Raw genomic sequence first — 111094 nt, forward strand, 5'->3', positions numbered from 1 at the left:
GGCGGCGAGCCAGCCCGCCGCGAGCCGGCCGGCTCAAGGGCAGAGCGGGCAGCAGCCGGCCACGGCCAGGGTGGGCGGCACGCTGACCGTCCAGGGCATGGACCCCGGCCTCAAGGTCAGCGTGACCGTGAACCGGGTCGTGAACCCGGCCACCCCCGCCTCCGACTTCCTGAAGCCGAAGACGGGCAACAAGCTCGTCGCCGTCGAGGTGACCCTCGCCAACGCGGGTCAGGCCGTCTACAGCGACGCCCCGACGAACGGCGCCTGGCTCATCGACGGCCAGGGGCAGCAGTACCGCTCCTCCTTCTCCAACGTCACCGAGGGGCAGGGCTTCGGCGGCACCGTGACGGTCAACGCGGGGGACTCGCGCAAGGGTGTGATCGTGTTCGAGGTGCCGGAGCCGGCGACGCTCGCCAAGTTCCAGTTCGGGCTGAACAGCGGGATGGCCGGCCAGAAGGGTGAATGGGCGCTGTCCTGACGCTCACCGTCCGCGCAGGATGAGCCGGGCCAGCCGCCTCGGCCGCTTGCGCCGGAACGCGGCCCGCTCGTTCACCTGCGGATACGGCACGTCAGGCACGGGCACCCCGAGGAAGGCGCACAGCGGCTCCCACCCGTCGCCCGGCTCGAACACCAGCAGCCGCCCGGCCGGGATCGCCGCCTTGACCTCGGCGACGTGCCGCTCGAAGACGTCGAGGACGTGGTCGCGGTCGTCGACGCGCCCGCCGAAGACCGGGTCGATGAAGGTCGCCCTGGCCATCCGCGGGTACAGCGCGAAGTCCGGCGCCCGCCGCGCCACCAGCCACCGGATCATTCGCCGCCGTAGCGTCAGCCGCGCCCGCTGCTCCAGCGCGCTGCGGAAGATGGTCGCGCTGACGCTGTCGTACCAGGGCCCGGGGTCGCGGACGGTCAGGACGACCTTGGCGCCGGGGTAGTGCGCGGCCAGCTCCCGCCAGTACGCGGAGGCGGGCCAGTCGAGCGCCGACCGGAACCCGGCGAACAGCGTGTCCCAGTCCCGCGAGCGCCCCTCGCCGACGTCGAGCCACTGCCGCACCCGGTACGGCTCCGCGATGACGGTGGACATGTGGTAGCAGGGCCCGAAGCCGAGCAGTTCGAGTGCCGCTTTCAAGGACCGCGTCCCGGTACGGCCGAAGCCCGCGCCGATCACCTTCACCCGCGCACCTCTGATCCTTCTCTGATGTGCGCCGCCTAATGTCGCGACAAATCCCGTTATATGACGGCATCAGGCACTCCGGGAACGCCCATCGACGCACAGAGGAGCCCACCATGCTCTTCCCGCACCCCCTGATCGAGGCGCTGCGCCAGGCCCCCGACACCCCGGCCTTCGAGCACGGCGGCAGGACCGTCACCCGCGCCGAGCTGCTGGAGCTGATCCGGCGGCTGGCGGGCGCGCTGCGCGAGGCCGGCCTGGGCCCCGGCCGGGCGATCGCCGTCCGCACGGAGGTGACGCCGGAGGCGTTCGCCGCACACATGGCCGCGCACGCGCTGGGCTGCCGCGTCGTCGGCATCCGCCCCGGCTACCCGCCCGGCCAGCTCGCCCACGTCCTCGCCATGGACGTCGACGCCGTCCTCGTGGACCCGGCCACGGCCACGCCGCAGCTCATGACCGGGCAGGCGCTCTCGCTGGGCCCCGTGCCCGGCGCGGCCGACCTGCTGGCCCGTCCGGACGACGGCGGGCCGCTGGAGCTGACCGCCCGGCCGGACGACGTGGCCGCCCTGACCTTCACCAGCGGCAGCACCGGCCGTCCCAAGGGGTGCGCGATCACCTATCGGGCGCTCAGCGAGCACTGGGCGTGGCAGCCGCGCGTGTGGTCGCCCGTGGCGGCGGCCTTCGCGCGCGGGTTCGAGCGGTACCTGCTGTTCGGCACGCTGGCGAGCATGGTGGTCATGGAGTTCCTGGCGCCGTGCCTGCTCGGCGGGGGCACGGCGGTGATCCTGGACGACGACGGGCGGCCGATGTTCCCGTACGCGATCGAGCGGTACCGCATCACCGGCTCGATCATCACCGTGCCGAGGCTGTTCCGGATGATGGAGCTGCTGGACACGGCGGACGTGTCGAGCCTGCGGGCGCTGATGGTGTCGGGCTCGCCGATCGGCCCGCGCAGGCTGAGGGCGGCCGCCGCGCGGCTCGGCCCGGTCGTCTACCAGGGGTACGGGCAGACGGAGGCGGGCAACGTGGCCATGCTCACCCCCGAGCACATCGCCGCCGGCATCGTGGCCCCGGTAGGCCTGCCGCATCCGGGGGTGGAGCTGAGCGTGCGTGACGAGGCCGGCGCCGTCCTGCCGCCTGGCCGGACGGGCGAGATCCACGTCCGCAGCCCGTACGTCATGGCCGGCTACTGGGGCGAGGAGGCGGAGACCCGCGACACGCTCAGGGATGGCTGGCTGCGCACCCGCGACCTCGGCCACGTGGACGCCGGCGGCTTCCTGCACCTGGAGGGCCGCTCCCGCGACGTGGTCATGGTCAACGCGATGGTGGTGTACGCGGGCCCGGTCGAGCGGGTGCTGACCGGCCATCCGGACGTGGACGAGGCGTACGTGGTGGGCGCGCCGGACGAGGGCACCGGCGAGGCGGTGCACGCGTTCGTCGTGCCCGCGCCCGGCCGGGTGCCCGACCAGGCGGCGCTGGCCGCGCGCGTACAGGCGGAGCTGGGCGAGGACAGCGTGCCCAAGACGATCACGGTGGTGCCCGGCGTCCCGGTCGCGACCAGCGGCAAGCCGGACAAGCGTGCGCTCCTGGCCCGGCACGGAGCAGGCCTGTTCTAAGCAGACTCTGAGAATTACCCGCCAACACTGATATTTGCCCCTTCAACCACTTTGCAGTGACGGAGGCGTCAGTGGCGGACAACACCCTCGACTACCTGGTGATCGGCGCCGGACCCGCGGGACTCCAGCTCGGTCACTTCCTGCACCGGGCAGGCCGCACGTACCTGATCCTCGAGGCCGGGTCAGAGCCGGGCCAGTTCTTCCGCACCTTCCCGCGCCATCGCACGCTCATCTCGATCAACAAGAAGCACACCGGCTGGGACGACCCGGAGCTCAACCTCCGGATGGACTGGAACTCACTGCTCTCGGACGACCCCGGCCTGCTGTTCACCCGCTACAGCGACCGCTACTTCCCGCACGCCGACGACCTGGTCCGCTACCTGCGCGACTTCGCCGAGGCGTGCGGGCTGCGGATCGCCTACGACTCCCGCGTGACCCGGGTGGACCGGCCGGGCGACTTCCACGTGACCGTGGCGGACGGCCGCACGTACCGGGCGCGGCGGCTGGTCGTGGCGGCCGGCGTCACCCGGCCCAACATCCCGCCCATCCCGGGCGTCGAGACGGCCGACCTGTACGGCACCGCCTCCACCGACCCGGCCGACTACCTCGGCCGGAGGGTGCTCGTCATCGGCAAGGGCAACTCGGCCTTCGAGACGGCCGACAACCTGATCGAGACGGCGGCGGTCATCCACGTGGCGGGCCCGCACTCCGTACGCATGGCCTGGCGCACCCACTACGTGGGCCACCTGCGCGCGGTCAACAACGGCCTGCTCGACACCTACCAGCTCAAGTCGCAGAACGCGCTGCTCGACGGCGACATCCGGCGCATCGAGCGGCAGCCGGACGGCACGTACCTGGTCACGGTGGCCTTCGCCCGGGTCAACGAGGTCACCAAGGACATCCCGTACGACCGGGTGATCCTCTGCACCGGCTTCCGCTTCGACTCCTCGATCTTCGCCGGCGGCTGCCGCCCTGACCTGGTGATCGACGGCAGGTTCCCGGCGCTCACGCCCGCGTACGAGTCGGTCAACGTCCCCGGCCTGTACTTCGCCGGCACCATCACCCAGTCGCGCGACTTCAAGCGCGGCACCAGCGGCTTCATCCACGGCTTCAGGTACGGCGTGCGCGCCCTGCACCGGATCATGGAGTCCCGCCACCACGGCGTGCCCTGGCCGGCCAGGCAGCTGCCCGCCGCCCCGGCGGCGCTCGCGGCGGCCGTCATCGAGCGGGTCAACCGCACCTCGGCGCTGTGGCAGCAGTTCGGCCTGCTGGCCGACGTGATCGTCCTGGACGGCGACGGCACCGCCCGCTACCTGGAGGAGCTGCCGCACGACCTGCAGGGCCCGCCGATCGGCGACCGTGGCCACTTCGCGATCACCCTGGAGTACGGCCCGGGCCACGACCAGGTCGACCCCTTCGACATCGAGGTGGGTCGCATCAGCCAGAGCGACTCGGCCCGCGCCCACGAGGGCCACTACCTGCACCCCGTCGTGCGGCACCACCTGCCGGGCCGGCCCGTCGCCGCCCACCACCTCACGGAGAACCTGGAGAACGAGTGGGACTCCCCCGAGGTCCACGTCGAGCCGCTGCGGGCCTTCTTCGCCGAGCGGACGGCCTCCGTGCCCGCGTAAGGGGGAGACGGCCATGCTGAGCATCACCCTCGCCGCGGCGGCCGTGCTGGCCGTGCTGGCGAGCCTGCCGTGGTGGCTGCCGGCCCGGGTCGTGGCGCTGCGGGTGCGCGTGTTCGAGCGGATCAACGGGGCCGAGGGCATCCCGGTGCCCGGCGACCTCGTCGGCGTCGAGCACTTCGCCGCGGTGTACGCGCACCCGGCCGCCGCCGGGCGCAGCAGGGGCGCGGCGCTGTCGGACCTGTTCTGGTACTGGCTCTCGCCCGGCCCCGAGATGCACCAGGAGCACCTGGAGGCGGGCGACACCTACGACGCCGTGGCCCGGGTCACGCGCCGCCTGCTCGCCGTGCGCCGCGCGGAGGCCGAGGAGCTCGCCCGCCGCTGCGCGGGCCGCGCGCTGCGGGACGCGCGCGGCCTGGTGCGGCTGCGGGACCTCATGATGCCGCTGTGGGCGGAGTTCGCCTACGAGCTGGTCTTCGCCGAGCCCTGCCCGCGCGAGGCCCGCGACCTCATCGCCACCAACGCCGGCGACGTCTCCTCCGCGCTGAAGTGCACGAGCCTGCGGCACCTGCGCCGCCGCGACCGCCTGACCGCCTACCTGCTGCGCAACCTGCACCGGGTGCGCGTGCCGCTCCCCGAGGGCCTGACGGCGCGGGAGCAGGCTTACTACCTGCACGGCGCCTTCTTCACCACCGCCGTCGTGCAGCTGTCGGAGGCCATGGCCCACCTGCTGCTCGTCCTGGCCCGGCACCCCGGCGTGCAGGAGCGGGCGCGCACGGGCGACGACCGCTACCTCGACCAGGTGATCGCCGAGACGATGCGGCTCTACCCGCTGTTCGGCATCGCCCACCGCATCACCACCGGCGACCTCGCGCTCGACGAGCACACCACGATCCCCGCCGGCTCGGTGCTCTGCTTCAACTACCCCGCCTTCCACCGCGCCGGTCTCGCCGACCCTGACCGCTTCGACCCGGACCGGTTCGCGGGGCCGGGCGCGAAGGACCTCAACCACATCCCGTTCGGCGTCGCGGCCAACCGGCCGTGCCCCGCCTGGCGGCTGGCGCCGATCGCGATGCGCGCGGTGGCGCGCGAGGTCCTGGACCGGTACGTCCTCGACTCCTCCGTCTCCCACACCAGGTCCCTGCCCCATCGCGGGCCCTGCCTGCTCACCCCTCGCGACGCGCCTCACCGGCCCGGCCCCGCCCTGGCGTACCTGCGGGTGCGCGACCGCTGGGAGGGCGTCCGGCTCAGCCTCGTGCAGCTCGTCCTCGGCACGTACATGGTCTGGGACGCGCGCAGGCTGCGGCTGTGCGAGCGCCATTTCGAAGGCTCTGAAGCGGAGAAACCGTATGCGCATCCTGGCTCCCGTCGCAGCCCACGTCACGGCTCCTGACGCCAACCTCGCCCTGGTGCTGAAGGTCCTGCCCGCCCTCGTCGTGCTCCTCGTCGCCGCGGCGATCTGCGGGCGGCTGGCCCAGCTCGTGATGCAGCCCCGCGTGCTCGGCGAGATGGTCGCCGGCGTGCTGCTCGGGCCGACGCTGTTCGGCTGGCTGTTCCCCGAGGCGCAGGCGGCGCTGTTCCCGCCCGAGGTGCGGCCCGTTCTCTACGTGCTGAGCACCATCGGCCTGACGCTCTACATGTTCCTCGTCGGGGCCGGCATCGACCACGGCGCGCGGACGCCCGGCGAGCTCCGCAACGCGGGCGTGCTGGCCGCCTCGGGGATCGTCCCGTCGCTGCTGCTCGGCGCCGGCGCCGGGCTCCTGCTCCACGACCTGCTCTCCCGGCCCGACGTGCCGCCGTTCCAGTTCGCCCTGTTCGTCGGGGGCGCGCTGTCGCTGACCGCCTTCCCCATGCTGGCCAGGATCCTGTACGAGCGGGGCCTGCAGAACACGCCCATCGGCCGGCTCACCCTGCTGGCCGCCTCCATCGACGACGCGCTGGCCTGGTGCGTCCTGGCCCTCCTGTCGGCCATGCACCTCGGCGACGGCCCCGGCGGCGCGCTGCCCACGATCGCGCTGACCGCGGTGTTCGCCGTGGTCATGCTGAAGGTCGTGGCCCCGCTGCTGCGCCCGCTCGGCAGGACCGTCGCGCGCACCGGCCGGTTCGGCCCCACCGCCATGTACGTCGTCATCCTCGTCCCGCTCGCCGCCGGCTGGGTGACGGACTGGATCGGTGTGTACTCCGTCTTCGGCGGCTTCTTCGCCGGCCTGGCCATGCCCCGCGACCCGGCGTTCCGCGAGGCGTTGCACGGCCGCATGATGGAGATCGTCTCGACCCTGCTGCTGCCCACGTTCTTCACCTTCTCCGGGCTGAACACCCAGCTCGGCGGCATCACGGGCGGGGCCATGCTGGCGGCGTTCGCGCTGATCCTGCTGGCCGGGTTCGCCGGGAAGTACTTCGGGTGCTCGCTGGCGATGCGGGGCATCGGGTTCGGCGCGCGGGAGTCGTACGCGGTGGGCGCGCTCATGAACGCCCGCGGCCTGATGATCCTCATCTTCATCAACATCGGGCTGGCCCAGGGCATGATCACGCAGGAGCTGTTCGCCATGCTGGTGCTCGTGGCCGTGCTCACCACCGCAGGCGCCCTGCCCCTGTACAAGCTGGCCCTGCCCGACCGGCTGGAGCCCGGCGCCGGGCCCGACGGGCCGATCGGGCGAGCGCCGGTCGACGTGCGGTCCGATTCCGCGTAGCCGAGTGGGCCAATGGCCGAGTGGACCTGGTAAATCCACGGCAGTGGTGCAACCGTGGTCTGGTGGCTGGGACATCAGGCACGGCCGGTCCTGTCTCGCGCCGGCTGCTGCTCGTCGAGGACGACCGCGAACTGGGAGACATGCTGGTCGGCCTGTTCGCCGAACAGGGCTACACCGTCGATCTCGCCCTCGAAGGGCAGCGCGGGCTGCACCTGGGGCTGTCCCGCGCCTACGACGTGCTCATCGTCGACCGCGGCCTGCCCGCCCTCGACGGGATCGACCTGGTGCGGCGGCTGCGCCGGCAGGCGGTCACCGCGCCGGTGCTGGTGCTCACCGCGTTCGGCTCGGTCGCCGACCGGGTGACCGGGCTGGACGCGGGCGCCGAGGACTACCTGGTCAAGCCGTTCGAGATCGACGAGCTGCTGGCCAGGGTGCGCGCGCTGCACCGCCGCAACCTCGACCTGGCCGGCCTGCTGCCGCTGGGCGCGGGGTGGCTGGACACCAAGGGCCACCTGGTCCGCCTGCCGACCGGGGAGCAGGTGACGCTGTCGGGCCAGGAGTGCCGGCTGCTCAGCGAGCTGGCCGCCCGCCCCCGGCAGGTGCACACCCGCAGGTCGCTGCGCCAGCGGGTCTTCGACGGGGCCAGCAAGGAGTCGATCGTGGACACGTACGTGTACTACCTGCGCAACAAGCTCGGGTCCGGCGTCGTGTGCACCGTGCGAGGCGTGGGCTACCGCCTGGGTGAGCTGTGAGCATCGCCTCGCCCGGCCGGCGGCCCACCGGCGATACCCGGCTGCGCGGCCCGCACCGGCGGCTGCCCGATCCGGACCGGCGGCTGCTCGACCCGGACCGGCGGCTGCTGGTCCGCGCCCGGCGGCGCATCACCGTGCAGGTGGCGGGCGCGATCTCCGTGGTGCTCGCGCTCGTCGGCGTGCTGGTGTGGTGCGCCATGGGCCACGGCCAGGGTACGGCGGCCGAGCGCGACCTGGCCGCCGCCGCGCAGCGCTCGCCCATCGCCCACCCGCCGCCCTGCGTGTGGCTGTACGAGCTGCGCGCCGACGGCACCGTGCGCCCCTCCCCCGGCGCGCCGGCGACGCTGCCCGTACGCCGGGCGCTCGCGCGCGTGGCCGCCGGAGCGGAGCCGGAGACGGCGCACGTCACCGTTGCCGGGCGGGACTACCTGATCCACACGCGCGAGCGCGGCGGCACGATCGTGCAGGCCGCGATGGACCTGCGGTACCAGGCCGCCGAGCAGCAGCGGCTGCTGCGCACGCTCATCGGGGCGGAGATCGCCGGGCTGCTGGCCGCGCTGCTGGTCGGCCAGGTCGTCTCCCGCCGCGCGATCGCGCCGCTGGGCGAGGCGCTGGCCCGGCAGCGCCGCTTCGCCGCCGACGTCAGCCACGAGCTGCGCACCCCGCTGACCCGCCTGCACACCCGCGCCCAGCTCCTGTCGCGGCGGCTGCGCGGCGGCACCGACCCGATCCTGCTCCTCGACGAGGTGGACCAGCTCGCGACCGGCACCGGGCAGCTCGGCGAGGTGGTCGAGGACCTGCTCAGATCCGCCCAGTTCAAGCAGCTCCGCATGCCCTTCGGCCCGGTGGACCTGGCCGTCCTGGCCGCCGAGCTGGCCGTGGCCGAGGACGCCAGGGCCGCGGCGCAGGGGGTGAGCATCGAGGTGCGCTGTGACGGGCCGGGCGAGCCCGTCGTGCGCGGGGTGGAGTCCGCCCTGCGGCGGGTGATCTCGGCCCTGCTGGACAACGCGCTCGGCCACACCGGCCCCGGCGGGCACATCCGGGTGACGCTGGCCGGCGAGCCCGGCACGGTGTCCCTCACTGTCAGGGACGACGGCGCCGGGCTGGATCCCGAGCACGCCGAGCGGCTGTTCACCCGGTTCGAGGGGACGGGGTACGGGCTGGGGCTGGCGCTGGTGCGGGAGGTGGTGGACGGCCACCACGGCACGATCACCGCCGACGGCCGCCCGGGCGGCGGCGCCGTGTTCACCGTACGGCTGCCCGCCCACCCGGCCGAGCCGATCGCCGAGCCGGCGCGCCGGCCGCCCCGGCAGAGGTATCAGCCGCCGCTCCCGGGGTAGCCAGGATCGAATGCGAATCGAGGACTGGTTCCTCACCGACGAGGAGCGCGGCAACCCGGCGACCAAGCTGAGCGCGTGGTCGTACGGGAACGAGGTGCGGCCGCTCGTCCACGGCGCCGCCTACTTCGCCGAGTTGAGGGCCTGCCTGGAGCAGCTGGACAAGGACGACCTGCTGCTGTTCGCCGACTGGCGGGGCGACCCCGACGAGCGGCTTACCCCTGACGGGCCCAGCGTGGGCGCGGCGATGGCGGCCGCCGCCGAACGCGGCGCGCTCGTCCGCGGCCTCATCTGGCGCTCCCACCTCGACCTGCTGCGTTTCAGCTCGGCCGAGAACCGTCACCTGGGCCAGGAGATCGAGGACACCGGCGGCCAGGCGCTGCTCGACACGCGTACCGCGGTGGGCGGCTCGCACCACCAGAAGTTCGTCATCCTGCGCCACGACCGCGCCCCGGAGCGGGACGTGGCCTTCGTCGGCGGCATCGACCTGTGCCACAGCCGCCGCGACGACGCCTCCCACGAGGGCGACCCGCAGCGCGCCCCGATGCCCGACGTCTACGGGCCGCGCCCGCCCTGGCACGACGTGCAGGCCGCCATCCGCGGGCCTGCCGTTGCGGAGGTGGAGCAGGTGTTCTGCGAACGCTGGGAGGACCCGGCGCCGGAGACCCGCGACCCGCTGCGCCGCCTGCGCGACCACCTGGGCCGCCTCGACGACGCCCCGCCCCTGCCCCGCCCGGGGCCGCCCCCGCCGCCCGCGGGGCACCACTGCGTGCAACTGCTGCGCACGTACCCGGCCCGCCGCCGCGGCTACCCGTTCGCGCCCGGCGGCGAGCGCAGCATCGCCCACGCCTACCACAAGGTGCTCGCCCGGGCGCGGTCGCTGATCTACCTGGAGGACCAGTACCTGTGGTCCACCGACGTGATCGAGCCGTTCGCCCGCGCCCTGGAGCGGGAGCCGGGCCTGCGCATGATCGTCATCGTGCCGCGCCACCCCGACCAGGACGGCTGGCTGGCCGGCCCCGCCAGCCTCATCGGCCGCGCCGACGCCCTGCGCCGCCTGCGCCGCGCGGGCGGCGACCGGGTGGCCATCTACGACGTGGAGAACCACCACGGGACACCGGTGTACGTGCACGCCAAGGTCTGCGTGGTGGACGACGTGTGGGCCGCGATCGGCTCGGACAACGTCAACCTGCGGTCGTGGACGTACGACTCGGAGCTGAGCTGCGCGGTGCTCGACGAGCAGGAGGACCCGCGCCCACCGGCCGGCGCCCTGCGCTTCGCCAGGGACCTGCGCCTGACCCTGATGACCGAGCACCTGGACCTGCCGGCGGAGCGGACCGACGAGCTGTGCGACCCGGTGACCGCCTTCGACGCGTTCGCCCGCTCGGCGGCGGCCCTGGAAACCTGGCACGAGTCCGGGCGAACGGGGCCCCGCCCGCCCGGCCGGCTGCGCGCCCATCCCGAGCCGCACCTGTCACGCGCGCAGAAGGTCATGGCGCTGCCGCTGTACCGGTGGGCGGTGGACCCGGACGGCCGCCCACCGGCCCTGCGCCGCTCGCGCGACTTCTAGTCCGCTCTGCTACACGAGGCGACCGCTCCAGGACGCCGCAGCCGCCTTGAAGATCGTGGCCGCCTCGGAGTCGAAGTACGGCGAGACGCCGGTGTCGTAGCGGTTGTCGGCGTCGGTGTCGGAAACGCTCATCGTGACGCCGTTGAGGTAGCCGAGCTTCGAGTCGGCGTCGTAGCGCAGCAGCCACGCGGAGCCGAGCGAGCCCTCACCGGTGAACGGGGACTCGACGCCGACGAGGTACTCGGTGGACAGCTCAGGAGCCGCCACCCAGGACGCCGCCCCGATGGACTGATGGAGGTGCTCCCCCGTGTAGGGCAGCGTCCCGTCGGGGTGCGGGCCCGCCGGGTAGCCGAAGACCCTGATCGAGGAGTCTGTCGGCTGGTTCCAGGCGAACCCCTGCCCGCCGGCGTTGTCGCCCAGCCGCCCGGTGTCACTCAGCACGCCGGCGGAGTCGGCGACGACGCCGTTGTAGACGGTCATGAAGGCGTAGTCGCGCTCCAGGTCGTCGTAGAGGGAGAACTCATGGTGGACGAAGGCCTGCTTGGCGACGTACAGGCCCTTGGGCGCCGTGCCGTCGGCGTAACCGGGCACGAACACCACCCGGCTCTGCGTGGGGGCGGCGTCCTCGATGTCGAGCACGCAGTGCCCGGCCGTGGCGACGAGGTTGCGGTACTGGCTCTGCAGGGCGGTGCCCGTGCACCAGTGCGGCTGCCCGTCACCGCCGACGAAGAACACCTTGCCCGAGGTCGTGGGGTCCTCCCCGTCGGGCGGGATCAGCGGCGCGGTGTTGCCGGGCTTGCCGTCCGGGACGGGCGTGGTGGCCGGGGCGGTCACGGATACCGAGGTCTGCACGGAGTACGGTGTGGCGTTCCTGAGGTTGGCGCCCCCGTCGGCGAGCCAGAACGTGGCGGTCTGCTGTGCGGCGGACCCGGTGCCGTGCAGCGGGACCGAGGCTATGACGTCGGCCTGGGCCGGCGTGGCGATGGCGGTGGCGCCCACCAGCCCCCAGCCGATGCCTAACGCGATCAGTTTGCGTCTCATGGCCGGATCTCCCGTTCTCTCGGTGGACGAACGATCAAGATCATATGCAGGGGTGGCCACAAAGGGCCACCCCTTATCGCTCACAAGTTCGAATCAAGGCGTGGAGACATGCTCGTAGGCGCCGGCCTCGATGCCGCCGTCCGCGCCGATCGCGACGCCGTTCAGATCGACCTGGCCGTACTTCACCTTGCCCAGGCCGATCGCCTTGCTGCCGGCGAGGAGCCGCAGCGGGCCGGCCGGGTCGAAGCGCGGATCCTCGAAGACGTTGCCGGTGCCGTCGTCGCCCGCCTGGTACTGGTCGCCGTCCAGCACGTTGTAGGAGTTGGCGGCCGCGGTCACGCCGGGGGCGTAGACGCTCTTCTTCTTGGCGTAGATGGCGTTCTGCGTCATCGTCAGGTGCTCGTTCGTGCAACTGGCGTCGCAGACCACGCCCTCGGCGTCCTCGTTCGGCAGGTAGATCGAGTTGTTGCGGAAGACCGTGCGCAGCACGGGGCCGTTCGGCTCGACCGGCGAGCCCGCCTCCTCCTTGTAGGGGCCGCGGGTGACCATCCCGCCCCTGGTCCGCTCGCCGTAGACGGCGTTGTACTCGAACACGTTGTCCGCGGTGCCGTCCGGGTCCTGCGACTCGCCGTTCGCCGAGGTCAGCGTGCCGAGCTCGGTGAAGGTGTCGTTGTCCACCGAGATGTTGTGGTGCACCCAGTTGCGCGAGCCCTTGAAGATCTCGACGGCCGCGCCGTCGAAGACGTAGTCGAAGCTGGGGGCGATCGAGCCTCTGATGTCGTTCCAGGAGATCTCGGAGTCGTCGCCGTGGACCAGCATGGCGAAGGCGCCGGAGTCGTCGTTGGCGTACTCCTCGCCCATCTCCGAGGCGTCCGTGTTCACGCTCATGACGTTGTTGTTGACGAACTCGTTGTTGTTGATCGAGGTGTAGTCGGCCTCCTCGTCGATGAAGACGCCCGCCGACGCGCCGGTGATGTAGTTCTGGTTGAGGAAGTTGTGGTCGCCCTCGATCGAGAACCCGGACCACTCGCACCGGCCCGCGCCCTCCACGCCGACCTGCAGGTTGTAGACCTCGATGTGGTCGCCGGAGAGCAGCACGCAGGACACCGCGTCGGTCCCCTTGATCACGGGCCTGGCGCCGGTGCCGTAGGCGTCGACGACGATCGGGCTGTCCTGCTCGCCGGATTCGGCGATCACCAGCTGCTCCGCCCACGTGCCGCCCCTGCGCAGCAGCAGCCTGGAACCGGGGGCCAGGGTCGCCGCGCCGGCCTTGGCCAGCGTCCGCCACGCGGTCGCCGCCGACTTGCCCTCGTTCGCATCGTTGCCGCCGATGTCGTCGACGTAGTAGGTGGCGGGGTCATCGGGCGCGGCCGCGGCCGCCGGGGCGGTGATCAGGCTCGCGGCCATGAGCGCGAGGGCGGACAGGCCCGCCGCGCATAACTTCAGATTCCGGCTCGACACTGGGACTTCAGCCTCCTGTTGCGAGATCGACACGGATAGACCTGCGGAAATGCGCGTCAGGTCACGAGCCGCCGTTGATGAGCGCCATGGCCAGCTCGGGGCTGAACGAGCCCGCCGGCACGTCCGAGCCGATCCCGCACGGCCCGTCGGAGTCACCCGGCACCTTCACCCAGAACAGGTACTCGGCCCCGGACGTCTGGCGGACCGGCGAGGCGCCGAGCTTGCGCCCCGGAGGGTTGCACCAGTTGTCGTCCGGCGTGTCGTCCACGTGAGGGCCGTTGCCGTTCCGGCTGGTGTCGATCACGTACGTCTTCGCGCCCACCGTCGTGCGCAGGAGGTCGTTGACCGCGACCGCGTACGCCTGGCTGTCCGCGGTGGTGATGTAGTTGGAGACGTTCACCGAGAAGCCGCGCGTGTTGGCGATGCCCGACTTCACCAGCAACGGCGCCATCTGCGCGGCCGGGATCCAGGTGGCGTTGCCCGCGTCGAGGTACACCCACGCGTTCGGCGCCTCGGCCCGCAGCACCTGCGTGGCGTCCAGCAGCATCCGGTACTGGTCCTCGGGGTCCTTGCCGATCCTCGTCACGCACCCGGCGGCGGCGACCCCGTCCGGCTCCAGCACGACGACGGCGTGGCGGCTGCCGATCGCCTTGGCGAACTCGGTGATCCAGGCGTGGTACCCGGCGGCGTCGCCCGCGCCACCGCCCGAGTGCCCCGCGCACGCGTCGCGGTTGGGGATGTTGTACGCCACCAGCATCGGCAGCCGGTCCTGGGCTTGCGCGGAGCCGACGTAGGTGTCCACGGCCTTGGTCAGGTCGGTGAACCAGCCGCCGAACCACTCGAAGATCGGCTTGTTGCCGATGTTGTCCCTGATGGGCGTGGCGGCGGGGTTGTTCACGTTCTCGGCGGCCCACCGGGCGGGGTTCGACTGCGGGTTCACGTACAGGCCGGTAGGCCGGGTCGTCTGCGTCTCCAGCAGCGAGACGTTGTCGAAGCGGACGACCGGCTTCGCCCCCGACCCGCCGAGCTGGAACGTCACCTCGGCGGCCGTGGCGGACGCCTGCGCGGCCGTGAACGGGATGCTGTAACGCTTGCTCGACGAGGTCAGCCGCACGTCGGTGGCCAGCGACTGGTTGCTGCTCGGGGTGGCGGTGTACTGCACCGTGGCCTTGGCGGTGAAGGCGACGGTGGAGTAGGCGTCGAAGGAGAGAGTGTAACTCTTGCCCGGGTTCAGGGCGGCGGTGGTGGGCGCGGCGACCATCGCGTCCCAAGGGTTGGCCACGACGTTCTTGACCTCGACCCGCATGCGGCCGTCCTCGGCCGCGATCGCGGTCTGCCCGAGGGCGGCCCATGGGGTGGTCGAACCGGTGAAGGTGCCGTTCGCGATGAGCTGCGCGGCGGCGGAGGCGGGATGGGGCACCGCGAGGGTGGCGGTGGCGGTGGTCAGGACGGCGGCTAAGGCCGCGGCTCTCGATGCGAGGAATCGCACGTGATCGCCTTTCGGTGGGCTACGGCGGAGATCATTACTGACTCACTCTGACAAGGTCAAGAAACGCCGTGCGACCAGCGGCGGACGCTCCGGCGACGCCGCGGGCCGCCGTCGCGAACCGTGATCGCCCGGCGGCGGGGCGAAGTTGATCTGGCCAGGCGTGCCCGGCATGCCGCAGACTGGCAGGACGTTGGATCTTGGCCGCCGGTCGATCGGGGTGAGACGCGATGTCGGAGCAGGAGACGAACGAGCGGGACCACGTACGACAGCGCACGAACGAGCGGGACGGCGAGCAGCCGCAGACGCGCGAGCGGGACGACGAACAGCAGCGGACGCGCGAGCGAGGCGACGAACAGCAGCGGACGTGGGCGACCGGCGACTACAGGTCCATCGGCGCCCGGTTCCTGCTGGCCGCCGAGCTGCTGTGCGAGGCCGCCCGGCTGCGGGCCGGGGAGGAGCACCTGGACGTCGCCACCGGCACCGGCAACACGGCCCTGGCCGCCGCCCGCCGCTCCGCCCGCGTCACCGCCATCGACCTCGTGCCCGGCCTGCTGGCCCACGCCACGCGCCGCGCCGAGGCGGAGGGCCTGGCGATCGACTTCCGCCAGGGCGACGCGGAGGCCCTCCCGGTGCCGGACGCCTCCTACGACCTGGTCACCTCGACGTTCGGGGTGATGTTCGCCCGCGACCAGGCGCAGGCGGCGGCCGAGCTGCTGCGCGTGACCAGGCCGGGCGGCCGGATCGCGCTGGCCTGCTGGACACCGTCCGGCTACATGGGCCGCATGCTCGCCCTCAACACCAAGTACGTCTCCCCCGCTCCCGGCACCCGCCCGGAGAGCCGCTGGGGCACGGCGGACGGCCTGCGCGAGCTGTTCGGCCCCGGCGCGGCCATCGAGGCGGAGACACGGGAGCTGTGGTGGCGCTTCTCCAGCCCCGAGGAGCACGTCCGCGCCTGGTGCGCGGCGTACGGCCCCACGGTGATGACCCTCGCGTCCCTGGACACGTCCGGCCGCGAATCCCTCGTCGCCGACCTGACCGAGCTCGTCCACGAGCTGAACACCGGCGGCGAGACGTTGCTCATGCCGCTGGAGTACCTCGAGATCGTCATCCGGCCCTAGCCCAGGCGACCCTCACTCACGTCAGCGCACGAACCCGTTGACCACGAGCGGCAGCGACGCGTCCAACCCGGCCACGTTGAGAACACCGTCGTCCTTCGGGTCACCGATCGAGTGCCCGGCGGCCGTCATCGCGGCGACGACCACCCGAGCGTCCGGGTTGACGGTGCGCCGGTAGGCGTTCAGCGCCTGGGTCGGGTGGGACCTGCCCGCCCAGGTCTCGTTGTCGGTGAAGACGACGATGCCGTCCACCTCCATCCGCTGCTCACGCGCCCACGTGAACGGCAGCGACAGGTCGGTGCCGCCGCCGGACGGCTTCCACGACGCGATCTCGCGCAGGTTGGTGCGCGGCGTCACCTTCGACGCGTGCACCCGCGTGTCGACCTCGATGACGTGCGCGTTGCCGCGTTCGATGCGGGCCAGCATGACCGCCATGGCGTTGCCGACCTCGTACGGCGACCCGATCGGCGAACCGCCCACCCGGACACCGCCGCCCCAGCTCATCGACCCGGACGAGTCCACCGCGACCAGCAGCCTCCTGCCGGACGGCTCGACGGTGCCGAAGGCGAGCTCGTACGTCTCCTCCAGCGCGTCCAGCACGGCCGGGACCGGATGCCACGTCTGCCGGTCGGCGCGCGGGTTCGGCTGCGCCACGCCCGACCTGTAGACGCGCAGGGCGAGCCAGGCGTCCATCGGGTGGATCCGGGCGCGCAGGATCGCCTCCCGGTCCGTCAGCCGCCGTACCGCCCGCGACGTCGCCTCCGCCCTCGGCTTGAGCGTGCCCAGCCGGGTCATGCGGGCCAGGTTCCGGATCAGCGCCGTCATGCCGACCGTCTCGATCAGCGCCTCCCACACGCCGGGGTCGCGCAGCACCGCATCAGGCAGGAACTCCCACGGCACCTTCGCCGTGGTCACCACCTCGACGGCCTGCGCCGGGCCGGTCACGGCCTTCGCGGTGAGGAACCGGTCCACGGCGGGCAGGACCTCGCGGGCCTGCTCGTCGGTGACGTTCCCGGCGATCCACCCGAACAGCGTCCTCCGCTGCTCGTCATCGGCGACCGGGTGGGCGATGCGCAGCGCGTCGCGCAGGTCGAACGCCTCGCCCTGGGGTGTCTTGCGCTGGCGCGCCTTGCACGCCTTGAACGCCACGTCGTCCGGGCTGCCGGTCAGGAACCAGGAGCCGAGCGCGGTCCGCAGCGAACGGCCCGCCGTGGGCGCGATGCCCCGAGCGGTCGGCTTGCCGCCCAGGTTCTTGTAGTAGCCGAAGAACTGGGCCAGGTGGTCGGTCGTGCGCGCCACCTTGGCGAGCGCCGCCTTCGCGGCCTGGCGGGTGTCGGCGTCGCCTTCCGCGTAGCAGGCGGCGAGCGCGAACAGGGCCGGGCGCTGCTTCGGCGCACGGGGCGGGCGAGCCGTCGAGATGTCCGTCAGCAGGCGCACCACGCGCGGCCCGTCCTCGGCGATCGCCTGGAACAGCACGCGGGCGTTCCCGGCGGTCAGCTTGTCCTCGCTGACGTAGTAGGTGCCGCCCGTGGTGCCGAGAACGAGGAAGTCCTCCACCTTGGCCCACAGGTCCTTGTCGAACACGTAGCCGCCGGCGGCGTTCTTCACCTGGTCGCTCCGGCCGGGCATCGGCCGGGTCTGCGGGGTGGTGATGGTCGAGATCGCGGCGAGGGGGTCACGTGCCATGGTGGCTCCTTACGTTCGACCCGCCCGGAGGCGGATGTGTGCAGGGGGAGCGGATGTGGTGATGTCCACCGGCGTTTTAGACAGACGCTCTACCCAGCTGAGCTACCACCCGGAAATGTTGTCCGGGCGGGCAGGACTCGAACCTGCGACAATCTGTTCCCGATAACCGATACGACTTCGACCCGCTCCCCCGCCTGACACTCGGCAGCCTTGCCAGCAGCACGGATATGGGATTTCCGACCGGCCTGCAGCGTGCTGCCGATTTACACCACAGGCGCGCACACGCCTGCCGGGACTCGAACCCGGACTACTCGAACCACAATCGAGATAACCGATCGGATTCGACCCGTACCGCTGGCAGGACTGCCGAACGATCAGGCCTGGAACTGGCGCGGATAGGGGAGACCCGCCGGCCGTTCAGGCGCTCTGGGCCACTGAGCCACACGAACCCGGAGTCCGTGACGGGATTCGAACCCGCGTCTCCCGCTTGAGAAGCGATGACCGACGAGATTCGACCCGTGCCAGCACCAGACCTGACCAGCCCACTCGTCCCGGAGAAGGCGCGGATATGTTTGTCGGGCGCCGGGCGTGATCTTTGTTGCAGAAAGATAACCGACGCTCCTTCGACCCGCGCTTTTTCCGGGGCTTCGTGAAGCTTTCTCCCACGTTAGCGAGAGGCGCGCCGAAGCACACCCGAATATCCGGCGGGCCGGAAATGTCAGCACACCGCCGCGCCGCACCTGCCTGGCTCTGATCACTGGCGCAGGAACGCGGTGACCATCGGCAGCACCAGGTCGGGCCGGATGACCTGCAAATGCTTCGTATCCGGCAGGATCGCCAGTTGCGCGTTCGGCAGCAGCTGCTTCATCTCGACGGCGTGCTCGAGCCGGACGAAGTCGGTGTCGCCGATGATGATCAAGACCGGCATCGTCAGCCGGGCCAGCTGTTCGTCGGTCCACCCCTCGAAATCGTGCACGGCCGGCTGGATCTTCACCACGAACGGGAAGAAGTTCTCGGGATTCGGCGCCACCTCGTCGTAGGCGCGTTTCATCGCCGTGGACTCCTCCTCGGTCGGCATCCGAGGCGAATGCAGCTCCAACGCCGTGATCTCGGGGTAATACGCCTCGAGTCGGGTCGACCCGAAATGCGAGGCCGCCAGCACGACCCGGCCGACCCGGTCCGGGGCCGAGACGGCGACCTCAGTGGAGACCAGCCCGCCCAGGCTGTAGCCGAACAAGTCGGCCCGCTCGACGCCGAGATGATCGAGCAGCGCGATCACGTCCTCGGCGCACTGCCGGATGGAGAACGGCCGGTCGCTGTCGGCGGTGTGCCCGTGCCCCTGCAACTCGACACCGATCACCTTCCGCTCAGCGGTCAACGCCGGCAGCAGCGAGTCGAAGCTCAGATGGAACGTGTACGCGCCGCCGTGCAGCATGACGAGCGGCGGACCGGGATGATCGGCACCCAGAACCTCGTAGTAGAGGTCGATGCCGTTCACTGAGGCGTACGCACCTTGAGTCATGTCGATTCCCCTCGTCGCCGTCTACCGACTCGGCACATAGGTCAGCACCACTGCGCCGTTGCCGAGCTCGGTTACTTTCGTCAGGTCCATGGCGGTAGTACGGATGCCGGACAGCAGCGACTCACCGGATCCAGCCACGAATGGGGAGATGCTCAGATGCAGCTCGTCGAGCAGACCCGCCTCGACCAGCGCCCGGCTGAACGGGCCGTTGCCGTACTTCACCAAGGTGCCGTCGCCGGCCTCCTTGAGCCGGGCGACCGCCTCGACCGCGTCGCCGGCCAGCACCTCCGCGTTCCACGTGGTCCCGGTCAGCGTGGTCCCGGTCAGCGTGGTGGAGGCGACGTACTTGGGCAAGGAGTTGATCTTGTCTGCGACCTCGCCGGTCATGGTCGGCCAGGTCCGGGCGAAACTCTCATAGGTCACCCGGCCGAGCACGAGACCGACCGCCGAGGACAGCAGCCGGAGCTGATAGGCGAAGTGGTTGTCGTTGGGGACGACCTTCACCTGCCCGGCCCACCAGGCATCGCCGGACATTCGCCCATCTATCGAGAGATGGTCGTATTCGATCAGTTTTCGCACGCCGGGAGTCAACCATCCGGCTGATCGGCCCGTCTTGTATCGAACCGAACCCGCATCACAACGCCAGAAACGGGATGCCGGTCCTCAACTCACCGGGGGTGTGACCAGTCGCCCACCGCATCGCCCGCGCGAGCTGTGGCTGATCGTAATAGCCGCAGGCGGTGACCACGTCGGCGATCGATCTCCCCGCCGCGAGGAGTTGCGCGGCGTGCCGTGCCTGCTCGATGCTGGCGAGCTTGCGGTGCGAGATCCCGACGGCCCGGCGGAACCGGATCTGCGCGATCCGTTCCGACATGCCGCGTGGCCGTTCGCCGTGCCGGATCTCGTCGACGAGAGGGTCGAAGAACAACAGACCTGCGCGCACCAACCGGCCGACGAAGACGTCGACGTTCTGCTCGGTCGGCATCTCCCAGTCCTGGTTGTCCAACAAGATCCGGCCGCCCGGCAGGGTCGGCAACAACGCATCCCTGAGATCGGTCAGACCGGAGGGCGGGTACAGCGGCAGATAGGCACCGAGCTGCAGATCCACCCCGAAGAACTCCCAGCCTTCCAGGCAAGTCAGCGATGTGCCCCGCGTCTCCGGCCCGCGCACGTGCACCGTCAATCCGTCATCGCCCCGCGCGAACGCGATCATGGATGAGGACTTGGCCGCCGAGCTGAAACTGGTCGTGGCATCACAGCTCGCCGACCACACCCGTTGCACCAGCGGGAGTTCGCCGGCCAGAGCGTTGAAGATTAGCCCCACGCGGCGTGACTATAGACCACCCCTCGCACGTGGTCGCGTACGACAAGGCCCGCCAGGAGTGGTGGCCATCGACGCCGGTGGGCAGCATGATCGGGCATGCCGGCGGATCAGCGGTCACCGAAATGGGCTATCTCACCAGATCAAGCCTGTTACCCGGGACGGTGCGATTGTCATGGATCGGATCTTCTCCGGTGATGACGCTGGAGCAGGATAGTCACTCGGATAGTCATCCAGAAGATCAGAAGGGCCACTCCCATGTATGGGAAGTGGCCCTTGACCTTGGTGGGCGATACTGGGATCGAACCAGTGACCTCTTCGGTGTGAACGAAGCGCTCTCCCGCTGAGCTAATCGCCCGCCCTTGCCGGCTCCCTTGCGGTGCCGACGTGGAAAACCATACCGCACTCCGGCACCTACGGCGAACCGATCGGTCTCCGCGACGATCTTGGGAGGCCCGGGGGCCGGCGGGGTGGCGCGTCAGAGGGATTCGGGTGAAACGCGGCGGTTGCCCATCGGCACGGCGGGCGGGTGGCATACCATCGTCGTGTCCCGGAAGGCATCGGCCATGATCTTTCGGCGAGAAACGTTCATGGACGGGGCGTCCGGGGCAGGCTCCACAGCACGCAAAACCCTTGTAAATACGACCCGATTGATGCCGTTTAGCCTGGTAGATGCCTAAATGTCCAGCTGTGATGTGCGTTACAGAAGGCCCTGGGGGCGGAATCTTTCCTACAGGTTTCTTCGTTCCGCGTCATAGCTCAGGACGAAGTCCGTCAGAGCAGTGAAAGCCCCGAAGAGGGGACCTACGACGAAAAGGTTTGGCTGACGATGAACAGCACCACCGTCTCCGCCGAGCTTGGCCTTCGGCTTGTGGTCCCCGACCGTACTACCGTCCCCCTGCTCGCCGGACTGAGTTACACAGCCGACGATCCGTACGCCATCCGCATGGCCTTCCACGTAGGGAACGACGAGCCGGTCGAGTGGATCTTTGCCCGCGAGTTGCTCACCGTGGGCATCGTGAGGCGTGTCGGCGACGGCGACGTGCAGGTGTGGCCCGCGCGCGCCGACGGCGAACGCACCCTGCACATCAGCCTCACATCGCCGTTCGGGCAGGCGCTCTTCGAAGTGCCGCTGGCCCCGCTGACCGAGTTCCTCCACCGGACCTACGAGAAGGTGCCCGCCGGGCGGGAGACCGACTTCATGGATCTGGACGCCGAGCTGACCAACATGCTCTGGCCGTCCTAGCCGAAGCAGGCGCGCGCAGGGTAGTCGTCCGGCGATCCTCAGGGGGCCGGACACATCTATGCGAAGGGGAGGTTCCGCCAGCGGCGGAGCCTCCCCGTTGTCATCGCCACGGCCGCGAGACAGGGACCGCTAGGCCGGGAGCGACTCCAGGACCTGGCGCATCCGGGCGATCTCGATGCTCTGCCCCGAGTACACGTCCTTGGCCATCATCCGCATGCGCTGGTCCCGCCCGTCGGCCAGCTGCTCCCCCGCCATCTTCACCGCCCCCTCGTGATGCCTGGTCATGAGCTGCAGGAACATGCGGTCGAAGGCCGTGCCCCTGGCCGCGCGCAGCGCGTTCAGCTCCTCCTGCGTCGCCATCCCGTAGCTCGCCCCCTGCTCGTGCTGGTGCCCGTCCGGCACCGAGCGGTCCAGCTCCGCCAGCCACGCCGTCATGGCCTTGATCTCCGGCGTCTGGGCCGCCGCGATCTGGCGGGCGAACGCGCGGATCGACGCCGTGGTCGTGCGCGCCTCCACCATGGAGGTCATCTCCAGCGCCTGCCGGTGGTGCGGGATCATGCCCTCCGCGAACCGCACGTCAGCCGCCACCGTGGGTGAAGGCGTCGGACCGACCCGCTCCCCCGGTGTCGCCGTGCGGGCCGGCACGCCTGGGCTGCCCGGCACGATGACCGGCGCCCCCGTGCCCACGGGCGACGAGCCCGCCGGCTCGGCGGGCGGCTGAGAGCAGGCGGTAAGGGCAAATGTCGTCATAACTGTGATGAAGACCGTACGCGGCCCATAACCTGCTGACATAGCTTCCATAGTGAGCTACTAGACAAGGGGGATGCGCGTTGATCTCTGCCAAGTTGCGCGGAGTGTTGCTGTGTACGGTGTTGTTCCTGGCCTCCGCGTGCGCCGCGGGGCCGGCCGCCACCGGAGAGCCGGCACCCGCGACCGCTCCGCAGGAGACCAGCGCCGCGGCCGGCACTCCCGCCACGTTGCCTCCCGGCGGCGTGATGATGAGCGACAACGTCAAGCACATCGCCAATATGCCACGAACGGCTCCGCTCGACGGCGAGGGCGATCTCGGTACTGATCTTGCGTTCCAGGGCGACTACGCCTACGTGGGGAACTTCGGTGGGTTCTCGATCTACGACATCGGCAACCCGACCAAGCCCCAGCTCGTCAGCCAGGTGTCCTGCCCGGCGCAACAGAATGACGTGACCGTTTACCAGGATCTGCTGATCCTGTCGATCGACGAACCGCGCGGCGGCCCGGAGTGCGACTCCGGCGACGAGGAGCGGAACTGGGAGGGCCTGCGGATCTTCAACATCAGCGACAAGAAGAGCCCGCAGTACGTGGGCGCGGTCCAGACCGACTGCGGCTCGCACACGCACACGATGGTGCCCGCCGGTGAGACGCTGTACGTGTACGTCTCCTCCCCCGGCCCCGAGCCGGACTCGCAGACCTGCCCGGCACCGCACGAGCTGATCTCGATCGTGGAGATCCCGACGAAGTCCCCGGCGTCCGCCAAGGTCGTGGCGAAGCCGGACATCTTCCCCGAGCGGCAGCACTCCGATCTCGCCTCCGGCTGCCACGACATCACCGCCTACCCGGAGAAGAAGCTGGCCGCGGCCGCCTGCTTCGGCGACGGCGTGCTGCTCGACATCTCCGACCCGGTGCGGCCGAAGGTCCTCCAGCAACTCACCGACCTGGAGAACTTCCAGATCTGGCACTCGGCGACGTTCAACAACGACGGCACGAAGGTCGTCTTCAGCGACGAGCTGGGCGGCGGCGGCCAGGCCACCTGCGACCGCAACACACCCCCCACCAAGGGCGCGAACGCCGTCTACGACGTGGTCGGCGACAAGCTGGAGCGGCGCGGCTACTTCAAGATCCCGCGCGAGCAGCAGCCGAACGAGAACTGCGTGGCCCACAACGGCTCCCTGATCCCGGTGGACGGCAAGGACATCATGGTGCAGTCGTGGTACCAGGGCGGCGTGTCGATCTGGGACTTCACCGACTCGGCGAACCCGAAGGAGATCGGCTACTTCGAGCGCGGGCCGCACGAGGGCGGCGGCGTCGTGGGCTCCTGGTCGGCCTACTACTACAACGGCTACATCTACTCCAGCGACATGACGGAGGGGCTGGACGTCCTCGAGATCACCGACCCGCTGACCGACCCGGCCAAGCAGGTCAAGATGGACGACTTCAACGTGCAAACCCAGAAGTCCTACTAGCCATCCGGCCGTGACCGCTCGCCGCTTTCCGCCCGCGTCCGGGTGGGTCCATCCCTTACGGCAAAGCCAGGTTGGCCCCACCCGCCGCCCCGCGCTGCGGACCTTCCAGGAAGACGCTCCTCCGCCTCACCGCCACCGCGCCGTAACGCGCGCAAGCTTGACCGTCCGCGTGGTCAACCGGGCACCCGCGGCGCGCCTGGGAACCGGGCGTCGCGGCGGTGGACGCCGTGGCGTGGGCGTCGCGGCGGCGGACGCCGTGGCGTGGGCGTCGCGGATCGGTCAGGCGGGCCGGAAGGGGGCCGAGCGCAGGGCGGCACTGGCGTTGCCGCCATCCTCACTCTTATCGAACTCACATCAGGTTCGGGCGATTCGGCGCGAGAAGCGTAAGGCCGCCTTCCGAAAGCCCGGAGCCGAACGCGGAGAATGGTGGGCGGCCCGCCGTCCCCCGGCCTCGCGGCCAGGGGAGGACTCGTGATCAGGAGGGCACGCTCACGGGTTCAGGTCGGTGGCGGAGCGTTCGGCGAACACGCGCATGACCTTGGTGGTGATCGGGCCGGGGGCGACCGGGAGCTCGGTGTCGTCGACCAGCTTGATCGGCTGCACGTCGCGCGTGGTGGAGGTGAGGAACGCCTCCTCGGCCTCGTACAGCGCCGACAGCGGCACGTCGGTCTCCTCGCCGCCGCACCATTCGAGCACCAGCGCCCTGGTCACCCCGGCCAGGCAGCCCGACTTGAGGGTGGGGGTGAGCAGGCGGCCGTCGCGGACGACGAAGATGTTGGAGCCGGTGCCCTCGCACAGGTTGCCGGCGAGGTTGCCGAAGATGGCCTCGCCGCCGCCGCGCTTCTTCGCGTACAGCAGGGCCTTGGCGTTGTCGCCGTAGGAGGTGCTCTTGACGCCCGACAGCGCGCCGCGCTCGTTGCGCGGCCACGGCACGACGGCGACGTTCGCGGTGGCGGGGAACGGCTTCTGCTCGTCCACGATGACGACGGAGGTGGTGCCCTGATCGCCGCGGTCGGACCCGAGGGGGCCGGGGCCGCTGGTGTAGGTGACGCGGATACGGCCGAGCGCCCAGGCGGGCGCGACCTCCAGGAGCTTGGCGATGCCGTCGGCGATGGCCTCGACGTCGGGTTCGGGCAGGTCCATGCGCTGGGCGGAGAGCGTGAGCCGGTCGAGGTGCCGGGTGAGCGCGAACGACTCGCCGTTCACGATCTTGATGGTCTCGAAGACGCCGTCGCCGACCATGAGCCCGTGGTCGAACACCGACACGGTGGCCTGAGCGGGGTCGATCAACTCCCCGTTGACCCAGACAGGGATGTTCATTCAGTTTCCTCCTGTGGATGCCAGTGAGATGAGCCTGGCTGCTTTGAGCTCGGTCTCGAGCCACTCGCGCCGGGGATCGCTACCCCAGGTGATGCCCGCTCCCGTGCCGAACCGGATCTCGCTGCCGGAGATCCAGAATGTTCTGATGCCTACGGCCAGCGCCGCCCTGCCTCGGTCGGCGTCGACCCAGCCCACCGCCCCACAGTACGGGCCGCGGGGTGCTGGTTCGAGCTCATTGATGATGCGCAGAGCCGACGATTTCGGAGCACCCGTGACAGATCCGGGCGGGAAAGTCGCCGCGAACAGCTCCGGCCAGCCCGCGCCGGGCGCGAGCCTGGCACGCACGGTGGAGACGAGGTGGACGAGCCCGGGGTGCTCCTCGACCGCGCACAACGACGGCACCTCGACCGATCCGACGGCCGCGATCCTGCCGAGGTCGTTCCGGACGAGGTCGACGATCATGACGTTCTCGGCGTAGTCCTTGTCGAGGAGGTCGCCCGCGGTCGCGCCGGTGCCCTTGATCGGCCTGGACTCGACGACGTCGCCGTCGCGCGACAGGTAGAGCTCGGGCGAGGCCGACACCACGCTCAGGCCGGGGACGTCGATGACGGCCGCGTACGGGGCGGGGTTGCCGGACGCCAGCCTGGCCGCCAGGGCGAGCGGGTCGGCGTCACGCGGCACGGGCGCGGTCAAGATACGGCAAAGGTTCGCCTGGTAGACCTCGCCCTGCTCGATGTAGTCGCGGATGGCCCGCACGCCGCGCTCGTACGCGGCCTGGTCGAGGGAGCTGACCCACTGGCCGGGGTGCGGCCCGCGCCAGGGGGCGGCGGGCGCGGGCAGGGGGGACCTGCGCACCCGGTCGAACCGGGCGCACGTCACCTTGCCCTCGTAGTCGACCACGACGGCCCACCAGCCCTCCCCGTCGAGCGCGGCGAGGTCTGAGGTCACATCGCGCAACCCGCTGGCGAGAAAGCCGCCTAAGTGGGCGAATCCGTCATACACACCTCCCATTCTCCCAGCATCTCGACCAGCTCCAGCGCGGCGGGCAGTGGCGACTCGGGGAGGGCCGCGTAGACCTTGCGTGCGGGTGTCGTACCTCTGAGGGGTTTGAGCACCAGATCCGCCGGTACGGCCCGCGCCGCCAGCTCCGGCACCAGCGTCACCCCGAGCCCGGCGGCGACGAATCCGAACTTGCCCGACCATTCCGCCACCCGCGGCCCGCCACGCGGCGTGAACCCGGCCGCCGCGCACGCCGCCACCAGCAGCGTCGGCTGGCCGCGCGGCGCGGCCTCGATCCAGGGCTCTCCCGCCAGGTCACGCAGGTCCACCTCGGCCTCGCCCGCCAGCCGGTGTCCGGCGGGCAGCGCCACCAGCAGCCGATCCTCCCCCAGCGGCACCGTGCGTGCCCCCTCGCCGGGCAGCCCTGCCGGGTAGTCGCTGATCACGGCCACGTCGAGCGCCCCGGCGTGCAGCAGGTCCATCAGCCGGGCGCTGAGCCCTTCGGTCAGCCGCAGCTCGACGCCGGTACGCCGCTCCAGGAAGCGCTTGAGCGTGCCCGGCAGCAGGTCGATGTTGGCCGTGGCGAACGAGCCCACCCGGAGGATGCCCCCGTGTCCCCCGTGGATGGCGGCCAGTTCCTCGCCCGCGCGTTCGAGCCGGTCGAGCACGGCGACGGCGTGCCGGTGCAGGGCCGCGCCCGCGGGTGTCAGGCGCACGCCGCGGGCCAGCCGTTCGAACAGCGGGCCGCCCGCGGCGCGTTCGAGCGCGGCGACGCGGCGGGAGACCGCCGACTGGGTGTATCCGAGCAGTTCGGCGGCGGCCGTGAACGAGCCGCTCCTGGCGACCTCGTCGAAGAGCCGCAGCGAGCCGGTGTCAAAGGCATTCGTGTCATACATGGCTGCCATGCAATCTAGTCGGTGGTGGAATACCTCGCACCGGTGTTCACTGACGCACGTGATTGCTTTTCTCGGACAGGGGCGCATGGGCGCCCCGATGGCCCGGCGGCTCGTGTCGGCCGGGCATAAGGTGACGACGTGGCGGCGCTCCGACGGGGTGCCCGTGGCCGCGGCGGTGGACGGCGCCGACCTGGTCATCACGATGCTGAGCGATCCGGCGGCGGTGCGCGAGGTGCTGACTGCGGCGCTGCCGGGGCTGCGGCCGGGGGCGACGGTGGTGGAGATGTCCACGATCGGCCTCGAGGCGGTGCGCGAGCTGCGCGCGCTGCTCCCACCCGAGGTGGAGCTGGTGGACGCGCCGGTGCTGGGCAGCGTGGGCCCCGCGGCCGAGGGCACGCTGACCGTGCTTGCCGGTGGCGACGTGCAGGGGTGCCGCGAGGTGTTGTCGGTGTTCGGGCCGGTGCGCGAGTGCGGGCCGCTGGGGTCCGGCGCGGCCATGAAGATCGCCGTGATGAGCGCGCTCGTGCCGGCCCAGGTGCTGCTCGCCGAGACGTTCGCGTACGGCGCCTCGCACGGCGTGGACCGCGGCGCGCTGATCGACGTGCTGTCGGGCACCCCGCTGGGCGTACTGGCCGAGCGGTTGCGCGTGCCGGCGGCGCAGACCCGCTACTCGCTGGCCCACGCCACGAAGGACCTGGAGCTGGGGGCGTGGGAGGGCGCGACGATGGCCACGGCCGCGCGGGCCAGGTTGCAGGAGGCTCGCGCGGCCGGGCTCGGCGAGCACGATCTGACCGCGATCGCCGAACACGTCGGCGGCGGCCCGGACAGCCTGACCGGCCCCACCGGCCCGATCGGCCCGGCCACCGCCGCCGGGCAACCCATGGGCGGCCCCGGGCACCGGGCCGTGTCGCTCAACCTCTCGACGATCCCCGCCACGAACGGCATGTACTCGCACGCCACGCGCGTGGGCGACATGCTCTACATCTCCGGGCAGGCCGCCTTCGACGAGCACGGGAACCTCGTCGGCGAGGGCTCCATGGAGGCCCAGGCCGAGCACGTCTTCCAGGTCATCTCGCGCATCCTCACCGATCAGGGCGCGAGTTTCGCCGACATCGCGTTCCTCAGGACGTACCTGACCGACATGGAGGACCGGGTCGCGTACGGGCGGGTGCGCAGGAAGTACATCACCGGCACGCCCCCGGCCAGCACGACGGTCGAGGTGTCGAAGCTGTTCATGCCGGGGCTGCTGCTGGAGGTGGACCTGATCGTGGCCCTGCCGCGTTAGCCGGCGTCAGTCCAGGGGGCCGGTGACCGACTCCGCCGCGGCGACCACGCCGCCCTCGGCCACCAGGCGCACGGCCGAGTCGATCTCCGGAGCCAGGAACCGGTCGGGCCCCGGCGCGGGCACGGTCTCGCGCAGCGCCTGGAGCACGGCCGCCGTCGCGGGCGCGGGCTCCAGCGGGGCGCGCAGGTCGAGCGCGCGGGCGGCGGTGAGCACCTCGATGGCCAGCACCCTGGTGAGCCCGTCCACGGACCTGCGCAGCTTGCGGGCCGCCGACCAGCCCATGGAGACGTGGTCCTCCTGCATGGCGGAGCTGGGGATGGAGTCCACGCTGGCGGGCACGGCCAGGCGCTTCAGCTCGGAGACCACGGCCGCCTGGGTGTACTGGGCGATCATGTGGCCGGAGTCCACGCCGGGGTCGTTCGCCAGGAACGCGGGCAGGCCGTGGTTGCGGGCCACGTCCAGGAAACGGTCGGTGCGGCGCTCCGACATCGAGGCCAGGTCGGCGGCCACGACGGCGAGGAAGTCCAGCACGTACGCCAGGGGCGCGCCGTGGAAGTTGCCGTTCGACTCGACGCGGCCGTCGGCCAGCACGGCCGGGTTGTCGATGGCGCTGGCCAGCTCCCGCCCGGCCACGGTGGCGGCGTGCGCGATCGTGTCGCGGGCCGCCCCGGCGACCTGGGGCGCGCAGCGCAGGGAGTAGGCGTCCTGAACGCGGGTGCAGGCCGCCGGGTCGCGGTGACTGGCCATGATGCCCGAGTCGCGCAGCACCTTCGTCATGTTGGCGGCGGACAGCGCCTGGCCGGGGTGCGGCCGCAGCGCCTGCAGCTCGGGGGCGAACACGCGGTCGGTGCCCAGCAGCGCCTCCACGCTCATGGCGGCGCTCACGTCGGCGGTCCTGACCAGCCTGGTGAGGTCGTCGATGGCCAGGATCAGCATGCCGAGCATGCCGTCCGTGCCGTTGATCAGCGCCAGGCCCTCCTTGGCGGCCAGCTCCACCGGGTCGATCTTCGCCTGCTTGAGCGCCTCGGCCGCCGGCAGCACGGTGCCCGAGGCGTCCCGTACGACGCCCTCGCCCATCAGCGTGAGCGCCACGTGCGCCAGCGGCGCCAGGTCGCCGGAGCAGCCGAGGCTGCCGTACTCGTGCACGATCGGGGTGATGCCCGCGCTGATCAGCGCGGCCAGGGTCTTGGCCGTGGTCGGCCTGATGCCGGTGTGGCCGGTGGCGAGCGTGCTCAGCCGCAGCAGCATGAGCGCGCGCACCACCTCGGTCTCCACCTCGGGCCCGCTGCCGGCCGCGTGCGAGCGCACCAGCGAGCGCTGGAGCTGGGCGCGCAGCGCCGGGTCGATGTGCCGCGTGGCCAGCGCGCCGAACCCGGTCGAGATGCCGTACGCGGGTACGGGACTCTCGGCCAGCTCGTTCACCCGCTGGCGGGCCGCCGCGATGGCGGCGATGGCATCGTCGGTGAGCTGTACGGGGGCTCCGTGGCGGGCCACCCTGATGACGTCGTCGAAGGCCAGCGGCTCCGGACCGACGTTCACGACTCCGTTGTCGCGCATGGTGCGTCTCTCTCATTCAGGTAACCGGCGTAACCGATGTTAGCCCCTTACCGGAGAACAGTTCCGCCAGCCCCTCCCTGCCCTCGTCTGTGAGGACCACCGCCCTGGGCACGCTGCCCCGCCGGTACCACCCGCGTTCGAACAGCACCTCCGTGATCGCCGCGCCGAGTGCCCCGCCGAGGTGCGCCCGGCGCTCGGTCCAGTCGAGGCACTCGGGCGCGAAGCGCCTCCTCGACCGGCGCGCTCCCGCCACGTCCACGCCCAGCCGCGACAGCAGCCGCTCCCCCGTCTCCGTCACGTCGTGGCCGTCGTAGCAGCCGCCCTCCTTGAGCCGGTCGAGCAGCCCCACCCCGGCCCGGCCCGCCAGGTGGTCGTAGCACGTACGGGCCTCCTCCAGCATCCTGGCCTGCCGCGACTGGCGCAGCGAGCGCACCGGCGGGCGGGCGCTGATCCGGGCCAGCACCTCCAGCACCTCGGCGATCTCATGCCCGGCCAGGCGGTAGTAGCGGTGGCGGCCCTGGCGCACGACGTCCACGAGCCGGCCGTCGAGCAGCTTGGCCAGGTGGGCGCTCGCGGTGGCCGCGCTCACCCCGGCCATCCTGGCCAGCTCCCCCGCGGCCAGCGCCCGGCCGCCGAGCAGCGCGGTCAGGATGGCGGCCCTGGTGGGGTCGGCGATCAGCGCGGCGACGGGGGCGATGTCGGCGTCCCTGGCGATGTGCTCCATGACTGCGACGCTAGTACGTGAACCCTTCGACGTGGACCGAAGGGTCAGCGCTTGCCCAGCGCCTTCCTGATCAGCTCGCGGGCCCGGTCCATGACCACGAGCGGCGGGCCCATGATCAGGTTCCTGGTCGCGGACTCCGTGCCGGGATGCGGGCGTGTCGGCGCGAGCGTCTCGGCCGCGCGCACCGCCGCCGCCATCGCCCGCCGCTCCACGGCGGAGGTGTTCGCGCGCAGCCTGGCGAACTCGTAGCGCTCCTCGCTGCGGGCATGCGCGAGCACGGCGGTACGCAGCGCGGCCAGGCCCTCCCAGAACTGCGGGTGGTCCACGCCGCTCCTGTGCAGGTCGAGCAGGAGGCGCTTGGCCCGGTTCTCCTCGGTCAGCCGGTCGGCGACCACGCCGTGGCCGTTGTCGAGCTTCCTGCGCGCGTACGGGTGGACGATCTCCTCCTCGGCCGTCTCGTGCACGGACAACATGCGCGTCAGCCGGTCGAAGGCGTCCCCCACCTTGTCCGGAGGCGCCTGCTCCACCTCGTCGAACAGATCCCTGATCTGGCCGTGCTGGGCCATCAGGAGCTCGATGACATCTTGTTCAGCCACGTCAGCGCCCGTACCCGGGCCCGCTCCCGGCACGCGCCGCCTTACCGAACACGGACGGAACGCGGAGGTTGTCGGGATGGGCCGCGGGTACGCGCAGCGACATGGCCTTCGACCCACTCCAGCAGCGGGGCATCCCGCTGGACGAGCAGCTGCGCGACTGGCGGGAGCTGAACGTCACGCCGATCGACCCGGACCACGCCGACCCGTACACGCGGTGCCGGATCATCACCATGAACGGGATCGAGGTGGAGGCCATCCTGTTCAGCCACCAGCTCGCCCGCCACTGCCCCGACCTGGAGATCAAGCAGCAGCTCGCCAGGGTGCGCTACATCGAGGCGCAGCAGCAGAAGACGGTCAACTGGCTGCTGCCCGGAGCGTCGTCGGTGCTGGAGACGACGATCGCCTACGAGCAGGTGGCGGTGGACCTGACCGCCTGGGTGGCGCGCATGGAGCCCGATCCGTACCTGCGGCAGGCCTACCAGTTCGGCGTGCTGGAGGACTTCGACCACCTCTACCGGTACGCCAACCTGTACGAGATGATCGAGCACCGCAAGGCCGAGAAGATCGTCGACAACCTGACCGAGGTCATGCCGGGCCGCCCCACGTACCTGCACCACCGCGACCCGTTCGACAACGTGCGCCGGCCCTACGTCCGCAGCGTCACCGAGCCGCTGTCCCGGCTGCACGCGCTGACGATCATGTCGGCCGAGCAGCAGACGATGAACTTCTACATGAACGTCGGGCCGATGTACATGGAGCCGATCGCCCGGCAGCTCTACCAGGAGATCGGGATGGTGGAGGAGGAGCACGTCACCCACTACGAGTCGCTCGTGGACCCCGGCGAGAGCTGGTGGGAGATGCTGCTCAACCACGAGTACAACGAGTGCTACCTCTACTACTCGTTCATGGAGACCGAGTCCGACCCGAAGGTGAAGAACATCTGGGAGCTGCACCTCAACATGGAGCTGGAGCACCTGCGGCTGGCCGCGGAGTTGTTCAAGCGGTTCGACGGGCGCGATCCCGACCAGGTGCTCGCTCCCGCGCTGCCGCCGCCGGTGACGTTCGAGCCGAACAAGGGGTACATCCGCGACCTGCTCGCCACCCAGATCGACTGCACCACGCTGGGCACCGGGTACGTGCGGGAGGCGCACGAGCGCTTCACCCGGATGCAGGAGGCCGTGATGGGCGGCGAGAAGCCGGCGTCGGAGCGCGTCATCGACGACAACCGGGCCATCTCCGGCCGCGAGTACCGCCTGGAGACGGAGGGGCCGCATCCGGCGGGCCTGCAGCTCAGCAGCTGACCGTCCCCGGCTAGAGTCTGGCCCCATGACAACTGTCGCGCTCGTCACCGGCGCCTCGCGTGGTCTCGGGGCCGCCATCGCCCGCAGGCTGGCCGCCGACGGCCTGGCCGTGGCCGTCAACTACCGCTCCGACCGGGCCGGCGCCGAGCAGGTGGCCGATTCCATCCGTACGGCGGGCGGCGTCGCCGAGGCGTTCGCCGCCGACATCACGGACGAGGCCGCCGTCGAGGGCCTGGTCGCCGCCGTCGCCGACCGGCTCGGCCCGGTGGGGGTGCTGGTGGCCAACGCGACAGGCCCGCAGCCGACCGCCGGTGTCGAGGACCTCACCTGGCAGGCGCACCTCGACCAGCTCACGTTCTTCGTCAAGAGCCCGACGCTGCTCGTCCAGGCGGTGCTGCCGGGCATGCGGGAACGGGGCGGCGGCCGCGTCATCCAGGTCGGCTCCGACATCGTGGACCGCAAGCTGCCCGCCACCTCCGCCTACACCGCCGCCAAGGCCGCCCAGCACGCCCTCACCGAGGTGTGGGCCAGGGAGCTGGGCCCGTACGGCATCACGGTGAACGTGGTCGCGCCCGGCTGGATCCCGGTGGAGCGGCACGAGGGGCTGGACGAGAGCGCGTACCGGGAGGAGGTGCCGCTGGGGCGGATGGGCATGCCGGAGGACGTGGCGGCGGCGGTGTCGTACCTCGCCTCGGAGGGCGGCGCGTTCGTCACCGGGCAGCGCGTCACCGTCAACGGCGGGCACACGTGACCTGGGCGGGCGTATTCCAGTTTGGGGACTGGGCCAGGATTCGCTAGAGTTCTCTCGTCGCCCCGGAGTGAAACTCACGGGGGTGGATGCGGAAGTGGCTCAGTGGTAGAGCATCACCTTGCCAAGGTGAGGGTCGCGGGTTCGAATCCCGTCTTCCGCTCGGAGCTTCCGGCTCGGTGGCGTGGCCGAGAGGCGAGGCAGCGGCCTGCAAAGCCGTCCACACGGGTTCAAATCCCGTCGCCACCTCGCGAGGACGATTAGCTCAGCGGGAGAGCGCTTCCCTGACACGGAAGAGGTCACTGGTTCAATCCCAGTATCGTCCACCACACTTCACGGCCCTGGCTGATCAGCCAGGGCCTTCGTGTTTCCACCCCGGGTGCTTGCCCCGGCGGCGGTACCCGTGGCCGTTCGGCGAGGTGCACCACCGTGCTGGGCCGGACGAGCGGCTGAGCGGCCTGGTCATCCGGCGTTCTGGGCGCGACGATCAGCGCATGGACACTCAGGAGATCGCCGACCGACTGGAGATCACCGGCCTGCTGGCGCGGTACACGTACGCCATCGACTCGGGGCAGTGGGACCTGCTCGACGAGGTGTTCTGCCAGGACGCGGTGATCGACTACAGCTCCTCCGGCGGCATCACGGGCACCCGGGACGAGGTCAAGGCGTGGCTGGCCGAGGTGCTGGTGCACTGGCCGGCCAGGTTGCACCTGATCGGCGCCGCCCGGATCGACTTCCACGACGGCGAGGCCCGCGTGAGCGCGCCCTTCACCGACACCCTGGCCCCGACACGGGAGATGGTGGCCGCCCGGACCGAGGGCTTCCTGCACGGCGGCGGCTACTACCATCACCGCATGCGCCGCACCCCCGACGGCTGGCGCAGCACCGAGCTGGTGGAGGAGCAGACCTGGCGCACTGTGTGCTGAAATACCGGACATCTCCCCCACTAATTCGGTTCCGAAGTTTCCGGTTTGAGGTGGAATTGAACCGGACGACGGTCGGGAGCCGTCTCCATGCTTGTTCACCCGAGAGTTCATCGGCCGGGGAAGCGGAGCGGTGGGAGGCCCGCCACCCATGGGTGCGCCAGGTATTCCGGCTTGCCACGGGGGTAAGGCCAGTGATCGAAACGCTGGAGTGGACTCTTCTCGACGGGGAGCACGCGCTGCTCGTCAAGGGGGACATGCGACGGGCACGCGAAAGGTTCGACAGCGCCTACGCGCAGGCGGCGCAGCGAGGCGAGGCGGACGCGCTCGCCAGGGCGGCGCTCGGCCTGGGCGGGATGTGGGTGCACGAGCACCGCACGGCCGCGGCGGCGGCGACGGTACGCGTGCGCCGGCGGGACGCGCTGTCGCAGCTCGACGCGGGCTCGCCGCTGGCCCTGCGGCTGCGGCTGCGGCTGCGGCTGCGGCTGCGGCTGCGGCTGCGGATCAGGCTGGCGGCCGAGGACGACCGCCGTTGCGGTCGGCGCTGGGCGGGCCGCCTCCGGGCTTCGAAGGCGCGCCGTGGTGGTCGGGGCGGCGCTGACGCTGGCGTGGACGGTGGCGCTCGGTGCCGCCGGCGGCATGCTCGCCCGGCGGCGCTCGGCGCGGAAGGGACCGTCCCAGACGGCGCCGTCCCAGGCGTACCTCTTCCGAGCGGTGGCCGTCGGGCTGTTACAGGCGGTTCACCGGAGCAAGCCCATGCAGGCGTAGCAGGTTCTCGCCCAGGATCTTGCGCTTGGCCTGGTCGGTGAGCTGCGGGTAGCCGTACCCGTCGCACAGGTCCTGCGGGATCGTGAAGTCCCTGAACGCCCTCAGCGCCCACTGCGGATGGAAGATCGGCGCCTCCGAACCGTAGATGATCTTGTCTTCGCCGCACCAGAAGAGCAGCTTGCCGATGATCTCGGCGAACATCCTGGGCGCCCTGACGATGAAGTTGATCGTCGCCGCCAGGTCGGCGTACAGGTTGGGGTAGCGGATCAGCTGCCAGCAGGTCTCGTCCAGGAACGGCAGGCCGACGTGGAAGATGACGAAGTTGACGTCGGGGAAGTTCGCGGCGGCGCCGTCCATGTCCCACGTCTGCGTGTGCTCGATCGGCTGCGGGCCCAGCGGGACGCCCTTGTGCACGCCGATCAGGTTGACGCCCAGCTCCTGCGCCTTCTCGAAGATCGGGAAGGCCACCCTGGGGTCGTCCATGCGCCACGGGTACGGCGAGCCGTAGTCGTAGCGCACGTTGTACAGCTTGAACGCCCGCGCGTTGTACTCCCCCACCTGCCGCTCCATCAGGTCGAGCGCCTTGCGGCCCTCCAGGGGGTTGACCGAGCCCCAGAAGACGGTCCGGTCCGGGTCGCGGGCGGCCAGCTCCGCGCACTCCTGCCACGGCGACAGGCCGTCGTGGTAGAGGTCGGTGAGCGGCAGCGGCATGGCCACCAGCATGTCGGTGTCCGACTCCTCGAACACCATGCGGCGGATGTCATCGATCGTCCACTGCCGCAGGAACTCCTCGGGCGGCAGCTTGGTCTCGCCCTCCGGGGTGAGCGTGGTGTGGAAGGCGTACAGGTGGTTGGAGAACATCTGGCCCGCGGGGCCGAACGCGTTCTTGGCCTCGAAGTTGAACACGTGGGCCACGCTGTCGAACACGAAGAAGTCGTCGATCACCGTAGTTCCCTCCCGATGTAGGCCGCCTTGTCGGGCACCTGCGCGGGCGCGGGCAGGAAGCGCAGCAGCCGGGCGGCCCGCGGGGAGAGCCGGTCCGTCGTCCACACCTCGTCCCACACCACCTCGACCTCCGCCTCGCTGATGCCGGGCTGCTCCTCGATGCGATCCCGGACCTCGGTCAGCACCCTGGCGGCGAACGGGCACCAGCCCGAGGTCAGCAGCAGCTCGACGCGGGCCCGGCCGCCGTCCACCTCGACCGATCTGACCAGGCCCATCTCCACGACGGAGATGCCCTTCTCCCTGCAGCACGGGTCGTAGACCCCGGACAGCGCCTCACTGGCCCACTGCGGTATCTCCGGCATGACCTCATCGTCGGACGGGTGTGCCCGTCGGGGTAGGCGTCCCGATTTCAGATAGCGCAGATGCTTGGTGGATGACCGGCGAACAACCCAGCGATCTGATCCGCAGCGTCTCCCGTGCGCTCCGCGTGCTGGAGGAGGTCTCGCGCGCCGACCGGCCGCTGTCGGTCAAGGTCATCGCCCGCCGCTGCGGCCTGAACCTGTCCACCTCCTACCACCTGGTCCGCACCCTGTGCTACGAGGGGTACCTGTACCGCCGGCCCGACGGCGACTACATGCTCGGCTCGCAGGTGGCCGAGCGGTTCCACGAGATGCTGGACGCGTTCGAGCGGCCGCCCCACGCCGCCGCCGTGCTGCGGCACCTGGCCGCCGTCACCGGGCACACCGCCTACCTGGCGCAGCTGTCCGAAGGGCGGCTGGTCGTGGTGGACGTGGCCGAGGGGCCGCACTCGCCGTACCTGGAGGATCTGCAGGCGGGGCTGGAGACGGCGCCGCACGCGACGGCGCTGGGCAAGGCGCTGCTGCTCTCGCTGCCGTCCCGCACCCGGCGCGGCGTCCTGACCGGGTACGGCCTGCGCCGCTTCACCTCCTCCACCCCGGTCAGCGTGGAGGACGTCGAGGAGGAGCTGTCGGCGTTACGGCCGGGGGAGGTGGTGGAGGAGCACGGGCAGTTCAGGGAGCAGGTGGCGTGCGCGGGGGCGGTGGTGCCGGGCACGGACTGGGCCATCGGCATCTCGGCCCGCGGGCTGTCCATCCCGCAGATCGCCCGCATCCGGCTGGCGCAGGCCGTACGGGACCTGGGTTGATGCGTTGCCTTCCGCCCTCCGTTCTGGCCAGGCTTGTGCGCCATAAACGTGCAAGCCGTCGTTGCTGTGGATGATGTACCGGACGACCGGCGGCCGGAGTGGGCGCGGCGGGTGCGCCGCAGCCCGGTGCGGATCCAGTGGGACCCCGAGCGCGGGTTGCGGCACGAGGCGCTGCCGTACCGGTCGATCCAGGTGGGGCTGGCCGGGGAGGCGGTGCGGCGCTACGTGGATGAGTGGACGCTGGGGATCAGGGACGTCACGGACGGGGTACGGGAGGTGCATGCGGCGGTACGCGGCGGGGCGGACGCCCGTGCGCTGCTGCCGGCCGAGCGGCCGTATCCGGTTCCTGACGAGCTGGCGGAGACGATGGGGGCGAGCGTGGAATGAGGGTGATCCTGTTCGGGGCGACCGGCATGATCGGGCGCGGGGTGCTCACGGAGTGCCTGCTCGACGACCGGGTCACGGCCGTGCTGGCGGTCGGGCGGGCCTCGACCGGGGTCACGCACGGGAAGCTGCGCGAGATCCTGCACGACGACCTGCTGGAGCTGGCGCCTGTCGAGGGGGAACTCGGCGGGTACGACGCGTGCTTCTTCTGCCTGGGCGTCTCGTCGGCCGGGATGCGCGAGCGGGACTACCGGCGGATCACCTACGACTTCACGCTGTCGGTGGGTGAGACGCTGGCGCGGCTCAGCCCCGGGTCGACGTTCGTGTACGTGTCCGGCGCCGGGGCCGACGCCCGGGGGCGGGCCATGTGGGCCAGGGTGAAGGGGGAGACCGAGAACGCGCTGCTCGCGCTGCCGCTGGAGGCGTACATGTTCCGGCCGGGGTATGTGCAGCCCGTGCACGGCGTCCGCTCCCGTACGCGGCTCTACCAGGCGGCGTACGTCATCACCCGGCCGCTCTTCCCCGTGTTGCGGCGGCTGGTCGGGGGCGCGGTGACCACGACCGAGCAGGTCGGGCGGGCGATGATCGCGGTGGCGGAGCGGGGCACGGCGAAGCGGATCCTCGGGCCCGCCGACATCAACGCGCTCTGACGTCGACGCCGCCCTCCCACGTGACCGCCGCGCTCCCACGTCAGCGAGCGCCACGCTCCCACATCATCGGCGCGCTTTCACGTCAGCGGCGCGGCATTGACCTTGGCGGCGTGGCTGTGATCTCGGCGGCGTGCTCTCGCCTCGCCCGGCACGAGCGGAACGGCGAGGAGCGAGGCCGCGGCGGCCAGGCCCCAGACCGCCGCCCAGGAGGTGTGGGCGATGGCCACGGGGATGAGCAGCGGGGTCAGGAAGCCCATCGCGAACAGGGTGGTGCCCAGGAGTCCCAGGGCGGTGCCGGCCCTGGACGCGCCCGCCATGGCGGCGATCTCGGTGTAGGCGACGCCGTGCCAGGAGTTGGCCAGGAGGCCGCCGAGGGCCAGGGCGGTGACGGTGAGCGGGGTGGGGGCGTCGGTGAGCACCGCGGCGCCTGCCATGGCGAGGCCGGCCAGGGCGCCGATGGCCCTGATGTGGGTGCGGCGGGTGCCCGTGCGGTCGGTGCGGCGGCCGGTCCAGATGCGGGCCGCGCCGCCGCCCAGCTGGGCGATGACGACCGTCAGGCCGGCCAGGGTGGCGCCCTCGCCCTTGACGTCGTGCAGGAAGATCGCGGTGAAGGAGAGCACGGCGAACTGGGGGACGGTGAGGAGGGCGCCGGCGAGGGCCAGGCGCCACACGTCCCAGCGCCTGAGTGGGGAGCGAGCCTTCAGGCCCGGGCACGGGTCCGCACCGGTGGCGGGCGTGGGGCCGGGGCCGGCGGGTGGGGGCGGTTCGTGGAGCCAGCGCCAGGTGGCCGCCGCCGCGGCGAGGCAGAAGGCGGCAGGAACGGCGTAGGCGGCGCGGAAGCCGTACGCGCTCGCGAGCCACGGCAGCAGCGCCACCCCGGCCGCTCCGCCGACCGGGATGGCCGTCTGGCGGATGCTCATCGCAAAGCCCCGCTCCCCCTCCCCGAACCACGTCATGACCGCCCGTCCCGAGGCCCCGTTGACGCTGCCGCCCAGCGCGCCGGCGACCGTCAGGCAGAGGGCCAGCAGCGCCACGCCCGCCCCGTCCGGCGGGGTCACGGCGGCGGCCATCACCACCAGCAGCGCGCCCGTCGCGGTCAGCCCCGTGAGCAGGACGCGCCGGTCCCCGAAGCGGTCGGTCAGCAGCCCCCACGCGATGTCGGAGGCCGCGACCCCGAGCCCCAGGCAGGCCAGCACCAGGCCGAGCGCCTCCGTGGACAGGTGGTAACCGGCCCGCATCGACACCCCGGTGAGGGGGATGCCGGAGAACATCGCCGCGAAGGCGGCCTGCGCCCCGACGCCCAAGGCCAGTACGACCCAGCGATGCCGCGGCCCGTACGCGCGCCGATCCCGCCGAACGCCCGCAGCCGTCATCGAATCCGCCTTTCATAAAATAACCGGATTTAGCGGTTACTCACCCTGGCAGCCCCGAAAGTAACTTGTCAACGCGGTTACTATCGAGGCCATGGACTTCACCTTCATCAGCGGGAACCTCGGGCTCGACCTGGCCGGCACCGTCGGGCAGCGGCGCGGCGAGCGCATCGACCTGCTGGCGGCACCCGGCGACCTGGCCCGCTGGACGGTGGCGGCCGGGCTGCTCGACGTCCACCCTTCGGTGAGCGACGGCGACCTGGCGGAGGCGAGGGCGTTGCGCGAGGCGATCTACCGGCTGGCGTCCGCGGCCCGTACCGGAAGTGCCCTGGATCCCGCCGACCGCGCCACGCTCAACGCCGCCGCCCGGCACGCGCCCGCGGGCGTGCTGCTCGGCGAGCGGGGCGTGGAACGCGGCGGCGATCTGCGCGCGGCGCTGTCCAGCACGGCGCGGGCGGCGGCCGAGCTGCTCGGCGGCCCGGAGGCCGGGCTGATCAGGGAGTGCGAGGCGGCCCCGTGCACGCGGCTCTACGTCGACGCCTCGCACCGGCGTACGCGCCGCTGGTGCGACATGCGCGGTTGCGGCAACCGGGCCAAGGCGGCGGCCTTCCGCGCCCGCCGGCACGGCTGAACGCATGGTGGAATATCTGAGGGGGTGCGGACGCTGCCGTATCCGTCAAAGATTCAACAGTCAGGGTTGGTGACTAAGGTGCAGTTCGGAATCTTCAGTGTGGGCGACGTCACCGCGGACCCCACCACCGGCAGGACCCCGACCGAGCACGAGCGGATCAAGGCGATGGTGGCGATCGCGCTCAAGGCGGAGGAGGTCGGGCTGGACGTCTTCGCGACCGGCGAGCACCACAACCCGCCGTTCGTGCCGTCCTCCCCCACCACGATGCTCGGCTACATCGCGGCCAGGACCGAGCGGCTGCAGTTGTCGACCGCCACGACGTTGATCACGACCAACGATCCGGTGAAGATCGCCGAGGACTTCGCCATGCTGCAGCACCTGGCCGACGGCCGGGTGGACCTCATGCTGGGCCGCGGCAACACCGGGCCGGTGTACCCGTGGTTCGGGCAGGACATCCGCCAGGGCATCCCGCTGGCCATCGAGAACTACGCGCTGCTGCACAGGCTGTGGCGCGAGGACGTCGTGGACTGGGAGGGCCGCTTCCGTACGCCGCTGCAGGGCTTCACCAGCACGCCGCGCCCGCTCGACGGGGTGCCGCCGTTCGTCTGGCACGGCTCGATCCGCAGCCCCGAGATCGCCGAGCAGGCCGCCTACTACGGCGACGGCTTCTTCGCCAACAACATCTTCTGGCCGAAGGAGCACTTCATGCGCCTGATCAACCTCTACCGCCAGCGGTACGCGCACTACGGCCACGGCACCCCCGAGCAGGCGGTGGTGGGCCTGGGCGGGCAGGTGTTCATGCGCAAGAACTCCCAGGACGCGGTACGCGAGTTCCGCCCGTACTTCGACGTCGCCCCCGTGTACGGCCACGGGCCGTCGCTGGAGGAGTTCATGGCCGAGACGCCGCTGACCGTGGGCAGCCCGCAGCAGGTCATCGACAGGACGCTGGAGTTCAGGGAGTTCTTCGGCGACTACCAGCGCCAGCTCTTCCTCATGGACCATGCGGGCCTGCCGCTGAAGACCGTGCTGGAGCAGCTCGACCTCCTCGGCGAGGAGGTGGTGCCGGTGCTGCGCAAGGAGTTCGCCAAGGACCGCCCGGCCGAGGTCCCCGGCGCGCCCACCCACGCCTCCCTGCTCGCCGCCAAGAACGCCAAGAACGCCGAGAACGCCCAGAACGCCCAGGGCGCCGGGAACGCCACGAACGCTGACGCGTCCCAGGCCCCGGTCGGCGCCTGAAGGCCGTACGTACCCCCGAAGGAGAACCATGAAGCTCGTCGTCGTCACGGCGGGGCTGACGCAGCCCTCCTCCACCCGCCTGCTGGCCGACCGCCTGACCGAGGCGGTGGCGCAGCGGGCGGAGGTGGAGGTCCGCGTGGTCGAGCTGCGCGACCTGGCCGTGGACATCGCGAACAACTTCGTCACCGGCTTCCCGAACACCCGCCTGCGCGAGGTGATCGAGGCCGTCACGCAGGCCGATGGGCTCGTCGTGGTCACGCCGATCTTCAGCGGCTCCTACAGCGGCCTGTTCAAGTCGTTCTTCGACGTGATCGACAACACCGCGCTGGCGGGCAAGCCCGTGCTGATCGCGGCCACCGGGGGCACCGCCCGGCACTCGCTGGCGCTGGAGCACGCGCTGCGGCCGCTGTTCGCGTACCTGCGTGCGGTGGTCGTCCCGACCGCCGTGTACGCGGCCGCGGAGGACTGGGGCGGCGGCCGGGACGCGTTCACCGACGGGCTCGGCGAGCGCATCGCCCGCGCCGCGCAGGAGCTGGCCGACCTGCTGCTGCACCGGGCTCCCCGGAGGCCTGAGCCGGCAGAGGAGGAGGTCGTGCCGTTCGAGCAGCAGCTCGCGGCGCTGCGTCCGGCGGAGTGAGGCCGGGCCGCCGGCGCAGGACGGGAGCGAGGTGACGTGCCCGAACGCGCTCCCCGACGCACGAGAGGCGGCGGTGCGGGCCGGGGAGACCAGCGAGCGCCCCGGGGAGCCCCGGGACGCTCCAGCGGGCGTCAGGGCTTGATGGCGACCACGTCGTAGGTGGTGTCGGGGGTCGGGGTGGTGGTGAAGCGGGCGTTGGGCAGGTAGAGGCGGCGGCCGTAGGCGGCGACGGTCGTGGGGACGTCGAACCTGTCGTCGGTCAGCCGCCTGATGAGCTTGCCGGACGCGCCGTCGCGGGCCAGGCCGATCGCGGCGAGGGTGTTCAGGCGGTTCTGGACGGCGTACAGGGTGCGGCCGGCCAGCAGCAGGCCGTCGCCGTTGACCAGCGTCTCGCCGCCCAGGTCCACCTCCGTGGTGACGCCGGACGACGGGTCCACCTCGAACAGCTTGCCGGTGTTGGACTGGACGATCAGCAGCGACCTGCCGTCGGGGCTGGGGGCGATCCCGTTGGCGTTGTTGCCGGTCGTGTACTGGATGGCGCCGCTGAGCGGGATCTTGACGGCCTCGCCGGGCAGCGCGCCGCCCCGGCCGAGCTCCAGCTTGTACAGCACGGGGTTGGCCGAGTCGGTGTAGTACGCGGCGCCGCGGAAGAGGATCACGTCGTTGACGAACGACGTGCCGGTGGCCAGCTGGTACGACTTGACGACCGCCCCGGTGCGCAGGTCGATCACCCGCGCGTTCCCGGCGTTGCCTCCCGCCACGAACAGCCGGCCGCGCCCGTCGGTCTTGAGCCCGAGCGACTGCGTGCCCGGCCCCTTGCTGATCACGCCTCCCTCCCCGGTACGCAGGTCGGCCCGGTAGATGTCACCGGTCGCGCGTGAGCCGAAGTAGGCGTAGTGGCCCCCGATCGCGATGCCCTCCGGCTGGAACCCGTTGGGCAGCGGGAACGTGTCGGGCTTCGTCGCCGCCTGGACCGGCACGCCGCCGAGCAGGACGACGATCAAGGCACTGCCGAGTGCGGTCTTCAGGATCGCGGATCTCATGCGGCCCACGATGCCCAAGTGACCGGCCGCGGCATAGCCCCATGGGCGGCTTCACAGGGACCTTTCAGCAACGGTCCGGACCAGGCGGGATCTTTCGGAAGCCGTGCGTTCCTGATCACGGAACGGGAAAACGCGTTGTTGGAGCGCTGCGGCCGTCACTAGCTTGACGCGAATGCGGAGGCCCCTTTATCCCTGTTGACCGCCTTGTCCCTGGTGACCGTCACGCCGGCCGCGTCGGCCTGCAGCGCTCCCCGGCCCGCGCCGCCCGCGGCCACGTCGACCGGTCCCGCCGCTCCCGGAAGCCCGGCCGCCGGTCCCGCGAGCCCCGCCGCCAGCCCAGCCGAGCGGCGGCCCGCCGTCGACCTGGGCGCGTACGAGCAGGGCCGGTCGCGGCCCGTCGCCGACCCCGTCTACCCGGCCTACGGCAACCCGTCGATCGACGTGCTCCACTACGACCTGGCGCTGGACTGGAAGCCCGGCGCCCGCACGCTGACCGGCACGGCGCGGCTCACGGTGCGCGCGGCCAGGCCCATCAGCCGGGTCAAGCTGGACTTCGGGCGCGCGCTCAAGGTGGACGAGGTCACGGTGGACGGCACGCGGGCCAGGGCGACCCGCAAGTACGACGACCTCACCATCCCGCTGGCCGAGCCGCTCGGGGCCGACGAGGGCACGGTCGTGACCGTGCGGTACCACGGCCGGCCCAAGCCCGTGGACTCCGAGCAGCGGCGCAAGGACATCTCCATGCTCGGCTTCCGGATCGGGAGCGGGGGCAGGGCGTGGGCGCTGCAGGAGCCGTTCGGGGCGTTCACCTGGTTCCCGGTCAACGACCATCCGTCGGACGAGGCGCTCTACGACGTGGCGATCACCGTGCCGAAGGGGTGGTCGGGGGTCGCGCACGGGACGTACCAAACGTCTACTACAGCCCCGCGATCATGCTGCACGAGATCAGGGAGCGGCTCGGCGACCGGAAGTTCTGGGCCATGACCAGGGCCTGGCCCCAGGAGCACCGCAACACCACCCAGGACAGGGCCGCCTTCGTGAAGTGGATCAACCAGCACACGGGCCGGAACTTCACGAAACTCATCAACACGTGGCTGGACTCGAAGACCACGCCGCGCTGACGAACCCCAGAGAGTAGGTTGGGGCAGAGCCGAACAAACGGGGTTAATCATGTCAAACGGTGCCCGTCACGCTCTGGGAGTGGTCGCGGGGCTGCTCCTCCCGCCCCTCGTCGCCGCCGGTCTGTGGTACGGCGTCGGCGACCTCACGCTGCAGGCGCAGCAGTCCTTCCGGATCTCCTGGGTCGCGGTCGGCGTGCTCGCCGCCACGGCGATCGTCCTGGCCTTCCTGGCCGGCTCCCGCCTGTCGCCCGTCGCCTCGCTGCTCGGCGGCCTGGCCTTCACCGCCCTCGGGGTCATGCCGTTCGTGGAGACGTTCACCGGGGCACGGCTGCTGCCCGTGGACCTGCTCCCGGGCGCGTTCAGGAACGGCTTCACCACCTCGGCCTACTCGGGGCTGCTGGTCGTGGTCGGCGTGACGCTGCTGGTGGCGTCGCTGTTCCCGTCGCGCTGGCGGGGCTCGGCGCGTGGCCTGGCCGAGCCCGGCGAGTACGAGTCGTCGTGGGGTTCGGCGTCGCCGCAGTCACCGTACCTGCCGCCGCACCACGGCCCCGAGGACTCCACCCGGCCGATGTACCGCGAATGAGCCGCGCATGGCCTGGCAGAATGCGGCCATGCGCGACTTGAAGATCGTCGACTTCCTCGACCAGCTCGCCGACCGGGTGCCCGCGCCCGGGGGCGGCGCCACGGCGGCCCTGCACGCGGCGCAGGCCGCCGCGCTGCTCGGCATGGTGGCCCGCTACACCACCGGCGAGAAGTACACCGGCCACGCCGAGACCGTCGTCGCCGTGATCGCCGAGACCGACACCTTGCGGGCGCGGTCGCTGCGGCTGGCCGAGGAGGACGCGGCGGCCTTCACCGTCGTCACCGACGCCTACCGGCTGCCCAAGGGCGAGGAACGCAGCGCCGCCATCGCCAGGGCGCTGAAGGGCGCGGCCGAACCGCCCGCCAGGGTGATCGAGACCGCCACGCGCCTGGTCGAGCTGTGCGAGCTGCTGCTGCCGATCGGCAACCGCAACGTCGTCACCGACGTGGCCGCCGCCGCCGAGGCCGCCCGCGCCGCCCTCACCACGGCCAGGGTGAACGTCGAGGTCAACCTGCGCGGCATCAAGGACGAGCGGGTACGCGAGGAGCTGAACATCCGCGTCTCCGGCGTGGAGGCGGCCGTCGCCAAGGCAGACTGGGTGACCGCCGAGGTACGCGAGGAGATCTCTTGAAGACGCTGACCGGCAAGGACCTGGCCGCCGCGATCAGGGCTCAGACGCAGGCCGAGGCCGCGGCGGGCGTGCAGCCGCGGCTGGCCGTGGTCGTGGCCACGGCCGACGAGGCGAGCCTGTGGTACGTCCGCTCGATCGCCAAGGCGGCGGCCGCGGCCGGCATCGCCTGCGACGTGGTGGACCTGGGCCCCGGGGCCGCCCCCGACCACATCGGCGAGACGCTGGCCAGGCTGTCGGCCGACCCTCAGGTCCACGGCCTCATGCTGCAGACCCCGCTGCCCCCCGGCGCCTCGGCGCAGGAGCTGGCCGCGGCCATCGACCCGCGCAAGGACGTCGACGGCGCCAACCCGCTCTCGCTCGGCCGACTGGCGGCGGGGCTGCCCGCGTTCCCGCCCGCCACGGCGGCGGCCGTGCTGGCGCTGCTCGACCACCACGAGGTGGAGCTGGCGGGGCGGCGGGCCGTGGTGGTCGGCCGCTCGACGGTGGTGGGCAAGCCGCTGGCGCACCTGCTGCTCGACCGGCACGCCACGGTCACCGTCTGCCACTCGCGCACCCGCGACCTGGCGGCCGTCACCTCGCAGGCCGAGGTGCTGGTCGCGGCGGCCGGGCGGGCCGGGCTGATCGGGGCCGCGCACGTGGCGGCGGGCGCGGTGGTGATCGACGTGGGCACCAACCCGACCGACGACGGCGGGCTGACCGGCGACGTCGACTTCGAGGCGGTCTCGGGGGTGGCGGGCGCGCTCACCCCGGTGCCGGGCGGCGTCGGCCCGGTCACCACCGCCCTGCTGCTCCGCCACACCGCCAGGGCGGCGAACCTGCCGTGACCCGCTGGGTCTGCCCCGGGTGCGACCGGGAGTTCGCCCGCACCCGGCAGTCGCACGTGTGCGTGCCGGGCTGCACGGTGGAGGAGACGTTCGCGCCGCACCCGCCGGTCTACCGGGAGATCTACGACCGGCTGGTCGGCGGGCTCGGCCCGGTCCACGAGGACGCGGTGCGGGTCGGGGTGTTCCTCAAGCGCGAGCGGAAGTTCGCCGAGATCCGCCCGAAGGCCCGGAGCCTGTCGCTGGCGCTGGTGCTCCCCCGGCGGGCCGAGCACGCGCTGGTCTCCAGGGCGCTGCCCATGCCCGACGGTCACGTCTGGCACTTCTTCAAGCTCACCCGCGTCGAGGACGTGGACGAACACCTGCTCGATCTCATGGAGGAGGCCTACGATGGCTGACGTCCTCGTCGTCCAGAACAGCACGAGCGGCGGCCTCGGCCGCATGGCCGGCTGGCTGGAGGAGGCAGGGCTGACGCTCGACGTCGTGCCCGCCCACGCGGGCGCGCCGCTGCCCGGCCGCCTCGGCCACGACGCCATGATCATGCTCGGCGGCGGTTACCTGCCCGGCGACGACGACCGGGCCCCGTGGCTGCGTGACGCGCGGCGGCTGATGGGGCAGGCGCTGGCCGAAGGGGTGCCGGTGTTCGGCATCTGCCTGGGCGGGCAGATGCTCGCGCAGGTGGCCGGCGGTGAGGTGCGCGGTGACGCGGGCGCGCCGGAGAACGGCAGCCTGCCGGTCACGATCAGGCCCGAGGCCGCCACCGACCCGCTCTTCCACGGCCTGCCGCCGGTGGTGCCCGCGATCGAGCACCACAAGGACGCCGTCACCCGCCTGCCCGGCGGGGCCGTGCACCTGGCCGAGACCGCGAGCTGCCCGTACCAGGCGTTCCGGGTGGGCGAGCGGGCGTGGGGCGTGCAGTTCCATCCGGAGGTGCTGCCCGCGCGCATCCGGGAGTGGCGGGTGGAGGGGTTCGACCCCGACGAGGTGTACGCGCGGGCGGTGGCGGACGAGCCGGTCTCCACGCCGGTCTGGCGCACGGTGACCGGCCGCTTCGCCGCTCTCGTCGCCGCCGTCGCCGCCGCGCGGGCGGCCGCCGGTGACGGCTCGCCCGCCGAGGCGAGCGGCGCCGCCTGAGCGATCAGGCGTTCCGTACGGCGGCCGCGTCCTGGAGTCCGAGCAGCTCGACCGACTGCTCCCGCATCTCCACCTTCCTGATCTTCCCGGTCACCGTGAGCGGGAAGTCCTCCACCACGCGCACGTACCGGGGGATCTTGAAGTGGGCCAGCCGCCCGGCGCAGTACTCCCTGACCCGCTCGGCCGTCAGCGGCTCCGCGCCCGGCCGCATGATCACCCAGGCCATGACCTCCTCGCCGTACCGCTCGTCGGGCACCCCGATGACCTGGACGTCGGCGATGTCGGGATGCCCGTACAGGAACTCCTCGATCTCGCGCGGATAGACGTTCTCACCGCCCCTGATGATCAGGTCCTTGATCCGGCCGACCACGTTCACGTAGCCGTCGTCGTCCATGGTCGCCAGGTCCCCGGTACGCATCCACCGGGCCGCGTCGACGGCCTCGGCCGTCTTCTCCGGCTCGTCCCAGTAGCCGAGCATGACCGAGTACCCCCGCGTGCACAGCTCGCCCGGCTCGCCCCTGGGCACGGTGAGCCGGGTCTCCGGGTGCACGATCTTCACCTCGACGTGCGGCATCACCCGGCCGACCGTCTCGGTCCTGCGGGCCAGGTCGTCGTCGGACCTGGTCATCGTGGACACCGGTGAGGTCTCGGTCATGCCGTAGCAGATGGCGACCTCGCGCATGTTCATCTCGCCGACGACCCGCTTCATCACCTCCACGGGGCAGGGCGAGCCGGCCATGATGCCCGTGCGCAGCGACGACAGGTCGAACTTGGCGGCCAGCGCCAGCTCGGCGATGAACATCGTCGGCACCCCGTACAGGGACGTGCACCGCTCCTCCTCCACCGCGCGCAGCGTGGCCTCGGGGTCGAAGCCCGGCGCCGGGATGACGATGCAGGAGCCGTGCGAGGTGGCGCCCAGGTTGCCCATGACCATGCCGAAGCAGTGGTAGAAGGGCACCGGCAGGCACACCCGGTCCTTCTCGGTGTAGTGGATCAGCTCGCCGACGAAGAAGCCGTTGTTGAGGATGTTGTGGTGCGACAGCGTCGCGCCCTTGGGGAAGCCGGTGGTGCCGGAGGTGTACTGGATGTTGATCGGGTCGTCGAAGGCCAGCTCCGCCCCGCGGGCCGTCAGCGCGGCCGGGTCCGCCTTGGCCGCGGTCAGGGCGTCCCAGCTCGGGTCGTCCAGGTAGACGGCGTCCGTGAAGCCGATCTCCTCGACCATGGCCCGGTAGTCGCTGCCCTTGTGCGACAGGGCGCTGATCAGCAGCCGCATGCCCGACTGCTCGACCACGTACCGCAGCTCGTGGGTGCGGTAGGCCGGGTTGACGTTGACCAGGATCGCGCCGATCTTGGCGGTGGCGTACTGGACGATCACCCACTCGGCCCTGTTGGGCGCCCAGATGCCCACCCTGTCGCCCTTCGCGACGCCCCTGGCCAGCAGGGCTCTGGCCAGGTCGTCGACGTCGGCGTTGAGCTGCGTGTAGGTCCACCTGCGACCCGCGGGAACGTCCACGAGGGCTTCCCGGTCGCCGAAGCGGGCCACGGTGCGTTCGAGGTTCTCGCCGATGGTCTCGCCGAGGAGCGGGGTATCGGCGGTGGCGCTGGAGTACGACAGCATGACCACAGTGTCAGTCGGCCTCCGGCTCGCGCACCAGACCCCGGCCGCGACGCGCCGCGAACGCGAGCGCCACGAGCGCCGCGCCCGCCGCCGCCACGATCCGCCGCTGCCGCGTCACGCGCCGCTCCACCCGGGAGTACGGGGTCGTCGAGAACGACACCAGCTCGTAGCGCGAGACGTAGCCGGGCAGCACCCGCTCCAGCGCGTGCTCCAGCCGCTTGCCCGCCAGGAACAGCCCGGAGCCGACCTTGTCGCGCATCTCCACGAAGTTGTCCAGCGCCAGCCTGGCGATCACGTCGGTGTCGGCCTTGCGCCGCTCGAACAGCTCCAGCGCCCTGGGGAAGTCGTCGCCCGCCTCGTCCAGGCAACGGTCCAGCTCGACGCAGTCCTCGAAGCCGCAGTTGGCACCCTGCCCGTAGAAGGGCACGATGGCGTGCGCGGCGTCGCCGACCAGCCCGACCACGGTGTCCCCGACGCTGACGTGCCACGGCGAGCAGCGCATCGTGACCAGGTGGCCGACCGGATTCGCGCGGTAGTCGGCGACCAGGTCGGGCATCAGCCCGAACGCGTCGGGATAGTGCGCGGCGAAGTACGCCCTGATCCGCTGCGGCGAGTCGAGGGCGGCGAGCGCGTGGTGCGGCCAGAACAGGGTGCAGGTGAACGAGCGGTCCGGGTTCGGCAGGGCGATCATCATGGAGCGGCCGCGCGGCCAGATGTGCAGCGCGCCGGGATCCATGACGAACTCGCCGTTCCTGGCCGGGATCGACAGCTCCTTGTAGCCGTAGTCCAGGTACTCCTGGCTGAAGCTCACGCCGGGGAGCTGCTGCAGCCTGGCCCGGACCGCGCTGTACGCCCCGTCCGCGCCGATCACCACCCTGGCCGCGGCCTGCTCGCCCGACTCGAAGCGCAGCCGCCCCGTACGCTCGTCCAGCCCGGTCAGCCGGCACCCGAACCGCACCTCCACGCCCGGCTGCGCGGTCGCCGCCTCCAGCAGCTCCCTGTTGAGGTCCGCGCGGCCGACGGAGTTGATCGCCTGCGACCGGTCGGCGCTGTACGGCTGGAAGGCGAGGGCGCCGTCGGGGGCGTGCATCATCCGGCCGGCCATGGGCAGCGCCGCGTGCAGGACCTTGCCGTCGAGGCCGAGGCGGCGCAGGGCGTCGATGCCGCGCTGCGAGATGGCCAGGTTGATCGACCTGCCGCGGTCGGGGCCGCGCTCGCGGGGGTCGGGGCGGCGTTCGTACAGGGTGACGTGGTGGCCGCGGCGGGCCAGGTAGCAGGCGAGCAGGCAGCCGACCAGCCCGGCGCCGACGATCGAGACCTCCATTCCTCCTTCGTACGGCGAGGGGCGGGGGTTGTCTAGGCGAGGGCCGCGGTGATGGCCCGTGCCGTGGCCTGCCAGATCGGGGTGCCGGGGGTGATGACGTCCTGGTGGTCGCCGGGCAGCTCCAGGTAGGTCACGTCGTCGCCCGCCTGCCGGGCGGCTGTGGTGTAGCGGCGGGCGAAGTCGACCAGGTTCACGTCGTCGCCCCTGCCCTGGACGACGACCTGGGGGACGCCCAGGGGGAGGCGGAGCAGGGGGGAGGAGGCGTGCAGCTCGCCGGCCGGCAGGGCGTCGCCGTCCCCGGGGGCGGGCACGGCCGGATCGCCGTCGCCGTCGCCGTCACCCGAGCCGTCGCCGTCACCCGAGCCGTCGCCGTCACCCGAGGCGTCGCCGTCACCCAGGGCGGCGGCGACCGCGCCGTGGCTGAGCCAGCGGCGGTCGGCCTCGACCAGGTCCAGGACGCCCGCCAGCGACACCGCCAGGGTGACGCGCGCCCCGTCGGCCACGGCGCGCAGGGCGAGCTGGGCGCCCGCCGAGTGCCCGGCCACGGCGACCCGGCCCAGGTCGAGCGCCGGCTGCCGCGGGGTGGCCTGACCGGCCGCGGCGGCCGGTCCCGGCGCCGGGTCGCTGCCGTGGCGGGCGGCCAGGCCGGACGTGACGGCCGGTCCCGGCGCCGGGGCGGGGTCGCTGCCGTGGCGGGCGGCCAGGCCGGACGCGATGACCGGTCCCGGCGCCGGGGCGGGGCCGATCCCTGCGAGGGCGGCCAGGCCGGCGGCGATGTCGTGCCTGGTCGCGGCCCAGCCGTGCCGGTCGGGGCGGCGGTACTCCAGGTTCCAGACCGCGAACCCGCGCCCGGCCAGGTCCGCGCAGAGCGCCTCCATGAGGTCGGCCGCCCAGATCGACCGCCAGTACCCGCCGTGGATCAGCGCCACGACCGGCACCGCCTCCGCCCCGCTCTCCGGAAGGTAGAGATCGCCCCACTGCTCCGGGGACGGCCCGTAGGCGATCCGCCGCACGCCCGGGTGGCGGGCCCGGTGCACGGCGTGCCGGATGCCCCAGGCGAGCCCGGCGATCCCGCGTCCGTTGATGTGCGGGGCGCCCGCGACCCGGTCGAGGTCGACCGGCACCACCACCCCGGTCCCGGGCGGCTGCCTGATCAGGGTCGATGCCTCCCGGGCCGGCGCGGGCACGACGACGACCACGGCCTCCTCGCGCACGAGGGACCTCAGGTGGGCGGCGTCCCGGGCGTGGACGAGCCTCCCCCGCACCCCCAGCGCGGCGAACTCGCGGCGGGCGATCTCGCCGAGCAGCCCGGCGTCCACCGCCACCCCAGGACCGACGATCACCAGGACATCGCACATGGGGATACCTTAGGCCGGGTGCATGTGAAGCAGCTTCACCCGTGGCCCTCCAGCGTCGCCGAGGCGGAGTCCATCCAGGACCGGCTCCGCGGGGAGGTCGAGCTGACAGGACCGGACACGTTCGCGCTGGTGGCCGGGCTGGATGTGCATTACCACGGCGACGACGAGCTGACGGCCGCGGTGGTCGTGCTCGACGCCGCCACGCTGGAGCCGGTGGAGGAGGTGGTGGCGCACGGGGAGGCGGCCTTCCCGTACGTGCCGGGCCTGTTCGCCTTCCGCGAGCTGCCCGCGCTGGTGGCGGCGCTCGAACGGCTCACGGTGACGCCCGACCTGCTGGTCTGCGACGGGTACGGGCTGGCGCACCCGCGCGGCTTCGGCCTGGCCTGCCACCTGGGCGTGCTGACGGGGCTGCCCGCGCTGGGGGTGGGCAAGACGCCGTTCGTCGGCACGCACGAGCCGCCCGGGCCCGAGCGGGGGGCCTGGACGCCGATCGTCCACGACGGCGGCACGGTCGGCCGCGCCCTGCGCACGCAGCGGGAGATCAAGCCCGTGTACGTCTCGCAAGGGCACCGCATCGCGCTGGACGTCGCCACGGACCAGGTCCTGCGCCTGACCCCGCGCTACCGCCTCCCCGAGCCCGTCCGCCGCGCCGACCACCTGGCCCGCCACCCGTCCTGACCATCCCCCTCCCGGTCAGGCGGGTTGGTGAGCGCCCGAGGAGGCCAGGGGCGGGAGGACGGCCTGGGCGTCGGCGCCGCCGAACCACAGCCCGATCATGAACGCCGCCGTCGCCTCCAGCAGCGCCGCCCGTTCCAGGCCGCCACCGTCCACGGGGGTGCAGCCCAGGCCGGCGACGAGCGTGCGGGCGGCCGCCAGCGCCCCGGGGTCGTCACCGCACAGCGGCACCGCCAGCGGCCGGCCGTCGAAGACCGGCGGCGTCATCCGCCACACGTCCACGTGGCACAGGTTGAACGCCTTCACCACGTGACCGCCGGTGACGTCGCCGATCAGCCGGGCGAGGGAGCGCGTGATGTCGTACTCCTTCGGGTTGGCGTTGGTCACGTCGACGAGCGCCTTCCCGCGCAGCGCCGCCCCGGCCGCCTGCAGCGTGTCGAGCAGCCCCGCCTCCCTGACCGCGACCACCACGACCTCCCCGAACCCGGCCGCCTCCGCGAAGCTCCCGGCCCGCACCTCCGCACCCGCCCGGGTGGTCATCCGGGCGGCCTGCGCCGCGCCGCGGCCCGGGTCCCGCCCGCTCACCATCACCTCGTGGCCGGCCCGCGCCCACTGCGTGCCCAGCGCGTCAGCCATGCCGCCCGCGCCCAGAATCCCGATCCTCATGTCCGTCCTCCATCGTGGAAGGGCTTTACTGGAACACGTGGACTCTAGAAGTCCCGACACACACCATCCGGTGCCTAACGGAGGGCTCCCGTTGTTCCTTGCCGACTGCCAGGCCAGACTCGCCTTCGACCTGATGGCCAACACCTGGAACGCGGTCGTCGTCTGGTCGCTGCGCCACGGCCCGCGCCGCCCCGGGCGGCTGCGCGAGGAGATCGGCGGCATCAGCACCAAGGTGCTGACCGAGACGCTGCGCCGCCTGGAGTTCAACGGCCTGGTCGCGCGCCGCGTCTACGCCGAGGCGCCGCCCAGGGTCGAGTACGAGCTGACCGACCTGGGCCGCTCGCTGCTGGGCCCGATCGAGGCGTTCGGCGAGTGGGCGTTCCACCACGCGGACGAGGTCATGGCCGCCCAGGACCGCCACGAGCCCGCGCCGTGACCGTCAAGCGCAGGCAACACTTTACTTAAACCGAGTGTTACCGAATCACTACCCTGGGTAGCTAGTCGAGGGTTGTTCATTACCGTCACCCAGGAGGTTCCATGCTCTTCACTCCCCGCAGGATCGCCGGCGCCGCCGTCATCGCGGGCGGCCTGGCCCTGCTCGCCGCGCCCGCCGCGCACGCCGTCGTCGATCCGATGATGATCACCGAGTGCCTCACCGGCTCCGTCGGCGAGGTGACCCATCTCGTGGATCCGTCCGCTCCCGGCGTGCCGGCCGAGGTTCCCGCGGTGAACTGCCTGGCTCCCTGACCGCCGGGGAGAGGCCACCGGCGTAGGACCACCCCTCGACGACCGGAACCACCGGTGCGGGCGGCGCGATCATCGCGCCGCCCCGTCCCAGCAACCGAAGAGCAGCAGCAAGGAGTTCCGTTGAAGGTCCGAGTCCTGACAGCCATCGCCGCCCTGGCGTTGGCCGGCGGCGCGCCACCACTCCATCTCGACAGTCTCGGCTCGGGCGGTCCGCCGCTCCTCAACGTCGAGACCATGGTCCAGCACGTGAACCTTCTGACGTCGTAGTGCGACTCGCGCAGCTGTCCGTGGCCGACTCGCCGGCCGGGCCACGGACGATGCTGGGGCGCGTCGGCTATGTCATGTTCCTCAGCCGCTGGATCCAGGTGCCGCTGTATCTGGGGCTGATCGTCGCTCAGGTCGTGTACGTGTGGCGGTTCCTGGCGGAGCTGCTGCACCTGGCACACCTGGGCTTCGGCGGGCACCCGCCGGAGACGACCGTCATGCTGATCGTCCTCGGGCTCGTCGACGTGGTGATGATCTCCAACCTGCTCATCATGGTCATCATCGGCGGCTACGAGACGTTCGTCTCGCGGCTGCGCATCGAGGGCCATCCCGACCAGCCGCAGTGGCTCTCCCACGTGAACGCGAACGTGCTGAAGGTCAAGCTGGCCATGGCGATCATCGGCATCTCCTCCATCCACCTGCTCCAGATCTTCATCAACGCGGCCAGGCCCACCATCACCGACAGAGAGCTGATATGGAAAACCCTGATCCACCTGACCTTCGTCGTCTCGGCGCTGGCGCTTGCCGCGATCGATCGCATCATGGAGGGTGGCCGCCCCCAGCACGGCACGGGCGGTGCGGAGCGGCCCGGGCAGCTGCAGCCGGAGCGGATGGCCGCCTAGGCGGGCGATCCGGGGGCGCGGGGCGGTGTCACGGGGGGAGGCCCGGATGGGGGTGAGGAGCGCCGCGGCCGCCGGGCTCGGGGCCGTCGCCCTGGCCCTGCTCTGCTGCACCGGCGCGTACGCCGAGGACGACGCCGGCGGCGGCGCGAAGTCGGGCCCGGCGCCGCTGATCGGCGATGTGATCATTTTCAATGACGAGATCGTCGAGCCCGTCTCGCTGCCGTTGAGCACCTGTGGCGGCGTGGTCCCGCTGCTCAGCAAGTCGCCCGCCACCTGCGAGGGCACCTCCCGCGTGTCGGACGACGACGCGTGAGCCCGTACGTGCCCGCCCGCGGGGGTGGGCGGGCACCCGGGCCGGCTCAGCCGCCGGCCAGGAGGTCCTCCAGCACCACGGCCACGCCGTCCTCGTCGTTGGACAGCGTCCGGTGCCCGGCCGCCGACAGCACCATCGGGTGGGCGTTGGCCATCGCGTACCCGGCTCCCGCGTAGAGCAGCACCGCCAGGTCGTTGGGCATGTCGCCGAACGCCACCACGTCCGCGGCCGCCAGGCCCCGCTCCGCGCAGAGCCGGTCCAGCGTGACGGCCTTGGTCACCCCGGCGGCACTGATCTCCAGGATCCCCTCCACCCCCGAGTACGTGACCTCGGCCAGGTCGCCGATCGCCCCCGCCACGGCCGCGTACATCTCGTCGGCCGTGTGCGCGGGCGACAGGGCCAGCAGCTTGACGATCGGCCGGCCCCCGTCGAAGACCGACTCCACCTCCAGGTAGGACGCCAGGTCGTGCTCGACCCGCCTGGTGTAGGCGGCCTCGGCCAGCACGTTCCTGCCGGTCTCGACGGCCAGGCCGACACCGGGCAGCGCCAGGGTCAGCGCCTCGATGACCTTGCGGGCCGTCCCGGGGGCGAGGGGGCTGCTGGCGGTGATCTCGTCGGTCGCGACGTCGTACACGATGGCGCCGTTGCTGCAGATGGCGGTGCCGGTCACGCCGGCCTGCCGGGCGATCTCGACGACGCCGCGCGGCGCCCTGGCGGTGACGAAGACGATCTCGGCGCCGGCCGCGCGGGCCGCCTGGAGTGCCTGCCTGGTACGTGCGGTGACGGTGCCCGCGGTGGTGAGGAGAGTGCCGTCGAGGTCGGTGGCCACGATCCGGGGGAAGGTTCCGATGCTCACGGCAGCGATTATTGCGACTTATCCGGATGAATCACCCGAGAGGTGGGCGGTAGGGTACGCGCGTGCTCTCCGCCCCTCGCCCGGACGACCGGGTCGCCTCCGCCTTCCGGTTCGCCACCGAGCTGGTCGCGTGGGTCGCGACGCCGTGGGCGCTGGCCTCGTACTCCGTGCCGCTGGCCGTGCTGTCGGTGATCGTGCTGATCGGGCTGCCCACGGTCTTCTCCACCCCCGGCGACAAGCGGAGCGTGATCGTCGCCGTGCCGGGTGTCGTGACGATCCTGCTGGTCGCCCTGCACGTGGTGGCCGCCGTGGCGGCGGCGTGGGTGGCCTGGCACGCGTTCGCCGCCGCGCTGGTCTCCGTGCTGGCCGTGGTGACGGTGGTGATGGAGCTGCCGCGCTGGCGGTGGCTGCTGTCGCGCTGAGCGCCCGTCAGAGCTGAGATCGACCAGAGCTGAGGGCCGGTCAGAACTGAGGACCGGTCAGAGCTGAAGGCCGGTCAGATGCGCAGCTCCGCGGGGAGCAGCGTGGCCGCGTCCGTGAGCTCCAGGCCCAGGAGCTGCCCGGCGTCGCCGTAGTCGAGGACGATGTCCTCCGCCACGACCTGGCGCCTCGCCTCGCCCGGCACGATCTCGTGCTTCATCGCGATGTAGGCCAGGTTCCGCGCGCTGTCCACGCTCACGTACACCGTCCGCGGCCGCTGCCCCGCCTGCTCCTCGTCCCAGGTCAGCAGGCCCTCCCTGGCCTCGTGCGAGCCGGTCACCGCCGCCCTGACCGTGATCATCGCCAGCTCGATCGCCTCCAGCGAGTCGAGCCCGGAGACCTTCCGCTCGTGCTCCCATCCGTCGAGCCCGTCGATCCGGTACGGGCACGACCACTCGCCCGTCGGTTCCTCGTAGGGCACGCCGACCGTGACCACGACGTCCCGTGGCGGATCGGTGCGCAGCTCCAGCACGCGGTGGGCGATCTCGTACATGTCTGCTCATCTACCCCCCGGGCCACTCGTGGAAGACTCGGCGAGGCACCAGTTAGGCATCGGCGGCCCGCGTACCATATCGTCGCCGGAGGACCATTCGCCCACGGGAGCGCTGAGATGAACGAGTCGTTCGGGAGCCGCCTGCGAGCCAGACTCGACGCGTGCGGGCCGCTCTGCGTGGGCATCGACCCGAGCCCCGCCCTGCTCCACACCTGGGGGCTCGACGACTCCCCCGCGGCGCTGGAGCGCTTCTGCCGCACGGTGGTCGAGGCGGTGGCCGACGTGGCCGCCGTGGTCAAACCGCAGTCGGCCTTCTTCGAGCGCTGGGGCAGCCGCGGCATCGCCGTCCTGGAGCGCACCATCGCCGACCTGCGCGAGGCGGGCACGCTGGTGCTGCTCGACGTCAAGCGGGGCGACATCGACAGCACGATGGCCGCCTACGCCGAGGCGTACCTCGACAAGGGCAGCCCGCTGGCCGCCGACGCCGTGACGCTCAGCCCCTACCTGGGGTTCGGGTCGCTGGAGGGCGCGATCACCTCGGCGATGGCCAACGACGCGGGCGTGTTCGTGCTGGCCCGCACGTCCAACCCGGAGGCGGCCGGGCTGCAGCGGCTCGTGGCCGGCCAGGTGCTGGCCGGGGCCGCCGCGGCGAACGCGGGGCACGCGCCCTTCGGGCCCGTCGGCGTCGTGATGGGCGCCACGCTGCCCGCGCTGGAGCACTCGCTGGACGACCTCAACGGGCCCGTCCTGGCGCCCGGGCTGGGCGCGCAGGGGGCCACCCCGGCCGACGTGGCGCGGCTGTTCGGGTCCGTACGCCACGCCGTCGTGCCGTCGGTGTCGCGGGCCGTACTGGCCGACCCGAAGCTGGTGCGCTCCCGTACGCTGCACTACCGCGACGAGTGCGCCGCCCACCTCGCGGCCGGCGCCCCCGCTCAGAAGTGAGTGGCGATCCCGTACGCCTCGCGCAGGCTCGCCATGTCCAGCAGGTCGCGCTCCCTGGGGGTGTACCCCTGGTGGAAGTGCACCTGCTGGGCCACTGACAGGCACGGCACGGCCACGCCTGCGATCTCGCCGGTGACGAGGACGCCGGCCGGGTAGGCGAGGGCGCCGCCCCCGTCGTCGAGCCGCTGGAGCGCCGAGCCGTCGGGCCGGAAGTGCAGCGGATGCAGGTCCACCTCGCGCCCGCCGGGGCCCGTCATGACGAAACGGGCGGGCCGTCCCGGCACGACGCCTTCCGTGCGCTCGGCGTACCCCAGGCTCTCCAGGGCGGCGATCACAGCCGGCTCCTGCTCCACGCGGTGCAGCAGGTCGAGGTCAGCGTGCTCCCTGGTGATCCGGCCGACGAGCGCGTCGATGCCCCAGCCGCCGGCCACCCAGACCTGGCAGCCCGCCTTCCTGAGCGTCTCCAGCACGTGCAGCACGGCGCTCGCTTCGAACATGACGACGATCCTAGGTCAGCCGGCCCGGTGGACGGCGGCCAGCACCGCGTGCACGGAGGCGGTCAGCACCGAGGTGTCCTGGGCCGCGCCCCAGCAGGTGGTGCCGTTCACCTTGGCCTCGACGTAGGCGATGGCCCGGCTGCCCCTGCCGGGGTCCAGGGCGTGCTCGGCGTAGTGCAGGATGTCCACGTCGATCCCGTCGCCGGCGAGCGCGGCGGTCAGCGCGGACAGCGGGCCGTTCCCGGTGCCGCTCAGCCGGCGGCCGTTGCGCAGCGTCCCGGTGAACTCGTGCGCGCCGGGCCCGGTCTCCACCGTGCTCCAGTCCGCCAGCGCGCCGATCTCCCCCGGCGCCAGGTAGGTGGCGTGGAAGAGCTCCCAGAGCTGCTCGGCGGTGATCTCCTCGCCGCTGCCGTCGGTGGCCTGCTGGACGACCGACGAGAAGTCGATCTGCAGCCGCCGGGGCAGCTCCAGGCCGTAGCGGGTGTGCAGCAGGTACGCGATGCCGCCCTTGCCCGACTGGCTGTTGACGCGGATGACCGCCTGGTAGCCGCGCCCCACGTCGGCCGGGTCGATCGGCAGGTACGGCACCTCCCACGGCGCCTGCTCCGGCGGCACGCCCAGGTCGGCGGCCCGCTTGGCGTGGTGGGCCATGCCCTTGTTGATGGCGTCCTGGTGGGTGCCGGAGAACGCGGTGTAGACCAGGTCACCCGCGTACGGGTGGCGCTCGGGCACCGGCAGGCGGTTGCAGTGCTCGACGACCCTGCGCACCTCGTCGATGTCGGACAGGTCGATCATCGGATCGACGCCCTGGGCGTGCAGGTTCAGCGCGAGCGTCACCAGGTCCACGTTGCCGGTGCGCTCGCCGTTGCCGAACAGGCAGCCCTCCACCCGCTGGGCCCCCGCCAGCACGGCCAGCTCGGCGCAGGCCACGCCGGTGCCGCGGTCGTTGTGCGGGTGCACGGACAGGATCACGGCGTCCCTGCGGTCGAGGTGGCGGTGCATGTACTCGATCTGGTCGGCGTACACGTTGGGCGTGGCCACCTCGACCGTCGCGGGCAGGTTGTGGGTCACGGGGCGGTCGGGCGAGGCGTCCCACAGGGCGGTCAGGTCGTTGCAGACCTCCAGCACGAAGTCCGGCTCGGTGAGGTTGAACACCTCGGGCGAGAACTGGAAGCGGATGTCGCGGTCGCCCGCGAGGCGGGCGATGTGCCCGGCGGCGTCCCTGATCAGCGCGCGCAGCGCGGGCCTGTCGTGGCCGAGCACCACGTCGCGCCAGGTGGGCGCGGTGGGCGTGTAGAGGTGCACGACCACGCGGGACATGCCTTCGATCGAGGCGAAGGTGCGCTCGATCAGGTCGTGCCTGGCGGGCGTGAACACCACCACGCTGACGTCCTCGGGCACGGCGCCCGGCGTGGCCAGGTGGCGGATGAAGTCGAAGTCGAGCCGGCTGGAGGAGGGGTAGCCGACCTCGATCTCCTTGAAGCCCATGCCGGTGAGCAGCTCGAACATGCGGCGCTTGCGCTCGGGGTCCATCGGCTCGGCCAGGGCCTGGTTGCCGTCGCGCAGGTCGACGGGCACCCACAGCGGGGCCTCGGTGATGCGCCGCGCCGGCCAGGCCCGGCCGGTCAGCGGCACCTCGACGCGCTCGTGGGCGGGCCGGTAGCGGTGGTACGGCATGCTGCTGGGGCGCTGCCGGTTCCAGTCGTACACGTGTTTCTTCCCTCTCGGTCGTGACGGAGAGACCGGCATGCACCCGAACCACCGCGGCGGGGTGCCGGTCCGGTCAGGCCCCGCCGCGGCGGCCAAGAAGGAGGCGACCGTACGACGTCATGAGGGGTAGACTAACCACAACACAGGTCCTCAGACAACCTGAGAGGTTCACCGCCATGCCGCTCGGCTCACTCCGCCCCAGCCCCCTCGTCGAGCAGGCCACCGAGCACCTGCGCGAGCAGATCACGCAGGGCGAGTGGCCGGTGGGCACCCGCCTGCCCGGGGAGAACACGCTGGCCAGGACGCTCGGGGTGGGCCGCTCGACGGTGCGGGAGGCACTGCGGGCGCTGGCCGGGGCGGGGCTGGTGCAGGCCCGGCAGGGGTCGGGGGTGTTCGTGATCGCGACGGAGCCGGCGGAGGACTGGCCGGCCCGGCTGCGGCGGGCCGCCATCACCGACGTGTACGAGGTCCGCATGATCGTCGAGACCCAGGCGGCACGGCTGGCGGCGGGGCGGCGTACCGACGAGGACGTGGCGGCACTGGAGTCGGCGCTGCAAGGGCGCGAGCGGGCGGCGGCCGGTGACGACGCGGCCTTCGTGGACGCCGACATCACGCTGCACGCGGCGGTCGTGGCGGCGGCGCGCAACCCGGTGCTGTCGGACCTGTTCGCCGAGTTCGCGCCCGCGCTGCGGGAACGGCTGATCGACCTGGTGGAGATGCTGGAGCTGCGCAAGCACGACCCCAACACCGGGCACGGCACGCACGCCGGGCTGGTGGCGGCCATCCGGCGGGGCGACGGTGACGCGGCCGAGGAGATCCTGCGGGCGGAGCTGGAGCAGACCCTGGCCCTGCTCCACCGCCGGAACCCCTGACCGCCCGGTTTCCGCCGCCTGCGAGCCCGGCCGCACCCGCCCCGGCCTCAGCCCGTGGGGCCCACGTCAGGGCGGATCTCGTCGTCCTCGTCGCCGGGCTCCTCCTCAGGCTCCGGCTCGTCCTGCTCGTCGGGCAGGTCGGCGGGCACCGGACGGCGCGACCTCGGCGTGTCGCAGCCCGAGCGCTCGGCGACCACGTCGCTCTCCCCGCTCACCCCGCCCACGGCTTCCGGCAGCTCATCGGATGTCTGGCTCATAGCCTCTCACCTGCCCTGACGGCACTGCCCGAACCAGCCTTGCCAGGGTCCCGAGGGTGATCTCCCGCACGCAGCGCCCGACCGCCCGCATCATCCTGGCCGACCCGGACGACCGGGTGCTGCTGTTCCGGTTCATCCCGCCTGACCCGTGGCCGAAGGAGCCCGCCTGGCACCTGCCCGGCGGCGGCATCGAGGCGGGCGAGACGCCCGCGCGGGCGGCGGCGCGCGAGGCGTACGAGGAGACCGGTCACGTGCTGGACCCCGCCGAGCTCGGTGATCCCGTGGCCACGAACGAGGGCGCGTGGTCCAACCAGCGCCGGTCAGCCGAGCGCGTCCTCGATCTCGCGGCGGGTCGGCATCGAGGTGCTGGCGCCCTCCCGCTGCACCGACAGCGCCGCCGCCGTGGCGGCGAAGCTCAGCGCGTCGGCCACGGGCATCCGCTCGGTGCGCGCCACCGCCAGCGCCCCCACGAACGTGTCACCGGCCGCCGTCGTGTCCACCGCGTCCACCTTCACGGCGGGCACCCGCAGCCGCTCCCCCGACCTGGACCCGTACAGCGCCCCGTCGGAGCCCAGCGTGATCACGGCCTCCTCCACCAGCTCCAGCAGCGCCTCCAGGGCGGCCTCCGCCCCCTGGACGCCGGTGATGGCCGCGGCCTCGTGCTCGTTCGGCACGATGGTCGTGACCGCCTCCAGCAGCTCGGCGGGCAGCGGCTGGGCCGGGGCGGGGGTGAGGAAGACCGGCACGCCGGCCACGTTGCCGGCCTGCGCCGCCGCCACGACCGCCGCCATGGGCAGCTCGAGCTGGAGCAGCAGCACGCTGGAGGAGGCGATCGCCGCCAGGTCCTCGCCGGAGGGGCCGGTGATGGTGCCGTTCGCGCCGGGGACGACGATGATCGAGTTCGCGCCGTCGTCGTCCACCATGATGTGGGCGATGCCGCTGGGGCCCGGCACCTGGCGCAGGCCGCGCACGTCGACCCCGGCCTCGGCCAGCGTGGAGCGCATCTCCGCCCCGAACCCGTCGTCGCCCACCGCCCCCAGGAACGCCACCTCGCCACCCGCCCGCGCGGCGGCGATCGCCTGGTTGGCGCCCTTCCCGCCCGGCACGGTACGGAACCGGTGACCGGTGACCGTCTCACCCAGCTTCGGGGCTTTCGAGACGTACGCGACGAGGTCCATGTTGGCGCTGCCGAAAACCGAGATCATGACGTCATCATCTCCTGAGTACGGGCGGCCAGCTCGGCAAGACCCACCCCGTCGAAGCCTGTCAGGCTGCTGGCCAGGCTGTCACGCATGCGCCACCGCTCCGGCACGCCGCCGTTCAGCGCGCCCGCGACGGCCCCGGCCGTCGCTCCGGCGGAGTCGGTGTCCCAGCCCCCGGCGACCGCTCCGGCGATCGTGGCGGTGAAGTCGCCCCTGCCGTGGATCAGCGTGGCCGCCACCAGGGCGGCGTTGTTGATCGTGTGCACCCAGTGCAGGGCGCCGTGGCGCTCGTGGAGCCGGTCGACGACCCGTTCGAAGTCGTCCTCGCCCGCGGCGTCCGCGACCGCCAGGCGGACTGCCTCGTGCAGCCGCGACCCCTCGGGCACCACCGACAGCCCCGCCCGCACGACCTCCTCCGCGGAGCCGGCCACCATCGAGGCGGCGCACATCGCGGCCGCGAACATCGCCCCGTAGATCCCGTTCGCGGTGTGCGTGAGCCGGGCGTCGCGCCAGGCGTGCTCGGCCGCCGCCGCCGGGTCGCCCGGGTTCACCCAGCCGTACACGTCCGCCCTGATCAGCGCGCCGATCCACTCCCTGAACGGGTTGCGGTAGGTGGCCGTGGCCGGGGGCTCGACGCCGTCCAGGAGGTTGCGGTACGCGACGCGCTCGGCGGTGAACGTCCGGCCCGCGGGCAGCTCGTCGAGCCACAGCCTGGCCACGTCCTCGGTGGTGAAGCCGCGGCCGTGGCGCTCCAGGAGGGACAGGGCGAGCAGCGGGTAGTTGAGGTCGTCGTCCTCGGGGATGCCGTCGATGTTCTCGGCGAGGGAGTTGACGGCGCTGCGGCGGTTCCACGGCCAGCGGCGGGCGACGTCGCCCGGCAGGCCCTCGGCGGTGAACCAGCCGCGGATCGGCCAGTTGCCGGTGGCCTCGGCGATCTCCCTGATGCCCTGCCTGGGGATCTTCTCCACGGGCTTGCCCAGCACGCACCCGGCCGCCCGCCCCAGCCACGCACCGAGGACCCGCGCAGGATCCACTGCCACGCCCGCCTGCCGTGGAGCGGGCCAGGCGGGGCAGGCGGCGATGATGCCCGGCAGGTCCGACGGCTCGGGCAGCGGTGACGGGATGGCTGCCAGCTCGTCCAGCAGCTCCTCCGCCAGCCCGCGCAGCCGCGCCGCGCCCGGTTCCGAGGCGCCCGCGCGCGGCGGCGCGTCGTGCCCGCCTGCCGCGTGCCAGCGGGCCGCGATCTTCCGGACGTCGCGGCCGTCCTCGGCTGCCTGGCGCAGCTCGTGCCCGACGAGGTCCTCCGGCTGGACCCAGGTGAGCCTGATCATGCGCGCTCGAGCTCGGCGAAGGCGGACTCGTGGGCGCGGCGCCGTGCCAGGTCGCCGGCGTGCACGCGGCGCGCCACCTCCGCGATGGCCAGCCCGGGAGCCACCAGGTCCGTACGGCTGGCCGCCCCCACCTGCGCCACCCACTCCTGCGGCACGCAGGACAGGCCGCCGAGCGCGCCCGCGATGGCCCCGCCCATGGAGGCGATCGAGTCGGCGTCGCGCCCGTAGTTCACCCCGCCCAGCACGGTGTCGCGGAAGTCGCCCTTGGCGATCAGCAGGAACCCGAGCGCCAGCGGCAGCTCCTCGATGCTGTGCACCCGGCTCGGCCTGCGCGCGCCCAGCCCCTGGTCGCGGTAGGTGTCGGCGACGGTGTCGTACGGCCGCACGGCGGCGCGCAGCGCCTCGAACGAGCCGTCCCAGTGCCCCAGCCCGGCGGCGGTCTCGCAGACGGCCTCGATGGCGGCCCTCGTACCGTCCTTGGCCAGGCGCAGGCAGGCGCCCACCACGGAGTCGGCGGTGGCGCCCGGCCGCATGGCCTCGGCCACGGCGGCGGCCATCACGCCGGCGGCCTCGCGGCCGTAGCTGGACTGGTGCGCCCCGGTCAGCTCGATGGCCTCGGCGTAGGCGGCGTCGGGGTCGGCGGCGTTCACGATGCCGACGGGGGCCACGTACATGGCGGCGCCGCAGTTCACGATGTTGCCGACGCCGGCCTCACGGGGGTCGGCGTGCCCGTAGTGCAGCCGGGCCACGATCCACTTCTCGGCCAGGAAGATGCGCTGCAGGGGCAGCGCCTCGGCCTCCAGCTCGGGGATCCAGCGCCGCTCGCCCATCAGCTCGGGCACCAGGTGCTCGGCCATCGCGTACGCGTCCAGGTGGCCGCCGGTCTTCTCGTACACGCGGATCAGGGCGTGCGTCATCAGCGTGTCGTCGGTGATGTGGCCGTCGCCCTTGTGGTACGGGGCGATGGGGCGGGCGTTGCGCCAGTCCTCGTTGAACGGCGGCACGATGCCCTCGACGCGGCCCCCGTACCGCTCCACGATCTGCTCGGGAGTCCAGCCCTCGGTGGCGCCGCCCAGCGCGTCACCGACCGCCGCCCCCGCCACGCAGCCAGTGGCTCTGTCCTCAAGCGGCGTCATGCGATTCCCTCCAGTAGTTCGATCAGATCACGGCCCGCCAGGTCAGGCAGGCAGCAGCCGGCCAGCGTGCGGGCCGAGGCGGTCCACCCCTCCGGGATCGCCTCGTACCCGCCGCACGCCCCGGCCAGCGCTCCAGTGAGCGCGGGAGCCGAGTCGGCCAGCGGGGCCAGGCAGGCCGCCGCCGGGACGGCCCTGGTGAGGTCGCCGGCGGCGGCCTCGGCCAGCGCGAGCGCCACCGGGACGGTCTGCGCGGCGCCCACGCCGTAGCTGTAGACGTGGTCGAGCAGCGCGGCGTCCAGCGCGGGGATCGCGCCGAACGGGTCGCCCGCCTTCCTGGCGACCTCCAGGGCCAGGCGGGCGTTGTGGCCGATGGCGGTGTCCTCCGGCAGGACGGCGAGCGCCGCCTCCACCGCCGCGCCCGGCCGGCCCGACGTCACGGCCTCCTCGATCGCGGCGGCCACGGCCCGGGCGGCCAGCACGCCGTCGCCGGCGTTCGTCACCTGGGCGTCCTGCGTCGGGTCCCTCCCCAGGACCCCGTACGCGACGGCCCGGATGGCGGCGGCGTCATCGAAGTGGTGCGGGTTGTCGTGGCCGGAGGCGGGCGGCTCGACGCCCTTGGCCAGGTTGTCGAGCGCGGTCGCCACGGAGATGCGGGCCCTGACGCGCGGGCCGCCGCCGGTCCGGCCGCCGCCTGCGCCGTTACCCGCAGCGGTGCCCGCCCCGCCGCCCGCGCCGGCGTCATCGCTCGCGGTGAGCTCCCTGAACGCCTCGGCGCGCGGGCGGTCGATCGTCAGCATCGTCCACGCCAGCCACTCGGCGTCGTCGGACGGGCCCACCCGGAGCGGCGCGATGGGCTGGTTCAGCGCGAACGGCACCGGGAGCGTGGTGACGTGGTGCTCCTCGGCGAACGCGTCCAGCTCGCGGTACAGGCGGCGGCTCCAGGGCGCGTGCAGGGCCGCGCGATGCCTGGCCGCCGGCCAGCCCACGGCGTCACCGATGGCGAGGCCGATGAAGGCCCCCCTGATTCTGTCCCCCGACATGGTGATCTACAGTCCTTCCGCCAGCTCGTCGGCGACGTCCAGCACGTGTCTTCCGGCCACGACGGGCAGGCACTTGCCCGTCACGGGGCCTATCCTGGCGGCCCATCGGGCCGGGACGCCCCGCTCGCCCCGGCTCGCCCCGGCGATGGCCCCGGCGATCGCGCCGATCGTGTCGGCGTCCCTGCCCAGGCTCACCCCGAACGTCACGGCCGCCTCGACGTCGCCGTCCCCGGCCAGGAACGCGGCCATGGCGAGGGCGACGGCCTCCGGGGCGACATCGGTCCAGGGGTAGTGCTGGACGACCACGGCCCGGTGCAGGGCTTCGACGACCTCCGCCGCCACGTCCACCGCACCGGCGCCGGAATGCGCCCCGCCGGGCGCGGCACCGGAATGCGCCCCACCGGACGCGGCACCGGAATGCGTCCCATCGGACGCGGCGGGGGACCACCCCAGCACCTCGCAGGCCCGCACCACGTTCCTGGCCGTCCACGAGTCGGCCGGGATGACCGACAGGGCGGCCAGCACCACCTCGCGGGGCGAGGCGCCGCCCATGGCGGCGGCCACCGCGCCGGCGACCGCGCGGCCGCCCAGGATTCCCTCGCCGGAGCCGCTGACCAGCCCGTCCTGCTCCACGAGCCGGGCCGCCTCCGCCGGGTCCCCCGGGCAGAAGACGCCGTAGGGGGCGGCGCGCATGGCCAGGCCGTCCGACCAGCCGTGCGAGTGGGCCAGCCCCGTCAGCGGGGGCTGGAGGCCGCGGCGGAGGGCCTCGATGGTGCCGAGCTCGGAGAAGCCGGCGCCGCGCATCGGGCCCGTCACGCGAGGAATGATCTGCGAGCGGTAGGCGGCGGCCACGTCCGCCGGGGTGAGCGTGTGGCCGTGGCGGACGAGCAGGGAGGCGGCGAAGATGGCGTACTCCGTGTCATCGGTCCCCCCGCCCTCGATCTCGGTGAGCCGCCCCCAGCGCCGCCGGATCTCCTGCGGCGTGAGGTTCTCGGCCGGGGCGCCGAGGGCGTCGCCGGCCGCCAGGCCGAGCAGGCACCCCCGGGCCCTCTCCCGCACGACAATCACCGCTGGTAACGCTCCAACACCTTGTTCCCGTCCTCGACCAGCTTCGCCGCCACCTGGTCGATGGTGATCTTATTGGCGAAGTACTCCTGCAGGGCGGGGGTCGCCACCTTGCTCTTCCACTCGTCGAACCCGTTCACCTTCAGGAACGGCGCCACCACCAGGTTCTTGGCGGAGGCCGTGGCCACGTCCCAGCCGTTCTCCTCGGTGGTCATCGCCGGGTCGGCGGCGGCCTTCTGGGAGGTGGGCAGGAGCCAGTCGCCCTTGGCGAGCTTGGCCTGGTTGGCGCCGTTCAGGAAGAACGAGATGAACTTCATGGCCTCGTCCGGGTGCTCGCTCTCCTGCGCGATCGACAGCGTCTGCGAGACGGCGCCCTGCTGGGCGCTGGTGCCCTTGGGCGCGGGCAGCGTGACCCACTCGAACCCGTCGGGAGCCTGCTCGACGACCTGCTGGCGCAGGTAGACGCCGGCGGGCAGCAGCGCGAACTTGCCCTTGTAGAAGGCGGGCAGCGGGTCGGCGGTGCCCTGGCCGAGCGCGTCGGGGTCGGCGGACTTGTCCTTGTAGAGCTGGTCGTGGATGCGCTGGAGCACCTCGCGCTCCTCCGGGCCGACCTTGACGGTGGTCTTGCCGTCGGCGCCGGTCTGGAAGAAGGTGCCGCCGAAGTTGAGCGCCAGGTTGAGGGTCTTGTTGACGGGCGACTTCATGGCCCAGGCCACGCCGTACGACTCGCCCTTGGTCATCTTCTTGGCGGCCTCGGAGAACTCGTCCCAGGTCCACGGGTTGTCCGCGGTGGGGATGCGCACCTTGGCCTCGTCCAGCAGCTTCTTGTTGGCGATGATGACCTGCGACTCCTGCAGGAACGGCACGCCGTACACGCCCTGGCCGCCCTTGCCGTCGCCGAAGGTGACGGTGTCCCAGGCGGTCTGCGGGATGTCGCTCTTGAGCTCGGCCGGCAGCTTGTCCTTCAGGTCCAGCAGGTAACCGTCGGAGGCGAAGCCGGACAGCGCGGGCGAGTCGTTGTGGATGACGTCGGGCGCGGTGCCGCCGGCGAACTGGGTGACGAGCTGGTCGTTGACGTTGTCCCAGCTCCCCTGGACGTAGGTGACCTGGATGTTGGGGTTGGCCTTGTTCCACTCGTCCACGAGCTGCTTGTTCGCGGCGACGGACTCCTTCTGCCACGCCAGGCTGAGGAAATCGATCTTCACCGGCTCGTTGGGGGACGACGACGACTCGCTGCCGCCACCTCCCCCGCCGCACGCGGCGGCGAGCGTGAGGACCGCCGCAGCCGCCAGAGCGGACGTGATTCGCATATGAGCCTCCTAGCCCTTGACGGCGCCGGCCATCAGGCCGGACTTCAGCCGCCGCTGAATGATTGCGAAGAAGATCAGGCTCGGGATCGTCGCCATGAGCGACGCCGCGGCCAGCGGGCCGAGCCTGGCCACCCCCTCGGGGCCGGTGAACCTCACCAGCGTGAGCGGGAGCGTCATGACGTCGGGGTTCTGCAGGATCACCAGCGCGAACATGAACTCGTTCCACGACGAGATGAAGGAGAACAGCAGCGTGGCCACCACGCCGGGCGCGAGCAGCGGGGCGACCACGCTCGCGATCGAGCGCAGCCGGCTCGCGCCGTCCACGGCCGCCGCCTCCTCCAGTTCGCGCGGCACCGCGCGCACGTACCCCTGCAACATCCACAGCGCGAACGGCAGCGTGAACGTCACGTGCACGACGACCAGCCCCGGCAGCGTGTTGATCAGGTCGAGGTCGCGCAGGATCATGAAGAGCGGGATGATGATCAGGATGAACGGGAACACCTGGCTGACCAGCACCCACCCGATCGCGATCTTGTTGATCAGGCCGCGGTAGCGCGCCATGGCGTAGGCGGCGGGCAGCGAGATCAGCACCGTGATCACGCTCGCGAACAGCGCCACGACCAGGCTGCGCAGCGACGCGCCGACCAGGTCCTGCTCGCCGAACGCGTCGCCGAAGTTGGCCAGCGTCGGCTCGCGCGGGATCCACGTCGGCTCGGTCAGCGCCATCTCCTGGGGCGTCTTCAGCGCCGTGGACAGCAGCCACACCAGCGGGAACGCCAGGAAGACGACGTACGCCACCAGCGCGACGTACTGCGATGCGCGTCTCACTTGGCCTCCCTCATCTGCCGCCACAGGTACAGCCCGAGCACCGCGAGCACGACGATCGCCATGGCGAGGCCGAGCATCGAGGCGTAACCGGCCATGCGGTACCTGAACGCCTCCTCGTAGGCGAACAGCATCGGCAGCCGCGTGCGGCCGCCGGGGCCGCCCTGGGTGAGCACGTACACCAGGCCGAACTGGTTGATGTTCCACACGAAGTCGAGCGAGGTGATCGCCACGATCACCGGCCTGAGCTGCGGCAGCGTGATGTTCCAGAAGCGCCGCCAGGTGCCCGCGCCGTCCATCTCGCCGGCCTCGTACAGCTCCTTGGGGATGTTCTGCAGGCCGGCCAGCAGCACGACCGTGGTCTGCGGCATGCCGGCCCAGATGCCGACCACGATGATCGCGGGCAGCGCGAGCGAGAAGTCGGCCAGCCAGTTGACGTCGGTGCCGAGCAGGTCGTTCAGCACGCCCGCGTCGGGGTGGTAGACGAGCTTCCACATCAGGCCGATGACCACCGGCGGCATCGCCCACGGGACCACCGACAGCACCCTGGCCAGGCCGCTGAAGCGCAGCTTCTCGTTCAGCAGCAGCGCCAGGCCGAGCGCGGCCAGGAACTGCAGCACGGTCACGGAGACGGCCCAGATGGCGCCGATCTGGAACGACGACCAGAACTCGTCGTCGGTCAGCAGGCGGGTGAAGTTCTCCAGGCCCACGAACTCGGTCTGGTGGACGCGGGTGTTGCGGGCGTCGGTGAACGCCAGGCCGATGCCGTACAGCAGCGGGCCCACGCTGAACAGCAGGACCGGCACCAGGGCCGGCAGCATCAGCACCCACATCTCCCGCGTCTGGCGGGAGATGCCGCGGCGCCTGGCCCGCGGTCCTCGCGGCGGTGCCGGTCGTGTCACGGTCGCCGTCACCGTCCGCCCTCCTCTCTCTCGTAGCCGGGGCCCGCGGTGGAGGCGCGCACGGCCAGGCGCGGGGGCACGGTGACCACCCTGGGCTCGCCTTCGACTCCCCGCAGCCGTTCCAGCAGCAGCTCGGCGGCGGCCTTGCCGCGCTCGGCCGAGCCGAGCGAGACGCTGGTCAGCGACGGCCACGAGGCCGCGGCCAGGTCGGTGTCGTCCATGCCGACCACCGCCACGTCCTCGGGCACCCGCTTGCCCGACGCGCGCAGCACGTCGAGGGCGCCGAGCGCGATCAGGTCGTTGGCGCACATCAGCGCGTCCACGCCGGGTTCCCGGTCGAGCAGCGCGGCCACGGCCTGCGCCCCTTCCGGGCGGTAGAAGTCGCCGATCTGCACGAGGTTCTCGTCGTACGGCAGGCCGAGGTCCTCCAGCGCCTCCCGGTACGCGGCCCCGCGGGCGGCGCCGGGGACGGTGTCGAGCGGGCCGTTGATCATCGCGATGCGGCGGCGGCCGAGCGCGTAGAGGTGGTCGACCGCCAGCCGCACGCCGGTGCGCGAGTCGGCGCGTACGTTGTCCACCCGCGTGCCCTCGGGCACCGAGCCGATGATCACGACGGGCGCCCTGGCCGTCGCCAGCATCTCCAGGTGGGCCTCGGTGACGCGCAGGGGGCTCATGATCAGCCCGTCCACGTACCGCTCGCCCAGGCTGTGCAGCACGTCGATCTCGTCCGCCACGACGGCGTCGGTCGAGTGCAGCACGAGCCGGTAGCCGGCGGCCTTCAGCACGGGCTGGATCTGGCGCAGCATGGCCAGGTAGGCGGGGTTGCCGACGTCCGCCATGGCGAAGGCGACCTGGTGGGTGCGGCGCGACTTGAGCGACCTGGCCACGGCGTTGCGCACGTAGCCGAGCTCGTCGGCGGCGGCCATCACCTTGCGCACGGTCTCCTGCCTGGTCGGCAGGCCGTTCAGCACCCGCGAGACGGAGGCAATCGAGACGCCCGCGCGCTCGGCGATCGTGTTGATCGTGGGTCCGTCGGCCAAGGCTGTCCTTCCAACTGGATGTAAACGTTTACGGGACGATGGCTGTAAACGTTTACGGATTGGGGACATGAAACATGGATGTAACTTGCGGGTCAAGTCACGATCGCATAACACCAGGTCAGAGGCTATGAACGCAAATTTCCGGCGCGCCTGGCCGCGAGGCACGGGCGCGCCGGGCCGCTCAGTCGCGTGCGGGCTGGGGCTCGCCGTCAGGGACGGGCTCGTCGCCGGAGCGGACCCCGGAGGGGACCACGGCCGGCGCCGGGGCGGTGGACAGCCGCAGCAGGGAGCGGATGGCGGGCGAGCCCGTGAGCGTGACCACGGCGGCCATCACCGCCGGGATGACGAGCGCGACCGGCAGCGACGCGTGCTCGGCCACGAACCCGAGCACCGCGGGCCCCAGCAGCAGCCCGCTGTACCCGAACGCCGTCACCATCGCCAGCGCCCGCCCGACCCGCCCACCGGCGGCCCCCACGGCGCTGAACAGCACCGGCACGACGGTCGCCAGCCCCACCCCGGCCAGCGCCCAGCCGGTCCACGCGCACACCACCCGCAGCGGCTCCCCCACGAACGGCGACGCCAGCACCAGGGCGTACCCGAGCGTGGCGAAGACGCCGGCGAGCTGGATCGTGCGCACGGAGCCGAGCCGTCCCCTGATCGGGTCCCCCAGGAGCCGGAAGGTCGTCATGGCCACGGAGAAGATCGTGTACGCCAGCGGCGCCATGGCCGGATCGGTCTCCAGCACCCAGCGCGCGTGCAGCGCGGCCCAGTCGATGGCCGCCCCCTCGCTCAGGTGCCCCGCGAACGCCGCCAGCCCCAGCAGCGCGATCAGCCCCCAGCGCAGCGAGGACCCGTCCGATGCGGACCCGCCGGACGGCGAGGCGGACTCGTGCGCGGGCGGTTCAGGCAGCAGCAGGTACGCCGCCGGCAGGTACAGGAACGGCACCACGACCGCCGCCGCGATCAGCAGCCACTGCGCGTCCACCCCGCCCTGCAGCGCCAGCGAGGTGAGCCCGCCGCCGGCGGCCCCGCCCAGGCTCCACACGCCGTGGAAGGCCGAGATGATCGGCCGCTTGTAGACCCGCTCGACCTCGACGGAGTGGGCGTTCATGGCGACCTCGGTCACCCCCAGCCCGATGCCGAACAGCACCGCCAGCGCCGCCAGCGACCAGTACGAGGGCGCCAGCGCGGGCCCGAGCAGCACCACACCGGAGAACGGCCCGGCGAACCAGCACACCCGCCGGCTGGACCACCGGTCCACCAGCGGCCCCGCCGCCAGCATGGACACCAGCGCCCCGCCCGAGATCAGCAGCAGGACACTGCCGAGCCTGGCGGGGCCGAGCTCGAGGCGGTCGTTCAGCGACGGCAGGCCCGCGGCCCACAGCCCCATGACGAAACCGGCCAGGAAGAAGAATCCGAAAACACCGACACGAGCGCGTTTTGCCTCAATGGGGGTTTTGTTCACGGCTAGAGCATAAACTGTGAAACGTGAATGGAGCCACAACCAGCGGGGAGCTTCGCGCGCACAACCGGGTCAGGCTGCTGCGCGCCGTACACGACTGCGGGGCCACCCGCACCAGGTCCCAGCTCACCCGGGAGCTCGGCCTGGCCAGGGGCACGGCCTCCGTGCTCGTCTCGGGGCTGGCCGAGGACGGGCTGCTGCACGAGGAGCCGGCCCCCGAGCACACGCGCGGCCGGCCGACGCAGGTGCCGGGCCCGCATCCGCACGGGCCCGTCGCGCTGGCCGTGGACGTGCGCGAGGACGCCTGGGAACTGGCGGCGTGCGAGCTGGGCGGGCGCGTCACGGTGCTGGCCGTACGGCCCCACGACGGCACGCCGGAGGGCACGCTGGGACCGCTGGGCGAGGCCATCGCCGAGCACGGCCGCCGGCTCGCCCGCCGCGTGGCCGGCGTCGGGGTGGCGCTCGCCGGGCCGATCCGCCACGGCGGCCTGGTGGACATCGCCCACCTCGGCTGGCGCTCGGTCGACGTCCCCGCCCTGCTCGGGAGCCTCGGGGCACCGCTCTTCGTCGGCAACGACACGGTCCTGGCCGCCCTGGCCGAGGCCCGCAGGGGCAAGCTGCGCGGCGTCCGGGTCGGCGTGCACCTGCACGTGGACTTCGACCTCGGCGGCGTGCTGGTCCTGGACGGCCACGCGGTCGCCGGGGCGAGCGGCGCCGGCGCCGAGTTCGGCCACATGCGCATCGGCGGCGGCGAGCGCCGCTGCCCGTGCGGCGCGATCGGCTGCTGGGGCATGGACGTCGGCGCGAACGCCCTGCTGCGCCACGTCGGCCTGGCCTACGGCGGCGGCAGGGGCAGGGAGCAGGCCGAGCGGGTGCTGGCCACGAGCGAGGAGGCGGTCACGGCGACCGCAAAGGCCCTGGGAAGCGGCATAGCGGCCCTCGTGAACGCCCACGACCCCGAGGTGGTGACCCTGTCCGGACACGGCGTGGAGCTGCGCGAGCGGGCCGGTGAGGCCCTTCTGGCGGCCTGCGAGCCCGGCCTGATGGCGATCCGCCGCGACCACCCGCCGCGGATCGAGGGCTCGGCGCTCGGCTGGCGGGGCTCGCTCCTGGGCGCCATGGAGTCGGTCTTCGACGCCTTCCTCACGACCGGAGGTCTTGAAGCCTGGCGCAAAAACCACCCTGACCAGGCTCGCGACACGCCCGACCGGCAAAGTGTGACGCATTCCACCCTGGACGGGGATAGCGCGCCATAACGCCTCCCTTCCGCGGTCACCTAGGTGATCTTGCAGGGGCCCGCCGGAGGACTGTACGGATGGAAGGGTCCAAGGCGCTGCACCATCATGATCCGAGGGAAGATCGCGTGAATCTCGAACTCGCGCTCCGCATGACGGAAGCGGCTCTGAAGCAGGCGTTCAGGGAGGGCGCGGCGGTCTCCGTCGCGGTCGTGGACGAGGGCGGGAATCTGGTGTCCTTCCAGCGTATGGAGGGTGCGGAGATCTCCGGGCCGGTCCTCGCGCAGGGCAAGGCGTACACCTCGGTCGCCCTGCGCAGGCCCACCTCCGAGCTGCCCGCGCTGACTGTTCCAGGAGGTGAGCTGGCGGGCCTGGCGGGGGCCGGTTTCGTGTGCGTCGGCGGTGGCGTTCCGCTGTGGTCCGGTTACGGTGAGGGAGAACGCGTGGTCGGCGGCGTAGGGGTCAGCGGAGGCACGATCACGCAGGACGTGGCGTGCGCGGAAGCGGCCGCATCGGTGTGGGGCGCACGCTGAGCGGGCGCTTTCCGCAACACGAACCGCTGGTATCCGCCATGATTAGCCACTGCACCACGGGTAACAGAACCCGAACGTTAACTCCCCGAGGAGAGAACAGAGATGGCACTTCCCACTCTCACCCCCGAGCAGCGTCAAGCCGCTCTGGCCAAGGCGGCCGAGGCCCGTGCCGCCCGCACGGCCCTGCTGGCCAAGGTCAAGGCGGGCGAGCTGACGTTCGCTCAGCTGCTGGAGCGCGATGACGACATCGCCAAGAAGATCAAGGTGTCCCAGGCGCTGCGCGCCGTCAAGGGCGTCGGGCCGGCCAAGGCCACCGCGCTGATGGAGGAGGCGGGCGTCGACGAGAAGCGCCGCCTCGGCGGCCTGGGCGCCCAGCAGCGCAAGAAGCTGGTCGACGCGCTCGGCTAAACCCCCGAGCGGCCAGGTCCGCGCGGAATGCCGCGCGGACCGGCCAGCGACCCCTCACTGGCCAGGAGGGACCGGCGAGCGGAGCCGCCCCGCTCGACGGCGGGCCAGCCCGAGGGGTCAGAACCCCCAGTACGAGGATCAGGAACGCAGGTAGGTCAGCACGGCAAGCACCCGGCGATGCTGGTCGCTGTCCTCCGCGTAGAGGCCGAGCTTGTTGAAGATGCTCCTGATGTGCTTCTCCACGGCTCCGTCACTGATCACGAGCTGCCGCCCGATGGCCGGATTGGACTTCCCTTCGGCCATCAGCCCCAGCACCTCGCGCTCGCGCGGCGTGAGCTGTGCGAGCGGGTCGTCCTTGCGCCTGCGCACCATCAACTGGGACACCACCTGGGGGTCGAACACGGTGCCGCCCGCGGCCACCCGCCGCAGGCCCTCGAGGAACTCGTCGACGTCGACGACCCGGTCCTTCAGCAGGTATCCCACCGCGCCCCTGGCGTCGGCGAGCAGGTCGTCGGCGTAGGAGACCTCGACGTACTGGGAGAGGATGAGCACGGGCGCCCCCGGCACCCTGCGCCGGGCCTCCACGGCCGCCCTGAGCCCCTCGTCGGTGAAGGACGGCGGCATGCGCACGTCCACCACCGACACGTCGGGCTTGTGCTCGGCGATCGCCTCCACGAGGGCGTCGCCGTCGCCGACGGTCGCCACCACCTCGCAGCCGAACTCCTCGAGCAACCTGACCAGGCCCTCCCTGATCAGAACCGCGTCATCGGCCACGACTACCCGCACGGCACCTCCGCCACGATCAATGTGGGCCCGCCGTCGGGCGACTGCACGGTCAGCTCCCCGTCGACTGCGCGGAGCCGGTCGGCCAGCCCGGCGAGCCCGTGTCCCTTGGCGACGTGCGCGCCGCCGACCCCATCATCCCCGATCGTGAGCATCAGGTAGTTACCGACCCGGGTGAGCTGGACGGTGCACACCGTGGCGCGGCTGTGTTTGGCCACGTTGGTGAGGGTCTCCGCGCAGACGAAGTAGATGGCGTTCTCGACGGCGGCCTGGAAGCGCTCGACGGTCTGCACGTCCAGATCGACGGGGACGGTGCAGCGGCCCGCCAGGGCGGCCAGGGCGGGCGCGAGGCCGCGGTCGGACAGGATGGGCGGGGCGATGCCGCGCGAGAGCGCACGCAGCTCGTCGAGCGTCTCGCGGGTGGCGGTGATCGCGGACTTGATCGTGGCCTGCGCCGCCTCCGGGTCCTTGGCCAGCTGCCGCTGCGCCCTGGACAGCTCCATGGCCAGCGAGACCAGCCGCTGCTGCGGCCCGTCGTGGATGTCGCGCTCCAGCTTGCGCAGCGCGTTGGCCTCGGCGGAGACGGCGGCGGCGCGGCCCTCGGCCAGGTCGTCGATGCGCTCCTGCAGCTCGGCCACGCCGGTCAGCAGGGCCCTGCCGAGCCCGGCCCGCACCAGCGCGGCGCCGCGGACGCCGAACGGCATGATCAGGGTGAAGACCAGGCCGAGCGAGACGTAGAAGACGGTGTTGACCAGGTAGCCGTCACCCAGGCCGAGCAGCTCGGGCAGCTCGACGTTGCCGGGGATGTTCGAGGTGATGATGCCGTACAGCGGGTAGGTCAGGCCGCCCAGCGGGATCGCCCAGAACACGACGGTGAGCACGAACCCGATGATCGCGAACGGCAGGTTGATGACGCCGTGCAGCAGGTCGAGCCAGGACTGGCCGCTCGTCAGCGGGTTGATCAGCCGGCGGAACCGGCCGGCGCCCTGCGGGACGGGCTTGTAGCGGGGCCGTACGGGCGGGCGCCGCAGCACGTCGGACAGCCAGCCGCGCTCCGCGTCGGCGAAACCCCGCGCGATCATGAGCGTGCCCGCCAGCAGCGGCACGCCGATCCACACCACCGCGGTGCCGAGCCCTGCGGCGAAGCCCGCGACCATGAGCACGAAGCCGATCAGCGTCGTGGGGAAGCCGACCAGCGTGTATCGGGAGTCAAGGAGGACCCGCCTCGTCAGGGAGCGCATGGCCCCAACGGTAGAGCGCCGCCGCGGCCGGTACGAGCCGGTGCACCGGTGTGCGGGGGTAGGGCCAGCCCTACCGTGGCCGGTCATGGGGCCGCGACCCCGGGACGGTGGCTCGCGGCAATGCGCGGCGGCGCCTGCGGCGAAAGCCTTGAGTGCGTCCGCTCCCCCCTGAATCGAGGCTCCCCATGACCGTCCTGCTGGACCGTCCCGCCGCCGCGCCGGCCCCCGCGCCGGCCGCCCGCGTGGCGGCCGGGCGCGATCCGTTCATCGACCTGCTGCGGGTGGTGGGCATGGTGCTCATCGTGTTCCAGCACTGGACGATCCCGGTGCTCGGCTACGACGGCGACCGGCTGACGACGGGCAACGCGCTGTCCACGCCGGGCGTGTGGGTGGTGACGTGGCTGAGCCAGGTGATGCCGCTGGTGTTCTTCGCGGGCGGCGCGGCCAACGCGATCAGCTTCCGCCGCTCGGCGGAGCCCGCGCCGTCGTGGCTGGCCGTGCGGCTGCGGCGGCTGGCCTGGCCGCTGCTGCCGCTGGCCGCGGTGTGGATCCCGCTGCCGCACATCCTGCTGTCCCTGGGCGTGCCGGCGCAGCCGCTGGAGGTGGGGGCGAAGCTGACGGGCCAGCTGTTGTGGTTCCTGGCCGTGTACCTGATCGCCGTCACGGCCACCCCGTACGCGCTGCGCCTGCACGAGCGGTACGGCTGGCGGGTCCCCGTGGCGCTGGCGGCCGGGGCGGTGCTGACGGACGTGGCCAGGTTCTCGACCGGCCTGGACGCCATGGGTTACCTGAACGTGGTGTTCGTCTGGATGGCCGTGCACCAGCTCGGCCTCTTCTACGCCGAGGGCAGGCTGCGGGCGGCCTGGGCGCTGGCGCTCGGCGGGTTCGGCGCGGCGGCGCTGCTGGTGGCGTACGGCCCCTACCCGGGCAGCATGATCGGCCTGCCGGGCGCGGAGATGTCCAACATGGCCCCGCCCACGCTGGCCATGCTCGCCGTCGGCCTGGGCCAGGTCGGCCTGGCCGTGGCGCTGCGCCCCGCACTGGTGCGGCTGCCCACGCGCCGCCTGCTGGCCTGGGCGGGGCCGCGGATCATGACCATGTACCTGTGGCACATGCCGGCCCTGTTCGCGGTGACCGGGGTGGTCGTGGTCCTGCTGGGTGTGGACACGCCGCGGCCCGGCAGCATCCTGTGGTTCGCCGGCTGGCCGGTCTGGTTCGGCCTGCTGTGCCTGGTCATGTGGCCGCTGCTGAAGGGGTTCGCCCGGTTCGAGACGCCGCCGTCGCTGCCGTACGGGACGGCGGGCTGGCGCGGCATGCTCGCGGCGGCCGGGCTGGTCGGCGGCGGCGTGCTGACGCTGACGGTCGGCGGGTTCGCGCCCGGGGGCGGGCCGTTCCTGGCGGTGCTCGCGCTGCTCGGCGGGCTGCTGCTGACGGCGCCCCGGGCCCGCGTGTAGCACGTGAGCACGGGCCCGCCCGTCGGGTGGCGTGAGGATCCGGAAACACCGCCGTCATCGGCCCGTGAGCAGAATGTGTTCATGACGAAGGTGCGTGCCCTGACCGAGACCGACCTGCCCGCCGTCGCCGGCATCTACGCCCACTACGTGACCACCACGGTGGCCACGTTCGACGAGACGCCGCTCACGGCGGACGACTGGCGCGCCAAGGCCGGCGGCATCACGGGGGCGGGGCTGCCGTTCCTGGTGGCGGAGGTGGACGGGGAGGTCGCGGGGTACGCCTACGTGGCCCAGTACCGCCCCAAGCCCGCCTACCGGCACACGCTGGAGGACACGATCTACCTGGCGCCGGGGCGTACGGGGCGCGGGCTCGGGCGGCTGCTGCTGGGCGAGCTGGTCGCGGCGGCCGGCCGGACCGAGGCGCGCCAGCTCGTCGCGGTGATCGCCGACTCGGGCGACCCGTCCTCGGCCCGGCTGCACGAGAAGTTCGGCTTCGAGACGGTGGGGCGGCTGAAGTCGGTCGGCTTCAAGCACGGCCGCTGGATCGACACGGTGCTGATGCAGCTCGACCTGCGCTGACCGGCCCCCGGGCGGCGCCCGGCACCCGCCGCGAGCCGATGCTCTTGACCGAGTTGGCCGCCCCCGGTTCGACCATCCGGCAAACTTCGGCAGGATAGGAGTGTGAGCCTACTCGTTGACCGCCTGCCCGAAGAGATCGACGCCGATCCCGACGCCATCTTCGACGCGTTCGTCGCCTGGAACGCCGAGCGGGGGCTCACCCTCTATCCCGCCCAGGAGGAGGCCCTCATCGAGGTGGTCTCCGGCAACAACCTGATCCTGGCCACCCCCACCGGCTCGGGCAAGTCGCTGGTGGCGGCGGGCGCCCACTTCGCGGCGCTGACCCGCGACGTGCGCACGTTCTACACCGCCCCGATCAAGGCGCTGGTGTCGGAGAAGTTCTTCGACCTGTGCGCCGTCTTCGGCACGGAGAACGTCGGCATGATGACGGGCGACGCCAGCGTCAACCCCGGCGCGCCGATCATCTGCTGCACGGCCGAGATCCTGGCCAACGTGGCGCTGCGCGACGGCGCGGCGGCCGACATCGGCCAGGTCGTCATGGACGAGTTCCACTTCTACGCCGAGCCCGACCGCGGCTGGGCGTGGCAGGTGCCGCTGCTGGAGCTGCCGAAGGTGCAGTTCATCCTGATGTCGGCGACGCTCGGCGACGTCACGATGTTCAAGGACGACCTGACCAGGCGCACCGGCCGGGAGACCGCGGTGGTCAAGCACGCCGAGCGGCCGGTGCCGCTGGTGTACTCCTACCGGATGACCCCGCTGCACGAGACGCTGGAGGAGATGCTCTCCACCGGCCAGGCGCCGGTCTACGTCGTGCACTTCACGCAGGCCGCGGCGATGGAGCGGGCGCAGGCGCTGATGTCGATCAACATGGCGACCAAGGCCGAGAAGGAGGCCATCGCCACCATGATCGGCGGGTTCCGGTTCACCACGCGGTTCGGGCGGGCGCTGTCGCGCCTGGTCCGCCACGGCATCGGCGTGCACCACGCGGGCATGCTGCCGAAGTACCGCCGCCTGGTGGAGCGGCTGGCCCAGGCCGGCCTGCTGAAGGTCATCTGCGGCACCGACACGCTGGGCGTCGGCGTCAACGTGCCGATCCGCACGGTGCTGTTCACGGCGCTGTCGAAGTACGACGGCAACAAGGTGCGGCGGCTGCGGGCCCGCGAGTTCCACCAGATCGCCGGCCGGGCGGGCCGCGCCGGCTTCGACACCATCGGCTACGTCGCCTGCCAGGCCCCCGAGCACGACATCGAGAACGCCAAGGCCCTGGCCAAGATCGGCGACGACCCCAAGCGGCGCCGCGGCTACGCCCGCAAGAAGCCGCCGGAGGGCTTCGTCGGCTGGAGCGAGGACACCTTCACCAAGCTCCAGGAGGCCGAGCCTGAGCCGCTGAACTCCCGCTTCAAGGTCAGCAACGCCATGCTGCTCGCGGTGATCAACCGTCCTGGCGACTGCTTCCAGGCGATGAAGCACCTGCTGACCGACAACCACGAGGACCGCAAGTGGCAGCGCCGGCACATCAGCCAGGCCATCGCCATCTACCGGTCGCTGCTGGCGGGCGGCATCGTCGAGCAGTTCCGCGAGCCCGACGAGCAGGGCCGCCGGGCCCGGCTGACGATCGAGCTGCAGGAGGACTTCGCGCTCAACCAGGCGCTGTCCACCTTCGCGCTGGCCGCCTTCGACCTGCTCGACCGCGAGTCGCCGGCCTACGCGCTCGACATGGTCTCGATCGTGGAGTCCATCCTCGACGACCCGCGCCAGATCCTGTCCGCCCAGCTCAAGAAGGCCAGGGGCGAGGCCGTCGCGCAGATGAAGGCCGACGGCGTCGAGTACGAGGAGCGCATGGAGCAGCTCGCCGAGGTCATGTACCCGATGCCGCTGGAGGACCTGCTGCTCGGGGCGTACGAGACCTACCGGCGCGGGCACCCGTGGGTGGGCGACTACACGGTCAGCCCGAAGTCGGTGGTGCGCGACATGTTCGAGCGCGCGATGACGTTCAGCGAGTACATCCAGTTCTACGAGCTGGCCAGGTCCGAGGGCACGGTGCTGCGGTACCTGGCCGACGCCTACCGCACGCTTTCGCGTACGGTGCCCGAGCACCTCAAGACCGACGACCTGGTCGACCTCATCGAGTGGCTGGGCGAGCTGGTCCGCCAGGTCGACTCCTCGCTGATCGACGAGTGGGAGAAGCTCACCAACCCGGAGGCGGCGCTGGAGCAGCAGGAGCAGCTCGACGTCAAGGTGCGCCCGGTCACCGCGAACGTGCGGGCCTTCCGCGTGCTGGTGCGCAACGCGATGTTCCGGCTGGTGGAGCTGTGCGCGCTGGAGAAGGAGGAGGAGCTGGAGGAGCTGGCTCCCGACGTCGACTGGGGCGCGGCGCTCGACGCGTACTACGCCGACCACGAGGAGATCTTCACCGACGCCGACGCGCGCGGCCCCGCGCTGCTGCGGATCGAGGAGGAGAGCGGCCTGTGGAAGGTGCGGCAGACGATCAAGGATCCGGCCGGCGACGGTGACTGGGGCATCGACGCCCAGGTGGATCTGGCCGCCTCCGACGAGGAGGGCCGGGCCGTCCTGCACGTGCAGGGGCTCAACCGGCTGTAGAGAAACGACAAGCCGTGTGCCGGAACGGACTGGCAAGGGCGTCCCGGCACAGGCCTGTCGATTCAGTTTCCTTCGGAAAACGTCGGGGTCGTGTCATGACAATGTCCCAAGATCGAGACATTCCTTGCGTTCAGCAGTCGGCGAGGGTGCAGATCTTGGCGAGCATGCGCTTGGTGTCGCTGGTCTGGCGCTTGAAGTCGGCCTTGGCGGGCTTGCCCCACTCGCCCGCGACGGTGTAGAGGATCAGGGCGTTCGCGCGGCGCGTGACGATGGCCCGCTCGCCGCCGACGGCCGGCTTCCCGCCCTGGTAGGCCTGCCCGGTCACCATCAGCCCCTTGTCACCCAGGCCGATCGCGGTGGCGGAGTAGCGGTAGGCGGCGCTGCCGCAGGCGCGTACGGCGGCCTCCAGGTCCCGCAGCGCCTTCCCGGCGGCGGCCGGCGAGGAGTAGAGCACCACCTGCTCCGACTTGGAGTAGTCGGGCACGGCCGTGTACGTCAGCGTCCTGGCCTGGGCGCGCCCCGTCCGGCCGAGTGCGGCCTTCTGGCACGGGTTCACGACCAGCGGCGCGGTCCTCTTGCCGGTGGCCGTCCAGCTCGTCTCCGGGTTGTCGTCCTTCTTGGCGGCTTCCTTCTCGTACAGGAGGAAGTTGTTCGGGATGGCGACCGTGGCCGCCAGCATCAGTGCTGCGATCATGGGTCAAAATGGTATGAGTGAACGACGAAGAGATCAGACGCGTCCTGGGCCTGCTCTACCAGGACGACACGTTGCAGACCTTCGCCTCCCTCGTGCTCGGCGCCACCGGCGAGCTGTCCCCCAAGGCGCTGCGGAAACTGGAGAACGGCGGTCTGGCGGCCCGCGACGAGAGCGGTGCGTGGCGAGCCACGCCCGAGCGCTTCCGCGACCTGCTGCGGGCGCACGCCGAGCCCCCGCAGGCGCTGAGCCCCGAGGAGCGGGTGCTGCGCACGTTCCTGGTGGACGGGCGGCTGACCACGACGGCGATGAAGCGCGACAAGCGGCTCGTCGTGCTGCGCTACATCGTGCGGGTCTTCGAGCCCGGCGTGCGCTATCCGGAGAAGGACGTGAACGTGGCGCTGCGGGCCTTCCACGACGACTACGCGGCGCTGCGCCGCTACCTCGTGGACGAGGAACTGCTGTCGCGGGAGGGCAACGTCTACTGGCGCAGCGGCGGGCCCGTGGAGATCTAGCGGTGATCTGGCGGTGATCTGGCGGTGATCTGGCGGTGATCTGGCGGAGGTCGCCGGGGCCAGGCGTCGAGGCCGGTCTGCCACTGGGTCCTGTCAGGCGGGGTTCAGGGTGGGGCGGCCCGGCTCGATGACGAACGAGCCGGAGGTGTAGGCGGGGGCGTGGGGCTCGGTGACGCGGGCCACCGAGCGGAAGTCGACCTTCATCTCCCGCTCGGTGATCCGGGTGCGCACGTAGCCGCGGCGGCCGTTGAAGAACTTCACGTGCGGGTTCTCCGCCAGCAGGATCCGCGTGTCGGGGTACTCGTCCAGGCCGTTGCCCGCGCTGGTGACCGAGGTGGTGACCAGCTCGACGGCCACGGACTTCGACCCGGGGTCGCGGTGGTCGCGCTTGACCTCGCCCGCCCAGTGGGAGTGCACGTCGCCGGTGAGCACGACCGCGTTGCGCCGGTACGCGTCGATGGCGGCGGTCAGCCGGTCGCGGGAGGCGACGTAGCCGTCCCAGCCCTCGTTGGAGTAGCCCTTGCCCTCGCCGTTGGCCCAGTCCATCTCCATGAGGAAGACCTGCTGGCCGAGCAGGTCCCAGGTGGCGCGCGAGCGCTTGAGCCGGTCGTCCAGCCAGGCCTCCTGCTCCCGGCCGAGCATGGTGCGGTCGGGCTCGAAGCGCTGAGCGCAGCCGGGGCCGACCGTGCCGCTCCTGCCGGTGCAGGCGTACAGGTCGCGGTACTGGCGGGTGTCGAGCAGGTGCAGGTTGGCGACCGCGCCCCAGCGGATGCTGCGGTACAGCTTGAGCGCCGCCCCGTCCGGTCTCTGGGCGCGGCGCAGCGGCATGTTCTCGTAGTAGGCCTGGAAGGCCGCCGCCCGGCGCTGGAGGAACGGTGGGCCGGGCTGCTCGGGCACGTCGCCGGCCCAGGCGTTGTCGATGTCGTGGTCGTCCCAGACCACGGCCCAGGGGGCGATGGCGTGCGCGAGCCGCGAGTCGGGGTCGGCCTTGTGCTGGGCGTGGCGCAGCCGGTACCCGGCTAGGTCGAGGCATTCGCCGCCGGCCTGGTCGCGTACGGGGTACTCGTAGTCTCCGTACTCGTAGACGTAGTCGCCGAGGAAGGCGATCAGGTCGGGCTGGTCCTCGGCCATCCTGCGGTACGGGGTGAACCAGCCGGACTGGTAGTCGGCGCAGGAGGCGAACGACAGGTTCAGCGGCCTGCCGCGGGTGCCGGGGGCGGGCGCGGTGAGGGTGCGGCCGGTGGGGCTGAGCTCGCCGCCGGCCTTGAAGCGGTAGAAGTACTCGGCGCCGGGGTCGAGCCCGTCGAGCTCGACGTGCACGCTGTGGGCCTCGTCGCGGCGGGCGATCTCTGAGCCGCGACGTACGACATGTCGGAAATTTTCGTCTTTGGCGAGCTGCCAGTGGACGGAGATCGCGCGGTCCGGCATGCCGCCGAGGCCGTCGAGCGCGATCGGGTCCATGGCCAGGCGGGTCCAGAGCACCACACCGTCATACGTGGGCTCGCCCGAGGCGACGCCGAGCTGGAAGGGGTCGGACAGAGGGGCGCGCCGGGCGGCCGCGCGCACCGGGGAGACCCCCGGTGCCGCGGACAGGCCCAGGCCGAGGCCCCCGGCGAGAAGTGAACGCCGGGTGATCATGGGGGTCCTTACGTGACGGTGGCGTTGCCTTCGGCGACAGCCTGGCCTGCGGCTTCCTGCGGAGAGAGTGCGCCGCGATACGGCTCGTTGAACAGCTGGTGAAGCTTCGTCCCGAACCTGTGAAGCCCATGAAGCCCGTGAAGCCGGTGGCGATCGGCAGCGGGAGGGTCGCCCCCTCCCGGGCCCGCTGCCGGTCACCCGGTGACCGGGCGCAGGCGGGCGCGGTAGTCGCGGGGCGGCAGGCCGTACTCCTTCCTGAAGGCCCGGCTGAAGTGGAACGGGCTGACGAAGCCCGAGGCCGCCGCCACCTGCCCGATGTCCATGTCGGTCACCTCCAGCAGGCTCGCCGCGTGCCGTACCCGGGCCCTGCGGACGGCCTGCATCGGCGGCTGACCCGTCACGTCGGCGAACAGGTGGGCGAAACGGGAGGGCGAAAGCGCGACCGCGCGGGCGAGCGAGGCGACCGAGTGCGGCGCGCCCGGCTCGGCCGCGATGATCGCCAGAGCGCGGCGGACCCGCTCGTCCCCCTCCTCGCCCCTGCCCTCGGGCCGGCCCCCGGGCCGCACTGTCGCGGTGGCCAGTACCAGCACCTCCTCCACGGCCCCCATCACCAGCTCCCGCGCCGCCCCGCCGGACACGACGGCCGGCACCCGCACCTCGCCGCCCCGTCCGTCGCGACCTCCGGCCGCCTCACCGCCGCCACGTCCGTCGCGACCTTCAGCCGCCTCACCGCCGCCACGTCCGTCGCGACCTCCGGCCGCCTCACCGGCGCCGCGTCCTTCGCGGCCTCCGGCCGGCTGGCCACCGCCCGCCCCTCCCTGCGGGGCCCAGGGCACCACCGGGAGCGGCGCGTCGGGCGTCCAGCGGGCGTCCTGACGCGCCCTCAGGAACGCCAGCCCGATCCGCTCGTGCACCCCTTCCGGCACCCCCGCCACCACATGGCAGCCGCCACCCACGGCATGGGGCCCCAGCCAGGCCGCCCAGGCGGCACGCGGCTGGAAGTGCACCCACCAGAACCGCCACCGCCCCGCCCCCGGCCGCACCCGGTAGTGCTGGGCCACCCCCGACCCCAGCACGGCCAGGTCCCCCGCCTCCACATGGAACGACACTCCACCCTGCTCGACGAGCCCGGCTCCCGACTCCGTCCACAACAGCAGCCAGCTCGGCGACCCGCCGGGGCGGCGCGTGGCGTACCCGGCCCCCTTGTCGTAGTGGCCCAAGATCATCAACTCGGCAGCAGGAACAGACAGGTCCTCAGCGGTCATGGGCATACCGTTGCACGACGGCGCTGCCTAGCGTGAGAGTCATGAGGCTCAACGACTTCCACGATCAGGGGTACACGCTGGTGCCCGGTCTCCTCGCGCCGGAAGAGGTGGCCGAGCTGCGGGACGAGTTCATGGCGCTGCACGCCCGGGGGCCGATCCCCGGCCACTTCGCGCCGCAGCCGCAGGTGCCGGGGCAGCCGTACGACATCCTGCGCGACTACCCCCGGATCATGCACCCCCACCAGGTGAACGACGTGGCCCTGCGCTACCTGCTCGACAGGCGCATCGGCGCGATACTGCGCGACCTGCTGGGCGAGGAGCCGATAGCAGCCCAGAGCATGTTCTACTTCAAGCCGCCGGGGGCCAGGGGCCAGGCGCTGCACCAGGACAACTTCTACCTCCGGGTCGAGCCGGGCACCTGCGTGGCCACCTGGGTGGCGCTCGACCGGGTGGACCGGGCCAACGGCGGCCTCGAGGTCGTGCCCGGCACCCATCTCATGGACCTGTTCTGCCCGGAGGAGGCCGACGAGGGCGTCTCGTTCACCCGCGAGTACGTGCCGCCGCCGCCCGGCCTGGAGAAGGTCCCCGTGGACATGAACCCCGGCGACGTGCTCTTCTTCAACGGCAGCCTCGTGCACGGCTCGGAGCCGAACAGCACCGATGACCGCTTCCGCCGCAGCTTCATCTGCCACTACGTGGGCCGCTCGGCGGAGCGGATCGCGGAGTACTACCCGACGCTCACCATGTCAGGCGAGCCCGTACGCCTCGAACCGGCGGTCGGCGGCGGCCCCTGCGGCACGGAGATCACCAGCGGCCCGCACTAGCCCCAGGAGATCACCAGCGGCTCGCACTAGCCCCGGAGACCATCGGCGGCTCGCACCTGACCGCCCGCCAGAGGCCACCGGTGGCCCGCACCAGCCATCCGCCGGAGATCACCGGGCCGCGCCGGCACCTCTCAGGGACCGCCGGGCAGCCCCGCTCATCCGCCGGAGATGTCCGACTCGGCGTCGCCGTCGGGGACGGGGCAGTCCCAGGGGTCGTCCAGCCACCCGTCAGGCAGGAGCACCTTGGACCGCTCCCCCGACTTGCCCCGCGGCGTGTCGGTGTTCGGCGGCCACGGCTGGTCGTGCTCCAGCTTGGCCAGGCCCGCCCGCAGCCCGTCGAGCGACTCGGCCGTGGCCAGCTCGCGCCGCAGCTCGCTGCCGACCGTGAACCCCTTCAGGTACCAGCCGACGTGCTTGCGGAAGTCGGCCACGGCGTACCGCTCGATGTCGAAGCACCGGGTCAGCCCCTCGGCGTGCCTGGCCATCACCTCGGCGACCTCGCCGAGGGTCGGCCGGGCCCGCTCGGGGCTGCCGTTGAACGCGTTCTCCAGGTCCTTGAACAACCACGGCCGGCCCAGGCACCCGCGTCCGACGACGACCCCGTCGCAGCCGGTGCGCGCCACCATCCTGAGCGCGTCGTCGGCGCACCAGATGTCGCCGTTGCCCAGCACGGGGATCTCGGGCACGGCCTCCTTCAGCCTGGCGACGGCCTCCCAGTCGGCGACGCCGCCGTAGTGCTGCTTGGCGGTGCGGGCGTGCAGCGCGATCGCGGCGACACCCTCCTCGGCGGCGATCCGGCCGGCGTCGAGGTAGGTCAGGTGGTCGTCGTCGATGCCCTTGCGCATCTTCATCGTCACGGGCAGCGGCCCGGCGTTCGCCACCGCCTCGCGCAGGATGCGGCGCAGCAGGTTCCGCTTGTACGGCAGCGCCGACCCGCCCCCGCGCCTGGTCACCTTGGGCACGGGGCAGCCGAAGTTGAGATCGACGTGATCGGCGAGGTCCTCCTCGGCGATCATCCGCACCGCCCGGCCCACGATCGCGGGGTCCACCCCGTAGAGCTGGATGCTCCTGGGCCGCTCCGACTCCTCGAACCTGATCATCCGCATCGTCTTGGGATTGCGCTCGACGAGACCCCTGGTCGTGATCATCTCGCAGACGAACAGCCCCGCGCCCTGCTCGCGGCAGAGCACCCGGAACGGCGCGTTCGTGATGCCCGCCATCGGCGCGAGCACCACGGGCGGCCACGCCTCAATCGGCCCAATCTTCACTCGAACAGTTGTAGCGCAGGTCAAGCCGCAACCGGTATTCGCGGATAGTCTGTTGATCGGCATCTTCGGGTTGAGGGGGATGGATGCTTCTTCGAGTGCGGCTGGCGCTGCCCGACAGACCGGGCTCCCTGGCCCAGGTCACCAAGGTCCTGGGCGTGGCGGGCGCCGACATCACGCAGGTGACCGTGCTCGACCGGGGCGCGGGCCGGGCCGTCGACGACATCACCGTCTTCTGCCCCGACAGCACGCCGAGGCAGGCCCTGCTCAAGAGCCTGCAGAGCGTGGAGGGCGTGACGGTCGAAGGCATCTGGACCACGCGCGAGGCGCCGGGCACCTACCCCGAGCTGGAGATCCTCAAGTACATCACCACCGCCGGCGACCGGGCGCTGACCACGCTCATCGACTCCCTGCCCGTCCTGTTCAGCGCCGACTGGGCCGCCATCGCGGCCGAGCGCCGCGTCGTCTACGCGAGCTGGCGCGCCCCTCAGGGCCTGGTCGTCCCGGAGGAGGTGCCGTCCCGTCCCACGGCCCTGACCCGGGACGGCGGCCTGCACCTCATCCACGCCCCGCTCCCGCCGCTGGCCCTGTCGCTCCTGCTGGCCCGCTCGGAGGGCCCCGCCTTCCACCGCATCGAGGTCCACCGCCTCACGAGGATCCTGGAGATCTTCCTCAGCCTCCCCGCCACCGAGCGCAGCGTGGCCCGCCAGCTGCGCAAGGAGGGCCGGCAGGCACCGGGCGGGGCTCACGAGTAAGCATCCGGTCGAGAAACGCGCTATTGTTAACCACGCAGCAACTGAATGCGGCGCGGAAGTGGCTCAGTGGTAGAGCATCACCTTGCCAAGGTGAGGGTCGCGGGTTCGAATCCCGTCTTCCGCTCGGAGAGGGTTTGACTCGGTGGCGTGGCCGAGAGGCGAGGCAGCGGCCTGCAAAGCCGTCCACACGGGTTCAAATCCCGTCGCCACCTCCAAGGACGATTAGCTCAGCGGGAGAGCGCTTCCCTGACACGGAAGAGGTCACTGGTTCAATCCCAGTATCGTCCACCATCCGGTAGAAGCCCCAGCGCACGCTGGGGCTTTCTGCTGTGGCCTGTCACTTGCGGCGTTGTGTCCGGCGTCTGCCGGCGAAGACGTTGGGGCCGGTTCCTGGAGGTCGCGCCCGGGGAGCCGCAGGCGCACGTCTCGTCGGCAGAGGCAGCAGCCGTGACCCCGGTTCGGCCGAGTTTCCCCCAGGGTTGAAAGTTTCAGTCGCCCGTTGACACCCTGGACGTGAGCGCTAACAATCACGGCACCTCCGCAAAATCGCCGCAAAATGTTAGCGCTACCAAGGAGTCCCCCGATGCTCCGCAGAATCCTGGCGGCCCTGTCGCTCCTCCTGTTAGCCCTGGTGGTCCCCGGCACCGGCCCGGCCCAGGCGGCCACCTCCTACACCAACCCCGTCAAGTCGCAGAAGGGCGCCGACCCCTGGCTGACGTGGTACGACGGCAACTACTACCTGATCACCACCAGCTTCACGAACACGCTGGTCGTCCGCCGCTCCCCCACCCTCGGCGGCCTGAACACCGCCCCCGGCATCCAGGTCTGGCAGGACACCACGTCCTCCCGCGGCACCAACTTCTGGGCCCCCGAGCTGCACCAGTTCAACGGCCGCTGGTACATCTACTACTCGGCCGGCGCGGTCGGCACGGCCTGCTGCGACAGCCAGCGCACCCACGTGCTGGAGAGCGCGGGCAGCGACCCCCTCGGGCCGTACACGTACCGGAGCATGCTGAGCGGCGCCAACCTCACCCCGGGCGGCTGGCTGATCGACGCCAGCCCGATGAGCCTGAACGGCTCCCTGTACCTGCTCGGCAGCGGCTTCATCGCCGGCAGCCAGCAGAGCCTCGTGATCGCGCCGATGAGCAACCCGTACACGCTGAGCTCCAGCACCTTCAGCCGGATCTCCAGCCCCACCCACAGCTGGGAGACGCAGGGCGGGACGGTGAACGAGGGGCCGGAGGCGCTGCAGCGCGGCGGGCAGACGTTCGTGATCTACTCGGCCAGCGCCTGCTGGGGGCCCGACTACAAGCTCGGGCAGCTCACCTACAACGGCGGCAACCCGCTCAGCGCGTCGAGCTGGGTGAAGAAGTCGACGCCGGTGTTCCAGCGCTCGGGCAACGTGTACGGCCCCGGCCACAACGGCTTCTTCACCTCGCCCGACGGCACCGAGAGCTGGATCGTCTACCACGCCAACAGCTCCAGCGGCGGCGGCTGCGACAACAACCGCACCACCCGCGCCCAGAAGTTCACCTGGAACTCCGACGGCACGCCCAACTTCGGCGCCCCTGTCGCCACCGGAGTCTCGCTGCCCGCGCCCGCCGGGGAGACCGCGGCCACGCCGGCGGCGTACACGCTGGTCAACCGCAACAGCGGCAAGTGCCTGGAGGTCTCCGGCGGCTCCGGCACGGACGGCGCGAACATCCAGCAGTGGGCCTGCAACGGCGGCGGCAACCAGCGCTGGCGCATCGAGGACCAGGCCGACGACACCAGCCGCCTGGTGAACGTGGCCACCGGCAAGGTCGCCGACGTCGCCGACTGCGCCGCCGCCGACGGCACCGACATCCGGCAGTGGAGCTGGCTCGACAACACCTGCCAGCGCTTCCGCCTGGTCTACACGGCCTCGGGCGGCTGGGTGCGGATCGTCAACGCCGCCACCGGCAAGGTCGCCGACGTGGCCGACTGCGGGACGGCGGACGGCACCGACGTACGGCAGTGGAGCTGGCTGAACAACGCCTGCCAGCAGTGGTCCATCCGGCCCGCCTGACCACCTGCCCCACACCTCGGTCCGCGCCTGCCCGCAACCCGCCGAACACCCCCGGCCCGCGCCGGCCGGCGACCCGCCCCATATGATCGCGCGCTCGCCCCTTCCGCCTGTTAGCGTTACCGCTGAGGGGGTGAGCCGCGGTGAAAGCCAAGCCGGGCAGGCCTGCGGTGCTCATGGACGTCGCCGTGCTCGCCGGAGTCTCCACCATGACCGTCTCGCGCGTGCTGAACACGCCCGATCTCGTACGCGCCGAGACCAGGGCCCGCGTGCTGGCCGCCGTGCGCGAGCTGGACTACCGGCCCAACCAGGCCGCGCGCCAGCTCGTCACCGGCCGCTCCGGCGTGCTCGGCGTGGTCAGCATCGACACCACCCTGTACGGCCCGGCCTCCACGCTCTACTGCATCGAGCAGGCCGCCAGGCACGCCGGCTACAACGTCAGCATCGCCAGCCTCAGCTCGCTCAACCGCAGGTCGATGGAGGAGGGCGTGCAGCGGCTGCGCACCCAGTCCGTGGACGGCGTGATCATCGTCGCGCCGCACGAGTCGGCCGCCGACGGGCTGCGCCACCTGCCGCCGGAGATGCCGGTGGTCGCGGTGGACGCCGGCGACGACATCCCGGTGCCCGTGGCCAAGGTGGACCAGCAGGCCGGCGCCGCCCGCGTCACGCGCCACCTGCTCAGCCTCGGCCACCGCAGCGTGTGGCACGTGGCGGGGCCCGCCGACTGGCTCGACGCCAACGGCCGCATCGAGGGCTGGCGCGGCGTGCTGGAGTCGGCGGGCCGGCCGGTGCCCGAGGTGCTGCGCGGCGACTGGAGCGCCCGCTCCGGCTACCAGCTCGGCCGCCGCCTCGCCGCCGACCCCGAGGTCAGCGCCGTGTTCGTGGCCAACGACCAGATGGCGCTCGGCGTGCTGCGCGCGCTGCGCGAGGCGGGGCGGCGGGTGCCCGACGACGTGAGCGTGGCGGGGTTCGACGACATCCCGGAGTCCGCGTACTTCTGGCCGCCGCTGACCACCGTGCGGCAGGACTTCGGCGAGGTCGGGCGGCACGCGTTCCACATGCTGCTGGACCGGATGGCGGGGGCCGAGCCGGAGGCGCGGCGGCTGGTCGAGCCCGAGCTCGTCGTCCGCGAGAGCACCGGCGCCGCGCCCGCGCGTTAGGCCAGCCGGATCACGTTCCACGACACCGGGGGCAGCAGGACCCGCAGCGGGTCGCGCTCGACGTCCGGGTTCGGGCGGGGCGTGATCCGCGTGGGGTCGTCGGCCGTGTTACGCGCGTAGACGTCCGGGTCGGTCAGCGTGGTGGCCTCGACGATGCGGACGCCGCCGAGCGCCCGGGCGTCGATCTCCAGCGACAGCGGCCCGTCCGTCGACCGGTTGACGGCGAACAGCGTCGTGCCCTCCGAGGAGGAGTGGGTGGCCACCGCGTGCAGCAGCGGCACCTCGCCGTGCGCCTTCGTCTCGTACGACGGCGAGTCCGGCTCCACGCGCAGCACGTCCCCGGCAGCGTGGCGGGAGGCCTGCGCGAAGGGGTGGAACGTGGTCTGCCGCCAGGCCCGCCCGCCGGGCTCGGTCATGATGGGCGCGATCACGTTCACGAGCTGGGCCAGGGAGGCGGCGGTGACGCGGTCGCTGTTGCGCAGCAGCGTGATCAGCAGCCCGCCGAACGTCACCGCGTCGGCGAGGTTGTAGTGGTCCTCCAGCAGGGGCGGGGCGACCGGCCAGTCCTGCGGGGCGCCGGCGTCGTGGAAGCGGGAGAGGTACCAGACGTTCCACTCGTCGAAGGAGATGTTGATCTTCTTGCGGGACTTGAGCCGCGCCCCGACGTGATCGGCGGTGGCCACGACGGAGGAGATGAAGTACTCCATGTCGGTCGAGCTGGCCAGGAAGCTGCCGAGGTCGCCGTCCCGCTCCTCGTAGTAGGCGTGGCAGGAGATGTAGTCGACCAGGTCGTAGGTCTCCTCCAGCACCTCGGCCTCCCACGAGCCGAACGTCGGCATGCTGGAGCTGGAGCTGCCGCACGCGACCAGCTCCAGCTTCGGGTCCACCATGCGCATGGCGCGGGCGGTCTCGGCGGCCAGCCGGCCGTACTCGCGGGCCGTCTTGTGGCCGGTCTGCCAGGGGCCGTCCATCTCGTTGCCCAGGCACCACATCCTGATGTCGTGCGGCTCCTTGGCGCCGTTGGCGATGCGCAGGTCGGACAGCGTGGTGCCCGACGGGTGGTTGGCGTACTCGAGCAGGTCGAGGGCCTCGGCGATGCCGCGGGTGCCGAGGTTGACGGCCATCATGGGCTCCACGCCCGCCTTGCGGCACCAGCGGACGAACTCGTCGACGCCGACCTCGTTCGTCTCGGTGCTGTGCCAGGCCAGGTCGAGCCGGCGCGGGCGCCGGTCGACCGGGCCGATGCCGTCCTCCCAGCGGTAGCCGGAGACGAAGTTGCCGCCGGGGTAGCGGACGGTGGACACGCCCAGCTCCCTGGTCAGATCGAGCACGTCGCGGCGGAAGCCGTCCTCGTCGGCCGTGGGGTGGCCGGGCTCGTAGATGCCGGTGTAGACGCAGCGCCCGAGGTGCTCCACGAACGTGCCGAAGGTGCGCCGGCGCACCGGGGCGACCTTGAAGGCGGGATCCAGGGTGAGTTTGGCCTGATGCACGGAGGGGGCTCCCTGTTTCTCGGGCGTTACGTGGTCCCGATTGTTAGCGTTATCACTGAGCCGGGTCAAGAGGGTGAGGGTCGCCGCAACCGGTTGCGGGCGGGCCCTTGACACGCTGCTTGTTACCGCTAACACTCGGGTAACCCCGCCGGAACAACGGGGTCCGCGCGGCAGCCTCCGCGATCCGGACGGCTCGCCCCACCGCCTTCGCGCCCAGCGCGAGAGGCCTGTCCACGGCTGCCCTGAACCTCCTGGATGTTAGCGAGAACATGGCCGGGCGATGGCTCGGTGAAGGAAGAGGCCCCAGTGCACGGTCCCCCCGATATCACCCGCCGGCACCTTCTCGGCGGCAGCCTCGCACTGCTCGGCGCCGCCGCCACGGGATGCGCGATCCCCGTGGGGCTCGGCTCGTCCCAGACCCGCGTGCAGTACTGGCACTTCCTCGGCGCCAGCGACGGCATCATCATGAACCAGATGGTCCAGGCGTTCGCCAAGGCCACCCCCGACGTCTTCGTCGAGGAGAACGTGCTCGCCTGGGGCGAGCCGTACTACACCAAGATCGCGATGGCCGGCTCGGGCGGGCGCTCGCCCGATCTGGCCACGTTCCATCTGGCCCGGCTGGCGGGCATCGGCGCTGGCGCCCTGCTCGACCCGTTCGACGTCAAGCTGCTGGAGGAGGTCGGCCTGCGGGCCGCCGATTTCAGCCCGCCCATCTGGGAGCGTGCCCATCTCGACGGCGTGCTGTACGCGATCCCGTTCGACGCCCACCCGATGGTGCAGTACTACAACACCGACATCTGCGGGAAGGCCGGGCTGCTCGGTCCCGACGGCAAGCTGCTGCCCACCAAGGGCGTGGACGAGCTCATCGCCCAGCTCACCAAGGCCAAGGAGGTGATGGGCGGCAAGCCGCCGCTGGCCTTCGACGCGCTCGGCCTCGGCACCGTGGGCCCGTGGCGGGTGTGGTGGTCGCTCTACCCGCAGAGCGGCGGCACCCTGCTGTCGGACGACGGCACGAAGATCACCATTGACGACGCCAAGGCCCTGGAGGCGCTGCGGCTCATGCAGCGGCTCGGCAAGGAAGGGCTGTGCGACTGGCGTACGGACTACGGCGCCTCCGTCGCCAAGTTCACCAACGGCGAGGCCGCGTTCCTGTGGAACGGCGACTGGGAGACCACCGGGCTCAAGGAACGCAAGACGCCGTTCAGCATGACGCGCTTCCCCGCCGTCTTCGGCACCGGCTCCGCGCAGGCCGACTGCCACGCGTTCGTGCTGCCCCACCAGCGCAACCGGGACCCCGAGGTGGAGCGGGCCACGTACCGGTTCATCGCCTACCTCGTCAAGAACAGCGCCGACTGGGCGGTGGCCGGGCACGTGCCCGCGTACCTGCCCGCGCTGGAGGAGCCCGACTACCTCGCGCTGCAGCCGCAGTCGGAGTACCGCTCCGTCATCACCGAGGTCGCGCTCGACCCGCAGGTGTGGTTCGCCGGGTCCGCCTCGCGGATGTGGATCGAGTTCGGCGAGGCGTTCTCCCCCGTCATCGGCGGCACGCGCACGCCGGAGGAGGGCCTGGCCGCCGCCAAGGCCGCGCTGGCCCGGCTGATGGCCGCCCCGAACCCCTTCCCCGACGAGGAGCGCCCATGACCGAGCTTGTCGAGGTCGTCGATGAACACAGCACCTCGGTCATGAGACCGACGAAGGAGGGCTCATGACCACGACCGTCGCGGCTCCGCCGACCGCCGCCCCCGTCGCCACGCCCAAGGTCCGGCGCGGCTGGACCCAGCACGGGATGGTGTTCGTGACGCCGTTCCTGCTGGTCTACGTGGCCTTCCTCGTCTGGCCGACCCTGCTCGGCTTCCAGATGAGTCTGTCCAGCGTGAACATCGCCGGCCGCAACAACAACTTCGTCGGCCTCGACAACTACCTTGAGGCGTTCGGCGACCCACGCATGTGGCGCTCGCTGTGGAACACGGTGGTCTTCACCGTGCTCAGCACGATCCCGCTGGTGTTCCTCGGGCTGGTGTTCGCGCTGCTGGTGCACAACCTGCGCTTCATGCAGTGGCTGTGGCGGCTGTCGTTCTTCGGGCCGTTCCTGCTGCCGTCGGCGGTCGTGTCGATCCTGTGGCTGCAGATGATCTACCCGCCCGACTACGGCCTGATCAACGGCACGCTCGGCATCGACGTGCTGTGGCTGGGCGACCCGTCCATGGCCATGTGGTCGGTCGTGCTGACCACCGTCTGGTGGACGGTCGGCTTCAACTTCCTGCTCTACCTGGCCGCCCTGCAGTCGATCCCGCAGCACCTGTACGAGGCCGCCGCCATCGACGGCGCCTCCGCCTGGGACAAGCTGCGCTCCATCACCCTGCCGCTGCTCGGCCGCACCACCGCGCTGATCGTGGTGCTGCAACTGGTGGCCTCGCTGAAGGTGTTCGACCAGATCTACCTGATGACCGGCGGCGGCCCGCAGGACTCCACCAGGCCGATCATCGAGTACGCCTACGACGTCGGCTTCACCGGTTACCGCACCGGCTACGCCTCGGCCGTGTCGTACATCCTGTTCGCCCTGATCGTCATCGTCTCCCTGGCGCAGCTCCGGCTGTTCCGCAAGCGCGAGGAGGTCGCGTCGTGACCAAGCGGTTCGGCTGGAGCCAGCTCATCCTGCTCGTCATCGCCCTGGTACTGGCGGCCGTCTGGCTCGCCCCCGTCCTGTGGGCGGTGGCCACCTCGCTCAAGCCCGAGGACGAGACCACCAAGCTGCCGCTGGAGTGGTTCGGCAGCGAGATCACCTTCGACTCGTACGCGCTGGTCCTGGGGACCGGCGGCATCGTCAAGTGGGCGATCAACTCGACCGTCACCGCCGTGATCGTCACGTTCCTGACCGTGCTGTTCTCGGCGATGGCGGCGTACGGGTTCGCCCGCACCCAGTTCAGGGGCCAGCGGGTGCTGCTGGCGCTGATCCTGGCCGGGATCATGGTGCCGCCGCAGGTGCTGATCGCGCCGCTGTTCGCCGAGATGGTCACGCTCGGGCTGGTGGACACGTGGTGGGCCATCATCCTGCCGCAGGTGGCGGCCCCGCTGATCGTCTACATCCTGGTCAAGTTCTTCCAGGACGTGCCGCCTGAGCTGGAGCAGGCCGCCTTCGTGGACGGGGCAGGGCGGTGGCGGGTCTTCTTCACCATCGTGCTGCCGCTGTCGCGGCCGGTGCTCGCCGCCGTGTCGATCTTCACGTTCATCAACACCTGGAACAACTTCCTGTGGCCGTTCCTGGTCTCCACCGACCCGAACACGATGACGCTGCCCGTGGGGCTGGCGAACGTGGTGCAGGGGACGTTCGGGCTCCGGTACGCGCAGATCATGGCGTCGGTGGTGCTGGCCGGGCTGCCGCTGCTGGTCGTGTTCGTGATGTTCCAGCGGCAGATCGTCAAGGGGGTGGCGCACACCGGGCTGGCCGGTCAGTGAGGCTTGGTGACTTCCGCGGGGAGGTCGTCGCCGGCGAGGCCGCGGTATGCGGCGGCGACCGCCTCGGGGGCGCGTAGCCAGGCCGTCCCTGGTGAGGGTCTTCATCGTGCGGGAGTCAGGCGCTCGTAGCAGTCGTAGTTGCGCTGGGCCACGATGCGGCCGTCGCGGAACTCCAGGAAGACCCCGAGGTGGGCGCGGAGCACGTGGCCCGCGGGGAGGTCGCCCAGAGGGACGGCGAGGGTGCCGGTCCACAGGACCTCCAGGGCGGCCCGGTCGCCTGACGCGATCGCGTTGAGCACCTCGAAACGCTGCTCGCTGATCGTCTTGGCGCCGCGCTCCGCCGCCGCGCGCAGGCCGTCGAGGTCGCGGACGACGCCGTCGGGGAAGAGCAGGTTGGGCAGCTCGTGGTGGACCACGTCGGGGTGGAGGTACGGCTCGGTGCTCGCGCCGTCGGAGACCGCCTGGTGGTAGCGGATGGCGAGGTCGATATGGGGGTGCATATATACAACCGTAGTTGTACAACCGTGGTTGTCAAGGGCAGGATGGGGGCATGCCCGTGGATCCGCGCGACCTCGAACTCGGCACCCTCGCCCTCTTCGTCGGCTCGGCCGCCGCCTCTGCCGTGCAGGAGGAGATGGCGGCTCAGGGGTTCACCGGGCTGCGGGTCTCACACGGGTACGTCTTCCAGCACCTCGTCGAGGAGGCCAGGACGATCGGGGAGCTGGCCGTGCGGATGGAGGTCACGCAGCAGGCGGCGTCCAAGGTGGTGGCCGAGCTGGAAGGGCTCGGTTACGTCGAGCGGGTGCCCGATCCGCGTGACGCCCGGATCAGGAGGGTACGGCTGACGGGGCGCGGGCGCGCGGCCGTGGCGGCGGCGCGGCGGGCACGGGCGGCGCAGGAGGATCGGCTGGCGGAGCGGGTCGGGCGGGAGCGGGTCGAGGAGTGCCGGGCGCTGCTCGCCGAGCTGCTCGACGAGCTGGGCGGAGCCGGGGCCGTCAGGCGGCGCGAGGTCCGGCCGCCCCGCTGAGTCGCCCCGCTGAGTCGCCCCGCTGAGCCGTCCCGTTGAGCCGTCCCGTTGAGCCGTCCCGTTGAGCCGTCCCGTTGAGCCGTCCCGCTGAGCCGTCCCGCTGAGTCGCCCCGGCCGCAGGTCACTCCTGGTGCGCTCGCCGGCCGCGGGGTTACTCCTGGTGGACGAGCAGCACGAAGGTGCGCGCGTAGGAGACCCCGCCGGCCGGGCGCGGCCAGTCGAGCTCCGCCAGCGCCCGCGAGCCCGCCTCGTGCCGGGCCCCGTTGACCCGGACCTCGGCGGTCTCCGTGCCGTCACCGCCGCCGAAGAACGCCCTGACCCCCACCAGGTTCCCCCGTTCGAGCGTGCCCTTGAGCGCCGGGGCCAGGTGCGGCAGCAGGACGTGCTGGACCGCCCACCGCTGGACGGCGTCGTGCTCGCCGCCCGTGCCCCAGCCGACGATGCCGCCGTGGATGGCGTGCCAGCCGGGGAAGCCGTCGGGGTCGTCCGGGGCGAAGTGGGCGGCGCGGGAACCGTCCTGGACGAGGAGCTCGAGCAGGGCACCGCCGGTCGTGCCGAGCCACATCTGGATCGCGCGGTCCACGGACTCCTCGACGGTGGCGCCGTACCCGGTCACGCAGTCGGAGACCGTGGTGTCCTGCGGGCGCTCGACGTTGAGCACGAAGTCGAGGTCGAGGTGGGCGGGGCTGCCGGTGTGGTCGGCGCCGAGCCGCACGGCCAGAGTGCCCGGGCCCTTCGCCATGCCGTCGCGGACCTCCCAGGGCTGCTCCGTGGCCGCGCTCAGGTGCTCGGCGACCATGCCCAGAACCGCCTCGTCCGCCGGCCGTACGCCGTCCATGCCCAACCCCTCGCCTCGCGCTCGCCTCGTCACCAGCCAGGCTAGTTGATCATCGGCATGGCGGGCGGGCCGGATCGGCGCGCCGGTCTCCCGGATCGCCGTGGCGGGGCGGCGAGATCCCGGTTTCACGGCCCGGCGGCGCACCGGCCGGGGGCGGCCTCTCCCAGGGAACTGCCAGGAACGCCAAGTAGTCTGCCTCTGCATGAACCGGCCCCGACTCCCCGTTTCCCCTGGTCCAGGCGGGCTCCACGACGCCGCGCCCGGTCATGGACGCCGTCCGGGGGAGTACATCACGTGAAGATCCGCTACCTCATGCTGCACGCCTTCGGCATGGGCGGCACCATCCGCACCGTGGTCAACCAGGCGAACGCGATGGCCGCCGCCGGCCACGACGTCGAGCTGGTCAGCGTGGTACGGCGGCGCGACGACCCGCAGTTCGGCCTGGACCCCCGGATCACCGTCAGCACCCTGGTCGACCAGCGCGGCGGCCGGCAGCCGGACTCGATGGCGCGCAAGGCATGGCGCAGGATGCGCGGGAAGGTCGTGCCGCGCGGCGAGTTCGCGGCCGGCTACTTCACCGAGCGCGTGGAGCGGGCCACCATGGAGTACGTCTCCCGGCTGCGCGACGGCATCCTGGTCACCACCCGGCCGGCGCTGAACCTGATCTCCGCCCGGCGTACCCCGAAGACCGTCATCCGCGTCGCCCAGGAGCACATGAACCTGTCGGCCTACCCCGACACCATCCGCAGGGAGATCGCCCGCTACTACGACCGCTTCGACGCGATCACCGTGCTGACCCGCACGAACCGCCTGGAGTACCAGCGACTGCTGCCCGGCACCCCGGTCGTGCAGATCCCGAACGCGGTGCACAAGGTCGAGCAGGAACGTTCCCGGCAGGTCGACCCCGTCGTGATCGCGGCCGGCCGGCTGGTGCCGCAGAAGGGGTTCGACCTGCTGATCAAGGCGTTCGCGCAGGTGGTGCCGGAGCATCCGGAGTGGCGGCTGCGCATCTTCGGCACCGGGCCGCGCAAGGGGCAGCTCGCCGGGCTGGTCGAGCAGCTCGGGCTGGGCGGGCACGTGGCGTTGCCCGGGCGTACCGACCGGCTGGAGCGGGAGCTGACCGACGCCTCCGTGTACGCGCTGAGCTCCCGGTTCGAGGGCCTGCCCATGGTGATGATCGAGGCCATGACGCACGCGCTGCCCGTGGTCGCCTTCGACTGCCCGACCGGGCCGAAGGACGTGCTGACCGACGGGGTGGACGGGCTGCTGGTGCCGCCGAGGGACGTGGACGCGCTGGCCGCCGCGCTCAACCGGGTCATCGCCGACCGGGACCTGCGGCTGCGGATGGGGCGGGCGGCGCTCAGGACGTCGCAGGCCTACGGGCCCGAGCAGGTGATGCCGTTGTGGGAGGACCTGTTCTCGGAGCTGGCGGCGGGCGAGCGCGTCACCGACAACTTCTGGCACGGCCGCTGACCACACCCCCGCCGCGTTGGTGCCATGTCCAGAAAAGATTTACCCTTTCCCACCTTCCCTGCCACATAAGGGCTTTCGAACGGCTTAGTCACGATATTTCGCTCTTTTCGTCAAGGGCACCCCAAGGCGGGCGGCATTCTGTGCCGTATGCGTAATCGGAAGGTGTTTCTGGCCGCCATGGCAGGCGCTCTTGCCCTGGTCACGGGGCTGACCGCGCCCGCGCATGCCGGCGTGACCACCACTCCGGCCGTCGTTTCCGTGGAACGCGACGCGCCCGCCGTGTACGGCCGCGCCGCCTATTTGATGGACGCTTCGTCCGGCGAGGTCCTGTTCGACAAGGACGGCGGCGAACGTCTGCCGGTCGCCAGCCTGACCAAGACCATGACCGCGTACCTGGTGCTGCAGGTCGCCACGCCCACCGACGTGGTGCGGATCAAGCCGGAGGACGTCGCGTACGCCGAGGACGGCGGCGGCACCACCGCCGACCTGCGCGCCGGCGACCGCCTCACGGTCGGCGAGCTGCTGTACGGCCTCATGCTGCCCTCCGGCGCCGACGCCGCCCACGCGCTGGCCCGCACGTACGGGCCCGGCGTCGAGGGCTTCGTGGCCAGGATGAACGCCACGGCGCGCTCGCTCGGCATGAACGACACCCGGTACGTCAACGCCGACGGCCTGCCCACCCCGGACGGCGACGGCTACTCCACCGCCAGGGACCAGGCCGTGCTGGCGGCCCACGCCCTGCGGGTGCCGCTCATCAAGGAGGTGGCCGGTACCCGCTGGCACGACCTCGACGCCACCGGCGAGCACCGCTCCTACAGCTGGCGCAACACCAACCGCCTGCTCGGCACGCCGGGCGCGATCGGGCTGAAGACGGGCTTCACGCGGGCCGCCGGGTACTGCCTGGCGTTCGCGGGCGAGTCGGACGGGCGCGTGCTGGTCGGCGTCCTGCTGGACGAGTCGGTCTCCAGCCGCCGCTTCAGCACCGCCGAGGCGCTGCTCTCGTGGGGCTCCGCCCGCCAGTCCGCCTGACCGCCAGTCCACCGGACGTCCGGACCGCCGGACCCCGCCGGATCGCCGGACCCCGCCGGATCGCCGGAACGCCGGATCGCCAGAGGCTGCCGCAGGATCGGCGGCGGCTGCCGTGGAGCGGCGGCCATGGACCGCGTTGATCTCTTGGGCTAGTTTGCCCGACATGAAGCTTCGAATCGCGTTAGGTGCGCTGTCAGCGGCCCTCGTGCTCGCCGCCCCGCTCCCCGCCCAGGCCGCCGCCACGCCCCAGCTCGGATGGGAGCTCAAGGAGACGGGGGTGACCGCACGCCTGCGCGGTCTGTCGCCCGTCAGCCGGCACGTGGTGTGGGCCTCGGGCTCCGGCGGGACCGTGCTGCGGACCGTCGACGGGGGACGCACATGGCAGAACGTCTCCCCGCCCGACACGGCCGCGCTCCAGTTCCGCGACATCGAGGCGTTCGACGCGTACCGGGCCGTGGCGTTGTCCATCGGAGCGGGCACGGACTCGCGCGTCTACCGCACGGAGGATGGCGGCCGTACCTGGGCGGAGACGTTCAGGAACGACGAGCCGCAGGCGTTCTACGACTGCATGGCCTTCTTCGACCGGCACCACGGGCTGGCCATGAGCGACCCGGTGAACGGCCGGTTCCGGATCCTGGCCACGGAGGACGGCGGGCGGAGCTGGCAGGTGCTGCCGCCGGACGGGATGCCCGAGGCGCTGCCGGGCGAGGCGGGGTTCGCGGCGAGCGGGCAGTGCCTGGTCGCGTCGGGCGGCCGGGACGTCTGGCTGGCCAGCGGCGGGGCCGAGCGGGCCCGGGTGTTCCACTCCCGCGACCGCGGCCGCACCTGGACGGTCGCCGACGCGCCGATCCCGGGCGGCGATCCGGCCCGCGGCGTCTTCGGCCTCGCCTTCCGCGACCGTCACCGGGGAATCGCGGTCGGCGGCGACTACCGTCCCGAGCAGCAGTCCCCCAGCGCGAGCGCGACCAGCCGCGACGGCGGCGCCTCCTGGCGCCCCTCCTCGACTCCCCCGCCCGCCTACCGGTCGGGTGTCGCCTGGCTTCCCCACCTTCCCTTCGCGGCTGTCGCCGTGGGGCCGTCGGGCAGCGATGTGACGTACTCGGGCGGCCGGACGTGGCAGACCTTCGACAGCGGGTCCTTCGACACGGTCGCCTGCACCCGGGACCGCTCGTGCTGGGCTTCGGGCGAGCAGGGCCGCCTCGCCAGGCTCACCCTCAAGTAAACCGACCCGCGCCGGCCGCACGCGCTCCCTGCCCCGAAGCCGGACCCGCCGCCCGGCACGGCGCGGGGACGTGCGCGGCGCGGGGACGTGCGCGGCGCGGGGACGTGCGCGGCGCGGGGACGTGCGCGGCGCGGGGACGCGGGGGTGGGGCGGGGGTCAGCGGACGCCGATGGGGCGGAATTGGATGCTGATGCGCGGGCCCGAGGGGCGGGTGGTCTTCGGGATGGCGTGTTCCCAGGTGCGCTGACAGCTTCCGCCCATCACGATCAGATCCCCGTGCCCCAGGTCGTGTCGGATCGAGGGCCCGCCGCCCCGCGGACGGAGCAGCAGGGAGCGCGGGCTGCCGACCGAGATGATGGCGACCATGGTGTCCTCCGTGCTGCCGCGCCCGATCGTGTCGCCGTGCCAGGCCACGCTGTCGCGGCCGTCGCGGTAGTAGCACAGACCCGCCGTACGGAACGGCTCGCCCAGTTCCTGGCCGTAGTGGCCGTCGAGGGCGCGTCTGGCGTCGTCGAGGAGCGGGTCGGGCAGGCGCTCGTCCTCGTCGTAGAACTTCAGCAGCCGCGGGACGTCCACGACCCTGTCGTACATGCGCCGCCGTTCGGCCCGCCACGGCACGTTCTCCGCGAGGCGCTCGAAGAGCGTGTCGGCGCCCGTCAGCCAGCCGGGGCGCAGGTCGATCCAGGCGCCGCGGTCGAGGTCAGTGCGGCGGACGGTGTCGCCGAGAGGCCCGATGCCGAGCTCCTCGTCGAGAGCGAGCAAAGATGCTTGGAACGCGGCTGTCATGCTGCCGAGTCTATGCCATACTTCAAACACGCATTCGATTTCGGGGAAGAGGCCTATTCGATCGACAGGTCGTGCGACGCTGGTGGGCACCGGATATGAGTGGCGTCGCCCCTCGGCCCGCACCGGAGGTGCAGAGGCCACCCATCGCTTCGTCACGCGAAGGAGCAGGCCATGCTCACCACGCACTACCTCCCCGGCTCCCCTTGCTGGGTCGACGTCAGCAGCCCCGACGTGGAGACGTCGATCTCGTTCTACACCCGGCTGTTCGGCTGGGATTCCATCTCGCTGGGGCCCGAGCACAGGCAGTACCGCTTCTGCCAGGTCGGCGGCCGGACGGTCGCCGGTATCAGCCCGGACTCCCCGGCGAGAGGGGGCGCGGCATGGCTGATCTACTTCCAGGCGCCCGACGCCGACACCATCGCGAAGACGATCGAGCAGGCGGGCGGCACGGTCCTGGCCGCGCCGTTCGACATCGAGGGGCAGGGGCGGATGGCGATGTTCGCCGATCCGGCCGGGGCGTCGTTCGCCGTCTGGCAGCCCGGCGCGACCAAGGGGCTCGGGCTGGTGACGGACGCGGGCTCGCTGGGGTGGGTCGAGCTGCACACGCCCGATCCCGCCGGCATCCGCGCCTTCTACCAGTCGGTGTTCGGCTGGCGTGTCGAGGATCTGCCGATGGGCGAGACGTCGTATCCCGTGATCTCGCCCGCGGAGGGTGACGAGTCCTCGGCGGTGGCCGGCATCGCCCAACTCCAGGCCGGTGATCGGCCGCACTGGCTGCCGTACTTCGAGGTGCCCGACTGCGATGCCACGGTGGCTCTGGGGCAGCAGCTCGGCGCGACGATGCGGGCTCCGGCGATGACCACCGAGGGGGTCGGGCGGCTGGCCTTCCTCGCCGATCCCTTCGGCGCACGGTTCGCGGTGATCACCAGCTCCGCCTGAGCCATGGTCACCCGGTCACCGGCTCCGTCCGAGCGGTGATGGGCCGGGCCGGGTGGGCGGTGACGGCCGGTCCGCTTGAGGTCGGGGCGGCCCGTCCCGGCCTCGGGTGCGGGGCCGGCGGTTGGCCTGCACGCACGCAGTTCGTGCAGGCCGACCCTCCCCAGCGTGGGCGAAATCCCAGCTCAGGGGCCTGGTTCCGGATACTCATTCCCTCCGGGACGCCGGCCTAACGTACGCGGCGGCGTACGCTCGTGTAACGTCCCGAGTGTGTTAACCCGTTACATGGCGGGCGCCGTGATGGCCCGCACCGGTGATGAGATGTCCGGGCCCGCCCTGCTCGTCACGGGGCTGGCCGTCACCGGGTCCCCCCTGCTGGCCTCGTCGGTGCTGGCGGGGCTGACCGTCTCGGCCGCCGTCGGAGGGCCGCTGCTAGGGGTGCTGCTCGATCGGGCGCGGCGGCCGGGCAGGGTGCTGGGGTGGTGCCTCGCCGGGTACGCGGGCGGGCTGCTGATGGTGGCCGGCGGGATGGCGGGGCAGGTGCCCGGGGCCGTTCTGGTGGCCGTCGCGGTGGTGACGGGGCTGCTGGGGCCGGCGCTCACGGGTGGATGGACGGCGCAGCTCCCCTTGGTGGCCGGGCCCGGGAGGTTGGCGAGGGCGACGGCGTTCGACTCGATGAGTTACAACGTGGCGGGGCTGGCGGGGCCCGCGCTCGTCGGGGTGATCGCGTCGGCGGGTGGTGGCGTCATGGCGGTGCTGGTGAGCGTCGGGATGCTGGTCGCCGCGTTGCCCGCCGCCCGTGGGCTGCCCCCGGCCGGCCCGCGTCCGGCGGGTGGTGAGGAAGGCGGGGCGCCCGGGTGGCGGGCCGTCCGGGAGGAGGTGCGGGCGGGGTTCCGGGCGATCGTGTCGAACGGGGCGCTGCGGCGGGCGACCGTGGCGTCCATGGTGTCGTGTTGCGGGCTGGCCATGGTGGTCGTGTCGGCCCCGGTGCTCGGTGCCCGGCTGAGCGGGGAGAGCGGGCATGGCGCGTTGCTGCTGGCCGTCGTCGCCGCCGGCGGGCTGGTGGCCAACGCGGCCCTGAGCGGCACCTCGCGATGGGCGGGGGCACAGGCGGCCGGAACGGCGGTGGAGGGGGTCGGAACGGCGATGCCGGTGGCCGGAACGGCGGTGCAGGCGGTCGGGACGGCGGTGCTGGGGGCCGGGGTGGTGGTGATGGCCTGCTCGCAGACGTACTGGATGGCCGTGGTGGGGGCCGCCGTGGCGGGAGCGGGCGAGGGGCCGCAGCTCACCGCGCTCTTCGCGGTACGCCATCGCGAAGCGCCCGCCCGGCTGCGCGGCCAGGTGTTCACCACGGGCGCCAGCTTGAAGATCACCTCGTTCGCGATCGGGTCCGCGGTGGCCGGGCCGCTGGCCGCGTACGCGGTGAGCCTCGCCCTGCTGGCCGGCGCGGCACTACAGGCGGTGGCCGTCGCGGTGCTCCTCGTCAGGCGGTGACCCTCCAGCGACGTCAGGCGAGGCCCTCCAGCGTCGTCAGGCGGCGGCCCTCCAGCGGCCGATGAGCCGCACGTCACACCGGCGGCCGGCCACCGGTGGCGGGTGAGGTGCGGGAGCGGTGGGCGGCGACGCGTTCCCTGGTGGCGCAGCGGCTGCTGCAGTAGCGGCGCGGGCTGCCACCGCCCACGTCCAGGTACGGACGCCCGCAGCTCCCGGACGCGCACAACCCGCCGGGAACCCGCTGGTGATCGGCGAGCAGCACCGCCAGCGCCATCGCCGACGACGTCAGGAACCACTCCCCCCACGGAGCGTCGTCCCCGCTGTCGACGTGCAGGTGCCAGCTCGACGTCCCCTCATGGCTGGTCAGCCGGGGAGCCCGGGCGGACTCCGCGAGGAGCCGGTTGAGCAGCGCCGCCGCCTCGCCGGTGGTGGCCGCGCCCAGCACCTCGCACAGGCGCGACGCCGCGGCGCGCATCGCGGTCACGTCGTCCTCGCTCAGGTCCAGCTCGCCGGTCTCGCCGTGCGCGCGCAGGACCCTCGTCACCGACGCGGCGGACGGCCGCTCGTACAGCAACTCCACGCACAGCTCCACGGCCCGCACGGCCATCGCCTTCGTCGAGTGCACCTTCACCCATGCAGCGTATGCCGAAGCCGTCCGGCCGCCGCGGGCCGTGACGACGAACGCGGCAGAGCGTCCTGGTGGCCGGTCAATCACAGGAGCAGCGCGGCGGAGAGCCGGCCCGCCGGCTCCCTGCCGCAGCGGGACCCGCCGGCACGGCCGGGACACGACGGCGGTTCAGAGCGGGCGGCGGCCGGCGAAGCCCAGCTCCGTACGGTGATACCAGCCCAGCTCGCGCTCCCCCTCGATCCAGCACAAGCGCACGGAGGCCCCGTCGAGCAGCGACGGGAAGTCGACGAGCACCGGGGCGATGCCCTTGACCTCGATGCCCTGCTCGCTCCACCCGCTCAGGATCTCCTCGATCCTGGCCTGCAGCCCCTTCAGCTCGGGCAGGCCGCCCAGCTCGGACCGGCCGCCGGCGCGCCGCTGGAAGTCGATCTCGGCCAGGTCGGCACGGGCCGCGATCAGCTCCGCGGCCTCCCTGATGACGGCGGGGAGCAGCGCGCGGGCCTCGTCGAGGGTGAAGATCCGCTCCATGGGGCCACGTTAGCGGTTCGGCTCGTAGGCGTGGATGAGCAGCCGCTCGGCATGGTCGAGGTAGTCGTCGAGATAGGCGGCGGCCTCCTCGATCCGCCCCGACTCGATCAGCCCGACCAGCGTGAGGTTGCGCTCGACGAACGGCTCGTGGAAGGCCCGCGGGTTCTCCATGACGTGGAAGACCAGGCGTAGCTCGGCCAGGAGCTGGCGCATGGCCTCGTCGATCCTCGGGCTCTCGTTCAGCGACACGAGCGCCTGGTGGAAGCGGATGTTGGCGGTGCCGACGCCCTGCCAGTCGTCCTTGGCGGCGGCCCGCCGGGCGTCGGCCACCGCCTCCTTGATCACGGCCAGCGCCTCCTCGGACGGCTTGCGCCGCACGGCCGCACCCTCCAGCACGCGGCGTACGCGGTAGAGGTCGAGCACGTCCTCGACGGACGGCAGCCGGACGAACACGCCCCTGTTGAGCCGGTGGTCGAGCAGCCCCTCGTGGCCGAGCAGCCGGAAGGCCTCGCGCAGCGTGTTGCGCGAGACGCCGAGCCCCTCCGAGATGGACTCCTCCGACAGCCGCTGCCCGGGCTGGAAGAACCCCTCGCTGATGCGGTCGCGCAGGATGTCGGCCACCCGCTCCGCCGTGCTGCTGCGACCCAGCCGGGGGCGGTCCTGGGAGAGACCAGCGACCACGTTGTCCACATTCCACAGGAAATCATGGAGCAAAACTCTTGTCGAATTGTTCAACGATCCATACGTTGAGATGTATCCCCCCTCGACTCAAGGAGCGATCGGATGTCAGGCTCCCCCCAACAGACCCGGCGGGTGATCCTCGCCAGCCTGATCGGCACTTCGCTGGAGTGGTACGACTTCTTCCTGTACACCACCGCGGCGACCCTGGTCTTCCCCGCGCTGTTCTTCCCCTCGCTCGACCCGTTCAACGCGACCCTGGCGTCGCTGACCACCAACGCCGTGGCGTTCGTGGCCAGGCCGCTCGGCGGCGTGGTGTTCGGGCACTTCGGCGACCGGGTGGGCCGCAAGACCGTGCTGGTCGTGACGCTGCTGGTGATGGGCATCTCGACGTTCCTCATCGGGGTGCTGCCCGGCTACGCCGCGGTGGGCGTCATGGCTCCGATCCTGCTCGCCTTGCTGCGGTTCGTCCAGGGGCTGGGGCTCGGCGGCGAGTGGGGCGGCGCGGTGATCATGTCGCTGGAGCACGGCGACGGCCGCCGGCGCGGCTTCAACGCGAGCTGGCCGCAGGTCGGCGTGCCCGCCGGCTACGTGCTGGCCACCGGCCTGCTGACGATCCTGTCCTTCACGCTGTCGGACGCGGCGTTCCTGTCGTGGGGATGGCGGGTGCCGTTCCTGTTGTCCGGGGCGCTGGTGTTCGTGGGCCTGTGGGTGCGGCTGAGGATCACCGAGTCGCCGCTGTTCGCCGAGGTCGAGCAGCGCGGGGCCAAGGCGAGGATGCCGCTGGTGGAGGTGCTGCGCACGCATCCGCGCGCGCTGCTGTCGGCCTTCACCGCGCGGATCGGGGTGGACGTGGCCTTCTACACCTTCACCGCCTACATCATCGTCTACATCACCGGCGAGCTGGGCCTGCCGCGCTCGTACGCGCTGAACGCCGTGCTCATCGGCTCGGCGCTGCAACTCGCGCTGATCCCGCTGGCCGGTGCGATGTCCGACCGGTACGGCCGCCGCCCGGTCTACTTCGCCGGGGTGGTCGCGGCGGCGGTGTGGGTGTTCGCGTTCTTCCCGCTGCTGGACACCAAGTCGTTCCCGCTCATCGCGCTGGCCGCCGTGGTGGCGCTGATCACCCACGCCGCCATGTACGGCCCGCAGGCCGCGTTCATCGCCGAGCTGTTCAGCACGCGGCTGCGCTACAGCGGCGCGTCCATGGGGTACCAGGTCGCCGGCATCGTCGGCGGCGCGCTGGCCCCGATCATCGCGCTGCAGCTCTTCCAGGCCTACCAGTCCACGATCGCGGTCTCGATCTACGTGGTCATCGCCCTGGCCGTCACGGCCCTGGGCCTGGCCATCGCGCCCGAGACCCGCGACCTCGACCTGGCCGGGCCGCCCAAGGCCAGGACCCCTCAGGTGGGGCCGTACGCCTGACCTCGGATCGCCGCGAAAGGCGCGGGCGGCGGCTGCCGACGCCGCCCGCGCGGAAAGGGTCCGCATGAGAACAGCTCTGGCCATCGCCGCTGCGCTCCTCGCGATTCCCCTGCTCATCGGGGGCCTGGGGGGCCTGGAAAGCACCGGCGGCGGCGAGGTGGCCGTCGTCCGTGACGGCGGCCCGCTCGACGACAACCAGGTCCGCCAGGTCATCGACCCCGGTTCGGGCCTGACCTGGACCGGTATGTGGTCCTCCGTCCACCTGTATCCGGCGCAGCAGCGCTTCTACACGATCACCGCCGACGCCAAGCGGGCCACCACGCTGGGCGTGGACGTGGTGACGGTGCCCAGCAGCGACGGCGTGAACCTGGGCATCGAAGGCACCCTCTACTTCACGCTCAACCTGGACCACGAGACGCTGAAGACGTTCGACGACAAGTACGGCACCCGGACCTTCCGCACCCAGGGCGACACCTCGCTGCACCCCTGGGACGGCGACGACGGCTGGGCCGCGTTCTTCGGCCAGGCCGTCAGGCCCGTGATCGACAACGCGCTGCGCGGCCAGATCGGCGCCATGCGCTGCGCCGAGCTGGTGCCCTCGTGCTCCCTGCTGAAGAGCTCCGCGCTGCAGCCGCAGGACAGCAACGCCAACATCACCAAGGTCCAGAACGCGGTCAACGCCTCGCTGGCCCGCGACCTGCCCGTCACGCTCGGCGGGAACTTCCTCACCGGGCTGCGGTTCACGCTGGCGAGGGTGACGCTGCCCGCCGACGTGCAGAAGGCCGTGGACAGGTCGCTGTCGGCCTCCGCCGCCGTCTCCGAGGCCGAGGCGAAGGTCGCCCAGGCCAAGGCCGAGGCGGAGGCGAACCGGGCCAGGCAGGACGGCTACGACAAGTGCCCCGCCTGCGCCGAGATCGAGAAGCTCAGGTCACTGCCCCAGGGCATCACGGTGTACGCGCCCGGCAACCCACAGTCGGTCGTCATTCCTTCCAGGTAGGTGTTGTGACGGAATCGCCATCGATTCCCAGAACAAGCAGCCGCGAAACGGCATAAACTGCGCGCCTGTGAGCCTGCCTGTACGAGAACGTTCCCCTCGGCCGGGCGGCGGTCGCCACCGCCGTCCCGTGCCCACGTCCTTGCCGTCCGACGCCCCCGTGCTCGTGCTCGCCACCCCTGGTGGGACCGCCGGCGTGGCCGAGGAGATCGCGTCCGTGGTACGCGTCGACAACCCCCAGATCGAGGTGCGCCTGACGAGCGTCACCGACCTGGCAGACTCCCTGCCCACAGGCCGTGACGCCGTCGTCGTGCCCCTGCTCACGTGGGACGATCCCGTCATCATGGCGGAGATCGGCAAGGCCGTGGCGGCCAGCGGCTCCGGCGCCGTGGTGACCGAGGCGCTCGGGCCGCACCCGCTGCTGGCCGAGGCCCTGCACATCCGGCTGGCCGAGCGCGGCCTGGCCAGGGCCGACCGCGTCCGCCTGCTGAACGTCTCCAGCCCCGTCGACGCCGTCATCCTCGCCACGGTGGGCGGGGGCCGCGCGGTGCACGCCGTACAGGCCACCGCGGTGCTCCTGGCCTCGCGGCTCACGCTGCCGGTGGTCGCCGCCTCGCTGGACAGCGAGCCCGGCGTCGACGTCGCCGCCCAGCGGCTGCGCGCCGCGGGCGCCGAGCGGCTGGCCATCGCGCCCTGCCTGATCGGCCACGAGGCCTCCGCCGGCATCGTCGAGCAGGCCGCCGCGTCGATCGACGCGGGCCACGCGGCGCCGCTCGGCTCGCACAGCGCCGTCGCCGAACTTGTCGCGCGAGCTTACGGGAGTCAACTCGCCACTTGACAAGGGCTTGTAAAGATCACAGGACTCGCGTTACCTTCTCCGCATGCGCCGTGTGCTCTGCAATGGCGAGCGACTCGGCCTCCGTGACGTCACGGAGGCCGACGCGGGCGCCCTGCACACCGTCTACAGCCACCCCGCCGCCGTCCAGCACGCCCCCTTCGCCCCGCGCAGCCCGCAGGAGGTCGCCGGCCTCGTCGAGGAGGCCATGGAGGCGGCCGCCGCCGAGCCGCGCCGCCTGTACGTCCTGGCCGTGGTCGACGCCGACCGTCGCGACGTGATCGGTGTGGCCAGGCTGCGGATCGAGGCCGAGCTGCCGCACAGCGCGGAGATCGGGTTCGGGCTGCACCCCGATCAGTGGGGGCGGGGCATCGGCACGGATCTCGTACGGCTGCTGCTGTCCTTCGGGTTCAAGCAGCTCGGGCTGCACCGCATCTGGGGCGCCCGCTCACCCGCCAACCTGCCCGCCCAGCTCGCGATGCTGACCGCGGGGATGGTCGAGGAGGGCCGCATCCGGCACCACCTGCACACGCCGAACGGCTGGCGGGACTCGATCGTGCACTCCGCGATCGAGGACGAGTGGACCGAACGCTAGCCCCGCGCCCGCGGCGCCGGTGATCGGCGGAGCTTCCTGCGCACGATCTCAGCGGCGTCACGGGAGTTTGTCGGTGCGGCACCCTACGATGAGGCTCCTCACGGAGGGATAGTCACCATGCTCGACTCGCTGATCGTGCCCTTGTTCGTCACCACGGACCTGCCGCCGGAGGCGGAGCTGGCCGAGTTCGGGGAGCTGCTCACCGAGACGGCCCGCGTGCTCGGCCGCGAGGGCGTCGGCTACGAGGCCTTCCTGGCGGGCAAGGTGTTCTGGCTGGACCGGCCCGTGCTGCCCGAGCAGCGCCCCGCGGCCGAGGGCGAGCTGCGCTTCGC

The 111094-nt window shown here is 72.0% G+C and carries 114 protein-coding genes, 7 tRNA genes and 1 pseudogene (2 of these 122 running past the window's edge); 70 read left to right on the forward strand and 52 right to left on the reverse strand.

Annotated elements, in window-relative coordinates; all coding sequences use genetic code 11:
* Nucleotides 1-478, forward strand: partial view of a DUF4352 domain-containing protein gene (locus tag AB0I79_RS23515; protein ID WP_357876251.1) — the end only. 563 nt of this gene lie to the left of the window's left edge; only the last 478 of its 1041 coding nucleotides appear in the window; the start codon falls outside the window, past its left edge; the stop codon is at nt 476-478.
* Nucleotides 479-481: 3 nt separating this feature from the next.
* Here AB0I79_RS23515 and AB0I79_RS23520 read toward each other — a convergent pair whose 3' ends face one another.
* Nucleotides 482-1171: a sulfotransferase family protein gene (locus tag AB0I79_RS23520; protein WP_357876253.1), complete on the reverse strand. Its 690-nt coding sequence runs from the start codon at nt 1169-1171 to the stop codon at nt 482-484.
* A gap of 113 nt (nt 1172-1284) precedes the next feature.
* On the opposite strand from AB0I79_RS23520, the gene AB0I79_RS23525 reads away from it, so the two are divergent.
* The 7 genes from AB0I79_RS23525 to AB0I79_RS23555 all read left to right on the forward strand — a co-directional run bounded on the left by AB0I79_RS23525 (nt 1285) and on the right by AB0I79_RS23555 (nt 10761).
* Complete coding sequence (locus tag AB0I79_RS23525) at nt 1285-2784, forward strand: AMP-binding protein (RefSeq protein ID WP_357876255.1); 1500 nt, start codon at nt 1285-1287, stop codon at nt 2782-2784.
* 71 nt (nt 2785-2855) lie between these two features.
* Entirely contained in the window at nt 2856-4415 is a 1560-nt protein-coding gene (locus tag AB0I79_RS23530) for an NAD(P)-binding domain-containing protein (RefSeq protein WP_357876257.1), read from the forward strand.
* Nucleotides 4416-4428: 13 nt separating this feature from the next.
* Nucleotides 4429-5805 carry a cytochrome P450 gene (locus tag AB0I79_RS23535; protein ID WP_357876259.1) on the forward strand — a complete coding sequence of 459 codons (1377 nt, stop codon included), beginning with the start codon at nt 4429-4431 and terminating at the stop codon, nt 5803-5805.
* Nucleotides 5762-7102: a cation:proton antiporter gene (locus AB0I79_RS23540; protein WP_357876261.1), complete on the forward strand. Its 1341-nt coding sequence runs from the start codon at nt 5762-5764 to the stop codon at nt 7100-7102. Before AB0I79_RS23535 ends, AB0I79_RS23540 begins: the two co-directional genes overlap by 44 nt.
* A 62-nt stretch (nt 7103-7164) precedes the next feature.
* Nucleotides 7165-7854 carry a response regulator transcription factor gene (locus AB0I79_RS23545; RefSeq protein WP_357876263.1) on the forward strand — a complete coding sequence of 230 codons (690 nt, stop codon included), beginning with the start codon at nt 7165-7167 and terminating at the stop codon, nt 7852-7854.
* Nucleotides 7851-9194: a HAMP domain-containing sensor histidine kinase gene (locus AB0I79_RS23550; protein ID WP_357876265.1), complete on the forward strand. Its 1344-nt coding sequence runs from the start codon at nt 7851-7853 to the stop codon at nt 9192-9194. The genes AB0I79_RS23545 and AB0I79_RS23550 overlap by 4 nt, the downstream gene beginning before the upstream one ends.
* Before the next feature lie 10 nt (nt 9195-9204).
* Entirely contained in the window at nt 9205-10761 is a 1557-nt protein-coding gene (locus tag AB0I79_RS23555; RefSeq protein WP_357876267.1) for a phospholipase D-like domain-containing protein, read from the forward strand.
* A 9-nt stretch (nt 10762-10770) separates the two neighbouring features.
* Here AB0I79_RS23555 and AB0I79_RS23560 read toward each other — a convergent pair whose 3' ends face one another.
* The 3 genes from AB0I79_RS23560 to AB0I79_RS23570 form a co-directional block, all read right to left on the reverse strand.
* On the reverse strand, nt 10771-11802 hold the full coding sequence (locus AB0I79_RS23560) for a hypothetical protein (RefSeq protein ID WP_357876269.1): 1032 nt from the start codon (nt 11800-11802) through the stop codon (nt 10771-10773).
* 93 nt (nt 11803-11895) lie between these two features.
* Entirely contained in the window at nt 11896-13209 is a 1314-nt protein-coding gene (locus AB0I79_RS23565) for a hypothetical protein (protein ID WP_357876271.1), read from the reverse strand.
* Nucleotides 13210-13324: 115 nt separating this feature from the next.
* Nucleotides 13325-14752 (reverse strand): glycoside hydrolase family 6 protein, encoded by a 1428-nt coding sequence (locus AB0I79_RS23570; protein WP_357876273.1) that lies wholly within the window; start codon nt 14750-14752, stop codon nt 13325-13327.
* Between the two features lie 227 nt (nt 14753-14979).
* On the opposite strand from AB0I79_RS23570, the gene AB0I79_RS23575 reads away from it, so the two are divergent.
* Nucleotides 14980-15870, forward strand: a complete 891-nt coding sequence (locus AB0I79_RS23575; RefSeq protein WP_357876275.1) for a class I SAM-dependent methyltransferase — start codon at nt 14980-14982, stop codon at nt 15868-15870.
* A 21-nt stretch (nt 15871-15891) separates the two neighbouring features.
* On the opposite strand, the gene AB0I79_RS23580 is transcribed toward AB0I79_RS23575, so the two are convergent.
* The 5 genes from AB0I79_RS23580 to AB0I79_RS23600 form a co-directional block, all read right to left on the reverse strand.
* On the reverse strand, nt 15892-17553 hold the full coding sequence (locus AB0I79_RS23580; protein WP_357876277.1) for a TROVE domain-containing protein: 1662 nt from the start codon (nt 17551-17553) through the stop codon (nt 15892-15894).
* 754 nt (nt 17554-18307) lie between these two features.
* Nucleotides 18308-19051, reverse strand: coding sequence for an alpha/beta fold hydrolase (locus AB0I79_RS23585; protein WP_357876279.1), 744 nt, complete (start codon nt 19049-19051; stop codon nt 18308-18310).
* Between the two features lie 45 nt (nt 19052-19096).
* Nucleotides 19097-19654, reverse strand: a complete 558-nt coding sequence (locus AB0I79_RS23590) for a dihydrofolate reductase family protein (protein ID WP_357876597.1) — start codon at nt 19652-19654, stop codon at nt 19097-19099.
* 55 nt (nt 19655-19709) lie between these two features.
* On the reverse strand, nt 19710-20399 hold the full coding sequence (locus tag AB0I79_RS23595) for an AraC family transcriptional regulator (RefSeq protein WP_357876281.1): 690 nt from the start codon (nt 20397-20399) through the stop codon (nt 19710-19712).
* A gap of 280 nt (nt 20400-20679) precedes the next feature.
* A tRNA-Val gene (locus AB0I79_RS23600) sits at nt 20680-20754 on the reverse strand.
* A 471-nt stretch (nt 20755-21225) separates the two neighbouring features.
* Here AB0I79_RS23600 and AB0I79_RS23605 point away from each other — a divergent pair.
* Nucleotides 21226-21642: an SsgA family sporulation/cell division regulator gene (locus AB0I79_RS23605; protein ID WP_020547189.1), complete on the forward strand. Its 417-nt coding sequence runs from the start codon at nt 21226-21228 to the stop codon at nt 21640-21642.
* A gap of 129 nt (nt 21643-21771) precedes the next feature.
* On the opposite strand, the gene AB0I79_RS23610 is transcribed toward AB0I79_RS23605, so the two are convergent.
* Entirely contained in the window at nt 21772-22200 is a 429-nt protein-coding gene (locus tag AB0I79_RS23610) for a DUF305 domain-containing protein (RefSeq protein WP_357876283.1), read from the reverse strand.
* On the opposite strand from AB0I79_RS23610, the gene AB0I79_RS23615 reads away from it, so the two are divergent.
* A complete protein-coding gene (locus AB0I79_RS23615; RefSeq protein WP_357876285.1) occupies nt 22199-22363 on the forward strand; it encodes a hypothetical protein in 165 nt (54 codons plus the stop codon). The genes AB0I79_RS23610 and AB0I79_RS23615 overlap by 2 nt on opposite strands.
* 109 nt (nt 22364-22472) lie before the next feature.
* On the forward strand, nt 22473-23861 hold the full coding sequence (locus AB0I79_RS23620; protein WP_357876287.1) for a hypothetical protein: 1389 nt from the start codon (nt 22473-22475) through the stop codon (nt 23859-23861).
* Nucleotides 23862-24350: 489 nt separating this feature from the next.
* Here AB0I79_RS23620 and AB0I79_RS23625 read toward each other — a convergent pair whose 3' ends face one another.
* From AB0I79_RS23625 to AB0I79_RS23635, 3 genes are read right to left on the reverse strand one after another with little or no spacing between them, the layout of a single operon-like run.
* Complete coding sequence (locus AB0I79_RS23625) at nt 24351-25181, reverse strand: aminotransferase class IV (protein WP_357876289.1); 831 nt, start codon at nt 25179-25181, stop codon at nt 24351-24353.
* Nucleotides 25182-26129 (reverse strand): chorismate-binding protein, encoded by a 948-nt coding sequence (locus AB0I79_RS23630; protein ID WP_357876291.1) that lies wholly within the window; start codon nt 26127-26129, stop codon nt 25182-25184.
* A 29-nt stretch (nt 26130-26158) separates the two neighbouring features.
* Nucleotides 26159-27076: a LysR family transcriptional regulator gene (locus tag AB0I79_RS23635; protein WP_357876293.1), complete on the reverse strand. Its 918-nt coding sequence runs from the start codon at nt 27074-27076 to the stop codon at nt 26159-26161.
* A gap of 58 nt (nt 27077-27134) precedes the next feature.
* On the opposite strand from AB0I79_RS23635, the gene AB0I79_RS23640 reads away from it, so the two are divergent.
* The gene (locus AB0I79_RS23640) at nt 27135-28361 is read left to right on the forward strand and encodes an NAD(P)-binding domain-containing protein (RefSeq protein ID WP_357876295.1); all 1227 of its coding nucleotides are present in this window, start codon (nt 27135-27137) and stop codon (nt 28359-28361) included.
* Between the two features lie 6 nt (nt 28362-28367).
* Here the strand turns inward: AB0I79_RS23640 and hutH are convergent, their stop codons facing one another.
* Genes hutH through AB0I79_RS23655 form a run of 3 tightly spaced genes read right to left on the reverse strand, consistent with a single transcriptional unit; the run spans nt 28368 to nt 31238 of the window.
* Complete coding sequence (gene hutH, locus AB0I79_RS23645) at nt 28368-29918, reverse strand: histidine ammonia-lyase (RefSeq protein ID WP_357876296.1); 1551 nt, start codon at nt 29916-29918, stop codon at nt 28368-28370.
* 16 nt (nt 29919-29934) lie between these two features.
* Nucleotides 29935-30642 carry a metalloregulator ArsR/SmtB family transcription factor gene (locus AB0I79_RS23650; RefSeq protein ID WP_357876298.1) on the reverse strand — a complete coding sequence of 236 codons (708 nt, stop codon included), beginning with the start codon at nt 30640-30642 and terminating at the stop codon, nt 29935-29937.
* Nucleotides 30643-30686: 44 nt separating this feature from the next.
* Nucleotides 30687-31238, reverse strand: coding sequence for a hemerythrin domain-containing protein (locus AB0I79_RS23655; RefSeq protein WP_357876300.1), 552 nt, complete (start codon nt 31236-31238; stop codon nt 30687-30689).
* A 101-nt stretch (nt 31239-31339) separates the two neighbouring features.
* On the opposite strand from AB0I79_RS23655, the gene AB0I79_RS23660 reads away from it, so the two are divergent.
* The 6 genes from AB0I79_RS23660 (at nt 31340) to AB0I79_RS23685 (ending at nt 34213) form a co-directional block, all read left to right on the forward strand.
* Nucleotides 31340-32539 carry a hypothetical protein gene (locus AB0I79_RS23660; protein WP_357876302.1) on the forward strand — a complete coding sequence of 400 codons (1200 nt, stop codon included), beginning with the start codon at nt 31340-31342 and terminating at the stop codon, nt 32537-32539.
* A 25-nt stretch (nt 32540-32564) separates the two neighbouring features.
* Nucleotides 32565-33290, forward strand: a complete 726-nt coding sequence (locus AB0I79_RS23665) for an SDR family oxidoreductase (protein ID WP_357876304.1) — start codon at nt 32565-32567, stop codon at nt 33288-33290.
* Nucleotides 33291-33378: 88 nt separating this feature from the next.
* Nucleotides 33379-33450, forward strand: a tRNA-Gly gene (locus tag AB0I79_RS23670).
* 15 nt (nt 33451-33465) lie between these two features.
* A tRNA-Cys gene (locus tag AB0I79_RS23675) sits at nt 33466-33536 on the forward strand.
* A 5-nt stretch (nt 33537-33541) separates the two neighbouring features.
* Nucleotides 33542-33616 (forward strand) — tRNA-Val (locus AB0I79_RS23680).
* 165 nt (nt 33617-33781) lie between these two features.
* Complete coding sequence (locus AB0I79_RS23685; RefSeq protein WP_357876306.1) at nt 33782-34213, forward strand: nuclear transport factor 2 family protein; 432 nt, start codon at nt 33782-33784, stop codon at nt 34211-34213.
* 726 nt (nt 34214-34939) lie between these two features.
* Here AB0I79_RS23685 and AB0I79_RS23690 read toward each other — a convergent pair.
* On the reverse strand, nt 34940-35923 hold the full coding sequence (locus AB0I79_RS23690; RefSeq protein ID WP_357876308.1) for an amidohydrolase family protein: 984 nt from the start codon (nt 35921-35923) through the stop codon (nt 34940-34942).
* Nucleotides 35920-36285, reverse strand: a complete 366-nt coding sequence (locus tag AB0I79_RS23695; protein WP_357876310.1) for a metal-sulfur cluster assembly factor — start codon at nt 36283-36285, stop codon at nt 35920-35922. The genes AB0I79_RS23690 and AB0I79_RS23695 overlap by 4 nt, the downstream gene beginning before the upstream one ends.
* Before the next feature lie 71 nt (nt 36286-36356).
* Between AB0I79_RS23695 and AB0I79_RS23700 the strand changes: the two genes are divergently transcribed.
* The 3 genes from AB0I79_RS23700 to AB0I79_RS23710 all read left to right on the forward strand — a co-directional run bounded on the left by AB0I79_RS23700 (nt 36357) and on the right by AB0I79_RS23710 (nt 38122).
* Nucleotides 36357-37088 carry a helix-turn-helix domain-containing protein gene (locus tag AB0I79_RS23700; protein ID WP_357876311.1) on the forward strand — a complete coding sequence of 244 codons (732 nt, stop codon included), beginning with the start codon at nt 36357-36359 and terminating at the stop codon, nt 37086-37088.
* A 66-nt stretch (nt 37089-37154) separates the two neighbouring features.
* The gene (locus tag AB0I79_RS23705; RefSeq protein WP_357876313.1) at nt 37155-37475 is read left to right on the forward strand and encodes a DUF4291 family protein; all 321 of its coding nucleotides are present in this window, start codon (nt 37155-37157) and stop codon (nt 37473-37475) included.
* On the forward strand, nt 37472-38122 hold the full coding sequence (locus AB0I79_RS23710) for an epimerase (protein WP_357876315.1): 651 nt from the start codon (nt 37472-37474) through the stop codon (nt 38120-38122). Before AB0I79_RS23705 ends, AB0I79_RS23710 begins: the two co-directional genes overlap by 4 nt.
* Before the next feature lie 77 nt (nt 38123-38199).
* Here AB0I79_RS23710 and AB0I79_RS23715 read toward each other — a convergent pair whose 3' ends face one another.
* Nucleotides 38200-39495 (reverse strand): MFS transporter, encoded by a 1296-nt coding sequence (locus tag AB0I79_RS23715; protein WP_357876317.1) that lies wholly within the window; start codon nt 39493-39495, stop codon nt 38200-38202.
* A 91-nt stretch (nt 39496-39586) separates the two neighbouring features.
* Here AB0I79_RS23715 and AB0I79_RS23720 point away from each other — a divergent pair, with 91 nt between their 5' ends.
* From AB0I79_RS23720 to AB0I79_RS23730, 3 genes are all read left to right on the forward strand, one after another.
* The gene (locus AB0I79_RS23720; RefSeq protein ID WP_357876318.1) at nt 39587-40123 is read left to right on the forward strand and encodes an ABATE domain-containing protein; all 537 of its coding nucleotides are present in this window, start codon (nt 39587-39589) and stop codon (nt 40121-40123) included.
* Between the two features lie 78 nt (nt 40124-40201).
* Entirely contained in the window at nt 40202-41359 is a 1158-nt protein-coding gene (locus AB0I79_RS23725; protein ID WP_357876320.1) for an LLM class flavin-dependent oxidoreductase, read from the forward strand.
* A gap of 28 nt (nt 41360-41387) precedes the next feature.
* The gene (locus AB0I79_RS23730; RefSeq protein ID WP_357876322.1) at nt 41388-41996 is read left to right on the forward strand and encodes an FMN reductase; all 609 of its coding nucleotides are present in this window, start codon (nt 41388-41390) and stop codon (nt 41994-41996) included.
* 131 nt (nt 41997-42127) lie between these two features.
* On the opposite strand, the gene AB0I79_RS23735 is transcribed toward AB0I79_RS23730, so the two are convergent.
* Entirely contained in the window at nt 42128-43039 is a 912-nt protein-coding gene (locus AB0I79_RS23735; protein ID WP_357876324.1) for a superoxide dismutase, read from the reverse strand.
* A 195-nt stretch (nt 43040-43234) separates the two neighbouring features.
* Here AB0I79_RS23735 and AB0I79_RS23740 point away from each other — a divergent pair, with 195 nt between their 5' ends.
* Genes AB0I79_RS23740 through AB0I79_RS23770 form a run of 7 tightly spaced genes read left to right on the forward strand, consistent with a single transcriptional unit; the run spans nt 43235 to nt 47329 of the window.
* The gene (locus AB0I79_RS23740) at nt 43235-44023 is read left to right on the forward strand and encodes a hypothetical protein (protein WP_357876326.1); all 789 of its coding nucleotides are present in this window, start codon (nt 43235-43237) and stop codon (nt 44021-44023) included.
* Nucleotides 44020-44160: a hypothetical protein gene (locus tag AB0I79_RS23745; RefSeq protein ID WP_357876328.1), complete on the forward strand. Its 141-nt coding sequence runs from the start codon at nt 44020-44022 to the stop codon at nt 44158-44160. Before AB0I79_RS23740 ends, AB0I79_RS23745 begins: the two co-directional genes overlap by 4 nt.
* A 49-nt stretch (nt 44161-44209) precedes the next feature.
* Nucleotides 44210-44743 (forward strand): hypothetical protein, encoded by a 534-nt coding sequence (locus AB0I79_RS23750; RefSeq protein WP_357876330.1) that lies wholly within the window; start codon nt 44210-44212, stop codon nt 44741-44743.
* Between the two features lie 7 nt (nt 44744-44750).
* On the forward strand, nt 44751-45374 hold the full coding sequence (locus AB0I79_RS23755; RefSeq protein ID WP_357876332.1) for a cyclodeaminase/cyclohydrolase family protein: 624 nt from the start codon (nt 44751-44753) through the stop codon (nt 45372-45374).
* Nucleotides 45371-46198: a bifunctional 5,10-methylenetetrahydrofolate dehydrogenase/5,10-methenyltetrahydrofolate cyclohydrolase gene (locus tag AB0I79_RS23760; protein WP_357876334.1), complete on the forward strand. Its 828-nt coding sequence runs from the start codon at nt 45371-45373 to the stop codon at nt 46196-46198. The genes AB0I79_RS23755 and AB0I79_RS23760 overlap by 4 nt, the downstream gene beginning before the upstream one ends.
* Nucleotides 46195-46593, forward strand: coding sequence for a DUF5655 domain-containing protein (locus AB0I79_RS23765; protein WP_357876335.1), 399 nt, complete (start codon nt 46195-46197; stop codon nt 46591-46593). Before AB0I79_RS23760 ends, AB0I79_RS23765 begins: the two co-directional genes overlap by 4 nt.
* The gene (locus AB0I79_RS23770) at nt 46586-47329 is read left to right on the forward strand and encodes a type 1 glutamine amidotransferase (RefSeq protein ID WP_357876337.1); all 744 of its coding nucleotides are present in this window, start codon (nt 46586-46588) and stop codon (nt 47327-47329) included. Before AB0I79_RS23765 ends, AB0I79_RS23770 begins: the two co-directional genes overlap by 8 nt.
* A 4-nt stretch (nt 47330-47333) precedes the next feature.
* On the opposite strand, the gene AB0I79_RS23775 is transcribed toward AB0I79_RS23770, so the two are convergent.
* The 3 genes from AB0I79_RS23775 to AB0I79_RS23785 are packed head-to-tail and all read right to left on the reverse strand — an operon-like array spanning nt 47334 to nt 51629.
* Nucleotides 47334-48947, reverse strand: coding sequence for an AMP-binding protein (locus AB0I79_RS23775; protein WP_357876339.1), 1614 nt, complete (start codon nt 48945-48947; stop codon nt 47334-47336).
* A 10-nt stretch (nt 48948-48957) separates the two neighbouring features.
* On the reverse strand, nt 48958-50271 hold the full coding sequence (locus AB0I79_RS23780; protein WP_357876341.1) for an NAD(P)/FAD-dependent oxidoreductase: 1314 nt from the start codon (nt 50269-50271) through the stop codon (nt 48958-48960).
* A 32-nt stretch (nt 50272-50303) separates the two neighbouring features.
* Nucleotides 50304-51629: a hypothetical protein gene (locus AB0I79_RS23785; RefSeq protein ID WP_357876343.1), complete on the reverse strand. Its 1326-nt coding sequence runs from the start codon at nt 51627-51629 to the stop codon at nt 50304-50306.
* An 18-nt stretch (nt 51630-51647) separates the two neighbouring features.
* On the opposite strand from AB0I79_RS23785, the gene AB0I79_RS23790 reads away from it, so the two are divergent.
* On the forward strand, nt 51648-52307 hold the full coding sequence (locus AB0I79_RS23790; protein WP_357876345.1) for an endonuclease V: 660 nt from the start codon (nt 51648-51650) through the stop codon (nt 52305-52307).
* A 15-nt stretch (nt 52308-52322) separates the two neighbouring features.
* Here the strand turns inward: AB0I79_RS23790 and AB0I79_RS23795 are convergent, their stop codons facing one another.
* Entirely contained in the window at nt 52323-52970 is a 648-nt protein-coding gene (locus tag AB0I79_RS23795) for an NAD(P)-binding domain-containing protein (RefSeq protein ID WP_357876347.1), read from the reverse strand.
* A gap of 91 nt (nt 52971-53061) precedes the next feature.
* Here AB0I79_RS23795 and AB0I79_RS23800 point away from each other — a divergent pair, with 91 nt between their 5' ends.
* From AB0I79_RS23800 to AB0I79_RS23820, 5 genes are all read left to right on the forward strand, one after another.
* Nucleotides 53062-53406, forward strand: coding sequence for a helix-turn-helix domain-containing protein (locus AB0I79_RS23800; protein ID WP_357876349.1), 345 nt, complete (start codon nt 53062-53064; stop codon nt 53404-53406).
* A 101-nt stretch (nt 53407-53507) separates the two neighbouring features.
* Nucleotides 53508-53717, forward strand: a complete 210-nt coding sequence (locus AB0I79_RS23805) for a hypothetical protein (RefSeq protein WP_357876351.1) — start codon at nt 53508-53510, stop codon at nt 53715-53717.
* 120 nt (nt 53718-53837) lie between these two features.
* Entirely contained in the window at nt 53838-53984 is a 147-nt protein-coding gene (locus AB0I79_RS23810) for a hypothetical protein (RefSeq protein ID WP_357876353.1), read from the forward strand.
* Nucleotides 53984-54604 carry a TIGR00645 family protein gene (locus AB0I79_RS23815; RefSeq protein ID WP_357876355.1) on the forward strand — a complete coding sequence of 207 codons (621 nt, stop codon included), beginning with the start codon at nt 53984-53986 and terminating at the stop codon, nt 54602-54604. The genes AB0I79_RS23810 and AB0I79_RS23815 overlap by 1 nt, the downstream gene beginning before the upstream one ends.
* 46 nt (nt 54605-54650) lie before the next feature.
* Nucleotides 54651-54917 carry a hypothetical protein gene (locus AB0I79_RS23820; RefSeq protein ID WP_357876357.1) on the forward strand — a complete coding sequence of 89 codons (267 nt, stop codon included), beginning with the start codon at nt 54651-54653 and terminating at the stop codon, nt 54915-54917.
* Between the two features lie 46 nt (nt 54918-54963).
* Here the strand turns inward: AB0I79_RS23820 and AB0I79_RS23825 are convergent, their stop codons facing one another.
* A complete protein-coding gene (locus AB0I79_RS23825) occupies nt 54964-55773 on the reverse strand; it encodes an HAD family hydrolase (RefSeq protein WP_357876359.1) in 810 nt (269 codons plus the stop codon).
* Nucleotides 55774-55835: 62 nt separating this feature from the next.
* Between AB0I79_RS23825 and AB0I79_RS23830 the strand changes: the two genes are divergently transcribed.
* Nucleotides 55836-56195 carry a hypothetical protein gene (locus AB0I79_RS23830; RefSeq protein ID WP_357876360.1) on the forward strand — a complete coding sequence of 120 codons (360 nt, stop codon included), beginning with the start codon at nt 55836-55838 and terminating at the stop codon, nt 56193-56195.
* 74 nt (nt 56196-56269) lie between these two features.
* Here AB0I79_RS23830 and AB0I79_RS23835 read toward each other — a convergent pair whose 3' ends face one another.
* Entirely contained in the window at nt 56270-56746 is a 477-nt protein-coding gene (locus AB0I79_RS23835; protein ID WP_357876362.1) for a hypothetical protein, read from the reverse strand.
* 117 nt (nt 56747-56863) lie between these two features.
* Between AB0I79_RS23835 and pyrF the strand changes: the two genes are divergently transcribed.
* Nucleotides 56864-57688 carry an orotidine-5'-phosphate decarboxylase gene (gene pyrF, locus AB0I79_RS23840; protein ID WP_357876364.1) on the forward strand — a complete coding sequence of 275 codons (825 nt, stop codon included), beginning with the start codon at nt 56864-56866 and terminating at the stop codon, nt 57686-57688.
* Here pyrF and AB0I79_RS23845 read toward each other — a convergent pair.
* Nucleotides 57679-58185, reverse strand: coding sequence for a hypothetical protein (locus AB0I79_RS23845; RefSeq protein ID WP_357876366.1), 507 nt, complete (start codon nt 58183-58185; stop codon nt 57679-57681). The two genes, pyrF and AB0I79_RS23845, sit on opposite strands and share 10 nt — an antisense overlap.
* A gap of 15 nt (nt 58186-58200) precedes the next feature.
* Nucleotides 58201-59862 (reverse strand): 2-isopropylmalate synthase, encoded by a 1662-nt coding sequence (locus tag AB0I79_RS23850; protein ID WP_357876599.1) that lies wholly within the window; start codon nt 59860-59862, stop codon nt 58201-58203.
* Between the two features lie 209 nt (nt 59863-60071).
* Between AB0I79_RS23850 and AB0I79_RS23855 the strand changes: the two genes are divergently transcribed.
* Nucleotides 60072-60767, forward strand: coding sequence for a FadR/GntR family transcriptional regulator (locus AB0I79_RS23855; RefSeq protein ID WP_357876368.1), 696 nt, complete (start codon nt 60072-60074; stop codon nt 60765-60767).
* 47 nt (nt 60768-60814) lie between these two features.
* Here AB0I79_RS23855 and AB0I79_RS23860 read toward each other — a convergent pair whose 3' ends face one another.
* On the reverse strand, nt 60815-61024 hold the full coding sequence (locus AB0I79_RS23860; protein WP_357876370.1) for a hypothetical protein: 210 nt from the start codon (nt 61022-61024) through the stop codon (nt 60815-60817).
* 56 nt (nt 61025-61080) lie between these two features.
* Here AB0I79_RS23860 and AB0I79_RS23865 point away from each other — a divergent pair.
* Nucleotides 61081-61299, forward strand: a pseudogene (locus AB0I79_RS23865) (NUDIX domain-containing protein); the annotation flags it as partial.
* A 45-nt stretch (nt 61300-61344) separates the two neighbouring features.
* Here the strand turns inward: AB0I79_RS23865 and rbsK are convergent.
* The 10 genes from rbsK to AB0I79_RS23915 all read right to left on the reverse strand — a co-directional run bounded on the left by rbsK (nt 61345) and on the right by AB0I79_RS23915 (nt 72340).
* Nucleotides 61345-62229, reverse strand: a complete 885-nt coding sequence (gene rbsK / locus AB0I79_RS23870; RefSeq protein WP_357876372.1) for a ribokinase — start codon at nt 62227-62229, stop codon at nt 61345-61347.
* Nucleotides 62226-63557 carry an ADP-ribosylglycohydrolase family protein gene (locus tag AB0I79_RS23875; RefSeq protein ID WP_357876374.1) on the reverse strand — a complete coding sequence of 444 codons (1332 nt, stop codon included), beginning with the start codon at nt 63555-63557 and terminating at the stop codon, nt 62226-62228. Before AB0I79_RS23875 ends, rbsK begins: the two co-directional genes overlap by 4 nt.
* Nucleotides 63554-64693: an ADP-ribosylglycohydrolase family protein gene (locus AB0I79_RS23880; protein ID WP_357876376.1), complete on the reverse strand. Its 1140-nt coding sequence runs from the start codon at nt 64691-64693 to the stop codon at nt 63554-63556. Before AB0I79_RS23880 ends, AB0I79_RS23875 begins: the two co-directional genes overlap by 4 nt.
* Entirely contained in the window at nt 64690-65733 is a 1044-nt protein-coding gene (locus AB0I79_RS23885; RefSeq protein WP_357876378.1) for an ADP-ribosylglycohydrolase family protein, read from the reverse strand. The genes AB0I79_RS23880 and AB0I79_RS23885 overlap by 4 nt, the downstream gene beginning before the upstream one ends.
* A gap of 6 nt (nt 65734-65739) precedes the next feature.
* Nucleotides 65740-66792, reverse strand: a complete 1053-nt coding sequence (locus AB0I79_RS23890; protein ID WP_357876380.1) for an ADP-ribosylglycohydrolase family protein — start codon at nt 66790-66792, stop codon at nt 65740-65742.
* Between the two features lie 5 nt (nt 66793-66797).
* A complete protein-coding gene (locus AB0I79_RS23895) occupies nt 66798-68108 on the reverse strand; it encodes a sugar ABC transporter substrate-binding protein (RefSeq protein WP_357876382.1) in 1311 nt (436 codons plus the stop codon).
* Between the two features lie 9 nt (nt 68109-68117).
* A complete protein-coding gene (locus tag AB0I79_RS23900; RefSeq protein ID WP_357876384.1) occupies nt 68118-68936 on the reverse strand; it encodes a carbohydrate ABC transporter permease in 819 nt (272 codons plus the stop codon).
* Nucleotides 68933-69847 carry a sugar ABC transporter permease gene (locus tag AB0I79_RS23905; protein WP_357876386.1) on the reverse strand — a complete coding sequence of 305 codons (915 nt, stop codon included), beginning with the start codon at nt 69845-69847 and terminating at the stop codon, nt 68933-68935. Before AB0I79_RS23905 ends, AB0I79_RS23900 begins: the two co-directional genes overlap by 4 nt.
* Nucleotides 69844-70875 carry a LacI family DNA-binding transcriptional regulator gene (locus tag AB0I79_RS23910; protein WP_357876388.1) on the reverse strand — a complete coding sequence of 344 codons (1032 nt, stop codon included), beginning with the start codon at nt 70873-70875 and terminating at the stop codon, nt 69844-69846. The genes AB0I79_RS23905 and AB0I79_RS23910 overlap by 4 nt, the downstream gene beginning before the upstream one ends.
* Nucleotides 70876-71056: 181 nt before the next feature.
* Nucleotides 71057-72340 carry an MFS transporter gene (locus tag AB0I79_RS23915; protein ID WP_357876390.1) on the reverse strand — a complete coding sequence of 428 codons (1284 nt, stop codon included), beginning with the start codon at nt 72338-72340 and terminating at the stop codon, nt 71057-71059.
* Between the two features lie 23 nt (nt 72341-72363).
* Between AB0I79_RS23915 and AB0I79_RS23920 the strand changes: the two genes are divergently transcribed.
* The 3 genes from AB0I79_RS23920 to mihF all read left to right on the forward strand — a co-directional run bounded on the left by AB0I79_RS23920 (nt 72364) and on the right by mihF (nt 74513).
* The gene (locus AB0I79_RS23920; protein WP_357876392.1) at nt 72364-73593 is read left to right on the forward strand and encodes an ROK family transcriptional regulator; all 1230 of its coding nucleotides are present in this window, start codon (nt 72364-72366) and stop codon (nt 73591-73593) included.
* 107 nt (nt 73594-73700) lie between these two features.
* A complete protein-coding gene (locus AB0I79_RS23925; protein WP_357876394.1) occupies nt 73701-74105 on the forward strand; it encodes a heme-binding protein in 405 nt (134 codons plus the stop codon).
* Between the two features lie 102 nt (nt 74106-74207).
* Nucleotides 74208-74513 (forward strand): integration host factor, actinobacterial type, encoded by a 306-nt coding sequence (gene mihF / locus AB0I79_RS23930; protein ID WP_043641121.1) that lies wholly within the window; start codon nt 74208-74210, stop codon nt 74511-74513.
* A 138-nt stretch (nt 74514-74651) separates the two neighbouring features.
* Here the strand turns inward: mihF and AB0I79_RS23935 are convergent, their stop codons facing one another.
* Together AB0I79_RS23935 and AB0I79_RS23940 are read right to left on the reverse strand one after the other, a co-directional pair.
* Entirely contained in the window at nt 74652-75299 is a 648-nt protein-coding gene (locus tag AB0I79_RS23935; protein ID WP_185103121.1) for a response regulator transcription factor, read from the reverse strand.
* Nucleotides 75290-76537, reverse strand: a complete 1248-nt coding sequence (locus AB0I79_RS23940) for a sensor domain-containing protein (protein WP_357876396.1) — start codon at nt 76535-76537, stop codon at nt 75290-75292. The genes AB0I79_RS23935 and AB0I79_RS23940 overlap by 10 nt, the downstream gene beginning before the upstream one ends.
* Before the next feature lie 185 nt (nt 76538-76722).
* Between AB0I79_RS23940 and AB0I79_RS23945 the strand changes: the two genes are divergently transcribed.
* The 3 genes from AB0I79_RS23945 to AB0I79_RS23955 all read left to right on the forward strand — a co-directional run bounded on the left by AB0I79_RS23945 (nt 76723) and on the right by AB0I79_RS23955 (nt 81171).
* A complete protein-coding gene (locus AB0I79_RS23945; RefSeq protein ID WP_357876398.1) occupies nt 76723-77991 on the forward strand; it encodes an acyltransferase in 1269 nt (422 codons plus the stop codon).
* An 81-nt stretch (nt 77992-78072) separates the two neighbouring features.
* Nucleotides 78073-78570: an N-acetyltransferase family protein gene (locus tag AB0I79_RS23950; protein ID WP_357876400.1), complete on the forward strand. Its 498-nt coding sequence runs from the start codon at nt 78073-78075 to the stop codon at nt 78568-78570.
* Between the two features lie 102 nt (nt 78571-78672).
* Nucleotides 78673-81171 (forward strand): DUF3516 domain-containing protein, encoded by a 2499-nt coding sequence (locus AB0I79_RS23955; RefSeq protein WP_357876402.1) that lies wholly within the window; start codon nt 78673-78675, stop codon nt 81169-81171.
* A 130-nt stretch (nt 81172-81301) separates the two neighbouring features.
* Here the strand turns inward: AB0I79_RS23955 and AB0I79_RS23960 are convergent, their stop codons facing one another.
* On the reverse strand, nt 81302-81865 hold the full coding sequence (locus tag AB0I79_RS23960) for a hypothetical protein (RefSeq protein WP_357876403.1): 564 nt from the start codon (nt 81863-81865) through the stop codon (nt 81302-81304).
* A gap of 17 nt (nt 81866-81882) precedes the next feature.
* Here AB0I79_RS23960 and AB0I79_RS23965 point away from each other — a divergent pair, with 17 nt between their 5' ends.
* Complete coding sequence (locus AB0I79_RS23965) at nt 81883-82377, forward strand: DUF2087 domain-containing protein (RefSeq protein ID WP_357876405.1); 495 nt, start codon at nt 81883-81885, stop codon at nt 82375-82377.
* Between the two features lie 93 nt (nt 82378-82470).
* On the opposite strand, the gene AB0I79_RS23970 is transcribed toward AB0I79_RS23965, so the two are convergent.
* Together AB0I79_RS23970 and AB0I79_RS23975 are read right to left on the reverse strand one after the other, a co-directional pair.
* Nucleotides 82471-84015, reverse strand: coding sequence for an alkaline phosphatase D family protein (locus tag AB0I79_RS23970; protein WP_357876407.1), 1545 nt, complete (start codon nt 84013-84015; stop codon nt 82471-82473).
* 194 nt (nt 84016-84209) lie between these two features.
* On the reverse strand, nt 84210-85280 hold the full coding sequence (locus AB0I79_RS23975; RefSeq protein ID WP_357876409.1) for an AraC family transcriptional regulator: 1071 nt from the start codon (nt 85278-85280) through the stop codon (nt 84210-84212).
* 41 nt (nt 85281-85321) lie between these two features.
* Here AB0I79_RS23975 and AB0I79_RS23980 point away from each other — a divergent pair, with 41 nt between their 5' ends.
* Complete coding sequence (locus tag AB0I79_RS23980) at nt 85322-86104, forward strand: phytanoyl-CoA dioxygenase family protein (RefSeq protein WP_357876411.1); 783 nt, start codon at nt 85322-85324, stop codon at nt 86102-86104.
* 155 nt (nt 86105-86259) lie between these two features.
* Here the strand turns inward: AB0I79_RS23980 and dusB are convergent, their stop codons facing one another.
* Nucleotides 86260-87372, reverse strand: a complete 1113-nt coding sequence (dusB, locus tag AB0I79_RS23985) for a tRNA dihydrouridine synthase DusB (RefSeq protein WP_357876413.1) — start codon at nt 87370-87372, stop codon at nt 86260-86262.
* Nucleotides 87373-87455: 83 nt separating this feature from the next.
* On the opposite strand from dusB, the gene AB0I79_RS23990 reads away from it, so the two are divergent.
* The 6 genes from AB0I79_RS23990 to AB0I79_RS24015 all read left to right on the forward strand — a co-directional run bounded on the left by AB0I79_RS23990 (nt 87456) and on the right by AB0I79_RS24015 (nt 91328).
* Nucleotides 87456-88124 (forward strand): ACT domain-containing protein, encoded by a 669-nt coding sequence (locus AB0I79_RS23990; protein ID WP_357876415.1) that lies wholly within the window; start codon nt 87456-87458, stop codon nt 88122-88124.
* A gap of 52 nt (nt 88125-88176) precedes the next feature.
* Nucleotides 88177-88248 (forward strand) — tRNA-Gly (locus AB0I79_RS23995).
* Nucleotides 88249-88265: 17 nt separating this feature from the next.
* Nucleotides 88266-88339, forward strand: a tRNA-Cys gene (locus AB0I79_RS24000).
* Nucleotide 88340: 1 nt separating this feature from the next.
* Nucleotides 88341-88415 (forward strand) — tRNA-Val (locus AB0I79_RS24005).
* Nucleotides 88416-88707: 292 nt separating this feature from the next.
* Entirely contained in the window at nt 88708-90171 is a 1464-nt protein-coding gene (locus AB0I79_RS24010) for a family 43 glycosylhydrolase (protein ID WP_357876417.1), read from the forward strand.
* Nucleotides 90172-90344: 173 nt separating this feature from the next.
* Nucleotides 90345-91328, forward strand: coding sequence for a LacI family DNA-binding transcriptional regulator (locus tag AB0I79_RS24015; RefSeq protein ID WP_357876601.1), 984 nt, complete (start codon nt 90345-90347; stop codon nt 91326-91328).
* On the opposite strand, the gene AB0I79_RS24020 is transcribed toward AB0I79_RS24015, so the two are convergent.
* The gene (locus AB0I79_RS24020; protein WP_357876419.1) at nt 91325-92818 is read right to left on the reverse strand and encodes an alpha-N-arabinofuranosidase; all 1494 of its coding nucleotides are present in this window, start codon (nt 92816-92818) and stop codon (nt 91325-91327) included. The two genes, AB0I79_RS24015 and AB0I79_RS24020, sit on opposite strands and share 4 nt — an antisense overlap.
* Before the next feature lie 306 nt (nt 92819-93124).
* On the opposite strand from AB0I79_RS24020, the gene AB0I79_RS24025 reads away from it, so the two are divergent.
* From AB0I79_RS24025 to AB0I79_RS24035, 3 genes are all read left to right on the forward strand, one after another.
* On the forward strand, nt 93125-94459 hold the full coding sequence (locus AB0I79_RS24025; RefSeq protein ID WP_357876421.1) for an extracellular solute-binding protein: 1335 nt from the start codon (nt 93125-93127) through the stop codon (nt 94457-94459).
* A gap of 64 nt (nt 94460-94523) precedes the next feature.
* The gene (locus tag AB0I79_RS24030; RefSeq protein WP_357876423.1) at nt 94524-95444 is read left to right on the forward strand and encodes a sugar ABC transporter permease; all 921 of its coding nucleotides are present in this window, start codon (nt 94524-94526) and stop codon (nt 95442-95444) included.
* Nucleotides 95441-96274, forward strand: coding sequence for a carbohydrate ABC transporter permease (locus AB0I79_RS24035; RefSeq protein WP_357876425.1), 834 nt, complete (start codon nt 95441-95443; stop codon nt 96272-96274). Before AB0I79_RS24030 ends, AB0I79_RS24035 begins: the two co-directional genes overlap by 4 nt.
* Nucleotides 96275-96375: 101 nt before the next feature.
* On the opposite strand, the gene AB0I79_RS24040 is transcribed toward AB0I79_RS24035, so the two are convergent.
* Nucleotides 96376-96774: a nuclear transport factor 2 family protein gene (locus AB0I79_RS24040; protein WP_357876427.1), complete on the reverse strand. Its 399-nt coding sequence runs from the start codon at nt 96772-96774 to the stop codon at nt 96376-96378.
* Nucleotides 96775-96824: 50 nt separating this feature from the next.
* Here AB0I79_RS24040 and AB0I79_RS24045 point away from each other — a divergent pair, with 50 nt between their 5' ends.
* Entirely contained in the window at nt 96825-97301 is a 477-nt protein-coding gene (locus tag AB0I79_RS24045; RefSeq protein ID WP_357876429.1) for a MarR family transcriptional regulator, read from the forward strand.
* Nucleotides 97302-97452: 151 nt separating this feature from the next.
* Here the strand turns inward: AB0I79_RS24045 and AB0I79_RS24050 are convergent, their stop codons facing one another.
* On the reverse strand, nt 97453-98139 hold the full coding sequence (locus AB0I79_RS24050; protein WP_357876431.1) for a DUF6348 family protein: 687 nt from the start codon (nt 98137-98139) through the stop codon (nt 97453-97455).
* 294 nt (nt 98140-98433) lie between these two features.
* Here AB0I79_RS24050 and AB0I79_RS24055 point away from each other — a divergent pair, with 294 nt between their 5' ends.
* The 3 genes from AB0I79_RS24055 to AB0I79_RS24065 all read left to right on the forward strand — a co-directional run bounded on the left by AB0I79_RS24055 (nt 98434) and on the right by AB0I79_RS24065 (nt 101863).
* Nucleotides 98434-99612: a glycosyltransferase family 4 protein gene (locus AB0I79_RS24055; RefSeq protein ID WP_357876433.1), complete on the forward strand. Its 1179-nt coding sequence runs from the start codon at nt 98434-98436 to the stop codon at nt 99610-99612.
* A gap of 177 nt (nt 99613-99789) precedes the next feature.
* Nucleotides 99790-100641 carry a D-alanyl-D-alanine carboxypeptidase family protein gene (locus AB0I79_RS24060; RefSeq protein ID WP_357876435.1) on the forward strand — a complete coding sequence of 284 codons (852 nt, stop codon included), beginning with the start codon at nt 99790-99792 and terminating at the stop codon, nt 100639-100641.
* A 163-nt stretch (nt 100642-100804) separates the two neighbouring features.
* Entirely contained in the window at nt 100805-101863 is a 1059-nt protein-coding gene (locus tag AB0I79_RS24065) for an oxidoreductase (protein WP_357876437.1), read from the forward strand.
* Between the two features lie 156 nt (nt 101864-102019).
* Here AB0I79_RS24065 and AB0I79_RS24070 read toward each other — a convergent pair whose 3' ends face one another.
* Nucleotides 102020-102649: an alpha-ketoglutarate-dependent dioxygenase AlkB gene (locus AB0I79_RS24070; RefSeq protein WP_357876439.1), complete on the reverse strand. Its 630-nt coding sequence runs from the start codon at nt 102647-102649 to the stop codon at nt 102020-102022.
* Between the two features lie 171 nt (nt 102650-102820).
* Between AB0I79_RS24070 and AB0I79_RS24075 the strand changes: the two genes are divergently transcribed.
* Nucleotides 102821-103588 carry a VOC family protein gene (locus tag AB0I79_RS24075; protein ID WP_357876441.1) on the forward strand — a complete coding sequence of 256 codons (768 nt, stop codon included), beginning with the start codon at nt 102821-102823 and terminating at the stop codon, nt 103586-103588.
* A 267-nt stretch (nt 103589-103855) separates the two neighbouring features.
* The gene (locus tag AB0I79_RS24080; RefSeq protein WP_357876443.1) at nt 103856-105079 is read left to right on the forward strand and encodes an MFS transporter; all 1224 of its coding nucleotides are present in this window, start codon (nt 103856-103858) and stop codon (nt 105077-105079) included.
* 73 nt (nt 105080-105152) lie between these two features.
* On the opposite strand, the gene AB0I79_RS24085 is transcribed toward AB0I79_RS24080, so the two are convergent.
* The 3 genes from AB0I79_RS24085 to AB0I79_RS24095 form a co-directional block, all read right to left on the reverse strand.
* Nucleotides 105153-105710: a CGNR zinc finger domain-containing protein gene (locus AB0I79_RS24085; protein ID WP_357876445.1), complete on the reverse strand. Its 558-nt coding sequence runs from the start codon at nt 105708-105710 to the stop codon at nt 105153-105155.
* A gap of 165 nt (nt 105711-105875) precedes the next feature.
* Nucleotides 105876-106235, reverse strand: coding sequence for a DUF2203 domain-containing protein (locus AB0I79_RS24090; RefSeq protein WP_357876447.1), 360 nt, complete (start codon nt 106233-106235; stop codon nt 105876-105878).
* A 9-nt stretch (nt 106236-106244) separates the two neighbouring features.
* The gene (locus tag AB0I79_RS24095) at nt 106245-106925 is read right to left on the reverse strand and encodes a GntR family transcriptional regulator (RefSeq protein WP_357876449.1); all 681 of its coding nucleotides are present in this window, start codon (nt 106923-106925) and stop codon (nt 106245-106247) included.
* A gap of 93 nt (nt 106926-107018) precedes the next feature.
* On the opposite strand from AB0I79_RS24095, the gene AB0I79_RS24100 reads away from it, so the two are divergent.
* The 5 genes from AB0I79_RS24100 to AB0I79_RS24120 all read left to right on the forward strand — a co-directional run.
* Entirely contained in the window at nt 107019-108338 is a 1320-nt protein-coding gene (locus AB0I79_RS24100) for an MFS transporter (protein WP_357876451.1), read from the forward strand.
* Between the two features lie 64 nt (nt 108339-108402).
* The gene (locus AB0I79_RS24105; RefSeq protein WP_357876453.1) at nt 108403-109335 is read left to right on the forward strand and encodes an SPFH domain-containing protein; all 933 of its coding nucleotides are present in this window, start codon (nt 108403-108405) and stop codon (nt 109333-109335) included.
* Between the two features lie 127 nt (nt 109336-109462).
* A complete protein-coding gene (locus tag AB0I79_RS24110; protein ID WP_357876455.1) occupies nt 109463-110170 on the forward strand; it encodes a hypothetical protein in 708 nt (235 codons plus the stop codon).
* Nucleotides 110171-110213: 43 nt separating this feature from the next.
* Nucleotides 110214-110762: a GNAT family protein gene (locus AB0I79_RS24115; protein WP_357876457.1), complete on the forward strand. Its 549-nt coding sequence runs from the start codon at nt 110214-110216 to the stop codon at nt 110760-110762.
* Nucleotides 110763-110879: 117 nt separating this feature from the next.
* Nucleotides 110880-111094 carry the 5' end (the start) of a hypothetical protein gene (locus AB0I79_RS24120; protein ID WP_357876459.1) on the forward strand. The gene runs 241 nt beyond the window's last position, so 215 of the gene's 456 nt are visible here — the first part of the coding sequence; it begins with the start codon at nt 110880-110882; the stop codon falls past the right edge of the window.

The organism is Nonomuraea sp. NPDC050202 (assembly GCF_040656115.1).
GTDB lineage: Bacteria > Actinomycetota > Actinomycetes > Streptosporangiales > Streptosporangiaceae > Nonomuraea.

Coding starts and splice junctions, on each gene's coding strand:
- AB0I79_RS23525 (WP_357876255.1), top strand. CDS start 1,285: ATGCTCTTCCCGCACCCCCTGATCGAGGCGCTGCGCCAGGCCCCCGAC.
- AB0I79_RS23535 (WP_357876259.1), top strand. CDS start 4,429: ATGCTGAGCATCACCCTCGCCGCGGCGGCCGTGCTGGCCGTGCTGGCG.
- AB0I79_RS23540 (WP_357876261.1), top strand. CDS start 5,762: ATGCGCATCCTGGCTCCCGTCGCAGCCCACGTCACGGCTCCTGACGCC.
- AB0I79_RS23555 (WP_357876267.1), top strand. CDS start 9,205: ATGCGAATCGAGGACTGGTTCCTCACCGACGAGGAGCGCGGCAACCCG.
- AB0I79_RS23560 (WP_357876269.1), bottom strand. CDS start 11,802: ATGAGACGCAAACTGATCGCGTTAGGCATCGGCTGGGGGCTGGTGGGC.
- AB0I79_RS23565 (WP_357876271.1), bottom strand. CDS start 13,209: ATGGCCGCGAGCCTGATCACCGCCCCGGCGGCCGCGGCCGCGCCCGAT.
- AB0I79_RS23575 (WP_357876275.1), top strand. CDS start 14,980: ATGTCGGAGCAGGAGACGAACGAGCGGGACCACGTACGACAGCGCACG.
- AB0I79_RS23580 (WP_357876277.1), bottom strand. CDS start 17,553: ATGGCACGTGACCCCCTCGCCGCGATCTCGACCATCACCACCCCGCAG.
- AB0I79_RS23605 (WP_020547189.1), top strand. CDS start 21,226: ATGAACAGCACCACCGTCTCCGCCGAGCTTGGCCTTCGGCTTGTGGTC.
- AB0I79_RS23615 (WP_357876285.1), top strand. CDS start 22,199: ATGCCCTCCGCGAACCGCACGTCAGCCGCCACCGTGGGTGAAGGCGTC.
- AB0I79_RS23610 (WP_357876283.1), bottom strand. CDS start 22,200: ATGATCCCGCACCACCGGCAGGCGCTGGAGATGACCTCCATGGTGGAG.
- AB0I79_RS23625 (WP_357876289.1), bottom strand. CDS start 25,181: ATGAACATCCCTGTCTGGGTCAACGGGGAGTTGATCGACCCCGCTCAG.
- AB0I79_RS23635 (WP_357876293.1), bottom strand. CDS start 27,076: ATGTATGACACGAATGCCTTTGACACCGGCTCGCTGCGGCTCTTCGAC.
- hutH (WP_357876296.1), bottom strand. CDS start 29,918: ATGCGCGACAACGGAGTCGTGAACGTCGGTCCGGAGCCGCTGGCCTTC.
- AB0I79_RS23650 (WP_357876298.1), bottom strand. CDS start 30,642: ATGGAGCACATCGCCAGGGACGCCGACATCGCCCCCGTCGCCGCGCTG.
- AB0I79_RS23660 (WP_357876302.1), top strand. CDS start 31,340: ATGGCCTTCGACCCACTCCAGCAGCGGGGCATCCCGCTGGACGAGCAG.
- AB0I79_RS23665 (WP_357876304.1), top strand. CDS start 32,565: ATGACAACTGTCGCGCTCGTCACCGGCGCCTCGCGTGGTCTCGGGGCC.
- AB0I79_RS23685 (WP_357876306.1), top strand. CDS start 33,782: ATGGACACTCAGGAGATCGCCGACCGACTGGAGATCACCGGCCTGCTG.
- AB0I79_RS23695 (WP_357876310.1), bottom strand. CDS start 36,285: ATGCCGGAGATACCGCAGTGGGCCAGTGAGGCGCTGTCCGGGGTCTAC.
- AB0I79_RS23700 (WP_357876311.1), top strand. CDS start 36,357: ATGACCGGCGAACAACCCAGCGATCTGATCCGCAGCGTCTCCCGTGCG.
- AB0I79_RS23710 (WP_357876315.1), top strand. CDS start 37,472: ATGAGGGTGATCCTGTTCGGGGCGACCGGCATGATCGGGCGCGGGGTG.
- AB0I79_RS23715 (WP_357876317.1), bottom strand. CDS start 39,495: ATGACGGCTGCGGGCGTTCGGCGGGATCGGCGCGCGTACGGGCCGCGG.
- AB0I79_RS23720 (WP_357876318.1), top strand. CDS start 39,587: ATGGACTTCACCTTCATCAGCGGGAACCTCGGGCTCGACCTGGCCGGC.
- AB0I79_RS23730 (WP_357876322.1), top strand. CDS start 41,388: ATGAAGCTCGTCGTCGTCACGGCGGGGCTGACGCAGCCCTCCTCCACC.
- AB0I79_RS23735 (WP_357876324.1), bottom strand. CDS start 43,039: ATGAGATCCGCGATCCTGAAGACCGCACTCGGCAGTGCCTTGATCGTC.
- AB0I79_RS23745 (WP_357876328.1), top strand. CDS start 44,020: ATGACCAGGGCCTGGCCCCAGGAGCACCGCAACACCACCCAGGACAGG.
- AB0I79_RS23750 (WP_357876330.1), top strand. CDS start 44,210: ATGTCAAACGGTGCCCGTCACGCTCTGGGAGTGGTCGCGGGGCTGCTC.
- AB0I79_RS23755 (WP_357876332.1), top strand. CDS start 44,751: ATGGCCTGGCAGAATGCGGCCATGCGCGACTTGAAGATCGTCGACTTC.
- AB0I79_RS23770 (WP_357876337.1), top strand. CDS start 46,586: ATGGCTGACGTCCTCGTCGTCCAGAACAGCACGAGCGGCGGCCTCGGC.
- AB0I79_RS23775 (WP_357876339.1), bottom strand. CDS start 48,947: ATGCTGTCGTACTCCAGCGCCACCGCCGATACCCCGCTCCTCGGCGAG.
- AB0I79_RS23780 (WP_357876341.1), bottom strand. CDS start 50,271: ATGGAGGTCTCGATCGTCGGCGCCGGGCTGGTCGGCTGCCTGCTCGCC.
- AB0I79_RS23785 (WP_357876343.1), bottom strand. CDS start 51,629: ATGTGCGATGTCCTGGTGATCGTCGGTCCTGGGGTGGCGGTGGACGCC.
- AB0I79_RS23795 (WP_357876347.1), bottom strand. CDS start 52,970: ATGAGGATCGGGATTCTGGGCGCGGGCGGCATGGCTGACGCGCTGGGC.
- AB0I79_RS23805 (WP_357876351.1), top strand. CDS start 53,508: ATGCTCTTCACTCCCCGCAGGATCGCCGGCGCCGCCGTCATCGCGGGC.
- AB0I79_RS23820 (WP_357876357.1), top strand. CDS start 54,651: ATGGGGGTGAGGAGCGCCGCGGCCGCCGGGCTCGGGGCCGTCGCCCTG.
- AB0I79_RS23835 (WP_357876362.1), bottom strand. CDS start 56,746: ATGTACGAGATCGCCCACCGCGTGCTGGAGCTGCGCACCGATCCGCCA.
- pyrF (WP_357876364.1), top strand. CDS start 56,864: ATGAACGAGTCGTTCGGGAGCCGCCTGCGAGCCAGACTCGACGCGTGC.
- AB0I79_RS23845 (WP_357876366.1), bottom strand. CDS start 58,185: ATGTTCGAAGCGAGCGCCGTGCTGCACGTGCTGGAGACGCTCAGGAAG.
- AB0I79_RS23850 (WP_357876599.1), bottom strand. CDS start 59,862: ATGCCGTACCACCGCTACCGGCCCGCCCACGAGCGCGTCGAGGTGCCG.
- AB0I79_RS23855 (WP_357876368.1), top strand. CDS start 60,072: ATGCCGCTCGGCTCACTCCGCCCCAGCCCCCTCGTCGAGCAGGCCACC.
- AB0I79_RS23860 (WP_357876370.1), bottom strand. CDS start 61,024: ATGAGCCAGACATCCGATGAGCTGCCGGAAGCCGTGGGCGGGGTGAGC.
- rbsK (WP_357876372.1), bottom strand. CDS start 62,229: ATGATCTCGGTTTTCGGCAGCGCCAACATGGACCTCGTCGCGTACGTC.
- AB0I79_RS23875 (WP_357876374.1), bottom strand. CDS start 63,557: ATGATCAGGCTCACCTGGGTCCAGCCGGAGGACCTCGTCGGGCACGAG.
- AB0I79_RS23880 (WP_357876376.1), bottom strand. CDS start 64,693: ATGACGCCGCTTGAGGACAGAGCCACTGGCTGCGTGGCGGGGGCGGCG.
- AB0I79_RS23885 (WP_357876378.1), bottom strand. CDS start 65,733: ATGTCGGGGGACAGAATCAGGGGGGCCTTCATCGGCCTCGCCATCGGT.
- AB0I79_RS23895 (WP_357876382.1), bottom strand. CDS start 68,108: ATGCGAATCACGTCCGCTCTGGCGGCTGCGGCGGTCCTCACGCTCGCC.
- mihF (WP_043641121.1), top strand. CDS start 74,208: ATGGCACTTCCCACTCTCACCCCCGAGCAGCGTCAAGCCGCTCTGGCC.
- AB0I79_RS23940 (WP_357876396.1), bottom strand. CDS start 76,537: ATGCGCTCCCTGACGAGGCGGGTCCTCCTTGACTCCCGATACACGCTG.
- AB0I79_RS23945 (WP_357876398.1), top strand. CDS start 76,723: ATGACCGTCCTGCTGGACCGTCCCGCCGCCGCGCCGGCCCCCGCGCCG.
- AB0I79_RS23950 (WP_357876400.1), top strand. CDS start 78,073: ATGACGAAGGTGCGTGCCCTGACCGAGACCGACCTGCCCGCCGTCGCC.
- AB0I79_RS23960 (WP_357876403.1), bottom strand. CDS start 81,865: ATGATCGCAGCACTGATGCTGGCGGCCACGGTCGCCATCCCGAACAAC.
- AB0I79_RS23970 (WP_357876407.1), bottom strand. CDS start 84,015: ATGATCACCCGGCGTTCACTTCTCGCCGGGGGCCTCGGCCTGGGCCTG.
- AB0I79_RS23975 (WP_357876409.1), bottom strand. CDS start 85,280: ATGACCGCTGAGGACCTGTCTGTTCCTGCTGCCGAGTTGATGATCTTG.
- AB0I79_RS23980 (WP_357876411.1), top strand. CDS start 85,322: ATGAGGCTCAACGACTTCCACGATCAGGGGTACACGCTGGTGCCCGGT.
- AB0I79_RS23990 (WP_357876415.1), top strand. CDS start 87,456: ATGCTTCTTCGAGTGCGGCTGGCGCTGCCCGACAGACCGGGCTCCCTG.
- AB0I79_RS24010 (WP_357876417.1), top strand. CDS start 88,708: ATGCTCCGCAGAATCCTGGCGGCCCTGTCGCTCCTCCTGTTAGCCCTG.
- AB0I79_RS24015 (WP_357876601.1), top strand. CDS start 90,345: ATGGACGTCGCCGTGCTCGCCGGAGTCTCCACCATGACCGTCTCGCGC.
- AB0I79_RS24030 (WP_357876423.1), top strand. CDS start 94,524: ATGACCACGACCGTCGCGGCTCCGCCGACCGCCGCCCCCGTCGCCACG.
- AB0I79_RS24040 (WP_357876427.1), bottom strand. CDS start 96,774: ATGCACCCCCATATCGACCTCGCCATCCGCTACCACCAGGCGGTCTCC.
- AB0I79_RS24045 (WP_357876429.1), top strand. CDS start 96,825: ATGCCCGTGGATCCGCGCGACCTCGAACTCGGCACCCTCGCCCTCTTC.
- AB0I79_RS24050 (WP_357876431.1), bottom strand. CDS start 98,139: ATGGACGGCGTACGGCCGGCGGACGAGGCGGTTCTGGGCATGGTCGCC.
- AB0I79_RS24060 (WP_357876435.1), top strand. CDS start 99,790: ATGGCAGGCGCTCTTGCCCTGGTCACGGGGCTGACCGCGCCCGCGCAT.
- AB0I79_RS24065 (WP_357876437.1), top strand. CDS start 100,805: ATGAAGCTTCGAATCGCGTTAGGTGCGCTGTCAGCGGCCCTCGTGCTC.
- AB0I79_RS24070 (WP_357876439.1), bottom strand. CDS start 102,649: ATGACAGCCGCGTTCCAAGCATCTTTGCTCGCTCTCGACGAGGAGCTC.
- AB0I79_RS24075 (WP_357876441.1), top strand. CDS start 102,821: ATGCTCACCACGCACTACCTCCCCGGCTCCCCTTGCTGGGTCGACGTC.
- AB0I79_RS24090 (WP_357876447.1), bottom strand. CDS start 106,235: ATGGAGCGGATCTTCACCCTCGACGAGGCCCGCGCGCTGCTCCCCGCC.
- AB0I79_RS24100 (WP_357876451.1), top strand. CDS start 107,019: ATGTCAGGCTCCCCCCAACAGACCCGGCGGGTGATCCTCGCCAGCCTG.
- AB0I79_RS24105 (WP_357876453.1), top strand. CDS start 108,403: ATGAGAACAGCTCTGGCCATCGCCGCTGCGCTCCTCGCGATTCCCCTG.
- AB0I79_RS24115 (WP_357876457.1), top strand. CDS start 110,214: ATGCGCCGTGTGCTCTGCAATGGCGAGCGACTCGGCCTCCGTGACGTC.